Here is a 93,322-nt window from a genome sequence, read left to right as displayed (position 1 = left end):
CCTTTCTATCGGGGCGGTCAGCGCGCCAGGTCTGTTGTGACTGCCTCAGTCGCCGTGTCGGCCACCGCTGCGGTGACACCCATCTAGGTGGACCGCTAAACCCCGTCAACACCAAAATTACAGTTTTTGGGCAATGCGGTTGAAATGCGCCTCAACGGGCCCCCTGCCCCATCCTGCCCGCATTTCCTTTACCGACCTGATCCTGGCCAGGGTTGTCGCGCAGAACGCGGCAGCGGCGACGGGTGTCCCCGTCGCCGCATGCGCGTCAGAACTTCGCTTCGACGCTCATCGTGAACGAGCGCCCCCGAGGATCCGCGATGCGAGGCTCCCACGATCCGCCCGCGCCCGTGTTGCCGTCATAGGTAACGGCGAATGGCGGATCGGTGTCGAACAGGTTGCGCACACCCGCAGTGATCTTGAACCCCGGCAGCGCAATATAGCTGACCGAGGCGTTGTAGATGATGTAATCCTTCACGAACGCATTGTATTCGGGTCGCGTGACCGTGCCCGCTGCGATCCCCGGCAGTGCGAAGTTTTTGTAACCCTTGCGGAATATCTGCGTGAGCGACAGCACAACCTTGTCGTTGGCATAGTTGATGAACGCATTGTGCTTCCAGCGCACGCCGAGATCGCCGGCAAAGGTGAACACGCCGATCAGGCTACCGCTATAGGGCGATGTCGGGGTCAGCTTCTCGCGTTTCTTGAGCAGCAACGTGCCGTCGATCCCGGTCGACAGCACGCCACCCAGCGCCTCGACCCCGCCGCGAGCCGCGACTTCGAGGCCTTGCGTGCGGCGCGAGCCGGCGTTGATGACACGATCGTCGATACCGATGATCGTGTTGCTGCCATCCCGGATAAAGCGATCCTCGAACAGCGCAGCGCTATCAATCAGTTGTCGCAGCGAGAGCGTCTGGATCGTGTCGTCGACATCGATCTTCCACCAGTCCACCGACGCGCTGAACCGCGGCCCCGGCTGGATCACCACGCCGGCACTGAACTGCTTCGCCGTCTCCGGTCCGAGCTGCAGATTGCCACCCGTGGCGATCTCCGGACGGATCAGCGCACAGGCTGGATTGTTGCTGTTGGGCACGCCGCCCGGACAGGCGACGGGGTCGGCGAGATCGCTGCCCGAATAGGGAGAGAGCGTCACGCCGTTGAAGATCTGGTTGAACGCGGGAACCCGGAATCCGGTGTTGTAGGATCCGCGGAACATCAGCGGTTCCCACGGACGGAACTTGATCGATACCTTGGGATTGGTCGTCGTGCCGAAGCCGGTATAATCGTCGACGCGCACCGCACCGGTCACCTCGAGCCCCGGCAGGATCGGTACCAGCATCTCGGCATAAGCCGCCTTCACCGTGCGCTCTTTCTGGCGCAACGCGTTGACGTTGTCGAATGCCGCCAGGAAGATTACCGGAGCGGTTGCCGCTGCCGCATCGGAGCCGTTGAAACTATAGGTCTCGCGCCGGTAATCGACGCCCGCGGCAAGCTGCACGGAGCGGTCGCCCCAAAGGCGCACGAGTGGGCCGGCGATCGAATAATCGAACTGCTTCACCTCATATTGCCCGCCGTACAGCGTCTGGCCGAAGGCCGACACGGCCTGCAATCCGGCGATCGCCGCATCGCTTTGGGTCAGACTGAAAGGGTTGAGGATACCCGCGTTGATGAGGCCGGCGAGGCCCGGTCCCGCCGCGCCCGCCGCGGTCGGTGCCGCCGGATCGTAAGCGCCGCTGGCCAATGTCCCGCGATAGAAATAGCCGCTGCCGAGCACCGACGCCGCCTCGCTGCGGGCATAGGACGCCCCGGCGCGATAATCCCATGCCGTCCACAACGGCCCCTCCATCGCCGCGGCGACGCGCAGCGTCTTGGTCTCCGTCTTGTACTCGCGCGGACCACAGGCGACGCAACGCCAGCGGAAAGCGATCGGCTTGCCATAATTTCCGGCGACGCCCGGGAATTGCGCCGCGATCGCGTTGTAGACCGCATTGTACGACGACGCCGTCAACGCGTTCAGCGGATAGGCGACCTGGAAATTCGACGTATTGCTCGACACCTGCGCATTCGAAAAGCTCTTCGCGGACTTGGCGTCCGATCCCGTCACCTCGAGCGACAGTTCGTGCTCCTGCGCGATCCGCACCACGCCGCGGGCGTAGTAGGTCAGCGTCTGGATCGGTTGCTGGATCACCGCGGCCCGGCCCGTATCCCATGCACAGGCGTAGCGGGCGCTGGGCGCATTCCACAGCGCGGCGTCATAGGCCATGCCGCCGTCCATCGTCTCGCACCCTGCCCCACCCGGCAGGTTGAGAACGTTGATCCCACCCGCTCCATAAGTGGTGGTGGTGCCCGGCACCTGAAGCCCAGTCAGCGGCGCGACATTGGTGGCCCCGCCCGCACCCAGCGTGCCCGTCGTGCCGCCGAGCAGCGTACCGATCTGGCCTGCCGGCCCACGCGGCAGGAAAGTCCCATTGTTCAACGCGAATGCAGTGGCGATCGGGGTGCCGCGCGTATCGATCGACAGACCGCGATTGGGCTGGTTGCCGTTGACGAAGTCGCGATCCGCGCCGCGCAGGATCTCGTTCCAGCTATAGCTGACCGCCCCCATCACGTTGAAGCCCTGTTCGGCCAGATCGCCATAGCCGGCGACGCCGGACAGCCGATAGATATTGCCGCCGCCCGCTTCGGTGATGTCGTTGAAGGCCTGAAGCCCGAGGCCCTTGTAATCCTTGCGCGTGATGAAGTTGATGACGCCGCCGATCGCATCGGTGCCATAGATCGCCGATGCGCCATCCTTCAGCACCTCGACCCGCTCGATCGCGGCGAAGGGGATCTGGTTGACGTCGACTGCCGATCCGGACAGCCCGTGCGCCGCGACGCGGCGGCCGTTGAGCAGCACCAGTGTCGCCGCCGCGCCCTGCCCGCGCAGATTTGCCGCCGACAGGCCGTTGGTGCCGCGCTGCGCACCGCTGGTAACGTCGGCGTTCGACGCGAGATTGTCCGCGCCGCTGCCGTTGGTCGTCAGGAAGGCGATCAGCTGTTCGGGATTGCTGATGCCGTTGCGGGTCAATTCCTGATTGGTGATGATCTGCAACGGCAGCGCGCTGTTGTTCGGATCCTGCTTGATCCGCGATCCCGTGACCAGAATGTCGCCATCCGCGGCCTTGACGTTGGTCAGGCCCGCGCCCGTATCCGGCGTAGCGGCGCCGGTCGGTGTCGCGGCATCGGGGGTCGTCGTCTGCGGATCGACGACCTGTGCGCTTGCATACCCCACGCTGGCGCACGCCATTGCCAGCACGCTGCCGCTCACCAGAATCCGACGCAAACCACTGCTCGCCATGTATTTTTGCCCCCTGCAACCGTCCCCCGACGGCGTTGCCACGAATTAGCAACGAAAATGTCATGAAACGCCAGCGAGAATCGCGGCGGCGCACCAATTTATGCCCAGCGTGGCCACGGAGCGACAGATCGTCTCGCCATGGACCACGGAGGGACCTCGGTTGCCGGCCACCGGAGTCGAATGGCCGGGACGGATTTCGGGGAAGGAATGTCGCAACCGATGTCTTCAGGCACGGGCCTCAATCGGCAGGACAGCCGCGCGCCGGACGATGCGCCAGCGCCCGGCCCGCCGCCGCGCCGGTCGGACGGCCGGCGTCGACGGCGATCCTGCCGTTGACGACCACCGTCCGCACGCCCACCGCGAATTGCTCCGGCCGCTCGTAGGTGGCGCGGGCCGCGAACCGGCGCGGATCGAACACCACGACATCGGCGAACGCGCCCGTGCGCAACCGGCCGCGATCGACCAGCCCGAAGGTTTGCGCGGTCGACCTGCCGCTGCGTTCGATGAACGACCGCAGCGACACCACGCGATCCTGCACCACGTATTTCGCATATTTGCGTGCGAAGGTGCCGTACACGCGCGGATGCCCGGTCGAGGCGTCCGATCCGGTCATCACCCATGGCTGGCTCATGAAGGTCGCGATGTCCCCCTCGCTCTGGTTGAACGACGCGACGGCAGGATCGGCGATCCGGATCGTCGCGATCGCCGCCGCCGCCGCATCCAGCCCCCGCGCCTCCGCCACCGTCGCCAGCGTTCGTCCCTTTTCCGCGCCCTCGGTGATCAGCAGCGCCGCCGGACCGCCGCGCTTGCGCAGGTTCTCGGATATGTCCGCGCGCAGCCGCGCCGCCACGCCCGCATCGTCGAAGCGCGCCAGCAGCGCCGTCCGGCCGCCATCCTGCGCCCACAGCGGCACCAGCGCGGCGACCAGACTGGTGCCCGATGCGCTCCACGGATATTGGTCGGCGGTCACCTCCTGTCCGCGCGCGCGCGCCGCCGCCACCTGGGCGACGATCGCCGGCGCGCGGCCCTGAACGTCGACCCCGAGTGCCTTGATATGGCTGATATGCACCGGCAGGCCGGCATCGCGGCCGATCCGGATCGCCTCGTCGATCGCGGCGGCGAGGCCGATCGTATAGCTCGATTCGTCGCGGATATGGCTGTCGTACACGCCGCCGCGCGTCGCCGCCTCACGCGCCAGCGCCACGACTTCGTCGGTGGTGGCGAAGCTTTGCGGGGCGTAGAACAGCCCGGTCGACAGCCCCAATGCGCCGCCGCACATGCCGCGCGCGACCAGCGATCGCATCCGTCCGAGTTCCCCCGCGGTCGGCGGGCGCCGCGCAGCACCGACGACAGCGCTGCGTACGGCACCGAAACCGACATAGGCAGCATAGTTGATCCCGACCGGCGCCGTCTTTGCACGGGCCAGCACCGCCGCCACGTCCGGGTCGCCGCCGCCGTCGTTGCCGACGAACGCGGTCGTCACGCCCTGCATCAGGAACGGCAGCACCAGCCGCGTGCGCGCATCGGCGCTCGCAAGCATTCCCTCGGCATGCGTGTGCGGATCGATGAAACCGGGTGCGACGATCATGCCCCGCGCCACGATCGTCCGGTTCGCCGCCATCGACCGGCCCCGACCGACGTAGACGATGCGGTCGCCGCGGATGCCGACGTCGCCGACGAACGGCGCGTCCGATCCGGTGAAGACGGTGCCGCCGCGGATCAGCAGGTCGACCCGCTCCGGCGCGGCACCCGGCATGGTCAGCGCGATCAGTGCGGCAACGCGCCTCATCGTCCCGCCGCCAGTCGTTCCTCGGTCGCGCTATAGGCGGATCGCACGCCAGGCGCTGCCGGCACGTCGGTCGCGATATAGGCGACGCCGGTGCCGGATCCCGGATCGATCCACAGCCCGGACCGCAAGCCATAAGCCTCGCCGGCATGCCCCAGCCGCTGTCCGCCATCACCGAACGGATCGTCGCGACAGCCCGGCTCCGGCGTTGCCAGAAACGCCACCGCCAGCCCGTAGCGACAGGTGAAGCCATCCTCGCCGCCACCGTTGCGTCCATCCGACCGCCATAGGGGCTTTTGCAGCAGCGCCACCGATCGCGGCGTCAGCAGCCGGACGCCATCGACCCGTCCCTGCCCCAGCAGCAGGCGTCCGATCGTCGCCAGACCCTGCGCCGAGATCCGCAATCCTCCCTGCGGCGAGAATGTCGCTCCGTTGCGCCCCGCTCGCCAGCTGGCGAGATCGCACGACCCGTCGCGCGCGGGCGTCACCGGACAGGCGGTGGCCGCATCCATGTCCTTCACCGGCACCCCGTCGCGGTACAGCACGGCCGCACGCGCCCGCGTCCCCGGAGCGCATGCTGCCCAGTTGAAACAGGCATCCAGCTTCAGCGGCGCCAGCACCAGCCGATCCATCAAACGGTCGAACCGCTCCCCCGTCGCGCGTTCCATGACGGCCGCGATCACGGGAAAGTTGAAGTTGGTGTAGCGGAACCACGTTCCCGGCGCATGGTCGACACCCCACGCCGCCGGATCGGCGAGCACCGCTCGCATGTCGGCATCCAGCGGCAGGACATAATCGATCCGGTCGGTCAGGCTGGACCGGTGCGACAGCAGCAGCCGCAGCGTGATCGGCACGTCCGGAAAGGCCGGGTTGCGCAACCGCCAGCCAAGCAGGCCGGATACGTCGGCATCGAGGTTCAGCCGCTTCGCCTCGACCAGCCGCAGCACGCCGATCGCGGTCACCAGCTTCGAAATCGACGCGACCCGCACCGGATCGTCCGCCCGCATCCGCCGCCCGGCGGCGATGTCCGCCATACCGGACGCCGTGGTCGAGACGATACCGGCACGGTCGAACGTCACGCGCGCGGTGGCGACCGGCTGAACGGCGGCGGCGGCGGCTAGGAGCGTCAGCATGGCAGTTCCCGTCGTTTCGTCACAAGGAACCACGGATGCGGCGCGGATCAAAGCGGCAAAGCACCATGCAAGACAAACGACGGCCGACCCGCTAACGCCCGCGATATGCCCGCCAAGCCCTATGATGCGATCATCCTCGGTGCCGGTGCCGCCGGCTTGATGTGCGCTGCCGTCGCCGGTCAGCGCGGTCGGCGTGTGCTGTTGGTCGACCACGCCGACGAAGCGGGCAAGAAGATCGTCATTTCCGGCGGCGGTCGATGCAACTTCACCAACATCCACACTGCGCCGGACCGTTATCTGTCCGCCAACCCGCATTTCGCGAAATCCGCCCTCGGCCGCTACACCGCCGCAGATTTTGTCGCTCTGGTCGAGCGCCACGGCATTCGCTGGCACGAAAAGACGCTGGGCCAGTTGTTCTGCGACGGCTCGGCGCGACAGATCGTCGCGATGCTGCTCGGCGAATGCGAGATGGGCCGCGTCGAGCTCGCGCTGTCGTCGCCGATCGGCGATGTCGGCCACGACGGTAATGCCTACACCGTCGCCCTCCCCGGCCGGACCGTGATCGCGCCGCGGCTGGTGATCGCCACTGGCGGCCCTTCGATCCCCAGGATGGGCGCCACCGGCTTCGCCTACGACCTCGCGCGCCGGTTCGGGCTGAAGGTGGTCGAGCCGCGCCCCGCGCTGGTGCCGCTGACGCTGGGCGGCGATGAAACGCTGTTCCGCACCTTGTCTGGAGTCGCGGCCGAGGTGGTGGCGAAGGCGGGCAAGGCCAGCTTCCGCGAAGCCGCGCTGTTCACCCATCGCGGCCTGTCCGGCCCGGCGATCCTGCAGGTCTCCAGCTATTGGCGCGCGCGCGAACCGATCGCTATCGACTTCGTGCCCGACGCCGCCGCCGACTGGCTGCTCCGGTCCAAGCGCGCCAACCCCCGCACCACCTTGCGCCGCGCGCTGGCCGCGACGCTGCCCGATCGCCTCGCCGAGGCGCTGGCCGAACGACTGGAGATGAACACCGAACTCGCCAACACGCCCGACCGCCGGCTCGATGACGCCGCCCGCCGGTTGTCGGCCTGGCGCTTCACCCCCAACGGCAGCGAAGGCTATGCCAAGGCGGAGGTCACTGCGGGCGGCATCAGCACCGCCGACCTGTCATCGCAGACGCTGGAGGCGCGCAAGCTTCCGGGACTGCACGCGATCGGTGAAGCGGTCGACGTCACCGGCTGGCTCGGTGGCTACAATTTCCAATGGGCGTGGGCGAGCGGCTGGGCCGCCGCTCAGGCGTTATGAATCGCCGGTCATCGCCCGCAACTGCACGGCGTAACCGGCCGCGAGTTGCGCAAACGCGCGTTTCAGCGTATAAGCCTTCGCGCGGCCTCGCTCGGCCTCGGCTTCGCGGATTAGGCGACGCAGGGTCTCTGGGGTCACGGTCACGGCCATGATGCGCGGGTACAAGCGCCACATTGCGCCCGTATTGCCGCCCGCACCTGGCCCGCGACTGACACTCGCGACATCGTTGTCCCTGCCGCGTTCCCGCCTTGGCGTTTAGCCTTGGCTTCGGGGGCGCCGCTCCCATTTAGGTTCACTATGCCCTTCTCCTCCCTGCCTCCCGTCCTCGCCGAGGCGCTCGTCGCCCGCGGCTATGAAGCCCCCACCGCCGTCCAGGCATCCGTGATCGAACCCGAAGCCGTGGGCCGCGACCTCGTCGTCTCGGCGCAGACCGGCTCGGGCAAGACCGTCGCCTTCGGCCTCGCCATGGCGGGCGAACTCATGGCGGACGGCACCCTGCCCCCGCCCGGCCTGCCGCTCGCGCTCATTATCGCCCCGACCCGCGAACTCGCGTTGCAGGTCAGCCGCGAACTGATGTGGCTCTACAAGGGCGCACACGCCCGCATCGCCACCTGCGTCGGCGGCATGGACGCCAGTAAGGAGCGCCGCTCGCTCAGCCACGGCGCGCATATCGTCGTCGGCACTCCGGGCCGCCTGCGCGACCATCTGGAGCGCGGCGCGCTCGACCTGACCGCGTTGCGCGTCGCTGTCCTCGACGAAGCGGACGAAATGCTCGACATGGGCTTCCGCGAAGACCTGGAGGGCATCCTCGACGCATCGCCGGCCGAACGCCGTACCCTGATGTTCTCGGCAACGATGCCGCGGCCGATCGTCGCGCTCGCCAAGCGCTACCAGCGCGATGCGTTGCGTATCTCGACCGTCGGTGAAGACCGCGGCCACGGCGACATCGCCTATCAGGCGGTCACCGTTGCCCCTGCCGACATCGAACATGCCGTCATCAACCTGCTTCGCTTCCACGAAGCGGAAACGGCGATGCTGTTCTGCGCCACCCGCGACAACGTCCGCCACCTGCACGCCAGTCTCGTCGAGCGTGGTTTCGCTGCCGTCGCGCTGTCCGGCGAGCATAGCCAGAACGAGCGCAACGCGGCGCTTCAGGCCCTTCGCGACCGCCGCGCCCGCGTCTGCGTCGCCACCGACGTTGCGGCCCGTGGCATCGATCTGCCGTCGCTCAGCCTCGTCGTCCATGTCGAGATGCCGCGCGATGCCGAGACGTTGCAGCATCGCTCGGGCCGTACCGGTCGCGCCGGCAAGAAGGGCACGGCGGTGCTCATCGTGCCGTATCCGCGCCGCCGCCGCGTCGACATGATGCTGAAGCAGGCGAAGATCGCCTGCGACTGGATCCCCGCCCCCTCGGCTGACGATATCCGCAAGCAGGATCGCGAGCGCCTCATCACCACGCTGCTCGCGCCGATCGAGTTCGACGACGAGGATCGCGAGCTCGCCACCCGCCTGATGGCGGAAAAGTCGGCGGAGGATATCGCCGCCGCGCTCGTCCACGCCCACCGCGCGCTGATGCCGCAGGCGGAAGACCTGCTCGACTCGGCTGCACCGCAGCAGACGGACCGGACGCAGGGGCACCGCCCCGGCTTCGAGGACACCGTCTGGTTCCAGATGGACATCGGCCGTCGCCAGAACGCCGATCCGCGCTGGCTGCTGCCGCTGATCTGCCGCCGCGGCCACATCACCAAGGCGGAGATCGGCGCGATCCGCATCAACCCGAACGACACGATCTTCGAAGTGCCCCGCACCGTCGCCGATCGCGTCCTCGCCAGCGTCCAGCGCACCGCGAACCCGGAAAATGACGAGGGCAGCCTCCAGATCATTCCGTTCACCGGTAACCCGCGCGAGGCCGGCGGCAGCGGCGGCGCCCCCCGCGGCCCGCGCGCTCCGCGCGACAACGCTGCACGCCCGCCCCGCACCGGCGGCGCACCGGTCCGGCATCAGGCGAAGCCCTACCGCAAGGGTCCGCGCGGCTGATGCCGATGGGCGTCCGTATCCTCGTCGATGCGGACGCCTGTCCGGTGAAGGACGAAATCTACAAGGTCGCCTGGCGCCGAGAGGTGCCGGTGACCATCGTCAGCAACAGCCACTTCCGCGTACCGGTCCACCCGCTGGTGACGCGCGTGGTGGTGAGCGACAGCTTCGACGCCGCCGACGACTGGATCGCTGAACAGGCCGACCCGCAGGCGGTGGTGATCACCGCCGACATCCTGCTCGCCGACCGTGCCCTGAAAGCCGGCGCGACAGTGCTGAGCCCGACGGGCAGACCCTTCACGACGGCGTCAATCGGCGGGGCAATCGCGACGCGGGCGATCATGGCAGATTTGCGGGCGGGCGGGGATCAGCTTGGCGGGCCGAAGCCGTTCGCTGAGGCGGACCGGAGCCGTTTCCTGCAGGCGCTGGATACGGCACTGGCGAAGTTGACGCGCGCTTAAACCTGAGCGAACTTGCAAGGTCAGCCGCACGAAGGATCGATTAGGCAGCGTTCGACATCGTTGCGCTATCGCGATGGTCCCTCTCGCTGCAACAGGCTGTCTCGATACGTCATGCGACTGCCGATCGACGCACAGATGCATATGATGAAATCGACGAGCCAGATTTGCCAGGGCTCGCCGATGGAAAAGGCCACCGCCAGACAGATGGCTGACCCCAGCGGTGCCAGGCTCGTAACCCACGGCATGATCTGAACCGCCAGCGGTTCGAACCCCATCAGTTCGGATGCCCACCAGACCAAGGGTAGCATCAACAGCCAGTATAACGGATTGGCTCTCGACTCGAAGTGATTGCCGGGAACGAGCAAACCGATCACGGCCAACGTCACTGCGAGCCCCGCGATGACAGCCAGCCCGGCAGCCCATTGTGATCGTGGCTCCACACGCAATCGTGCCCAATATTCCCGATCGTTTCTCGCCATGGCGTTAATCTTCTTCGTTCGACACGCCGATCACCCAGACGACCATGTCCTTGATGATGCCGTCCGAAGCACTGGCGGTCAGCCCGACCACACCGCCAACACCGTCGAGAAGACGTTGGCGAACGTAGCGGTTGATGACCGGGCCAGGGAATCGCTTGGCTGTCTGGACGCCCAGCGCGGTTGTGAGTTGTCGCCGGGCGGGCCGTGCCAAGCTGGAACTGGCCGCTCGCGACCACGTAAAACCTTGTGAGCTCAACGCGGTATGGGCCACCTTCAGCTCCTTCAAAGCGCCTGCTGCTCCCAGCAGGCCGATGCCGTCCGCTGCTCGCATGGTCCAGACGTACACCTTATCGTCGTCCAGCTTCTTGTTGATCGCCCCGCGACCCGTGTAAACATTGGCGGTGCGAAAGGTAGATACCGCGCATTGTCCGGTCGACGCCAGTGCGCCGGCGTAAAGGAACGCCGCTGCAAAGCCAGAAGCACCTCCCGTGACCGGAGCAAGCGCGCCCATGCCGACGACACCGATCCAAGCCAGCGCCGCGCCGCCACAGTTCAGGCCGAGGCTCATCCACTCCTTGCCCGGCGATGTACCAACCGTACGCTTCTCACGTGCTGCGGAAGCCTGCGACCGCAGCAACGGCCCACCCACCGGTCCGGCCCGGCTCCAAGCTGCCGAAGCGATCGGCCGGCTTCGAAGCTCGAATACGACGCTGATGCCATTCGGCCCCGGTGCCCGCAGCCGCTGCATGCGCCCGCCGGCGATGAACACGACGCCAGCGCGACGGGTCTGGGGGACGGAATCCGTCACCTTGAGCAGCCGGCCACGAAGATTCGAGCTCGTCGATCGAAGTGGAGGGACACTTGCCATAAACCATCTCCACAGGTCAGCCGAATGTCACACGATCAGGTGATGCTTCGTCGACATCTGGTCCAGTAATGACCGATCGTCAATCATACGGGCAGAATAGCTGGTCGACAGCGACTACGCTTGCACCGATGCCCTTTCAGCGTGAATCGTTGCACTGACCTGCCGTGCCTGTCAGCGCTACGCATCATCCCCCATCCTGAGCGCGGCAATAAACGCCTCCTGCGGGATGCTGACACTGCCGTATTCGCGCATCTTCGCCTTGCCCTTCTTCTGCTTTTCCAGCAGCTTCTTCTTGCGGGTCGCGTCGCCGCCGTAGCATTTTGCGGTCACGTCCTTGCGCATCGCGCTTATCGTTTCGCGCGCGATCACCTTGCCGCCGATCGCCGCCTGGATCGGGATCTTGAACAGGTGGCGCGGGATCAGTTCCTTCAGCCGCTCGACCATGCCGCGGCCGCGGACTTCGGCGGTGCCGCGGTGGACGATCATGCTCAGCGCATCGACCGGCTCTTCGTTGACCAGAATGCTCATCTTGACGAGGTCGCCCTCGCGATAGCCGATCTGGGTATAGTCGAAGCTCGCATAACCCTTCGACAGTGACTTCAGCCGGTCGTAGAAGTCGAACACCACCTCGTTGAGCGGCAGTTCGTACGTCGCCTGCGCCCGCCCGCCGACGTAGGTCAGATTCTGCTGGATGCCGCGCCGGTCCTGGCACAGCTTCAGGATCGACCCGAGATATTCGTCGGGGACGTAGATCGTCGCGTTGATCCACGGTTCGCTGATCGTCTTGATCTTGTTGACGTCGGGCATGTCGGCGGGATTGTGCAGGTCGATCTGCGTGATCCCCGCCGGATCGGGATGCGTCAGCTCGATCTGGTACACCACCGACGGCGCGGTCGTGATGAGGTCGAGGTCGTATTCGCGGGTCAGCCGCTCCTGGATGATTTCCAGATGCAGCAGCCCCAGGAATCCGCAGCGGAAGCCGAAGCCCAGCGCCGCCGACGTCTCCATCTCGAACGAGAAGCTGGCATCGTTCAGCCGCAGCTTCGAAATGCTCTCACGAAGCTTCTCGAAGTCGTTGGCATCGACCGGAAACAGCCCGCAGAACACTACCGGCTGGACTTCCTTGAAGCCCGCCAGCGCTTCCTTGGCGGGCCGCTTGGTGTCGGTCAGCGTATCGCCGACCCGCGCCTGCGCGACGTCCTTGATCTGCGCGGTGATGAAGCCGATCTCGCCCGGTCCAAGGTCGGTGAGTTGCTCGATCTTCGGCCGAAAACAGCCGACGCGGTCGACCAGATGCGTCGTGCCCGCCTGCATGAAGCTGACCTGCTGGCCCTTCTTCAGCACGCCCTCCATCACCCGGACGAGAATGACGACGCCCAGATACGGGTCGTACCAGCTATCGACCAGCATCGCCTTCAGCGGCGCAGCGGCATCGCCCTTGGGCGGCGGGATGCGCGTGACGATCGCCTCCAGGATTTCGTCGATGCCGATCCCCGACTTCGCGCTGGCGAGCACCGCCTGCGACGCGTCGATGCCGATGACGTCCTCGATTTCCTTGCGCACCATCTCGGGCTCGGCGGCGGGCAGGTCGATCTTGTTGATCACCGGCACGATCTCATGGTCGTGCTCGATCGACTGATAGACGTTCGCCAACGTCTGCGCCTCGACCCCCTGCGCCGCGTCGACCACCAGCAGCGCACCCTCGCACGCCGCCAGCGACCGCGACACTTCATAGGCGAAGTCGACGTGGCCAGGGGTGTCCATCAGGTTCAGCGTATAGGTGACGCCGTCCTTCGCCGGATAGGACAGGCGCACCGTCTGCGCCTTGATCGTGATCCCGCGCTCCTTCTCGATATCCATGTTGTCGAGCACCTGGCTCGACATCTCACGGTCGGTCAGGCCACCCGTCCGTTGGATCAGGCGATCGGCGAGCGTCGACTTGCCATGGTCGATATGCGCGATGATGGAAAAGTTACGGATGGTCGAAAGCGGGGTCGTCATCCGCCGCCCCTAGCAGGGTGTCGGCGGCTTGCCAAAGGGGCATGGCACAGCTGGAAAGAAGCTCCGAACCGGATTTAGTCCGTTTCGAACAGAATTAGCGGGTCCTTTACCAAAGTGCGGCAATGTCCCCCTTGGACGCTCTCCCTTGAGGGCCGGGAGGAACAATGAAGAACCTATCGTTACTCAGCAAGCTGCTGCTCGCCTTCGGATGTTGCATGGCCATCATGCTCGGTCTCAGTGGCATCGCCGTGAACAAGTTGTCCGTGATGAACGACAGCATTGCCGCGTTCGCCGACAACCGACTGCCCAAGGCGAAGGCGCTGGGTCAGTTGGAAGCGAGCTTCAACAGCTATCGCACCGCAATGTATCGCCATATCGCGTCGGCTACACCGGCAGCAATTTCAGAAGCCGACCGCAAGGTGATCGATACGCGTGGCGCGGTTACAAAGGCTGCGACGGACCTGCAGGGGCTGGTAAGCGCGCCGGATGCCAGGCAAGCGACGGCGAGGATCCAGCGCATCCTGCCGGAGATCTTCCGCCGCGACGAAGCGGTCCTTACACTGTCGCGCAGCAACCAGAACGAGGCGGCCACCGCGGCGCTGCTGGCCATCCGTGGTCAGAGCGAACGGCTGATGCGCGAGGTCGGCGATCTGAACACGCTGTTCGTCGAGCAGGAAAAGACGGCGCGTGCCGAAGCGGACAGCAGCTATGCCGCGGCCAAGATCATGATCGGTATCGCCGTGCTGCTGGCCATCGCGATCATCGTGGCGGCCAACATGATGATGGTTCGGCTGGTCTCGCGTCCGCTGAACCGCATGACCGGGATCATCGGTGAGCTCGCCGCCGGCAAGCTCGACACCGAGATTCCACAGGAGGATCGGAGCGACGAAATCGGCAAGCTCGCCGGATCGATCACTGTCCTGCGCGGCGAACTGAGGCTTGCGGATCAGGCCAAGCACGAACAGACCGACGCGGTGCAGAACGTGGCCGCCGGCCTGTCGGCTTTGGCGAAGGGCGATCTGACAGCGCGGATCGAGGCCGACCTGCCGGGATCGTTCGCAAAGCTGAAGAGCGATTTCAACCACGCGATGTCGGCGGTCCAGACCGCGCTGGAGGCGGTCACTGCGAGCGCCAACGGCATTACCGGTGGCGCCAGCGACATTCGCCAGGCGTCCGACGACCTGTCGCGCCGGACCGAGCAACAGGCCGCGAGCCTGGAGGAAACCGCCGCTGCGATGGACGAGATCACCTCGACGGTCCGTACCACCGCTGCAGGGGCGCTGACCGTCAACACGGCGGTCAAGGATGCGCGCGTCGCCGCCGAGGCATCGGGCGATATCGTCAAGCGTGCGGTGGAGGCAATGCGGGGCATCGAGCATGCTTCCGCAGAGATCGGCGAGATCATCTCGGTGATCGACGGGATCGCGTTCCAGACCAACCTGCTCGCACTCAATGCCGGCGTCGAGGCCGCGCGCGCTGGCGATGCAGGACGAGGATTCGCAGTCGTCGCGTCCGAAGTGCGAGCGCTCGCCCAACGATCGGCGGAGGCGGCAAAGGACGTCAAGACGCGTATCACCGCCTCGTCGCAGCAGGTCGATGCCGGCGTCGACCTCGTCACGGAAACCGGTCAGGCGTTGTCACGGATCATCGGTCGCATCGGCGAGATTAGCACGCTGGTCGAGGAGATCGCACTCTCCGCCGAACGCCAGGCGACAGGTCTGCATCAGGTCAACACCGCAGTGGCTGAGATGGACAGCGTCACGCAGCAGAACGCCGCGATGGTCGAGGAGGCGACAGCCGCCGCCCGCAGCCTGTCCAACGAAGCCGATGCGATGGCGCGGGAAGTACGACGCTTCAAACTGAAGAACGACGATACCGTATCGCCACAGGCCACCCGCCCCGCTCCTGTTCGCACGCCTCCGCCGCGCGGTGGGACGTCCCGCCCTCGCCTCGTCAGCGGCAATGCGGCGCTGGCCGTCGACGACTGGTCCGAGTTCTGAATTATACGCCGGACGGTCCTTCCCCGTCCGGCGTACACATCCGTGCGGTTTTCAGTCGCGGGTCAGCGTCTCGATGGCCTTCAACACATTGAAATAGCGGCTGGCGCCCTCGCCGCCGATCAGCGCCCATCGCACGCCGCGCTCCTCCAGGATTGTCTGGCTCAGGGCGAAGAACCGCCGCCGCTCCGCTTCGGACCCGAACATGCGCGTGCCGTCCTCCACCCACGGCAGATCGATGTCGAACAGCAGGTATAGATCGGCAGTGTTGGTCCAGGTCGAAAACCACACGTCGCGATGACCGAACATCATGTCCGCCCATACGGCAGTCATCAGAGGATCGGTATCGAGGATGACCGGGTAATGCCGCTCATCGAGCGCAGCGCGGACCCTGGCATCATGCCCTTTACCGATCTCGACGAGGTCGGCCATCGTCAGGTCGGTGCCGAACGCCTCGCAATAGGTACGACCGAATTCGGCAACGCACGGCACGCCGCCGAAATGCTGCGCCAGCCGCGGCGCGATCACCGACTTGCCGGTACTTTCCGGCCCATGCAGACAAATCGAGCGCGGCCTCATGCCGTCGTCATCCGCCGTGATGCGCGCCGCCAGCCGACCAATCCCTGTACCGATAACGCAAGCAGCACGACGTAGAGCGCGCAGGTAAACCACAATCCCTTGGCCGCGTAGAGCGGGATGCTCGCGACATCGACGGCGATCCACACCCACCAGCTTTCGATTGCACGCCGCGCCTGCATCAGCTGCGCAGCGACCGATGCGATCGCAATCCCGGCATCCCACCACGGATAGGAGGCGTCGGTATAGCGGTGCATCAGCGCGCCCCACGCAAGACAGGCTGCCATCCCGCCGACCAGCCACATCGCCCGCGTTCCTGCGTCCAGCTGCTCGACCACCACCTCGCCCGCCTCTGCCCGGCTGCGCGCCCAATTGGCCCAGCCATACAGGTTGGCGGCGAAGAAGAACCCCTGCAGCAGGGCGTCGCTATATAGCCGAGCGCCTGCGAACATCCAGCCGTAGATCGCCACCGCCACCAGAGCGACGGGAAAGTTCCACACGTTACGCTGCGTGACGAGCGCGACGTTCACCACGACCAGCGCGGCGGCAAGGGCTTCGACGAAATTCATCGGGCGGGTGCCTATGATGCTGCAGGCGGCTGCCGCAAGCCCGATGTTGCCGGACATCGCTGCCCGATCGGAAAACCGACATGGCCGCCAGCCGTTTCGTGCATTTTAGGCTTGATAGGTCGGCATCACGCGTCTAGGCGCTCCCACCTGCAATGTGTCGGGGCGTGGCGCAGTCTGGTAGCGCACTGGTCTCGGGGTCCAGGGGTCGTAGGTTCGAATCCTATCGCCCCGACCATTGCAGCGGTTCTGGCACGGGTGCCGAACCTTCCCCGATCTCGATAATCCACGATCGGTCCTGTTATCGCTACACACGACAAGGGGGCCGAACGTCAGGCGTCCGGCCCCCTTGTGGCGTCGATCAATCGAGAGGTCGTCAGGCGGCGCGGGCGACCTGCGTGATCGAAGCGTCGTTAGCCACGCGGCGCGCGCGCTTGGCGAGCATCGGCGCGGCGACGCGCTGCCCGGCTTCGAACTGGCGGCGATAGGACATGAATGCGGCGATCAGGCTGAACATCGAATAACTCCTGGGGAAGAATGTGCTGCAATGCAGCATTGCGTTGCCATATGTTGCCGGACCGTAAGTGCGGCAATTGCAATGATCCCAACCAAGAATGCAGAATCTGCAATCGCATGCTACTCTCGTCATCGAGAACGCATTTTTTTCAATTCCGCTGAACACGGCTCTTCTGCCCTTCCCCGGCCGGGGCGGGCCCCAGTGGCGTTGACGCGCCTGATCGCGGGTATCGCTCCGCCAAAGATATGGGCGACCGAGCCCCGATCTGAGATCCGCGAATGTTCAGAGTGGCGCAAGACGACAGAACCCCCGCCCTACCGACGAATATCGATACACGCAGATCTCGTATCCGGCGCATTCGTGTTCCGGCTGCGCCCGGACACAGCGCACGTTCGGTCCAATCCCCTAATCGGCGGCCGCGACCCAGTCCGCGAGCGTCATCTCACCCGTCCCCCGCGTTTCAGCCTTCATGCTGTTGCGCATGATCTCGATCGCCCAGCGCGTGCGCTCACCGTGATTGCCCGCGACTGCATCGCACGGCACCCACAGACCATATTGCCGCATATGCGCATCGGCGGCGGTGAACAGCACGCAGATATCCGCCGCCACCCCTGCGAGCACCAGCCTGCTGACGCCCAGTTGCGGTAGAAGCACCGGAAGGTTCGTCGCGTAAAAGCCGGAAAACTGCGGCTTGATGATGAAATAGTCGCTCTCGCGCGGACGCAACGCCTCGGTCAGCGCGCGGCCGGGGCCATCCTTCGCCAGTGTCTCCTCGATCAGGCGGTTGCGCTCGGAATGCCATTGTCCGTCGTTGTCGTTGACGTAGATCACCGGCACGCCGGTCGCGTCCGCCGCATCGCGCAGTGTCAGGATCGGCGCGATCGTTGCCTCTGCCGGTTCACGCATCGTCTCCCCGCCCTCGAACGCGAGTGCGTTGACCATGTCGATGATGACGAGGGCAGTCTTGCCCGGCGCGGCGTCGGATTGCTGATCGGCCATGCTTGCGACGTAACAGATTGCGAACGTTGACGCCTTGATCTGGGATGCGATTGGAACGAAACGGGGACATGGCCGACGGCGACCCACCCCAGCGCAAGATCATCCATATCGACATGGACGCTTTCTACGCATCGGTAGAACAGCGCGACGATCCCGCCCTCCGCGGCAAGCCTGTCGCGGTAGGCGGCTCGCGAGCCCGTGGCGTCGTCGCGGCGGCGAGTTACGAGGCACGGTCGCACGGCGTCCGCTCGGCGATGCCCTCGGTCACTGCGATCCGCCGCTGCCCCGCACTCGTCTTCGTGCCGCCACGCTTCGATGTTTACCGCGCCGTTTCGCAACAGATTCGTGCCGTCTTCGCCGATTATACCGACGCGATCGAGCCATTATCGCTCGATGAAGCCTATCTGGATGTTACCGAAGATCGTCATGCGCTCGGATCGGCCAAGGCGATCGCCGAACAGATCCGTGCTCGCATCCGCACGGATACCGGCCTAACCGCGTCAGCCGGGGTCAGCTACAACAAGTTCATCGCCAAACTCGCCTCCGACCAGAACAAGCCCGATGGCATCTGCGTCATTCCCCCGCACAAGGGCGCTGCCTTCGTAGCCTCGCTGCCGGTGAAGCGATTCCACGGCGTCGGACCGGTGACCGCCAGAAAGATGGAATCGCTCGGCATCCTGTCGGGTGCGGATCTGCGCGACCGCCCCTTCGCGTTCCTGCAGGCACATTTCGGCTCCTATGCCGGTTATCTCTACGGCGCCGCGCGTGGGATCGATCATCGCCCGGTCCGCGCTGATCGGCCGTCAAAATCGGTCGGTGCCGAACGGACGTTCGAGACCAACCTGTCCGATCCCGCGGACCTGCAGGTCGCGCTCGCACGCGTCGCCGATGCCGCCTGGGTCCGCATCGACCGTTCCAATGCGCGCGGCAGGACGATCACATTGAAGCTACGCCACGCCGACTTCCGGACCATCACCCGGGCGCGGTCGCTGGCAGCGCCGGTAACGGATCGAGCTGCGTTCCTCGACATCGGCCTGGACCTGCTCGCGGCGCAACTGCCGATCCCCGACGGTGTCCGTCTGCTCGGGCTGACGCTGTCGGGCATATCAGGCGACCCGCCGGAAGAAGAGGCGCAACCCAGCCTGCCGCTATGAGCGTCCGGTTCCCCGACGATGGCCAGAGTCCGGCCCAGAAGACAGACGTGGTGAGGGTTAACGCGTCGCCACTCGACGCGTTAACGATCATCGTTTACGCTTCCTTCACCAATTCGGATGGGGGAATGACGGTCGAGCCCTGGTTCATCGTGGCGATGGCGCTTAGCCTAGCAGGGTACGGCATCTATCTCGCCGGCCTGAGGCGCCATCTGCTCGAGCCGAGCCGCGCGTCCTGGCTTATCTGGGCCGTCGCGACCGGGGTGGAGGCGGCGACGTATCTCGCCGTCAACCCTGGCGAGCCCCAGGGGCTCGTATTTGCCGCTTCCGCCGTCGCCTGCATCATCGTGACGCTGGCGATGTGGCGCCGGTCGCGCTGGACCAGCCCGTCGCCGACCGAGACGATCTGCATGGCGGCGAGCTTCGCCGCAATCGTCCTGTGGCTGCTGCTGAAAGAGACGTTCTGGGCGCATATGCTCGTGGTCGCTGCGGTACCGCTGGGGTTCTGGCCGACCTGGGCCAGCGTATGGGAAGATCGCGCCCGCGAACGCTCGCCCGCATGGGGCCTGTGGACGCTGGGCGATCTCGCGACGCTGATAGTCGCCACACGCAGCAGCGGATCGGGGATCGGCGAATATGCCTATGTCATGGTCGAACTGCTCTGCCACGCCAGCGTCTGGTTGATGGTCGGTCTTGCGACGCTCAACCCGCTGCGTTCGTTCGGGCGGCGCGAGGGAGGCCTGCGGGTCCTCGACGCCTATTTGCCCGCCAACCCGTTCGCTGTCGGCGAAACGCATCTCGGCAAGGCGGTGTTCGCGGCCCAGGATTTTGCCGAAGGGCAGACGATCGTGCGCTTCTCGGGCCGGACCGTACCGGCATCGCGCCTGCCGACCGGGCTCAGCGGGGCTGCGGATCGCTTCCTCCAGATCGCGCGCGACCGCTATATGGGACCGTCAGGTCGGATCGACGATCTGATCAACCATAGCTGCTCGCCCAACGCCGGGCTGCGCTTTACCGATACCGGGGTCTTCCTCACCGCGCTGCGTGCGATCGTGCCCGGCGAGGAAATCGCCTGGGATTATTCCACCACGCTCGCCGATCCCGACTGGTCGATGATCTGCGCCTGCGACAGCCCGCAATGCCGCGGCGTCATCCGTGCCTTCGCCGCGCTGCCGCCCGAGATCCAGGACCGCTACCGCGCCAGCGATCTGGTAGCGCCCTATCTCCGCGAACCCGCGAAGAACCAGGCCGCCTGATCCAGCTATTTCCTCCCCCCCCCCCGGAGGGGGAGGGGTGAACGTCATCGCCCGCCAGCAGGCAGGTTCGTCTCCAAATACCGTGTCATCAGTGAAAACAGGTGCAGGCTGGTCCCCGGCTTTTCGTAGATGCCATGCGTGCGGTCCGGATAGGCCATCATCGTGAACGGCTTGTTCGCCGCGATTAGTCGATCTTCCAGAACCTCCATATTCTGGTAGTGAACGTTGTCGTCGCCGGTACCGTGGATCACCAGCAGGTTGCCCTTCAGCCCATCGGCATAGGTGATCGGGGAGCCGGCCTTGAACCCGGCAGCATTGTCCGACGGCAGACCCATATACCGTTCCTGATAGACGGTGTCGTACAGCGACTGATCCGCCACCGCCGCCACTGCAATCCCCGTCCTGAACAGGTCCGGGAAGCGGAACATCGCGTGCAGCGTACTGGAACCACCGCCGCTCCAGCCCCAGATGCCGATCCGTTCGGGATCCATATAGGACCGCTGGTTCAGCAGCTTGCGCACGCCAGCGGCATAATCTTCCGGTCCGATCACGCCCAGCTGGCGATAGATGCTCTTGCGCCAGTCGCGTCCCCGCGGGGTCGCCGTGCCACGCGGATCGATGCTCGCCACGATATAGCCGCGCTCCGCCAGCATCCGGTGCCACAGCGCAGTATTGCCTCCCCAAGCATCCGCCACCGTCTGCCCCCACGGCTCGCCATAGACGTGGAACAGCACCGGATACCGTTTCGCCGGATCGAAACCCGCCGGCTTGATGATCGACGCGTCCACCGACACGCCCTTGCCGAGATCGATCCGCGTGAACTCGGTAGCGGCCAGCGGCTCTTTGGCGATCACGTCCTGTAACGCCGCATTGCGGGCGAGCACCCTCACCGGGTTTTGCGTCGTAAGGTCGATCATGTCCGTCACCGGCGCGCGATCCGCAGCCGATACGGTATGTCGCGCCCAATGCGCACCCGGCGCAATATCATAGCCGTGCGTCCCCGCCTGCCCCGCCGGCGTCACCCGCTCGACCCGCGGCTTGCCGGTCAGCGATGCGCGATAGAGATAGCGCTGCGTCGGATTGTCGGGTGACGCGATGAACCAGGCCCAGCCGCCCGCCTCATCCACCTGCAACAGGTCGACGACGTCGAACTTGCCCGGCGTGCGCAGGTCCACGCGCTTGCCGTCGGCAGAAACGAGATAGAGGTGCCGCCAGCCGTCCCGCTCGCTCAGCCATGTGAACCGTCGCCCGCGATCCAGCCACGTCGGGTCGACGTTCGCCTCGACCCACGCCGCGTCGCGCTCGACGAACAGCTTGGTCGTCGCGCCCGTCACCGGATCGGCCCGCAGCACCTGATAAGTGTTCTGCAAGCGGTTGGCATATTGCAGGAACAATTGTCCGCTGTCCGGCGCCCAACTCATCTGCGGCACGTAGTTCTGGCGTGGGTCGCCAGCCAGCTTTACCCATTGTGTCGCGCCGCTTGCCACATCGACGCTGCCGACGCGCACCGCCGAATTGGTCGTGCCCACCTTGGGATATTGCAGCGGGATCGGCTTCGAATATTGGCCGACGGTGTTGGTGATCATGTAGAAGGTGCCGATGCCCGACGTATCGAACCGCCAGAAGGCGATCCGCTTCGAATCCGGGCTCCATTTCCACGCCTTGCGCAGGTAGAATTCCTCTTCGTACACCCAGTCGCCGAGGCCGTTGACGATTAGCTCGCTGCCATCGCTGGTCAGCCGCCGCGCGGTACCGCCTGCGACCGGCTCGACATAAAGGTCGTTACTCCTCACATACGCGATCCGACTGCCGTCAGGCGAGAACTCGGCATACATCAGGCTCGATGCGGGCGCGTCGCCGCCGATCCGGCGCAGCGTCTTGCTCGCCAAGTCGAACAGCCAGTAATCGCCCAGTGCCCTCGTCCGCCGGAACCGTACACCGTTGTTGAAGATCAACAGCTTGCCGCCATCCGCCGACCATGCGTAGCTCTGGATGGCGATCGGCTTCCCGGTTTCCTTCACGATCAGATCGCGAGCCGATACGAGCACCGCCCGCGTGTTGCCTGCCACGTCGTAACGGACGAGGTCGCTGCCGCCTGCGACATCCTTCGATCCCTCGATCGCGGTATACCCCCTGCCGTCGCGCGTCCATTCACCGCCCTCGACCCCTTCGCCCCGAATCGCACTCTTGCCGAAGATACGATCGAGCGTCAGCGGCATGAATTGCGCGGCGAGCGGCGCCGGAGTGAGCATGGTGGCGAGGCAGGCGAAAATCAGGGCGTTGCGCATCGTCTTGAAGGTCCCGAACTGTTCAGGCAAAGGTGTAACGCGGCGTTTCGGCATCGTATACGCCCGAGGCACCGTCCGATCCCCTTGCCCTTGCATCGCTTTGCCGGTAGGGGCGCGCACTTCCACGCTTATGGCTGGATGCTTGCGGGAGGGTGCCCTGCGCCCGTCTGGACCGCTAAACTTGAAACGAGAGTGACATGGCAAAAAAGATCACAGGTTACATCAACCTGCAGGTTCCTGCAGGCGACGCGAAGCCCGCCCCGCCGATCGGCCCGGCGCTGGGTCAGCGCGGCGTGAACATCATGGAATTCTGCAAGGCGTTCAACGCGCAGACGACCGACATGGACAAGGGGACGCCGCTCCCCACCAAGATCACCGTCTATGCCGACCGTTCGTTCTCGTTCGAGATCAAGACGCCGCCGGCATCGTTCCTCATCAAGAAGGCCGCCGGCCTGAAGTCGGGCTCGAAGGAGCCGGGCAAGGTCGTCGCAGGCAAGATCGCGCGCAGCAAGCTGACCGAGATCGCCCAGACCAAGATGAAGGATTTGAACGCCAACGACATCGAGGCTGCGACCAAGATCATCGAAGGCTCCGCCCGCGCGATGGGCCTCGAAGTGACGGAGGGCTGATAAGATGGCCAAGCAGACCAAGAAGCGTAAGTCGAACGCGATCAACCCCGAAACGCTGCACGGCGTCGATCAGGCGATCAGCCTCGCCAAGCAGAACGCCACCGCCAAGTTCGACGAGACCATCGAGGTCGCGCTGAACCTGGGCGTCGATCCGCGCCACGCCGACCAGATGGTCCGCGGCGTCGTGACGCTGCCCGCCGGCACCGGCAAGACCGTTCGCGTCGGCGTGTTCGCACGCGGTGCGAAGGCCGAGGAAGCCCTTGCAGCGGGTGCGGACGTCGTCGGCGCCGAAGACCTGATGGAAACCATCCAGGGCGGCACCATCGATTTCGATCGCTGCATCGCGACCCCTGACATGATGGGCGTCGTCGGTCGCCTCGGCAAGGTGCTGGGTCCCAAGGGCCTGATGCCGAACCCGAAGCTCGGCACCGTCACCATGAACGTCGCCGAAGCCGTCAAAGCAGCCAAGGGCGGCCAGGTCGAATATCGCGTCGAGAAGGCCGGCATCATCCATTCCGGCATCGGCAAGGCATCGTTCACGCAGGAAGACCTGCGTCGTAACTTCGACGCGCTGGTCGACGCCGTGGTGCGTGCCAAGCCGTCGGGCGCCAAGGGCAAGTATGTCCGCAAGGTCGCCGTCAGCTCGACGATGGGTCCTGGCATCCGCGTCGACACTGCCGAGGTCGCCGGCGCGTAAGCGTTTCGATTTAAAGGTAAAGACGAAAAGGGCCGGGAGCGATCCCGGCCCTTTTTGCGTAGGCGTAGCGGATGACCCGGACCGGCGCCGGTCAGTCGCCTTTTGCGACGCTCGCGCTGCCGTCGAGATGTGCGCCGATCGCGGCAAAGGGTCGCGACAGGATATTGCCGACCTGATGCGCGACGAACAGCGCAGCGCTGCCGATCGCGATGGTTAAGACGGCGAACTGGAATGCGGCGGAAAAACGCCGGCTCCGCGCTTCTCGCTCACCAATCGAGGGCCGTCTTCGCCCGGCGACGCGGCGATCCGCGCCCATCTCGCCCGCCGTCGCATCCGGCTTGAGAGCCGGCGGCCTCGCCGAGACCACGCCATCCACATCGATCGGGTCTTGGGTACGCACCCCAAAATACGATCCACTCTGCCACACGACGCGCCCAACGATAATATGGTGGACGCGACGGATCTCGATCACCGTTCCCGGCCGACACACCGTTTCCGACGTTGCCAACAACCCGCGGGACGACATGTTGTGGATCAGGACATCGCCCCAATCTGCGCCACACCGCATACGGGCGCGCACCAGCACCTTGCGACGTGCCTCGCGCGTTTTCACCGCCCTGCTATCCGGCCGGGTGGCATCCTCGATCCCCTGCTGATCTCCCGATTCGTCATCACGATCGTCGATAACAGATAAACGTTAATGGTCGACATCCGACGCAAACAAGATCGTCAGGCTATTCGAGACACTTGCAGTTCACGAGTTCCGGTTGCGAGCGGCAGCGGAAAGCATGTTTCCGCTGCCGCTCACCTCTTCACAATCCGACGATGCCGCCATCGGTTTTGGTGATGACGATCGTCGCAGAGCGCGGGCGACCGGTGCCCGTCCCCGTCGCCTGGCTTTGTGGCCAGTTGCTGGTGATGTTGGTCGGGCCACCGCCCTCGCCGGGATGCTGGATGTTGACGAACAGCGTGCGACCATCCGGCGTCGAGTCGATGCCGGTGATCTCACAGAACTTCGGCCCGACGAGGAACCGCTTCAGCGCGGCACCGGGCGCCTTGCCGATGCGCGTCGTCTGCGACCCCGCCGCGCCGTTCAGGCTGTTGGTGATGGTCCGCGTACCGCCATCGCCGACGGTGCCGGGGATCGCCGCCAGCATCATGCAGTTGGTGACGTCGGTAAAGGCGCCATCATCGGTCTGGATCCACAACAGCGGCGTGCCCTGCCCCGCGACGTTGCTGGGCCGGGCGAACCACAGACCGTCCGGCGACGAAAAATCGTTGGTGGCGTCCAGGTTGGACAGGTTGATGTTCGCAGGGTTGAGATCGCTACCCGCACCGAAGGCGTAGATGTCCCATGTGAAGGTCAACGATTCACTGCTGTCGCCGGTTTCACGCAGGCGAAAGACGTGACCGTTGGGATTGCCGTTCGATGCGCCCCCGTTGGTCTTGGGATCGCTGTACGCGCGCGGGTTGGCCGCATCGGTGGTGGCGACGGTCCGCGACGAATTATTGGTCAGCGTCAGGTACATCTCGCCGCTGACCGGATTGACCGCGGTCCATTCCGGGCGGTCCATGCGGGTCGCGCCGAGCACATCGCCGGCAAGACGGGCATGGGTGAGCACGTCGGCCTGATCGGCAAAGGCGTAGGTCGCATTACCGGCCGTGAGCGGCGCGGTACCGAAGGTCAGCGGCATCCATTGGCCGCTGCCATCGGCGTTCATCTTCGCTACGTAAAGCGTACCGCTATCGAGATATTTGTCGCCGATCGCGAGGCGGTTGGCCGCCGTCGAATCCGCAGCCGCCCATGGCGTGGCGGACACGAACTTGTAGACATATTCGTTCTGTGCGTCGTCGCCCATGTAGAAGGCGGGGCGGACGCCGGCGATCATCCGGCCGGGGACGACACCTTCGTGGTTCATACGGCCGAGCGCGGTGCGCTTCCGCGGGGTCGAGGCGGCGTCGAACGGGTCGATCTCGACGATCCAGCCATATTGATTGGGCTCGTTGCGGAAATCGGCGGTGCCGCTTGCCGGCTGCGTCGGGTCGACCGTCGCATTGAACTTGGCGATGCGGGTGTCGCCCGCTGCCGGGGCCGCTGCCGTCGCCCAATCGTAATTGCCCCGACGGATCGTATCGCCGCTGCCCATACCGAGGCCATAGCGGTTGAAGGCGACCACCGACCGGGCGCCCAGCGCCGTCGTCCGCCGTGCATTGTCGCCGGCCTCACGCCGGTAGTACCCCGCCCAGTTTTCCTCGGCAGTGCAATAGGTCATCCACGGCATGGTGCCGTTAGCGCAATTGTTGATCGTGCCGCGGCCTGCGCGGCCGGTCGGCGAGAAGGCGGTGAACAGCAGGGTATTGCCGGCGACCGGACCGGAGAAGCTCATCTGCGTGAACGGTGTAATGCGGCGGTTGAGACTGCCGGTCGGGATATAGCTCCAGCCGCTGGTCCCGCGCGTAATCTCGATCACACTGACGCCGTGCGCCTCGATCTCCTTCAGCACCTCGGCGGTCGGACGGACACCGGCGACGGTCGTGGGACCGTTTGGATGCAGATAGCTTTCGGTGATATTTTCGTGGTTCATTACCAGCAGGCCGCGACTGCTATTATTGGCGTCCGGCGCGGTGCCGGTGGCGGCAAGGCCGAAAAAGCTCATCCCGTCATGGTGATCGCCGGCGCGCGCCGAGAAGGTCGTGTCCGTCCCGTCGTTGGCATAAGCGCCGACGGTGCCGTTGATAGGATCGCCCAGGCGATACAGCACGGTGACCTGATAGCCCGATGGAACCGCGACTACGTCGGCGAGGCTCTTCGGCACCGCTGTGAAGTCGAGCGTCGCAGGCGTCACGGTGACGCTGGTGTCCGCGACCGAGGTGATGCCATCCGACGACGTGCTGCTGAAGCGGAAGCCGAGCATCGTCGATGCGGTGACCGCGGGTGCGGTGAAGCTGGCCGTCGGGCTCGCGCCATTGGCGAGCGTGACGATCGGACCGCTCGTCTGCGTCCAGCCGGCCGACGCCGAATTGCCACTGGTGACGGTGCCGCTCAACGTCACCGTCTTGCCCGTCGATGTGGTGATCGACGATCCGGCGGTGACGGTGGTCGCGCGTCGCTCGTCATCCTTGTCGCAGGCGGCCAGCATCGTGCTGCCGAACACTGCCGCGGTCATCGCAGACAGGCCGCCGCGCATCGTCTGGCGCCGCGAATAGCGCGATGCGATCAGATCGCCGATGTGCGGATTGGCCGTGGTGTTGGTGTCGACGTCACCATCGTCATAGCCGATCGTCGGCTGGTTCAGCATCGTCATGAGATATCCCCCGGATTTCGCGGCAGCGTGCCGCCGATTCCGGTGCTTTGCCGGGGAAAAGCGGCAAACCGATTGCGTGGGGATGACGGCGACGTGAAAGCAGAATGACGGAATGAAGACGGTCCGCGCATGGAACCACAAACAATCGTTCTACCTTCCCCGAAAGACCAACAGGTGCCGGGAATTGACTTACTCCCGCTTCCCGCTATGAGCGCGCTCTTGCCGGTGGGTTCGCCCGTCGTGCATCCGTCCGAGACAGCAGGTGCCGCGGAATATGCCGCAGCTTAATGTCCTGCCGAGACGGGGACAGGAATTTACGAACGGAACGCGCCTTCGCGTCCCGGTCTGCCGCCCTTCACGGGTGCCTTCCCCATCGATGGACAACCCCGGCGGGGTTTTCCCCACCGGTTTGTAACCGGGCACGGCGTTCGCGCTGTGTTCAAAACGTGGAGAATGGCATGGATCGTGCTCAAAAGGCCGCGGCCGTTGCCGAGTTGAATCGCACCTTTTCCGAAGTCGGCGTGGTAGTCGTTACCCGCAACAACGGAATGACGGTTGCCCAGTCCACCCGACTGCGCAACGCGATGCGTGATGCCGGCGCGACCTACAAGGTCTCGAAGAACAAGCTTGCCAAGATCGCACTGGATGGCACCGATTACGGTTCGGTGGGCGACATGCTCACGGGTCCCGTCGGCCTCGCCACCTCGATCGATCCGGTCGCCGCAGCCAAGGTTGCGGTCGAATTCGCGAAGACGAACGACAAGTTCGAAATCGTGGGTGGATCGATGGGTGCGACCCCTCTCGACCTCGCTGGCGTGCAAGCGCTCGCTACCCTGCCCTCGCTGGATGAACTCCGGGCGAAGATCGTCGGCCTCATCGTTGCTCCGGCAACGAAGCTCGCGACCATCACCCAGGCTCCTGCGGCGCAGATCGCGCGCGTGCTGTCGGCTTACGCCGAGAAGGAAGCCGCCTGAATTTCAGGCGTGCTTGGTTAAGCGAATTTTCAACTGACACTTTGGGGCGTTCGCCCCGACATATGAAGGAAGTATCATGGCAGACCTGAACGCGCTCGTTGAGAGCCTGAGCGAACTGACCGTCCTCGAAGCAGCCGAGCTGTCGAAGCTGCTCGAAGAGAAGTGGGGCGTTTCGGCCGCAGCAGCGGTTGCAGCACCGGCAGCTGGCGGCGGCGCAGCCGCTCCGGCAGCTGAAGAGCAGACCGAATTCGACGTCATCCTCACCGGCGACGGTGGCAAGAAGATCAACGTCATCAAGGAAGTCCGCGCGATCACCGGCCTGGGCCTGACCGAAGCGAAGGCTCTCGTCGAGGGCGCGCCGAAGGCCGTCAAGGAAGGCGTGAACAAGGACGAGGCCACGAAGGTCAAGGCGCAGCTGGAAGCAGCCGGCGCGACCGTCGAGCTGAAGTAAGCCGCAGTAGCGGGACTCGCTTGCGCAAGCCCCGCTACAAGGCCGGCCGTCGCAGCCAAAAGCCGCGTCCGACGTCATGGGCTTCACCCATGACCGCCAGGCCAGCCGACGCGACAAGGAAAAGGGCGGCTCCCGCTAGGGAAGCCGCCCTTTTTCGTACGATCCGCTTTGGTGGATAACGAACGGGCCGGATCAGGAAGCCGATGCGCCTCGACGATCCGGCGCCTGCATCACCTTATCGCACCACCCCGGCAGCATAGGCCCGCACACCGATCGCATCGAACATCCGCGCCGGCTGGTCCAGCCAGAGTGGTGCCAGCTTGGCGCTGTCGACCCGCTCGACCCCGACGGCGAACGCCTGTGCAGTCTGCCCCTGCACCTCTCCCGCTTCATACAGCACGTTGACCGCGACGACCGGCACGAACATCGCCCGACCGCCCGCCTCCAACGGCAGGATGTCCGCCCGCGGCAACGCGACGACCAGCCGCACCCGGCGCTCCTCGCCCGGCGCGAGCCCGAACGGCGGCGTGACCGGCCGACCGACCGGCTGGGCGAATAGCGGACCGACATCACCGGGAGGACCGGCGGCAGCGCCCATCAGCAGTGCGCCCACGCGGATCGCGGCGGCGGGCACGCTACCTTCGTTGCGGAGCAGCAGTTCCGCTTCGACGGTCGCGCTCAGCAGGTTCAGGCCGGCGCGACGCGGATGCAGCGCCATCGCGATCCGCGCGCGATCGGTTTGCACAGGTGTAGGGTCAAGCACGACGGGCTGGGCAGCCGGCGACGGCGGCTGTGCTGCACGAGCAGGCTGCGGTGTCTCGCCTGGTTCCGACGCCACCAGCCTGTACTCCGTGACGCTCTCGCCGACCTCACGTCGGCGACGCCACCAGACGATGCCTGCCATGAGCGCAGCCAGACCCGCGCCCGCAACGATCCACCCGACCCAGCTGCTGGATGATGACGGGGCCGCGAGCTCTGGCGCTACGGCGCTCGGCGCAGCGTCGGGCCGGGCTTCGATCGTTGCCGGCGAAGGACTCGTCGGGGTCGGGGTCGCGATCGGCTCCGGCGCTATGCCCGGGTCCATCGTTGCAGTCGGCCGTGGCGTCGGCGCGTCCGTCGGACTCGGACGCGGGGTCGCGCGGGGCGTCGGCGTCGCCCGTGCAGTCGGCGCAGCGGCGGGCGTGGGGGTCGCTTGCGGCGTGGGGGTTGGCGTCGGAGTGGGCGTGGGCGTGGGCGTGGGCGTCGGCGTCGGCTGCGCGGTCGGTCGCGACGACGGCAGGCTGAAATCGTCCAATCCGGGAATGGTCTGCGGGGCCGGCGCCGTCTGCGCAAGCGCAGGCGCTACCGCTGCGCCTGCCAGCAGGAGAGCGATCGCGCTGGAGCGCGCGCGCCGCGAAATGGTCATGTACCCTGTTCTCACCCGAAACCGTTTGCCCGCTCCTTAGTGAACCCCGCACGACCGCCACCTGCGCTGCGACGAAACGCCCCGCCTTGTCGGCAGGGCGATCGGATCCATTGGACCGGCGTTGGCTCCTCCCCCTTTGACAGCGTCCAACACCGCGCCTATATCCGCGTCTCGCCACCGCTTTCGGGACATGATGCGCCGTCGCGCAGTGCATCGTACGAATAGGAAGCTGCGGTTCATAGACGCCAAGGGCCGACGCAGTGTCATGCGATCGGCCTTTTTGCGTCGCTGCTCGCGTCCCGCTCCGGAGGTTTCCGGGCACGATATTCCGGCCGAACCCAGGCAACTGGCAGGCCACGACTGAGGGCATAACGATCATGGCCACCAAGGCGATCCAGGGCAGCACCGCCAAGCGGCGCATCCGCAAGATCTTCGGGGACATCCACGAAGTCATCCAGATGCCAAACCTGATCGAGGTTCAGCGCGAAAGCTACGAACAGTTCCTGCGCTCGGACAAGAGCACCGGCCACGTTTCGGGCCTCGAAAAGACGCTGCGCAGCGTCTTCCCGATCCAGGATTTCGCCGGCACCGCGTATCTCGACTTCGACGATTACGTCCTCGAACCGCCGAAGTTCGACGTCGAGGAATGCCGCCAGCGGGGCATCACCTATGCCGCGCCGATGCGCGTCACGCTGCGCCTGACTGCGTTCGAGGTCGATCCGGATACTGAGGCCAAGTCGGTCATCGATATCAAGGAGCAGGACGTCTACATGGGCGACATGCCCCTGATGACGGGCAACGGCACCTTCTTCATTAACGGCACCGAGCGCGTGATCGTGTCGCAGATGCACCGTTCGCCGGGCGTGCTGTTCGACCATGACCGTGGCAAGACCCACGCGTCGGGCAAATACCTCTTCGCCGCGCGCGTCATTCCGTATCGCGGCTCGTGGCTCGATTTTGAGTTCGACGCCAAGGACATCGTCAACGTCCGTATCGATCGCAAGCGCAAGCTGCCGGTGACGGCACTGCTCTATGCGCTGGGCATGACCAGCGAGGATATCCTGAACTATTTTTACAACCGCGTGACGTATGTGCGTGGTCAGGGTGGCTGGATCATCCCGTTTGCCGCGGAAAACTGGCGCGGTGTGAAGCCGTTGTTCGACATCGTCGACGCATCGTCGGGCGAGGTCGTGTTCGCGGCGCAACAAAAGATCAGCCCGCGCGCCGCCAACAAGGCGGCCAAGGACGGCCTGACGCAGCTGTTGATCCCGACCGAGGAAATCTTTGGTCGCTATTCGGCCTACGACCTCATCAACGAGACGACGGGCGAGATCTACGTCGAGGCCGGTGACGAAATCGGTCCCGACAATCTCGAGGCGCTCGACAAGGCGGGCATCGACACGATCGAGCTGCTCGACATCGATCATGTCTCGACCGGCGCATGGATTCGCAACACGCTGAAGGCCGACAAGGCCGAAGAGCGTGAACAGGCGCTGTCCGATATCTATCGCGTGATGCGCCCCGGCGAGCCGCCGACGCTGGAAACCGCGGAAGCGCTGTTCTCGGGCCTGTTCTTCGATCCGGATCGCTACGACCTGTCGGCGGTGGGCCGCGTCAAGCTGAACATGCGCCTCGACCTCGATGCCGAGGATACCGTCACTACGCTGCGCAGCGAGGACATCCTTGCCGTCATCAAGACGCTCGTCGGCCTGAAGGACGGCAAGGGCGAGATCGACGACATCGACAACCTCGGCAACCGTCGCGTGCGTTCGGTGGGCGAGCTGCTCGAGAACCAGTATCGCGTCGGCCTGCTCCGCATGGAGCGCGCCGTGAAGGAGCGCATGTCGTCGGTCGACGTGTCCACCGTGATGCCGAACGACCTGATCAACGCCAAGCCGGCGGTCGCCGCGGTGCGTGAATTCTTCGGTTCGTCGCAGCTGTCGCAGTTCATGGATCAGACCAACCCGTTGTCCGAAGTGACGCACAAGCGTCGCGTTTCGGCGCTCGGGCCGGGCGGTTTGACGCGTGAGCGCGCAGGCTTCGAAGTCCGCGACGTTCACCCGACGCACTACGGCCGCATCTGCCCGATCGAAACGCCGGAAGGCCCGAACATCGGTCTGATCAACTCGCTGGCGAGCTTCAGCCGCGTCAACAAGTATGGCTTCATCGAGACGCCGTACCGCAAGGTCGTCGATCACAAGGTCACCGACGACGTCGTCTATCTGTCGGCGATGGAAGAGGCCAAGCACACGATCGCGCAGGCCTCCGCAGAGCTGAACGGCGACGGCGGCTTTGCCGAGGAACTGGTCTCGTCGCGTCAGGCGGGCGAATTCCTGATGGCGCTGCCCGATAACGTCACGCTGATGGACGTCAGCCCCAAGCAGCTCGTCTCGGTCGCCGCATCGCTCATTCCGTTCCTTGAAAACGATGACGCCAACCGCGCGCTGATGGGTTCGAACATGCAGCGTCAGGCCGTGCCGCTGGTGAAGGCGGAAGCGCCCTTCGTCGGCACCGGCATGGAAGAGACCGTGGCGCGCGATTCGGGCGCCGCGATCGGGGCGAAGCGCGCCGGCATCGTCGATCAGGTCGATGCCAGCCGCATCGTCATCCGTGCGACGGGCGAGGTCGATTCGACCAAGTCGGGCGTTGACATCTACACGCTGATGAAGTTCCAGCGTTCGAACCAGTCGACCTGCATCAACCAGCGTCCGCTGGTGAAGGTGGGCGACGTGGTCAACGCCGGCGACGTCATCGCCGACGGTCCCTCGACCGAGTTCGGCGAGCTGGCGCTGGGCCGCAACGCGCTCGTCGCGTTCATGCCCTGGAACGGCTACAATTATGAGGATTCGATCCTCATCAGCGAGCGGATCGTGAAGGACGACGTGTTCACGTCGATCCACATCGACGAGTTCGAGGTGATGGCCCGCGATACGAAGCTCGGGCCGGAAGACATCACGCGCGACATCCCCAACGTCGGTGAGGAAGCGCTGCGCAACCTCGACGAGGCGGGCATCGTCTACGTCGGTGCCGAGGTCGAGCCGGGCGATATCCTCGTCGGCAAGATCACGCCGAAGGGCGAAAGCCCGATGACGCCGGAGGAAAAGCTGCTCCGCGCCATCTTCGGTGAAAAGGCGTCGGACGTGCGCGACACCTCGCTGCGCCTGCCCCCGGGCGTTGCCGGTACGATCGTCGACGTGCGCGTCTTTAATCGCCACGGCATCGACAAGGACGAGCGCGCGATGGCGATCGAGCGTGAGGAGATCGAGCGCCTGAAGAAGGATTCGGACGACGAGCGCACCATCCTGAACCGGGCCACATGGTCGCGCCTGCGCGAGATGCTGCTCGACCAGGTCGCGACTGCCGTTCCGAAGGGCCTGAAGAAGGGCTCGACGATCGACATGGACCTGCTCGACAGCGTCGACCGCCACGAATGGTGGAAGTTCGCGGTCGCCGACGACAAGGTCCAGGGCGATCTGGAAGCCGTCAAGCAGCAGTATGACGAAGCCGCCAAGCGGATCACGGACAAGTTCCACGATCGCCGCGAGAAGCTGGAGCGCGGCGACGAGCTGCCGCCGGGCGTGCTCAAGATGGTCAAGGTGTTCGTCGCGGTGAAGCGCAAGCTGCAGCCCGGCGACAAGATGGCCGGCCGTCACGGCAACAAGGGCGTCATCAGCCGCATCCTGCCGGCGGAGGACATGCCGTTCCTCGCCGACGGGACGCCGGTCGATCTGGTGCTCAATCCGCTCGGCGTGCCGTCGCGCATGAACGTCGGGCAGATCTTCGAAACCCATCTCGGCTGGGCGGCCCGCAATCTGGGCATGCAGGTCGCGGCGGCGCTGGACGATTGGCGCGATGCCAACCCGGATGCCAAGGCGGGCGAGATGCCCGACGCGGTCAAGGAGCGGCTGGTCGAGGTCTATGGCGATCACTATGCCGAGGACATCCAGAGCCGCGATCCGGACGAGATCGTCGAGCTGGTGCACAACATCCGCACCGGCATCCCGATGGGCACCCCGGTATTCGACGGCGCACGCGAGAGCGACGTGTCGGCGATGCTGGAGCTGGCGGGCCTCGACACGTCGGGCCAGTCGGAGCTGTTCGACGGACGCACGGGCGACAAGTTCGACCGCAAGGTGACGGTGGGCATCATCTACATGCTCAAGCTGCACCACCTCGTGGACGACAAGATCCACGCGCGTTCGATCGGGCCGTACTCGCTGGTCACCCAGCAGCCGCTGGGTGGTAAGGCACAGTTCGGCGGCCAGCGCTTCGGCGAGATGGAGGTCTGGGCGCTCCAGGCCTATGGCGCGGCGTATACCTTGCAGGAAATGCTGACGGTGAAGTCGGACGACGTCGTCGGCCGCACCAAGGTCTACGAGGCGATCGTCAAGGGCGACGACACGTTCGAGGCCGGCATCCCGGAGAGCTTCAACGTGCTCGTCAAGGAAATGCGCAGCCTGGGTCTCAACGTCGATCTCAAGACCATGCAGGACGTGGACGACGAGGGCGGCATCGCGATCGCGGCGGAGTAAGCCACCACTCTCCCTCTCCCCTCGGGAGAGGGAGGGAGCGGCCGCAGGCCGCGGAAGGGTGAGGACAGTTCACTGCCCTGCCCTCACCTTCCCACCAGCTTCGCTGGCGGGCCCCTTCCTCTCCCACCGGGAGAGGAGAAAAGAATTCTGAGAGGTTCATACCCATGAACGAACTGACCAATTTCGCCAATCCGATCGCGAAGCCGGAAACCTTCGACCAGATCCAGATCGGCATCGCATCGCCCGACAAGATCCGCTCGTGGTCGTTCGGCGAGATCAAGAAGCCCGAGACCATCAACTATCGCACGTTCAAGCCCGAGCGTGACGGCCTGTTCTGCGCGCGCATCTTCGGTCCGATCAAGGATTACGAGTGCCTGTGCGGCAAGTACAAGCGCATGAAGTACAAGGGCATCGTCTGCGAGAAGTGCGGTGTCGAGGTCACGGTGTCGAAGGTCCGCCGCGAGCGAATGGGCCATATCGAACTTGCTGCGCCGGTCGCGCACATCTGGTTCCTGAAGTCGCTGCCGTCGCGCATCGGCCTGCTGCTCGACATGCAGTTGAAGCAGCTCGAGCGCGTGCTGTACTTCGAGGCGTATATCGTCATCGAGCCGGGCCTGACCCCGCTCGAGAAGTTCCAGCTGATGACCGAGGACGAACTCCTCGAGGCGCAGGACCAGTACGGTGAGGACGCGTTCTCGGCCGGTATCGGTGCCGAGGCCGTGCGCATCATGCTCGAAAGCCTCGACCTCGAAGGCGAGAAGGTTGCGCTGCTCGAAGAGCTGGCGACGACCAAGTCGGAGCTGAAGCCCAAGAAGATCATCAAGCGGCTGAAGGTCGTCGAGAGCTTCCTGGAATCGGGCAACCGTCCCGAGTGGATGATCCTCGAAGTCGTGCCGGTCATCCCGCCCGAGCTGCGCCCGCTGGTGCCGCTGGACGGCGGCCGTTTCGCGACGTCGGATCTGAACGACTTGTACCGCCGCGTCATCAACCGCAACAACCGCCTGAAGCGGTTGATGGAGCTGCGTGCGCCGGACATCATTGTTCGCAACGAAAAGCGCATGTTGCAGGAGGCGGTCGACGCCCTCTTCGACAACGGCCGTCGCGGTCGCACGATCACCGGCGCCAACAAGCGTCCGCTGAAGTCGCTGTCCGACATGCTGAAGGGCAAGCAGGGCCGCTTCCGCCAGAACCTTCTGGGCAAGCGCGTCGACTATTCGGGTCGTTCGGTCATCGTGACCGGGCCCGAGCTGAAGTTGCACCAGTGCGGCCTGCCGAAGAAGATGGCGCTCGAACTGTTCAAGCCGTTCATCTACGCACGCCTCGATGCCAAGGGTCTGTCGATGACCCTGAAGCAGGCGAAGAAGTGGGTCGAGAAGGAGCGCAAGGAAGTCTGGGACATCCTGGACGAGGTGATCCGCGAGCATCCCGTGATGCTGAATCGCGCACCGACGCTCCACCGTCTCGGCATCCAGGCGTTCGAGCCGGTGCTGATCGAGGGCAAGGCGATCCAGCTCCACCCGCTGGTCTGCTCCGCGTTCAACGCCGACTTCGACGGCGACCAGATGGCCGTGCACGTCCCCCTGAGCCTCGAGGCCCAGCTGGAAGCGCGCGTCCTGATGATGTCGACGAACAACATCCTGTCGCCGGCAAACGGCAAGCCGATCATCGTGCCGTCGCAGGACATGGTGCTGGGCCTGTATTATCTGTCGATGATGAAGGAAGGCGAGCCGGGCGAAGGCATGCTCCTGGGCGACATGGCCGAGGTGCATCAGGCGCTCAATGCGCAGGCGGTGACGCTACATACCAAGATCATCAGCCGCGTTCCGCAGACGGATGAGCAGGGCAAGCAGTATCTCAAGCGTTACGAGACGACGCCGGGCCGCATGCTCCTTGGTGAGACGCTCCCGCACAGCCACAAGGTGCCGTTCGAGACCGTCAACCGGCTCCTCACCAAGAAGGACGTGGGCGACGTGATCGACGAGGTCTATCGTCACACCGGTCAGAAGGAGACTGTACTGTTCGCTGACGCGATCATGGCATTGGGCTTTCGTCACGCGTTCCGCGCCGGCATCTCGTTCGGCAAGGACGACATGATCATCGCGCCGGACAAGGACAAGCTGGTCGACGAGACGCGCGATCAGGTGAAGGACTTCGAGCAGCAGTATCAGGACGGCCTGATCACGCAGCAGGAGAAGTACAACAAGGTGATCGACGCCTGGTCCCGTTGCGGTGACCAGGTCGCGAACTCGATGATGAACGAGATCAAGGCTGTCCGTCACTACGAAGACGGTCCGATGAAGGGCCGCGAGAAGGACATCAACTCGATCTACATGATGGCGCACTCCGGTGCCCGTGGTTCGCAGGCGCAGATCAAGCAGCTCGCCGGTATGCGAGGGCTGATGGCCAAGCCGTCGGGCGAGATCATCGAGACGCCGATCATCTCGAACTTCAAGGAAGGCCTGACCGTCCTCGAATATTTCAACTCCACTCACGGCGCGCGCAAGGGCCTCGCGGATACGGCGTTGAAGACGGCGAACTCGGGCTACCTTACCCGCCGCCTCGTCGACGTGTCGCAGGATTGCGTCATCGTCGAGGAGGATTGCGGCACCGAGCGCGCGCTGGAGATGAAGGCGATCGTGCAGGGCGGTTCGACGATCGCCTCGCTCGGCGAGCGCATCCTCGGCCGTACGACGGCGGAGGACGTGGTCGACGCCAAGACCGGCGAGGTCATCATCCCGACCGGCACGCTGCTGGACGAGGCGATGATCGTGCAGATCGAGAAGACCGGCATCCAGGGGATGAAGATCCGCTCGCCGCTGGTCTGCGAGAGCAAGATCGGCGTCTGCGGCAAGTGCTACGGGCGCGATCTGGCCCGCGGTACGCCGGTCAACATCGGTGAAGCGGTCGGCGTCATCGCCGCCCAGTCGATTGGTGAGCCGGGCACGCAGCTGACGATGCGGACGTTCCACATCGGTGGCGCGGCGCAGCTCAACGAGCAGTCGAACCTGGAAGCGCCGGTCGACGGCACCGCGGTGTTCAAGGACCTGCGCCTGATCGTCGACCAGCGTGGCCGCCGCGTGACGCTGTCGCGTTCGGGTGAAATCGTGATCGTCGACATGGACGGCCGCGAACTCTCGACGCACCGCATCCCGTACGGCGCGTACGTGCTGTTCGACGACGGTCACGTCCTGACCAAGGGCGATCGCATGGCCGAATGGGACCCGTTCACCATGCCGGTGATCACGGAGAACTCGGGTATCGTTAAGTACGTCGATCTGACCGAGGGCAAGACGCTCACCGAGCAGACCGACGAAGCGACCGGTATCGCCCAGCGCGTCGTCATCGAATACCGCACCTCGACCAAGTCGAAGGAGGATCTTCGTCCGCGCCTGACCCTCACCACGACCGAGGACGGCGAGGCGGCACGCTACATGCTGACGACCGGCGCGGTGCTGTCGGTCGACGACAATGCGCAGGTGCAGGCGGGCGACGTTCTCGCCCGTGTCAGCCGCGAGTCCGCGAAGACCCGCGACATCACCGGCGGTCTGCCGCGGGTCGCCGAATTGTTCGAAGCGCGCATCCCCAAGGAAGCAGCGATCATCGCCAAGGTTTCCGGCCGGGTCGTGTTCGGCAAGGACTATAAGGCGAAGCGCAAGATCGGCATCCAGCCCGAGGACGGCGGCGACGTCGTCGAGTATCTGGTGCCGAAGTCGAAGGTGATCGACGTTCAGGAAGGCGACTACGTCAAGCGTGGCGACAACCTGATCGGCGGTTCGCCGAACCCGCACGACATCCTGGAAACGATGGGGATCGAGCCGCTGGCCGAATATCTCGTCAGCGAAATCCAGGAAGTCTATCGACTGCAGGGCGTGAAGATCAACGACAAGCACATCGAGACGATCGTTCGTCAGATGCTGCAAAAGGTCGAGATCACCGACGGCGGCGACACCACGCTGCTGAAGGGCGAACAGGTCGATCGCGAGGAAATGGACGCGACCAACGAGAAGCTGGGTGCGAACGAAGCCCCGGCGCACGGCAAGCCCGTCCTGCTCGGCATCACCAAGGCGTCGCTGCAAACCCGCAGCTTCATCTCGGCGGCGTCGTTCCAGGAGACCACCCGCGTTCTCACCGAGGCGGCGGTCCAGGGCAAGCAGGACACGCTGATGGGTCTGAAGGAGAACGTGATCGTCGGTCGCCTGATCCCGGCAGGCACCGGTGCGGGCATGAACCGCCTGCGCGTCGCAGCCTCGTCGCGTGACGCGGCGCTCCGTGCGCAGCAGCGTTCGCTGGCCGCGGCGATCGTCGCGCCGGCCTCGGCCGCCGAACTCCGCGCCGCCGAGGCGCTGCGTTCGAAGCGCGAAGACACCGGCACGGGTCCCGACCCGCTCGCCGAGGTCACGCCCTCGGGCGATGGCAGCGACGAGGCTGCCGGCGAGTATCTCAACCAGGAGTGATCCTCCGGGTTCGGGTTACGACCTGACCGAATGAAGGAGCCGCCGTCCGGGCAACCGGGCGGCGGTTTTTTTATGGCCAACCCGTTGCAACTACGCACTTTAACGTATGTTAGAATATTAACTCGTGTGGCAATGACCGTGCATCGCGCTAGCCACAGGATGAAGACCGCCATGTTTCCCGTTTCACAGGTCGTTGATGACGATGCGACAAGCTTGCGCCGGATCCATACCCTGCTGACGGAAGCCTGCGCCATCGCCGACCGGCTGGGTCTCGATCTGGCGGCGATCCGGATCGACGAAGCACGCACGATCGCAAGCGATCGTTTGATTACGTTGCGCGCGTAGCCAGACGGCGCTTCGCTTTGGTGTTCCGGCCCGCCCTCCGTCTCTACATTTCGATCGCCGCGACCGGCGATCGTACGATCAGTCGACGTGCAGCGCCGGATTCACCATGCTGCAGACCTGAGCAATGAATGCGATGCGAAGCGCCTGGGACAATGAGTTGGCGTCGAGTTTGTCCATTAGGTTGGCGCGGTGTATTTCTACGGTGCGGGCGGAAATCGAGAGACGGCGCGCGATTTCCTTGTTCGACCAGCCGCGCGTCAGCCCTTCCAGCACCTCGCGCTCACGCGTGCTGAGCATGTTGAGCGCAGCATTGACGCGGCGCATCGTCGCCGCGCGGCGCTGCGCCTGCTTCAGCCGGTGGCGGGCGGTCGCGAGGGCGGCGAACAGGCGATCCTCGTCGACCGGCTTGGCGATGTAATCGATCGCCCCGCGACGCATGGCCGCGACGGCCGATTGGATATCAGCGTGCCCCGTCACGATCACGCAGGGCATGCCGATGTCGGGCGCCGCCAGCCGTTCCTGCAACGCGGCGACATCGACGCCGCCGACGAACGGGTCCATCACGACACATCCCGGCACGGCCGTACCGCAATCGCGCGCGAAGTCGTCGATGGTCGTCCAGCCCTGTATCGCGATCGATCGGTCGGTGAGCGCATCGGCGATCTGCCGCGACGCCGCGGCATCCTGATCGACGATATGAACCAGCAAGGCCTCGTCCGCAGCGACAGCCAGTCGCCCCGCCATGTTCATCGCCGTGCATCCCCTTTTTATCGCCGCCATCATAACGCGCTCTCAACCTTCGGAAAAGAACGGACTATTGACGCACCCGTCCGGCTTTGAGACGCCGGGAGTCCGGACGGCTGCAGATCAGACGCTGGCAGATCAGACGCTGGCAGATCAGACGCGGGGATGCTCGGGATCTTCGCTGATCGCCCGTTGCGGTTCGCGGCCCATCGTGCGTGCGATCGTTTCGAACTTGCCATCGGCGAGACGGATCTCGTTGAAGGCAGGGCGTGAATTGCGCACGCGCTTCGACAAGGTCCCCGCCCCGATCATGCGTATCGTCCGGCCGCTGCGCTCAACCGGTACGTCGAACGGATCGTGGACGTGGCCGGACAGCACGGCATGCGCCCCCGCCTCCGCCAGCGCCGTCATCGCGCTGTCGCCATGGCGGGTCTTCGCCGTCCCCTTGGTGCCGCCCTCGACCAACGGATGGTGAGCGGCGACGAAGATCAGATTGCCGCGGGGCGCCTGCGCGATCATCGCAAGGGCCCGCCGCAGCGAACCGGGGCTGACCCTGCCCTTCGACCAGTTCCAGCGCCACTGCGCCCGCGCCGTCGTCTTCAACGGCACGATGGTGACGCCGGGCAGGTCCAGTTCCGCCTCGATCATCTTCTCGATCGCGACGTAGCGCTGGTAGGGCGCGAACAACCGGCGGAACGGGTCCCAGTAATACGGGATGTCGTGATTGCCGACCTCCAGCGTCACCGGCACGCCGAGGCTGCGCAGCCAGTCGCCGCCGCGTTCGAATTCGCGGCGGGTGGCGCGCATCGTCAGGTCGCCGGTCATGATGACCGCATCCGGTTTTTCCTCCGCCACCCGTTCGCCGAACCAGGCGATCGCCTCAGGATCTTCCGCACCAAAATGAACGTCGCTGACGTGAAACAATGTGATCATGGGTGCCCGAACGCTGGGGATGACGGAAAGCTGCTAGGCGGTGTCAGACGAGTTCGGCAAGGCTACCCGGTTCGTGCATCGGGCAACCATTGAACGACCGGCGGAAATCGGCGGAAAAGCGATAGGTGTCGCGGCGGGCGCGATTGACGTTGCCGAGTGGCCGATGCGCCTCGATCCCGTGCCAGATGCTGTAGGACAGGGCATCGTCGGTACGCGCCGTCGTTTCGTCGTCCCAGCCGATCTGCGGCGGCACTTCGAGCGTCGCGACCGTCACGAACGGGCTGGCCGCGCGATCCCATTCCACCCGCGGATCCTCGATCGGCATCGCGTCCAGATCGGTGTTGAGCTGCACGCGCACGTCCCACGATCCGCCATGCGCGATCAACGCCTTTCGCACCGCCGCGCGGATCGCATCGGGATCGTCGCCGGTGTCGATCGTCGCTCCGGCAAGCCGGGTGAGTGCCGGCGCGACCGGGAATACGGCGACCTTCGCCATATAGTCGCCGTACCGGTACGGCGTCTGGGTGAAATAGGTCTCGCCGAGCGGATGGACGTGCGGTGCGCCGCCGAGCTGCTGGAGCGTCGCCGAGGGCTGGCCGATCGCCTCCAGCCCGGCCTCCACCGTGCGCAGGACCTTCGACAACACGACCTTGCCCGTTTCGGCGCGGTCGGTGGTCTTCGCCAGCAGCTTGAGGTTCTTGAGGAACGATGCCGCATCGGGCGCAGTGAATACCGGCCCATTCACCATGATGAAGTCCTGGGTCGTATCGGCTTCCGACCCGGGAAGCCGCTCGCCCTCGACACCGAGGATCTTCAACGCCAATCCGCGTGGCAGACCGATGCTGTCGGGCAGGATATCGCCGGCGTTGGTCGACAGCCGCAGCACCGCTTCGTAGGAGCCGCCTCGCGCAAAGATGCCCTGCGCCAGCTCCGGCGGCAGATCGTCCGCCACGGTCAGCGTTCCGCGCGCGATGCCATGCGCCTTGGCATGGACGGATCGCACGGCGTGGCCGTAATCCGTGGACGTGGTTTCCAGGATTTCGCGAAACGCCGCGTTGAGGGCATCGATCGTGCCGGCCTCGTCGTCGGCGAGGCGTTCGACGGCGGGGGTGTAGCGGACGGGTGTTCTGGCGAGCATCACGAATATGTCCCGGTTGTTTCCGCGCCAACCCCCGGATCCACGCCTACGTTCCATTGCCCTTGACGTGCTGATCCATGTCAATCACCCTCGCATTGTATTGGGGGACAGGCAGGCCCATGCTCCCCGGACCAGTATCAAGAGTGACGATGGCGATCCCGAGTACGACAGACACCAACGCGCCCGGGCTCGACCTGACCGCGTGCGATCGAGAGCCGATCCATATCCCCGGCGCCATCCAGCCCCACGGGCTGCTGCTCGTCGCCGAGGCGGAGGGTGCGCATCGGGTGGTGGCCGGTGCGGGCGACATCGAGGGCAAGCTGGCCGCCGAGTGGCTCGGGCGCCCGCTGGGCGAGCTGTTGCAGCAGGATATCGCGCGGTTGCTCAACACGCTGCCGGGCGGGCCGAACGCCAGCGTCCCCTTGCCGGTGACCGGGATCGACGACCGCTTCACCGCGACGATGCACCGTGCCGGGCGGCACCTGATGGTCGAGCTGGAGCCGTTGCCGTCCGATCCGATGACCGCCGCGACGATGCTGGCATGGCTGGACGCGGTCGCCACCAGCTTCGAGCGCGCTACCGACCGGCAGACGCTGTACGATCGTGCCGCGACGGCATTTCGCACGCTCACCGGGTTCGACCGGGTAATGGTCTATCGCTTCCTGGACGACGATGCCGGCCGCGTGGTGGCCGAGGATCGCGACCCGACGCTCGACACGTTCCTGAACCATCATTTCCCCGCGTCCGACATCCCGAAGCAGGCGCGCGCGCTGTATATCCGTAACCGGACCCGGTCGATCCCGACCGTGGATTATGACCCCGCCCCGCTGCGGCCCGCCGGTTTTGCCGGCTGCGACCTCAGCGACGTGGCGTTGCGCCACGTCTCGCCGATCCATCTGCAATATCTTCGCAACATGGGTGTCGAGGCGTCCGCATCGATCTCGATCGTCAAGGACGGGTTGCTGTGGGGGCTGATCGCCTGCCACCACAACACGCCGCGCGCCCTGGCGCCGGAGGTGCGCGGTGCCGCCGCGACGCTGGCGAGTGGCCTTGCCCGGCAGATCCGCGCCAAGGAGGAAGCGGCGGCCTATCGCGAGCGGCTCGCCCTGCGTGCCGCCGAGGATAGCGTCGTTCCCCGTCTGAACAGCGAAGAACCGCTACGCGACGCGATCATCGCCGTGAAGACCGAATTGCGCGAGATGCTGCACGCCGATGGCTTCGCGATGGTGGCGGGCGATCAGGTCGAGGCGACCGGCCGGTGTCCGGCCGATGGCGTCCTGATCGCGATCGCGCGACAGGTTCGTGAACGCGGCAACGAACCGCTCGCCACCCACGAACTGGCGAAGCTGTTCCCCGCCGCCGCCGAACACCACAGGCTGGCAAGCGGACTGCTCGCTCTGCCGCTGCACGACGAGGACGCGACGTTGCTGTGGCTGCGCGCCGAGACGGTCGAAACGATCGAATGGGCGGGCAACCCGCACAAGGCGGTGCAGATCGCCCCCAACGAGACGCTGACCCCGCGAGCATCGTTCGCAAGCTTTACGGAAACCGTGCGCGGCCGGTCGCATCCATGGACTCTGGAAGAGGTGGAGGCGGCGCACCGGCTGCGTCGTCGCTTCCACGAAGCGCGCCAGCATCTTCAGGTTCGCATCCTCAATCGCGAATTGAGCCGGACGCTGGTCGAAAAGGATGCGCTGCTCGTCCAGAAGGACGTGCTGATGAAGGAAGTGAACCATCGCGTGCAGAACAGCCTGCAGCTGGTCGCCTCGTTCCTGCGGTTGCAGGCGAAGACTGCCGGCGCCGGTATCGTCGCGGATCAGCTGGCGGAGGCGCAGGCCCGCCTCGCCGCGGTCGCGCTCGTCCATCGCCGGCTGTATCGCGACGATCAGGTCGAGAGCATCGATCTGTCGCGCTACGTCGACGAGTTGATCGCCGACATGCGCACGTCGCTCGGCACCGACTGGGGTCGTCACATCCGGCTCGACCTGGCGCCCGTTCTGGTGCCGACCGACCGTGCGGTGAACATCGGCCTGATCCTGACCGAACTGGTCATCAACGCCACCAAATATGCCTATGACGGCGCACCCGGGCCGGTCGCCATTGCACTGGAACAGCATGGCGGCAAGCTGCGGCTGATCGTCGCGGACGACGGGCGCGGCAAGAACGGCGACATGGCGGGCAGCGGCGGCTTCGGCAGTCGCATGATGGACGCGATGGTCCAGCGCCTGTCCGGCACGATCGAATATAGCGAAAACCATCCCGGTCTGCGCGCGATCGTGACGGCACCGATCGCCGAGACGTGATCGGCGTGACGTGATCGGCGTGACGCGGCATGATGTCGTTACGCTGCCGGTTCGTCGCTCATAAAGACTTCATCGTCCTTTGATACACACGGTCCGGACGCAAGGTGTTCAGGACGAGCGACGATGATCTTCCCCAATATTGCCAAGGCCATCGCGCCCGAACGATGCGATTCGACACTGGCCGGACCGCAGGTCGCATGAACGCGCTCGCTGCACCTGCGCATTCGCGCCTTGCCCGATTGTCGTCCTGGCTGGGCGGTCATCAGAATGGACCCCCGGTCCATGCCGACGCGCATGACGACACGCGCGATCGCAATCGTCAGCTGTTCTGCCGGATCGGTACGTTCCTGGAGACGCACGATCTGGCGCCGACCACGGAGCATTACGATCTGGCCCGCCGCTACGTGTCGGGTGACGATATTGCGCTGCGGCTGGAGGTGGACCGGCACCTGACGTCGCAGCCGCGGATCGATGCCCGCTTCGTGCGCAGCCTGACCAGCGCGCGACCCGACGCCGCGCTGCATCCCGAGGGGATCGCCGCGATGGCCGACGCGCTGGCCGTCATGCTGGCGGACAGCGAGACCACCGTTCATCAGAGCCATGCCTCGGCCCGCGACTATCACAGCGCGCTCAGTGCCGAAGCCGATGCCGCGCACGGCGAGACGGGCGCCACCATGGTTCGCCTGCTGGGCATCACCACCGAAGCGATCGCGCGGACCCGCGATCTCGCCACACGGCTGGAGGCGACGCATCGCGAGACCCGCGCGCTGCGCGTCAATCTGGAACAGGCGCGGCAGGCGGCGGACGAGGATCACCTCACCGGCCTTGCCAACCGCCGCTGTTTCGATGGCAGGCTGCACGCCGCAAACGCATGCGAGGACGATAGCGGCAGCCATTGCGTCGCGCTTTGCGACATCGACGATTTCAAGGCGATCAACGACCGCCACGGCCATGATACGGGCGATCGGGTGCTGAAACTCGTCGCGCGCCAACTGACGACGGATCTGGGCAAGACGGTGCTGGTCGCGCGGCATGGCGGCGAGGAGTTCGCCTGCCTGTTCGAACGCTGTTCCCCCGCGACGGCGCACGAGAAGCTCGACGATGTCCGCGAGCGGCTCGGCGCGCGCACGCTCGTCGATCAATCGACCGGGCGTGGCATCGGCAACCTCAGCTTTTCCGCCGGAATCGCGGTGCTCGGCGACGATCCCAGTGCGGCGATGCGGGCGGCCGACGCCGCGCTCTACGCCGCCAAGCGCGCCGGCAAGAATCGCGTGGTGCTGGCGCCGGCCTGATCGGTCGACGCGGGCGTCGGCGGAAGCGGGGCGAGGATGCGTCGACCTAGGCGATCGCCGCGGCGCGGGCGTACAGGGCGAAGCATGCGCGGGCGCCGGCCAGCGCGGCATCCTGCCATGCCTGCCCCTGCCCAGCCGCGTGCGTATCGAGCGTCGTCAACAGCCTGCGCCATTCACCCGGCAGGTGATGCGCCGCGAGGTAGGCGGACGGCAGGCCGGCCGGTACGCTGCGCGCCAGCAACTGCCCGCCGAGCCGCGATCCCTCGATCACGTACAGGGCACCCCAGCGCTCTGCGGCTGCGCCCGGCTGGAAGGGGAGCGGCGCCGGTATCGGCGCATCCAGCGCGTGCAGGTCCGCCGCCAGCAACGCCGTCCGTGATCGCCATGGCGGCAGGTCCGACGCTTCGGCAAGTGCCCGCTCCACCGCCGGCAGTGCCCGTGCGTGCGCGGTCAGGAACGACCGGTAATCCGCCTGGCGATCGAGCGCGAAACCACCGTAATGCGCGTCGACCATCTCGTGATCCGCGGCGGTCGCCTGACGAAGTGTACGGACGAAAGACATGCCCCGTCCCCTGCCCTGCGCGCGCCGGGCTGTCGAGGCCGGGACCGGATCGCCGGTGCGCAAACGCGGGTCAGGCGGCGTCGCGCGACCCTGCCGGCATCAAGTGCCTTGCCGCGATGGCCGTGAGTCATGCTATCGTCATGCAAGCTTGCCATGGGCAGTCTCCGTTCCGCCGGATCCACGTCGTGATCCGTCCCGGTACGGTGGATCGTCCAGATTCGGCTTGCGTGCCGTCGCGGCCGGCCCCATGCGCGCCGCGCCATTATTGAAAGGTCCCTTATGGTTGCCTGGTTCCAGGCGCTGATGCCGAAGCAAGGTCGTTTCTTCGAACAGTTCGAGGCGCATGCCGCCACGCTGGTCGCGGGCGCCGACGCCTTGCAGAAGCTGTTCAGCGGCGACGGCGCGATCGCGCAGCACATCGCCGAGATCGTGGATCGCGAGCACGAGGCCGACGATATCACCCGCGACGTCCTGCAGGACGTGCGCCGCGTGTTCGTGACCCCGTTCGACCGGTCGGCGATCACCGACCTGATCGGGGTCATGGACGATTCGATCGACCAGATGAACCAGACCGCGAACACCATCGCCCTGTACGAGGTGACCGAGTTCGCACCCGACATGCGCGAGATGGTCGGTCTGGTCGTCGAGGCGGCGCGCGTTACCGCGGAAGCGATCCCCCTCCTCCGCAAGCTCGACCAGAATGCCGCGCGCCTGCACGACCTCACCGAACGGCTGGTCAAGCTGGAGGGGCGTGCGGACGAGCATCACGCCCGCGGCTTGAAGGCGCTGTTCAAGGCGTGCGGCACCGACAATCCGATGCGCTTCATCGTCGAGCGCGAAATCTACAGCCATCTGGAGCGGACGGCCGACCGGTTCGAGGACATCGCCAACGAGATCCAGGGTCTCGTGATCGATCACGCCTAGGCCATGACCATCTCCTTCACGCTGCTGGTCGCGCTGATCGGCGTGGCGCTGCTGTTCGATTTTCTGAACGGCCTGCACGACGCCGCCAATTCGATCGCGACGGTGGTGTCCACCCGCGTCCTGAAGCCGCACCACGCAGTGCTCTGGGCCGCCTTCTTCAACTTCATAGCGTTTGCGGTGTTCGGCCTGCATGTCGCCAACACCGTTGGCAAGGGCATCGTCGATGCGCAGGTGATCGATCCTCAGGTCATCTTCGGCGCCTTGATGGGTGCAATCGCCTGGAACGTCATCACTTGGCGCTACGGCATCCCGTCAAGTTCGAGCCATGCGCTGATCGGGGGCCTCCTCGGTGCCGGCATCTCCAAGGTCGGCTTTTCCGCAGTCGTCTGGACTGGCGTCCGCAACACCGTGGCCGGCATCTTTGTGTCGCCGACCGTCGGCCTGATCCTCGCTTTGGTGCTTGTTCTCGTCGTCGCGTGGAGTTCGCTGAAGCTGACGCCAATGGGCGTCGACAAGCGCTTCCGCAAGCTCCAGCTCGTCTCCGCCGCGCTCTACAGCCTGGGCCACGGCGGCAACGACGCGCAGAAGACGATGGGGATCATCACCGTCCTGCTCTATTCGCAGGGCATGCTCGGCGGCGAATTCCACGTACCCTTCTGGGTCGTGCTCTCCTGCCAGGCGGCGATGGCGCTCGGCACGATGTCGGGCGGATGGAAGATCGTCCACACCATGGGGTCGAAGATCACCCGCCTCACCCCGGCGCAGGGCTTCTGCGCCGAGACGGGCGGCGCGATCACGCTGTTCATGGCGACGATGGGCGGCATTCCCGTGTCCTCGACGCACACCATCACCGGCGCGATCGTCGGCGTCGGCTCCGCCCGCCGGCTCAGCGCCGTCCGCTGGAACATCGCCAGCCGGATCGTCGTCGCCTGGGTGGTCACGCTCCCCGCCGCCGGACTGATCGGTGCGGCGTTCTACGAACTGGCGGCGCTGCTGTCCGCCTGACGATCGGGACGAGGGAGCCTGTGCGCGGCTTCCTCGTTCGGTCCGTTACGACAGGAAAGCCGCCATCATGCCTATCGAACTGACCCTGCTCGGCGCATCGACCGTCCTGCTGTTCGCGCATGTCATGATCCAGGGGCAGACCGCCACCCGCGATCGCGGCCTCGACTGGAACGCCGGTCCGCGCGACGGCGCCGCACAACCGCTCGGCACGCTCGCCGGCCGGGCCGCCCGCGCGCTGGCGAACTTTCAGGAAACCTATCCGGCGTTCATCGCGCTGACGCTCGCGCTCGCCATGACCGGGCAGACCGGCGGCAGCGGCGCGGCCGGCGCGATCCTCTGGTTCGCCGCCCGCCTCGCCTACATCCCGCTCTACCTGTTCGGCGTGCGCTATCTCCGCAGCCTTGCCTGGCTCGCGTCGATCCTGGGAATGTTGTTGATGCTGGTCCGTTTCTTCTGAGCAGATCGTGGCGCGGGTACAGACGTACGCTCCTGAGACCGGACATGGCGCCCCCTGCTCTACCCCATGCGTCTGCCATGGAGCCGGGCCGTCATGTGCTTTCGGTGTCCGTTGCACTCAGGCCGGTGGATCGGGTCGTTGTAAATCAATGACTTACAGGAGCCGGTAAGTGCTTGCTGCCGCCGGACCCGTTCACGTCGATACTCCACCAACCGCATAGGCATTGAATTCGTGCTGGTGTCGTGTATCGCCACAACACCATAACAAGGGTTGTTCCAAGATGAAGAAGATCGTTCTGTTCGCGGCCGCCACGGGCCTGCTCTCGCTCGCCGCCTGCAACACCAGCCCGCGCGAGCAGGCTGCCGACAACGTGGAAGCGAACTCCGAGGCCGTTGCCGACAACCTCGAAGACGCTGCGGACAACACCAGCAACGCAGCTGCCGAAGCCGCTCTCGAGAACACCGCCGACGCCGTTCGCGCGACCGGCCAGAACCAGGCGGACGATCTGCGCACGAACGACGCCGACACCAATCTTAAGAATGGTATCTGATTCCGGCAGCGTCTAGGGACCGTCCCAGGCGCTCCCAAGCACCTAGATTGAAGGGCATCCGGGGCGACCTGGGTGCCCTTTTTCGCGTGCGAAACGCCAGAGGAAATACGCGTCCGGCCTATATCCCTGAAGGCGCGGGCGTGAAGGCGGCGTGTCGGGCCACGCCCAATTCTTGCCATTCCCAGCCGACATCACGCTTCCTGTTTGCAGACATCCGTTAATCCGGTAAGTTGGTCGCGGTCTTGACGCTGTCGGAGCGGGCGCAGCGAGCGATCGTAGCGTTTGGCGGGTTCGAGTCCCGCTCATGGGTCCGGTGTCGTCCATTTGCGGAGGCCTGATGAAGCGTGCATGACCGCCGTATGATGTGGAAACGCATTTCTCTTGCTGCTCTGCTTGCAGCCGTTACGGTTCCCGCCGCCTTCTTTGTCTCCAAGGCGCTCCTGACGCGCTGGTACTTGTTCACCGAGACTTCCGGTGACGGGCAGGTGGGCTTGTCGATAGTCGGAGGCAGCGCAATTGCCTCGCTACTCTGTGGCCTTGTGACGCTCGGAGCCGCCTTACCCGTAGGCCGTCGATTGAAATAGCGACCAGTCCGCTTTCCACCAAATATCGCCGTTCAGGCGAGCCATAGCGGCAGCCCGCATCGCAACAGGTTCGATATTGCTACACATTCCTGCACAGAATGCTGTGGACAACAGCGTACTGGGCTTAGTGAGGCGCTCAATCGTAACTACACGAACCCCGCGTACCGGTTGAAAGAATACGTTCACGTCCCCTGCTACATCAGATCGGGTAGCGAGCCGTCAGGTGTGCCGAATGACTTGCAATGACATCGAACCGATAGCCGCAAGATCGCCATTCAGTTTCTCGTAATCTGCCGAACCTGATATTCAGGACAAGGAGACGGATCATGCGATGGACAATCGTTCTGGCCGGAAGCGCTCTGTTGACGGGCTGCGGTAGCGCCTCTTCGGACGGCAATTCGGCGACGACCGCGGCGGATGAGCAAGCGAACCGGGCCGTTATCGCGCAGCGTGCCGAAAATCCCGATTTCAGGGCAGTAGATGCTCTGGCGAACTGGACCGGCGAAGCTACGCCCGGACAGGAGCCGGCTAACTCGGCGATCCCGACTACCGCCGCATCCACCCTGCCCGTGGTTACCGATCCGCGCGCTGCGATGAAGGCGGCGATCCAAGTGTCCGCGAGCGGGAACGACGGGATCAAAACGTTGCCGCTGTCGCCGGACCTGCTCGTGGCACTTCGGCGGGTCGAGGCCCGAGGCGAGGTGGGAAACTACGATCATGATTTCCTGACCGGCGGACAGGAGCCTCTCCCCGTACGAATACTGGGCAGCACATCCCGCCGCACGGCCAGCGGGATCGAGGTGACACATCGTATTGAGAATGCCGCCGGACCACGCAGGCTGACATCGGCCTGGTCGCCGCGCGGTGACGGCAGCTGGCAACTGGATGATATCCGCGCCGAGGGAACGACGCTGCTGACGCTGCTGGACAGCGACGGGGCATAGGCGAACCGCAAGGAGAGAGACGATGAAGATGCTCATCCTGACTGCCGCGTTGGCTACGCTGACTGTGCCAGCGATGCTGAGCGCGCAGGGATGGACCCCCGCCCAGGAACGCCGCTTGAGCGCTGCCTATGATGCCTGCGTGAAAGCCGCCGACGGCGTGATGCCGGACCTGATTCAGTGCACGCAGGAAGAGCATGCGCAACAGGATGCGCGGCTCAACCAAGCATACCGGATGGTCATGCCGCACCTGTCCGCGTCTCGACGCACCACGCTGCGTACCGGCCAACGTGCATGGATCCGCGAGCGGGACCGGACATGCCAGCGCGCGTGGAGCGACGCGGGGGGCGGCCAGGCGTCGGATCTCGAACAATCCTCCTGCCTCCTGCGGCAGACCGTTGCGCGGACGATGTGGCTGGAACGCTATCGATGACCCGATCGTAGCGCCGACACGCTCCCGCTAGAATGCGGGATGCGCCTCGAAGGTGGCGATCAGGTGATCGGTCGCGGCGCGCACGGCGGGGGCACGCCGCACGTCTGCGTGGATGACGAGCCAGATGATGCGCGACGGGATCGGGTCGCAGGCGATCTCGACCAGAGCAGGTGCGATATGGCTACACTAACCGGCCGGAACGGCATTAAGCGCCCAATTGCGGACGTTTAATTCCATGCTAGGTTCGTCGAATGAAGTGTCAAAAGACATTGACGTTGTGTGCTGCGGTAGCGGCTCTCGGGTTTGCACTGCCGGCACAGGCCTGCCGAGTATTCAGATCACCAGAGCAGCGAATTAAAGACGTTTATGCAGCGCGGGCCGACCTTCGGATAGCGTTGATGACAGTAATCGATGCTCGCCACCTCTCCAATCCGGTTATTCAGAAGCTACAGCGGCTTAACGCCAATTATCAGAAACCTTGGCGGGTCATGGCGAAGGTGGAAAGAATGATCGTCAGTGACGGGTCGCCAGAATTGGTCGTTTTCGATCGTGGCTGGGGAAGCGCGGCTTGCGACGATGGAACCGCCATGCCTCAACGGGGTGATCGTTGGGTTGTTTACTACACCTCGGCTACTCCGATCGGATCGGCGCAGGTTCTAGAAAGCTACCCGCTACCGATCGCTTCGCGCGTCGATCCAAGGTTGCACGGGAGAGGCAGCTAACCACCCAACTCGAACATAGCCCCCTCCCCTACGAAGGTCCGAGCCGCTCCGCAGGAGGAACCGTGGAGCGGGTGAAGGGAACACGCCATAAGCGTACATTCCTGAAGGCTCGCGTCTAAGAGCGGAGCGTCCGCTTACGCCCAAAATCGGCCATTCAGCCACAGGGGCCAAGCCCATCGTTCGATGTCAATCGGCTTTGACTGGCGGTTGGCGCTCTGTAGGGAGCCTGATGCCAAGCGATGCGGCGCACCATCGGATCGCTCGCCAGTGGGCTTCGGACAAACCTCCTCGTTGCCTACGGATTTTGCACACCGACCGCTTGTCTGGCGCAAAATATACCACAACTTCTCGACCGTCCGCGGCATGTCGCGCTCGCCATTCCAAACGACCACCGGGGTCCGAGCTTGTTGGGTCCTGAGAACTCCATGAGGTTAGCCTCTCCGCTTCTACCAGGGCGTTGGCAAACGCATTCGCTTCGATCGTTGCTGGGCGCACAATCTGCTCAGCTATTATACCTTCACGAGCCGCGGCGGGATCATCGAACCTTGCGATTACTTTCGCGTCTATCGCTGTGACAGAAAGAATGATAAGGCTAGCAATCATTTTACAATCTCCGTGCAGAAAATCGAAGGCCCCGAGCGGAGCGCCTATTCTCTGCCCAACTGATGTAGACCGCACATGTCCAGATAACATGCAGGAATGATCTGCTACACGTCCTTTTGTTCAGAAGCGGCCTGTCCGCTATCCACCAACTTCGGACATAGCCCCCTCCCCTACGAAGGTTCGAGCCGCTCCGTAGGAGGAAGCGGGGAGCGAGTGAAGGAAACACGTCGAAAACGTACATTCCTGAAGGCGCGCGTCTGATTGCCAAATCGCCCCCCTCGGTCACGAGCCGCCATACTTCTCTGCCCTCCTAAGCGAGGTTTTTTTGCCCAGCTAGCGCAGGCTTGCCCCTCGACACAATAAGACATTGGTCCGAGTATGCGCCAGGTCCGCCGTCCGCGACGGTGGTAGATTATGGACAGGAGGATGAATGCGGCGCGAAGTATTGATCAGAGCGATTGATCGAGTTTTAGCCGATCTCCGAGAGACTGAAATCGCGGACTTGGTCCGCGGCGCCGTCCAGTCACGAGGAAACGAAAAAGGCTTCCAAATACCACTGGGAATTGTATTGGATTACATCCAACGGACGACAGCATATTCTTCGGCAGAGGATGAGGTTGTTGAAATATTAGGACTAGATAGCGCGAGGAGCATCGATTTCTGGCAAGCAGCGATTACTTCGTTCGAAGCCTCTTCATTCTACGATCTATTCTCTTCGATTAATAACGCGACAGCATTTCTTCCGCGAGTGGCGAAACTCCTGAAGCGGGAGTTTGACGATGTCGCCCCGACGGGGTCAGCGGTATCAGCAAAGTTGACCGGCCTCGAAAAACAAACTGTAATCTTGACAGATGAGGATGGTGACCTTCAGTCATCACCAGATCGTCTAGTGCAAGTGCTTCAATCAATTTCAATACTTTATTCGTCTATAGCAGATGTTCTGAATATAAAAACCGGATCTATTGCTGTCGTGAGCATGGATTCCGGAAGTGAGAAGGCCTTCGAGTTCCTGGGCGTGGATGCGATCATCAAAGAGGTCCGCGAAACACTACTCGTTATTTACAACACAATAACATTTCATCAGCAAAATAAAGCTGCTCGCAACTTAGCATTGGTTGCCGAGGCCCTACCTATCCTCGAAAGACTCCGCTCAATGGAAGCGGATGCGCCTCAGGACGCGGAACGGCTAGGCAGGCTACGGCACAACATTCTCGGATCTGTAGAGAAGTTTGTAGACAGTGGTGCATACATTCCAGAGATGAACCAATCGGAATCTCTTGCTCCGCAGCTTCTCATGAAGCCGGAGCAAAAATTGCTTACGGGACCCTCAGATACAAGGTCAAATCCCAGCGCCACGATAAGACAAGACACGCAGGGGCACGAAAGCACTCAGAACCGTGTTGACCACACTGACTTTACCCCCGAAGAGCTTCGCCGCGCAGCAGAGCTACTAAGAATGAGCAAGCCTTCAGAGACTGAAACCGAACGGGACGTACCACCCAAGTCACGACGACCGCGGAACCCGAAAGCCTCTTGATCATGGCGTGGGGTGCCCTTCCTCATCCCACGCTACTTGCGAAGCGCAATAATCGTCCATCAGCGGACATACCCCCCCCCTTTGCGACGGTTCGAGCCGCTCCGTGCGACGGCGGGGGGAGCGAGTGAAGGGAACGCGCCACAAGCGTACGTTTCTTAGGGCACGAGTCTAAGCCGAAGCGTTTGCCGCCGCCGACAGTGATGCGGCACAGGACGCTACCTAGCCGCACTAGCTCATCTGCTGTCACCTCAGCCGTGGGTTTGCCGACGGTATTTCCAGCGGCAGTGGGGCCATCACTGGTTGCGGATCGGTGGTGATACGATCCACCATGTATCCGATCGCCGCGCGCACCGCAGCATAGAGACTTAGCGCCTCGTCTATAGTATCGATGCTGTCGTCAGGATGCATCAAGGGGTTTCGATGCAGATCCTTCAGCCCCTTCAACACTTCAAGAATGCGCTGATCGCCCACTCCCTTGGTTTTCATGATATTGATGTAGTCGCCCATGTTTCTGGAAGCAGGGCGACTATCGGCCCCGGCAACTTGGTCGAAATAACGACGCAGGACTGATTCATTAGCTCTATGAAAATGGAACGCTGCCGCCGTGGGAAGTTCGAACGCAAGGCATCTCGCTGCTGACCGGATATCGGGGACAGCCTCGGGCACCTTCTCCTTCAACGCTGATGGAAAGAGGGTTTCGCCACTCTCCGTTAGTATTGCCGTATCAAAGCCACCCTTCTGCGACACGTAGTATAAGTCTGCGGTTTGCAGAATGGCCTTTAGGATCGCTTCAAATTGGGAAAACTCGGTCTTTAGACCGGATATTTGCCAAGATGGTATAACCTCGTTGTAGTCGACATGCTCGCCAAAATCAGGTGCGATCCGCAATAAAGTTGCGATCATATTCGTTGCCGGCTGAATAAGCGATCTAAGAGCCGAACTAAAGATGCTTCGGTACACGAAGTCGCTTAAGGTCCCTCGGGCCGTAACGAGATCGAACATCAACTGAATGCGAGGGGTATCCGCGGCGGCCAGCGAACTGATGGCGTTTAGCTGGCCGCCCAGCTTATACAGATAAGTGCCATCAACCTTCAGCATGTCGGCCCTCCATTTCTACCGACCGATAAAGGCTGTTTGTCGAAGGTGCAATGCGAGCACCGGTTGCCGTCGGCGAAAGCCATGTGATGTCAACACACGGCCTATCTATGAATGACGCGGAAAGCCGTCACTTTCTCCATCTGCGAACCCCCGAAATACCGTGAACAAACGGGGAAACGCAGCGATTTTCACCGGAGCAACACCGGAGCCGTTAGATGAGCCGATAGGGCCGTGGCACATAGTCGCGGATGATCAACTCGCCCGCCAACTGCGCCGCACCGGACGCGATCGTGTAGGTCACGTCGACGTGCTCAATCTCGAACGCGGCGAACGTGTCACGCGCTCCTGGCGTGTCGTTGATCGACAGGATGAAGTGACCCTCGATCGCCGCCAGCTGCTGCGCGAGGCGCTCGAAGTCAGATCTCGCGAAAACGCCCGGACCGTAATCGCCTTCGCAGTCCCAGTAGGGCGGATCGAGGTAGAACAGCGTGTCGGGGCCATCATAGCGCGTGATGACATCGGCGTATGACAGGCGCTCGATCACCACTCCCGCGAGGCGTTCGTGAACGTCCTCCAACATAGGCGCCAGCTTCATTACGTCGAAACGTGCCGGCGCATCCCGACTTACCCCAAAACTCCGGCCGTGAACCTTGCCTCCGAATGCGAGACGCTGAAGGTACAAGAATCTGGCCGCCCGCTCCAAGTCGGTCAAGGTCGTCGGCTCTACCTTGATCAGGCGCTCGAACTCGGCGCGGCTCGTTATTTGCCACTTCAGCACGTCCATGAACGCCTGATAATGACGCTGGAGGATGCGGTAGAGACAGGCAACGTCCCCCGAGATATCGTTCATAACCTCTACGGCAGGTCGTCGCGGACGGCGCAAGAAAACTCCCCCCATACCCACGAACGGCTCAACATAGGTGCGGTGCGGTGTCTCGCTGATTAGATCGCAGAGCCGGGCTGACAGATTGCGCTTGCCACCGATGTACGGCGCGACCGGACTTACCGGCCGCACATAGCTTAGATTCGACTCCATTGATGTTTGCTCGCAAAGGAGCCCCGCCTGTTGCGCAGGTGCGGGGCGTAAGCGGCTAGGCCAGCCGCGCGTGACGGATCTCCAGTCCGTCGGTTGCCGTGTTACAGCACGGCACCCCCGCTCGGCCATCAGCCGGCGGACGTGTTCGAATGGAATGTTGCAGGCAGGCTGAAACCACCTGCCCTAAGAGTTGGCGTCTACTGACTGTTTGCGAAGGGGTCTTTTTCGATATCTTCGTATCGCTTTCGCTCTCGTTCCTCTCCGCGTCTCAAGCCATCAACGTGGGCTAGACAGCGCTGGACTGCGGACACCGCCGCCGCGCTACCTTCGAGTGTTAACCGATCGATTAGCTTTTCGCCTTTGTAGACGTGCAGGTAAGTCGATCTGACAAAGTGCGGCAGAAAGTCCTCATTCATCGGCTGAATGAATCCGCGCTTCCCTGCGTTAGCAGTTCCTTTTGCTAATCCACCATCGTAGCTAACGCCATCGAGCCTAAACGATAAATCCTTGTATTCTTTTCCTTCAACAGCAGACCAGCCGTCGTTCAAAACCATGAGCATCACGCCTTTATCCCTGCGCAATGCTAGACTTAGTACGCTTTCTCCCGGTCCTTGGTACTCTGACCAAAGATAACAAAACTCGTCACCTTCATGTATCTCAAAGCCACCTGCGTCGGGCCAATCCCTAGCGGCAGCCGGAGCGGCCAACATGAGCAACGCACTGATCAAACGCTTCATAACACCCCCTGCATGCGAATCACTGACAGGACAGCCTAGCGACCGCCTGACTTCAATCATCATTCGCTGAGCGTGAGGCGGACAATCAATTGCATCGGGAAATTCGGTTATCCGCTCCGGCGACGCGACATCGGCGCCGGCAAGCGGACACGCTTCTCCGTTGAGAACATACGCGGAACATCTATATAACCGGAGCACCTCGATTCTCCGGAGACACCCGCATGAACATGCCTGATCGCTATGCCGATGAACCGACCCCGTTCGGGAAGTGGCTTATCCAACAGACCGGGCGCGGCGGGTTCGTCGGCGATCTCGCCACCAGTGCGTCTCGTGACCGCAGCTTCCCACGCGCAGGAACCGTTGAGGACGCCCGCAAATGGCTTCAGGGCAGCCGCGCCAGCGGCGACGACTGGGAGGCGCTGGAAGACGCGGAGAGCGCATGGCTGGCGTCGTGCTGAGGGGCACTGCCAAGCCACGGCTGGGGAACCCCGATCCACGCGAGGCGCTGGCTACGGTGATCGACGCGAGCAGGGACAGCTACGCCGCGCTATCCCGGATGCTAGATCGACCACCCAGCTATCTCCGTCGGTTCGTCACCCATGGTGTACCTGTGGCACTGCGGCCGGACGAACACCGGCGCCTTGCCGACTACTTTGGACTGACCGAACGGCAACTTGGTATCCGCGACCTCTGGGCGCACCAGTCGTGAGACGCGTCACGCGCGAGCAGCTTCGAACCAACATCTGGGTCGCTCTGTCGGTGCTGAAGCCATACGAGAAACGCGCCCTAAGTCTGAACGTCGAGAGCGTCCGCAACAGCGTCACCGACGAACTGGTCCGTCGTATCATGGGGGCGCCGGAGAGCGAGACGGTCATGCTGCAGCCCGACATGGTCGGTCCTGTCCATGGTCCGACGCACGGCAAGTGGGACATTGATGAGCCTCATCCTCATCCCGAACTGGTTAGACGCAGCAAAGCCTAGCCGCCGGTACAGCCCAGCGGGACGGCACCGGTAGCCAGTACGACCGCCACACAACGGCGCTCCTGCTTCACACCTCCAGCCCGAACGTTGCCACGCTCCACCGCCCCGATCGCCTCCACCAGACGATCGAGCACCTCGGCCAGCCAGCCGCGGTCGACCGCCACCAACTCGCCCGACAGCTTGCCGGTGATCGGCTTCAGTCGTTCAACCCGCGTCAGATCAGGGGAGAGCGTCGGCAGCATCGGCCGCTCGATTCGCGCGAGCGATGTCGGCGTTGAGCGTGTCGCGCATGCGCTCGACAGGAGCGGCAGGCAGAGGATCACCGGCAGCAGCAGGCGGAACAGTGTCGATCGCATCGCGCAAATCCTTGATGGTCGCGGCAACGGCCGCGGTGGAGAGAGCATCGGCACGGCTGACGCGCCGGCTGATGGATTCGGAGACGACGGCCGCCTGCCGCTCATCGGATCGGGCTTCGACGATCCGCTCACCTCGATCGTGCTCGGCAGCGGCGGTCACATCGGCGCGGCCGGCGCGGCGGCCGGCGCGTCTGGTAGCATAGAACGCCGCGACGATCGCCAGCACGATCAGCAATCCGGTGATGATCCGTGCGCGGGTCATGCGGCAAGCGCCCGCACGCAGATCGCCCGCTCACGCGCGCGGCGGTTGACCAGACCCTGCACAACGCGGCCGCCGGCCTTGTTGAAGAGCGGGAAGCGGTCGCAGCCTGCCCGCCACTGCCTTGCGTTCCACAGCCGGGCGATGCTCGACTTGCACACGCCGGCAGCGCCGATGTTGTAGGACAGCGAAACCGCCGCGATCAGCTGGTCGGGGCGGCCGTGGATTGTCGGAATGCAGCGGATGATCGGCTCGGCATGCGCGATCAGTTCCTCTTCCAGCATGGCGTTGCACTGGGTCGGGGTAAACCGCATCCCCATTCTCACGCCTCTGGTGATGCCGTCGCAGGCGGTCGGCACCTTCACGATGTCGAGATAGGCATCGAGGTACTGCTTGCCGGCGACATGCTGGATTGCGATCGACTGATCCGCCTGCACCGTGGCCTGCACCGTGCGCCCGCTTTCCTCTTTCGGCACGAGCACGAACAGCGCGGCCGCCGCGACGACCGAGCCGATCACGCCGGCCAGCGTCTTCTTCGCCGGCTTCTTACTGGGCGTTGCCATCGAACGCCTCCTGCACCTTCGCAGCCACCTTCGGCTGAGGGATAAGCCGCGCGACCAGCGCTGCGAGGAACAGCAGGAAGGGGATCGACTTGCCGACCTGTTCGGGCACGAGTGCCTGCACATCGTCCGGCAACGCATTCCACGCCTGCAACAAGGCATCAGGAGTGAGCGCAGCCCACCCCATCAGCACGGCCCCGATCGCGGACAAGCGAACGGACCAGAGGCGCCATGACTGGCGCCAACCGTCGATCAGTTTCATGATGTCTCCTGTTATGGCGGCTACCGGCCGCCCGCGGTCAGTGGCCCCGGCGGGCCCAGAAGAATTGCCGCGCCTGCTGCCGGCGCAGCTTGGCGCTCTCCACGGACGATTCCGCGCTGATCACCAATCGCTCCAGATCCTGTTTCGGTGGAGGCGGCGGAAAGGCGCGGCGCAGAGCCGGTTCGATAAATTCCGTCCGAACCCATCGACGGTTGGCGAGCAGCCGCTCGGCCGGGGCGATCGCCAGCACCAGCGCGCCGATCAGCATGACGATCATCCCACCGTCGATCATGGCGCCTTGCCCTTCGGCTCTGCCATCATCTCCAGCTTCACCTCGATACGGGCGAGGCGTAGATCAAGCTGCTGAAGCATTTCGGTGCGGGTTTTCGCATCGGTGCGTGCGTCCGCCTCCAGCTGATCGATGCGCTTGGTGTGATCCTTCAGTGTGGCGAGATAGCCCCCGCTCATCTGCACGACGCCTGCAATGACGATGATGAGCGAGATTACCGGCACGAACGGCGCCCACCAAGGCGGGGGATTGACCGGCGCGGTCACGCGTGACCACACCCCGCGGCCGAGCCGGCCGCGCAGATGTTCTTACCCATGGTCCTGATCCTCAGCCGTGCTGCACGTCAACCCACGGCCGACCCTCGCGGATCGCCCACACCTTGCCGAGGCGGCGTCGGTACTGGTCGAAGGTGATGTCCGCCTCCGCTATCGCCCACATGGTTATGCCGCCGTCAGCGGTGTTCGTGGCGATCAGGTAGTCGCCTACCGCAAAGTCACCGGCGATGTTGACTGGCACCTGCCCGGCGAAGGCGATGCGGTCGACGCACTGACGGGCCTTTTCCAGATCGGCTTCCCATGCCGGCAGGTCGACCTCGTATGCCGCCTTCGCCGCCTCCCATCCCGCGTGTGCTTCCCCGTGCGCGGCGAGGAGGCCGGGGAATGCCGCCACGGCATCGTTATAGGCGGCGTGCTCGCTCATCAGTGCGTCCTGCGCGGCGCTGGCAGCGAAGAACACGGCGGCCCGCGCCGTGAAGCTTTCGTCGTCCTCGCCGTCCTCACGCGGAGTAAGGACCGGCTCGGGAGGCAGGGAAGCGGGCGCGATCGGCGCGACTGGTGCGACCGGTGCTGCGCCGGGTGCTTCGGGCTTCGGTGGCAGATGATCCGCCCAGCTGTCACCGCCGACGTATGCGGGATCGGTCGACTTCACGACGAAACTCTTTGCCGCCGCCCAACTTTTCGTCAGCCTGCCATCGGCATCAACGCCGCAAACATCGCCCTTGGCGATATGGCCGCAGCCGTTCGACTTGAGCATGTACTCGGCATAGTCGGCGCCGCTGGCATTTATGGTCCCGCCCGCGTTGATCGATCGGCCGGTGACAGCACTGGACGCTACCTTTGCTGCGCAAGCAGCGGCCGAACCTTGCTGTCCTCCGCCACTATAGAAAAACGCGCTGCCAGCGGTCAGACCCGACACATTGAGGACGGGGACGCCATCACCCTGACCACGAGCGATCGTGTGGCATGGGGCGTTACTCACCCCCACGATCATGCTACCCGTCGTGTCCAGCTTTAGCATCGGACCGGTGCCATCCTTGAAGATGCCAAACGCGTCCTCATCAACGCCGAGGATGTCGACACCAACGCGCCATCCGATGCCCGTCCGCCCGGAGAAATAGACCTGAGTGTTCCGGTCCGTCGTTGCCGTGTTCTGGATCGTCAGCACGTTCGCGCTGGGACGAGAGATGTGAAAACTGGTCGCGGGAGTCGCGGTGCCGACGCCGATGAACCCTTGGCTTCCATCGACCCGGAACATTTCAGTCGTACCGTCAGGCTTCGTGACGCGGAACGTGCCAGCCGTAGCCAATCGCGGTCCGAATTGACCGTCCCACATCGTGAGGACTTCATTAGGGCTGCCTAATACAGAAATGCCTTTAGTGTTCTGGAACGTGGCATTTCCCGAGCCGTCGAATATGGCGCGTTCAACGCCACCGGTGACCACTGCAAGCGTATTGCTTCCCGTCTTTGCGAACCCCGTATCCTGGTCACTGGCGAAGCGCATGCCCGGTGTGGCTGACGTTCCATCGGAGAACATACCTTGCCCGATCGTATCGAGGATGCCGCCAAAGGTGTTCTTGAAGCCCGAGAACGCCAGCGCGAGATCGCGCGCGAAGCTCGCCGTCGGCGCAATCTTGTAGCCTTGCCCGCCACCGCCCGGCCCCTGATACGGCTCGGCAAGCGTCAGCTGGGTGGCCGATACGATCGCCGCGACCTCGTACGACCCACGATCCGGTCCGACGAAGATCTCGCCGATCTTCACGTTCGAGACAAAGTCGGTGCCGGCGCCGGTGACGGTGGCAGAGCCATTCGTCACCGCAACCGTGCCGTTGCGATACCATGCCATATTCTTGCTCCAGTAGAAGACGCATGCGCGTCAGGCGGTCAGGCGGTCAGGCGTTGACCCATTCGAAGATTGCCGAGCCGGTCCAGTCGGACGAAATGCCGCTGCTCGGCGGCCCGGTGCGGGTGCTGGTGACGATGATGTTGCCGAGGCCCGTGCCCGGGTTGGGGAACAGCTGACCGGACAAGGCGAGCACGCCATCCTCGATCGCGCCGGTGGCCGGGTCGACCGAGCACGGAGCTTCCGCGATCAGCTGCGGGCCTGAGCCGTAGTTGACGAAGAACGCGAGCCGCCACGTGCCGGCGACGCCACCGCCACCGTTGGTTGCGGCCGCGCTGGTGATCCGACCCGTGATCCGGAACCTGCCGTTCGGTGGGAAACCGGCGGACACGGTCGTAATCGTCGTGGTCGCGTTGCCGCTGCTCGACGTCGAGCCGTTCAGCACCACCTGCTTGATCCGGTTGGGGCCGCTCACCGACGCCTCGATATTGGCACCGCCGATGTATGACTGACCATCGGCCGCCTGCGCCCAGCGGCTGTTGGCGATCGTCTCCTGCCCCAGCGGTATCGTGGCAAGACCGAACCACTCGGCAAGGTCGTTGTTCGCGCCGAAGATAGCACCGCCCCGCTTCTCGTAGGCGCCGGCACGGAAGATGATGCGGCCGGTCCCCATCTTGAGGTCGGTGTTGATGAGGTTGAGGCTACCCGGCCCTTCTTCCGATCCGATCAGCTTGTAACCGGACAGGTTGCCGTTGATGTCGATCGCCATCGTACGGGTGCCGGTGATCTTGCCGGTTGCCTCGACGATCGCCTCGATCTTCTCCTCGATCGTCACCCCGTTGCCGTTGAGGCGTGCGGCCACCTGCCGGATTGCCTCCGCCCGTGCTTCGTTGTCGTTCGCCTGCACCCGGACAAGGTCGGTGACGCGCGCGTCGACATCGAAGATGCGCTGGTTGTTGGCGCTGTCGCCGGCCTCCCGCGCGGCGTTCGCATCAGCGATGCCCTGCGCATTGAGGCTGTCGCCGGCGACGATCGCCCGACCGTTACTGTCGAGGCCCGCCTGAAGGCGCTCCTCGCCAGCTGCCCGGCTTTGCTCGGCCGCGGTCGCAACCTCGACGGCCTTGGTCGTTATGGTAGCCCGCACCTCCGTCAGGGATTGCGCGCTGGCTTCCCGGTCGCTCGCCACCGCTTCACCCAGCGAGGTCAGTTCGGCACGGGTTTTGGCCAGGCCGGTGGCGGGATCGTTCACCTTCGCTGTCAGCTGCCCGAGGTCGCGCGCCGTGGCGCCGTTCGCGTCGGCCGCGGCCTTCCGGTCGGCCGCGATGCTGGCACCGGTCACCGGCGCGCCCGTGGTCGGATCGAGCAGCCGCGCATCCATCACGTCGAGGCGCTGGACGACTACGCGGTTCTGCTCGGCCGTCAGTTCCGCTAGCGCCACGATCCGGGCGCTGGTGGCGCGCAAGCCCGTCGCCGCATCGTTGAAGGCCGCTTCCAGCGCATCTTGCCGGCTGGTGAAAGCTCGCTGCGCATCAGCAACCACCTTCGACGTGGTGACGATCGCCGCCTCGGCCGAGCCGATGCGAGCGAGCAGCGCCTGCCGCGCGATGGCCTCGGACAGCTGCCCGGCGACGAGGGTGGTCGAGAACTCGGTCTGTATCTGCACCAGCTGCGCCGCGCGCGTCTGGTTCGACACTTCTCCGGCTGCGAGCGTGCGCAGCAGCGCCTCGGCATCGTCCTCGTCGGCGCTGACCACCTGCCGGATCGTCATCTGCGTGGCTGCGATCCCCCGGCCTGCGGCGATCGACGCGATGTCTAGCCGGCCGATCGACGCGGCCTGATCGTCCAGCGCCACGCCCTGCGCATCGACACGCTCGGTCAGGGCTTCGTCGGCGGCAACCGACGCCCGGCGATTGCTGACGACGGTCGCCAGCGTTGCGGCAAGGCCGGTGTTCGGGTCGCTCAGCTCGGCAGTGATCTGTTCAAACTGGTCGACGAACGCGGCGTCCCGATCGGCCGCAGCCTTCAGCCCCGCCACCAGTGCGGCCCGCGTCGCCGGCAGCCCGGTCACCGCATCGTTGACCACCGCCGCAACGGTGTCGATCCGTTCGCCAATCGCCTCGTCCGCCTCGGCGCTGGTACGCTCGACGGCGTTGATCCGGACGCGGGTCGCCGCCAAGCCGGTGATCGGGTTGGCAAAGCCGACCTCCAGCGCGTTCAGCCGATCGCCGTAGGCGCCCGTCGTATCCGCCAGTACCTTGGACGTGGTGACGATCGCCGCCTCGGCTGCGCCCATGCGGGCAAGGATCGCCTGACTGGCAGCGGCCGATGCCGCCCGATCCGCGACCAGCGTGGTCGTGAAGTCGGTCTGGATCTGCACCAGCTGCATCGCGCGCGTCTGCGCTGCCTGCTCGCCGTTCGCCAGCGCGCGCAACATGGCCTCGTCACTATCGTCCGCCGCGCCGATGACCTGCCGGATCGTCATCTGTGTCGACGCGATCCCACCGGCCGCGCCAATCGATGCGATCTCGAGGCGGCCTATCGCGGCGGACTGGTCGCCCAGCGTCACACCCTGCGCATCGATGCGCCGCGTCATGGCATTGTCGCGGGTGATGCTGGCCTGCGATTCGGCGAGCACCGTCGCCGTGGTCTGGTCGATCCGCACCGACAGCGCGGTGCGCGCCAAGGCCTCGGCCGAGAAGCCGTCGACCATCCGCGTTGACAGTTCCTGCCGTGCTTGGGCGATCTGCGTCACCTGATAACGGGCGGCGTCTTCGCCGGCCGCCAAGGTCCGCAGCAGCGCGTCTGCCGTGTCCTCAGCAACGGCGCGTGCCTGCTGGACGGATACGACGAAGCCGGCGGTGTCCGGCAGCGACGTCAACGTCTGCTCGATCTGGCTGGTGCGCAGGCCGATCTGGTCGACGATGTCGGCATTCGCCTTCAGCGCGATCTGCCCCTTCATCGCGTTTACGTCGATCTCGGTAGCGCGGGTGCGCGTCGTCAGGGCGGTAAGTTCGGCAACCGAGGCCTTCAGCGCTACCGCAGCGTTGAAGCCGTCAATCTCGCTTTCGGCCTGCGTGAGGCGCACCAGAATGGGTTCGAGCTGCGCGACCTGCTCCGGGTTGAGCACCGCCAGGGCGAGCTGCTCGTTGACGTAGTTGACGCTGGCCTTCGTCGACACGACGCCCTTCACGGCGTCGAGCGTCTGCTCGACAGTGGAGGTGCGATCCTTCACCTGGTCGATGGCTGTGATGCTAACCCGACCTGATGCCGAATCGACGACGATGCCGGCATCGCGCAGCACGTCGCGGATGCGGGCGCTCTCCAGCAAGGTGCGCAGCAGTGCCTCTTCGATCCGTCCGACCGCCTCATCGGCTCCGCGCTGGGCGGCGGCCTGATCGGCGACGACACCGTCGAGCGCTTCCAGCGCTGGCGTCAGCCGCTGCTCGGCCAGCTTCAGAGCCGAGATCTCCGCTTCGGCCGGCGCCACCCGATCGACCAGCGCGTCGATCGCCGCATCAGCGTCGACGCGGGCATCCTTCAGAGCGGATATGTCGGTGGTGATCGGGTCGAACCGCGCCTCGATCGACACGATCTTGTCAGTGGCCGCGACGATCTGTTGCGCCGGCCGACCACCAACAGCGTTCGTGTCCTTGGCGATATTATCACCCGTCACGTCCGCATTGTTCGCCGGCTTGGTGCCGTCGGGATCAGCGATATCACCCCAATTCACCCCGGCGCCGAGCGGCGCGACCTTTGCTGCGACGCTGAGCCCTTCGATCGAGAGAGCCAGCTTGCTGACCGTCTCGCCCACCTCGATCGAGAAATCTTTGAAAAAGCCGTAGATGGTCAGGCAATCCAGACCTGTCTGCCCGATCCAGAGCGACGGCCGCGCTCGCACTGCCGCAATCCGGTTCGCAACGACATCGAGCGAGGACGTGGCGATCAGCGCCTTGGCTGACATGCGCTTGGCGAACGCCCGCTGGACGATCGTCACCTCGCCGAAGTCATCAACCTCCTTACGGCTGTAGTCGGTGATCCCGGCCGTGGGCGAGGCCTCTGTGATGCCGAGCGATACAAGGCGGCCGGCCAGCAGCGTACCCACAGATACACCGCCTGCGCCGGTGATCGTTACCCGGATCGCGGCGCCGCTACCGGGCAAGTCGAGGAACGTCAGCGCGCCACCGGCAACAGCCATCGTCCGATCGTAGCTGCCGCAGCGAACTCGCACGGCCGCGCCGACGACATCGAGCAGCGCCAAGCCCGTGCTGGCACCTGCGTTGAGTGTCACGTCGATCGAGCCGGCCGATCGGGTCACCGACCCGAGGGCCTGATCAAACATCGCCCAACGATTGGTAGGCGCCACGTCCAGCCACTTACCCGACGCCGCGGCCGGATCGTTGCCGAGATTACCGGCAATCATGCTCTCGTAGACACGGTGCGTGGTTGCGAGGATGACTCGCGCGCCGGCAGCATAGCTGATGCCGCTCACCCAGGCGGGATGATCGGCTTCGTCAACGTTGCTGGCGGCCAGCACCGCGTCCGATACGTCGATCGGCTGCAACAGCTGGAGCGTAGACGGCAGGCCTTCCGGCGCGGGATCAAGGCCCGGATCAACGAAGGCCTCGCCATCCGCCAGCCCCTCGACCGTCAGCGTGCAATAGGCGAGCGGCGGCACCGCCAGATCAACCGCGAAATCCTTGTAGAACCCGCGGAACGACAGGCTCGCGAACCGGTCGTCGGCGACCCACATCGCAGGGGTGGCGCGCAGATCGGCGAGTCCGGCCTGAAGCACATCGACGCGGTCGAACGGAACGCCTAGCCGCACCGACATGCGCCGGGCAAAGCCGCGCTCGACCACCGTGGTCACCCCGAAGTCGTCGGTGACCCGCCGGCTATAGTCGACGATCCCGACCGTCGGCGACGTTTCGGTGATGCCGAGGTCGACGGCCGAACCGTCGTCGAGAACAACCCTCATGCGGCACTCGCTACGGCAATGGCCTCGCCACCGCTCGCTGCGGTGACATCCTCAAGCCGCCGTGCAGTTCGGCCGGTGTTCCCGGCCGTAGCGGCATGGCCGGCATTGTTGTCGAGACGCAGTTGTTCGATCTTGTCCGTCAACTCGCGAATGCGGTCCACCGTGTCAGCCGCGGCGGTGGGAGCCGGAACGACGGCTTTAGTGCTGGCCGTATCGAGGACCATGGCCGTCGTAGATACCGGTGCCGTCTTGGTGACGGCCCCGACGACGCCATAGGTTGCTTCTAGCGCCGCGGCCGTCTGCGCCTGCACGCGGGCCAGTTCCTGCCGGCTGGTCGCCACGTCGGCCGCGGCCTTGAGCAACGCTTGACTGAGTGCTGGCAGGCTCTTGGCCGCGTCCAGATCACCACCACGCGCGGCCGCATTGGCAGCGTTGAACTGACCCATCAGCGAGGCGAGACTGTTCCCCCCGCCCGCGTCGGTCAGCCCACGAATACGCTTCACCTCGTCAAGGATGCTGTCGCCAGCACTAGACCAAGCGTCGGCCAGTTCCTTCGCGGCCGCAGCGGCCGCCTGCGCGTCCTGCACCGCATAGATTTGCTCCTGAAGGCCACGGTTGCCGGCGTCGAGCTTGGCGAGTTCCAGCGCGCGGAGGGCAGCGGTATCGCCGCGCAATTCGAGCAGCTGCCTCTCCAAATCCTGCCGCTCGGCTGCGACATCGGCTGCGCTCTTGGCACCGGACAGGGCGGATTGCAGGCTGGCGAATGCAGGCGCCAGCTGGAGTAACGTCGCGTAAGTGGCCTGCCCGGAGGTCGTGGTGAGGTCCTGCGCCTCGACCAGCTGCCGGAAGCTCGCCAATGTGCCGGGCATGACCAAACCCACGCTCGCGAACACACGCTGCATCTGGGCAGCCTGCGCGGCCGACTGCTCGGCCTTGGTGTAGTAGCTGGTGAAATAGGCATCGACGGCGCTGGTCAGATCGCCGACGCTGTCGAACTGGTCGGCCAGCCCAAGCTTAGCGTCGATCGACATCGCCTGCGCGCTGTCGCCGAGCAGATCGAGCGACGTCGACACTGCCTCCAGCGTGGAGGCCACACGCACCAGCGTCTCGAACGCACCCTCGCCCGCCTTTTGAAACCGCGAGATGCCGGGAAACGCCGCCTCGGCCATACCATCGGCCGCCGCTCCGAACACCGCCTCCAGCTTCTCCTGAATCTGCGTTCCCGTGAGGCCTTGGAGGTCGATCTTGCCGATGTTGACGACGAAGCCGTTCAGCCGCGCTTGAACTGCGGCGGTCGCCTCGCCCAATGGATCGGCCGCCTGAGCGATCGATGTTGCAAAGCTGCGCAGGATGAGGGCAAATTGGTTTTCGAGACCGACATCCGCATTGGCGTATTGCGTGGAATATTTGGTGCTGGTCGTAATGCCGAACAGCTTCTTCTTCTTCTGGACGTCAGAATAGGTCGACGCGTCGAAGCCGCCGGACATGATATCGCCAACCGACTGAGCGCCGGCATACAGACCACTGCCAACGACAGTGGTCTTGGTGCCGAACAGCGAGGCGAGCGCCCCACCGAACACCGGCACGATCGCCTTCAACACCGACCCGACAGCGTTCGTCTTGAAGCCTTCGGTGACCCCGGCCGAGGCGTCGATATTGCCCGATCGCACCAACACCGATGCCAATCCCCCGATCTGGTTATCGATCGATCGCAGCGAGCCGGCCATTTCACGGGCAAACACGCTGGTCACGGTGTCGACGTCGCGCAGCTGGTCGATCGACCGCTTGAGGCTTTCGCTCTTTGCGTCGGCGTCGCCCAAGACGGTGCCGGTCCCTGTGTTCGACGTGGGCAGCGTGTTCTTGCTAGATCCAAATCCGCCCGCGATGCTGACGCCGATCGAAGCCAGCGCGGCCACGGTGGCAGCACCTGCCGCGAGGTTGAGCGGGAACGGCAGGCTCTTGATCGCATTGACAACCGCTTCGGTCGCGCCGGCCGCGGTGCGCGCGACGCTGTTGGCGATTTTGCTGCCAGTCTCGATCGCGTCGGTAGCAATGGCGCGGGCGGAAAGCGCGAATTGCACCAGCCGGAACGCCTTTTCGGCACCAGCCAGCATCTGGTAGCCCGACGATCCTTCCTTGAAGAACCCCTTGGCCGCTGATGCCATGTCACCGAACGCTGCAACCTGCGCACCCGACGATACGAGTGCAAACCGGGCATTCTCTCGGTCCCGGCCCGCCTGTGACGTAGCCGCCTTCATCGCCGCCTCATGGGTCACGCGAGCGCGCTCCTGCTGCGCGCGATAGTCGGCGAAGATCGACGTCATATCGCCAAGAGCCCGGCCGGCGTCGCCGAAGGCGTCGGCCATGCCGCTGGCGGCCGACGAAACGTTCTGCGCGATCAGGTCCCAGCGATCGGCGTTGAAGGTCAGCGCATCGTTAAGGTCGCGGGTGGCCGCAGCGGTCCGCTCGGTTTCGTCGGCGATCTGCACCTGCTGCTCGATGTAACGCTGCCGCAAGGCCGGATCGCGGAACTTGGCCTCGGCATCCTGCGTCGCCCGGATGGTGGCGAGGGCATGCACCCGCTCGGCATCAGTGGCGCCGATCAGGCGCAGTTCCTCGCGGAGTTCGGCCAGGCGGTTGGAGCCGCTGGTCATGTCCGTGTCGAACTGGCGGCGTTCTTCGGCAACGGCGAGCCGCTCGCGCTCGGCACGCTGGTCAGCCAGCGCCTTGGTGGCGCGCGTCGCCCCGTCAACCAGCCCACGCTGCTGCGCCGCCTCAATCGCGGCGAGCAGCGGGAGATCGGCGATCTGATCCTGCACGATCTGCGATGCCCGCTCGGCAGGCACCAACCCGGCAGCGACCATCGCGTTGACCCGCTCCTGAGCAGCCGCCTGATCCCGCACGCTGGCGGTCGCCTTGGCAGCGTCAGATACCCGCTCGGCGATAGCCAGCTGCACCTCGCGAGACACGGCCGCCTCGACGTCGCCACGTTGCTTGATGGCCCGGCTCTCGGCCTTGACCCGCGCTTCCGCGACGAGCGCCGCGGCGCCCGACACGCCATAGGCGTCTGCGAGGGCGTAGAGGTTGCGGATTTGCGCCTCGATCGCCTGCGCATCGCGCGCGAGCGCCTCGGCGTGCCGATCAGGCTTGTCTTTCTTGTCGGTCCGTTCCTCGACGATCTTGTCGCGCTGCTTCTTCAACCGCTTTTCAGCACTGCCGATGATGTTCTTCTCGATGTCATCACCGATGCCCTTCATCCACGCCCGTGCGGCCTTGGTCTCGGCAGCGACATTCTTCCCGAAGGCCGCGCCAGCTTTCTGGCCCGCGCCGGCATAGGCGGCGACCGCAGCGTCGATGCCCGGCGTATCGATCTTGACCCGGTCGATCTGGCCGAACAGATCGGTGCCGATCAGCGCGTTGGCGCCCTTCGCCAGTGCATTGACGCGGTCGATCGCGCCATTGATCATCGCCTCGATCGCCACGACGGTGGACTTGGCCGACCGGCTGACGACGTCGCCGATCGCCGCAGGCAGCAGACCCCATACCTCTACGATGCCCTTGTAGCCCCCGACGAAGTACCCGTAGATCTCAGCAACGAACCCGGCGACCTGCTGAGCATCGTTCGGACCGAACAAGTAATCGACCAGCTTCTTGCCCTTGCCCTTGGTTTCGAGCCGGTCGTTGAGCGTCTTCCAGATGCCGCCCATGACGTCACCCGCAGTGATGCTGACGTCCTTTAGCTCCTTCATTTCTTTTTTGGTCAGGCCGAGACCCTCCGCGTACTTCTTCATGTTCGCGGTCTTTTCGAGTTCCTTGTTCCAGCGGTAGAAGGCAACGCCGGCAACGGACGCCATGGCGATCAACGGCAAGCCAGCCACGACGAGGCCGCCGATCTGACGCGCGAAGCCTTTCATGCCGCCCTCTGCGCCCTGCGCGACCTGAACAATCTGGCCGATCTGGGTGCCGAAAATCTGCATCGGCGATGCGCCCGACATGGCCATGGTGGCGACGTCGTTCACCTGAAACGATAGCTGCTGCATGGTGTGACCAGCACGCTTGCTTGACCGTTCGGCCTCGTCATGCGCCGAGGCGGTCTGTCGCATTCGCTGGGCGAGCACGTCCTGCTGCCTGATATACTCGGCCTGCGGCGTGACACCGGCATTGTAGAGGCGCGTCGACTCCGCGATCTCGGCATTCAACCGACTGGTCGCGGCATACAGCGGATCGGTCGATGCGCGCAGCCGCTCCAGCGACGCGACATCTGCCACCTGCGCGGCGTGGGACGCCTGCACCATGGCCGCGAGCCGGGCATGTTCGTCGGCATGCTGGCGCGCGGCAGCCGCGGCGAGGCTGGTCGCGCGGGCCTCATCCTCGGCAGCCTTTGCGGCAAGGGCGCTAAACGACGCACCTGCATCCGTCGCACGGGGCCGATCCTGCCCGTTGGTGCGATCGAGCGCCGCCTGCAAGCGAGCGCGCTCCATCAGCTGGGCGTTGACCAAGTCGAGCGCGCTCGCCTGTTCGCGGGCCGCCGTGGCAGCGGCCGCCATATCGGCAGCCATCCTGTCTTCTGCTAGGCTCGACTTCGCCGCAGAAAGGGTCCGTGCGGCTGAAAGCAAATCGTCGGCAAGGCCGCCCACGCCCAGTTCGGTCGCTTTCAGGGCAAGCGCCTCGACCTTCATGTCGCGCAACTCTTCGCGGGTTTTCCCTGCTGCGGCGGCCTCGCGGATCATCGCCGCAACCAGCTTGTCGACCTCTTTCTCCGTCCGGTTGATCTCGCGGGTCGTGGCGGCCGCCTCACGCGATGCGGAGGGGCCGAGGATAGACATGCCGGCGGTGCGGCCGACCTTTTGTGCGAGCGCGTCGGCCGCAACGCCCGCGCCTGCCATAGCCGAGCCGACGGCCGTCAGGTCACGCGCGGCTGCATCGGCGAAAGCCGATACGCTCTTGCTGGCACCGGCCAGCTTGACCATGCCCGACGTGCCGCCTTCGATCCGATTGGCGTTGGCGAGGATTTTACCCTCTGCCGAGTCCATCACAGCCAGCAACTGCGCCACCTGACTAAAGGAATCGGTCGGATCGATGGTGAAATCGACACCTAGGCCAGCACCGTCGTCATCGTCGAACATGGCGGCACCCCCTCGATTGACGGCCGTCGGGCCGGTTGATGGTCAACCGAGCAGCTTCATCAGCTCGGCTTCTTCGTCTTCGCGCTCGCGTGCAGTTGGGGCCGCGTGCCAAGGCGGCGGGCAGGTCTCATCCTCCGCACGGCGCCCTTCGGCGACGTAGGCGGCGGACAGGCGGCGCAGCAGCCGCGCCTCCCACGGTTGGAGCGGCAGCCCGCACCGCGATGCCCAGGCATCGATTTGGAGCCAACTGATCGGGCCGACGCCCATTCCCATCGCCTCCGTCAGGCCGATCTCGATCAACCAGTCGGTGAGATGCGGCGCCGGGTTCGGCGGCATTCGTGGATTGATCTTGCGCCGCTTGAGGTCGTCGATGCGGCTGAGACGGGGTACGTCCGTCTCGGCCTTGGCGCGCTTGCTGCCGGGTGGCGGCTTCGGCGTGGCATGAAGCCACGCCAGCTGCCGCACCCAGAGCGTCAGGCGGCCGTCGACGCGGCGCTGAAGTTTCCCCAGTCGCCGACGAACTTCGACACCTGTTTCGCGATGAAACCGAGCCGCTGGTCGGAATAGACGGCGCGGAACAGGTCTTCGCCGGTCAACGACGGGCTGTCCTTGGCAGCACCTTCGGGCCGATACTCGAAATTCTCGAAGCTGACGGTGATCGCCGCGAGGTCTTCGGCGACTGCCTTGGCGCGTTCTTCCGGGGCCGCGGCAACGACCTTGCCGTCGTTGTCGTCCATGCGCTTGAGCGCGCGGGTCGACTGGCGCGATTCGACAACGCCATAGGCGGCCGAGCCGGGGCCGTGGACGTGAATGCGGATCGGCAGCTTGCGCGCGGTGTCGGCGAACAGCAGTTCACCGGTTGCGCTCTTGAGGTGCAGGGCAGCGGTCGTGGCGACCGCCAGCGTGGCGATGTTGAACATGATTTGATCCTCGCGGGGGATGGCGCACCGACCCGCCCCGCTAACCCGCGACGAGCGGGGCGAGCCGATGCAAATGGAAACCGGCGTCGCGGGCGCCGGGAGGGGGTTGATCAGGAGGCGGGGTCGCGGACGACCTTGGTGCAGATCTCGACGGTCGGGGTCGCCATCATCACCGGGTCTGCACCCTCGACGGTTTCCGGCCAGCCGAAAACGCGGCCCTGAAAGTAACGCTTGGCACCGCTCTGGTAGGTCACGCGGACCGAGTAGAGCGCGTTCGTCTCATCATCGGCCGCGGTGCGGAACAGCATCTGCCCGACGTCGGCTTCATCAAGCGCGAACTTCGGCTGGAGCGAGCCATAGTCGGCACTGCCCTTCAGCTTCTGTTTCGGCCCTTTCAGCGGCTGGAACTCGGTTTTAACGAAGGTCGCACCGATCGTGCCGATGCCCTCGCAATTGCCAGCCTCGGTATAGGTGAGCGCGGCGAAACCGGCTTTGTCCTGAGTGGCGGGGGCGGCAACCGAAATCGCGATTGCCGAACCCGCTCCGGTCTGAAGACCCATGTGCATGCTCCTGTTCTATGAGCCGGTGATGACCGGCGGGTCAGTCCTGTCGCGGGCAGGAAAGAGAGTTAGGCGGCGGTGGTGTCGGCCTTGGCCGTCCGCGGCTTCTTGTCGGACGCGGCACCGGCGGCCACGTAGTTGGCGACACCGGGTTCGCCCGTCACATCGTCGCCGAACTTGAATGACTTTTCGGACCCGGCGTCGTTGAAATCGCGGGTCGCGTAGAACTTCTTGGCAGTCGACATCGTGGCACTCCTCACGCTGGCGCGTCGAAACTGACGCGGAAATCTTGTGTCTGTTCGAAGCTGTTGCCCGGCCCCAGGACGCTGGGGCCGAGGCCGGCCGTGCGGACCGACACGCGGAAACACTCGGCCAGATCGCCCGTCTTGCCGTGGCAGGCGGCCCTGATCGTCCTGATCGCAGCCTTGCGGTCGCGGACGCTCGCGGCGCGGACGGTGACGGCTATGCGCTCGCTGCTGCGGATCAGCGCGCCCACCTTCAGGGGCTGTCGATCCGTGCTGCTGACCGTCCGCAGCAGCACCGCCGTCAGCGTGACGCCGTCCGGCAGGCGATCCTCTTTCAGGCCGCCGCGCGCCGCGATGGCGGCCATCGTCGGATCGGCCAGCAGCAGTTCGGTGACGATCCCCGTGCCGCTCACGTATCGTCCCCTTCGTCATTGCCGATGATGCCTGCGCGGCTCACCCGCGAGTTGATGTACGATTGCGCTGCTGCCAGCGCCTCTGCTCGCGTCGTGTCGAGCGCCGGCCGCAGGAACGGATGCGCCGTAGCGCCCGGATGGTAGACCGAGGCGCCGACCGGCTTGCCGTTGATGACCAGCGTCGCATGAAGCGCAGCGTCGCCATCCTTGATCCTGCGGTTCACCCGGCGGGTCGTCAGGCCCTGCCGCTGGCCATCGTCAACGGTGATGAAATGCGGGTCGGTCCCGTATTCCAGCCAGCGACCCACATAGGCGCCGGGGCCGTCCAGCAGCACGCGCGCGACGATCAGGCCCTCGCGCTTCTTCGACCGGACCTTGATCGCATCGGCGATCAGTACCTTGGCGCCCCCGCCGGCCTCCGCAACACGGCCACCAAGCCGCACCTTTGCCTCCCCGGCGATGACCTTGGCGCCGCTGCGCGCCGCGCCGGGCAACACGCGCCTGATCAGCTGCTGCGGAAGCTGTTCCATGCGGCCGCGCCAGCCGGCGCCGCCCCGCCGCTTGGCCATCAGGCCGAATTGCCCGCGGTCGAATAGTCCTCGACCATGAACTCGATGCCGACCTTGGCTCCCAGTTCAGCGGGGCCGGCGACGATCTGCATGACACGGTCGCGGTAGACGAAGCGCATGTCGGGCGTGATATTGGTCCGATGGCGCATCCTGACGCGTGCCGGCCGTGTCGAGAGGTTGATCCCCTCGGCCAGCTTTTCGCTGCGGCTGGGCAGGACGTCCTGAATGTTCGCCCATACCTTCGCGACAAGCCGCCAATCGCGCGACCCGGCCGAGTCCGGCGCATTGTCGATCAGCGGCGCTTCGATCCGGATGCGCTTGTTCAACGATCCCGCCGGCAGGACAGCCATCACGCATACAGCCGGTAGGGCGTCACCAGATTGGTGACGGCCGTGGTGATGGCGACCGGCGCGTCGACGTCCCGGTTTCGGTAGGCGTTGCCGACCATCAGCAGGATTACATCGCGGATCGGTGCCGGAACCTCTGAATAGCCGGCGCGATATCGCACCGTCAGGGCGTCATCACGAACAAGCACGCCTGACCAGACCGGCGATCCTGCCGAATACAGGACGTTGTCGACCAGATCGTAATCCGCCGCCTCGGCCTGCCGACGAACGCGATCCCGACCAAGCCACGACACTGCATCAACGCCGATCACCGGGCCGCACGGCAGGGTGAGCCGGTAAAGATCGTCGAACCCCGAGAAATGGGCGTCCAGCACCTGTTCGCCCAGGCAGCGGCCAAGCCACCCATCGGGACCGTCGAGTTGTGCTGTTGCCGAGGCGATCATCGCCTCGACGTCGTCGCGTTCGTCGTCGTCGCTATCCAGCTTCAGCCGCGCGACCGCGTCTTCAAACGATACGACCGGCTGAGGCGGGGTAACGACGACGACACGCATCGTGTCAGCCCTCGCCGCGAAGAGCGTCTGCGCGGGTCACGCGGGCGGCGCGGATCGCGGGAATGATGTCGGCCTTCTGGGTCTTGCCCGTCAGGTCGATATTCTCTTCCTCAGCAACCTTCTTCAGCTGCGGGATGGACTTGCCATCGAGACCATCGGCGCGGTCGTCATCGCCGGCCCCGCTACCGGTGCCGCTCGATTCCTCGCCGCCCGTGCCCCCCGCGCCGCCTTCGCTCTGCTCGAATGCCTCGGCGTTCGCCAGCGCATTCCGGCGCTCGCGGTGACTTGCGATGCCATCGCGCAGATCGTCATCGGACGCGTCCGCAATCTGCTGGCGGGCAATGGCGAAGGCGATGTTTTCGAGGTGTTCGCGCGTCAGGACGCCGAGCGGCAGATCGTCCAGACCATCCAGCGGATCGACCTCTTCATCACCCAGACAGCCAGCGTCCGTCAGGCGCTTCCGCTGCTTTTCGCTGGCGGGCATGAAGGTATCGCCCGGCATGAACCGCTTGCCGCTGGTCTCGTCGACCAGTTCAGCCGTGACCATGTAATGCTTCATGACGCTCTCCTGATATGATCGGCGGGGGCGTCAGACCCCGCCGGCATGGTGTCCGGGTTCGTTGGTGGGCGTGGATCAGCCGGGCGGATTTGGGGTCGGGATGAAGCGACCGTCGCCAAGCAGGGCGAGGGCGGAGATCGGCGCGGCCGCGTTGTTGCCGGCAGGCGTGATCTTGAGGCGGACGTAACGCTTGGCGCCCGTGTAGCCGATCTTGCGCGACTTGTTGTCGGCCGCCTGGTCGAAACTGGCCTGCGCCAGCGTGCCGGTCAGGTTGGCCGCCGGGACCGCCGCGGCGTCCGACAGGTCGGCCGCATCGCCATGCTCGACGGTGACGGCGAAGGTCGCCGCCGCGGCTGCGAGGGTGCCGAGCAGGATCAGGAACACAAGGCTCTCGTAACCCGCCTTGTCGATGATGTTGGAGGTCAGCACGGTGTTGTCCGTGATGGGCGCGGCCGGCGCGATGGCGACGACCGGATGTACGATGTTCGAAAGATCACGCATCGGTGATGGTCCTCATGGTGTGAGGCTGGGGGGATGCGGGCGACGATCCGCCGCCCGCGGCAGGCCGGTCAGATCAGGCCGGGACGTCGAGGCCGACGAAGGGCGAGACTTCGTAGCCGTTCGCTTCCGAAATCGGCTTGGTGAGCCAGGGCGTCCCGTCGACGTTCCAGAAGATCTTGATGACCGTCTTGTTGCTGGTGAACAGGACGTGTTCGGACGCGGCGACAAACGGACCGGCGCCATCCTTGACGAGGTAGTAGGACCAATCGGCGAGCAGGATGTCGCCCTTGCCGCCCAGCTGGGGGGCGCGGTTGTTCCACCGCACCGGGTAGCCGAGCAACGTACCGGCGTAGCCCGTCTTGGCCGCACCCTCGGCCGTGCTGGCGACCCAGATGTAGTGACCCGCGGGGTCGGTCATCGTGCGCAGCTGCGGCAACACCGACTGCGGGATCGACCACACGGGCGAGGTGTCGCCGCGCATCAGGCAGACCGCCTCCATGGCGACCAAATCCTCATAGGTGACGCGGTTGGCCAGCTTGCGATTGACGAACTTGGTCGCGCCGGCATTCAGCGCGCCGAGCGGCTTGCTGATCCCGTCGCCCCGCAAGAACGCCCAATCCTCGGCCGCCGCGACACCGGCACGCATCTGGGTCTCGAGGAAGGTGGTCGCCCCGGTCCAGTTGCGCAGCAGCTTGTCGGTGACGGTGATGAAACCGGCGATCTCGTGCGGCGTCAGCGTCACCTCGCGCAGCTTCATGTCGGTTTCCGGCTTCTGGTCGCCTTCGCCGATCCACTTGAAGGTCATACCGCCGAACTGGCTGCCGGGGCCGGTGCCGGACTGATCGAGAGCACCCATGGTCAGAGACGCGTCGGGCTGGTCGCCGGCTGCGATGATGGTGGCGCGCGGGCGAACAAGCGCCGACTGGGGCGGCACGCTCATGATCGTGTCGCGGAACTCGGTCGGGATCATGAAGCCGCCGGACGGGCCGTTGTCCATCCGCATCTCGGCGCTCATCTCGCCGGTGTCGTCGGAGGCGGTTCCGATCCCTTCGATGAAGCTGAGGCGCTGATCGTTGGGGCGGAACCGGACGGCCGACATGAACTCGCCGAGGCTGTCGAAGCTGGTACGCGCTTCCGGGCCGCGCTGGGGGCGCTGACCGCGCCCGATCGAACCCGTGCTGGCGTCGAGCGAGGCATTCGCCGCGGCGACGTCGGCGACGCGATCGATGCGGGTCTTCAGGCCCGTCGCCTCGGCGGCCAGCGTGTCATACTGCGCCGTCTCTTCGGCAGTCAGTTCGCGATCATCAGCCTCGGCCGCGTCGATCAGCGCCTGCATGGATGCGACGGCCGTCGATCGGCGGGTGCGCAGCGCTTGCAGCGAGGCCTGCGGGTCCGGGCGATTGCCGTGGCCTTCCGGGTTGCGCATGTAGCGGCCGCGCTGCCGCTCGATCGCGGACATGGGGCCGATCAGGACCGCGGCGGACGCTGCGGCCAGAAGCATGGTCTTGGACATGAATGTTCTGCCTTTGGTTTTGCAGGGTGCCGGACACGTTCGACCGCCGCCTACGCCGGCGCGCAGACGGGGCTATTTCCACCGCCGAGGCGAGCAGATCAGATCAGGGCAAGCGCCTGTGCGCGGCGGTTACGCTCTGGCGCACCGCCCCGCGGCGCGTCGGGGCCGGCGCCGAAGCGTGCCAGCGTCTCGCGCATGGTGGCGATCCGGTCGGCCATGCCTTCGCGCACGGCTGCTGCCGCGCCGAGCATCCTGCCTTGGCCGAAGCCGTCGCGAACCTTCGAGGCGGCGACGCCGCGGCCGGCCGCAACGCGATCGACAAACATGCCGTAATAGTCATCGATGCGGCTCTGCATGTAGGCGCGGGTGTCGTCGCTGAGCGGGCCGAGCAGCCCCTCCCCCTTGAACTTGCCGGCCGCGATGATCTCGCGCGCGATGCCCTCTTTCGCCATCGCGGCGGTCAGATCGTCATAGGCGGTGCGAACGCCGATCGCGCCGGCCTGCGACGACGGGGTCATCACGATCTCGTCGGCCGAGCAGCCCACCCAGTAACCGGCGCTGGCAAGGTTGCCGTTCACCTGCACGATGATCGGCTTTTTGCCCTTCACAGCAGCGATGGCTGCGGACGCCTCGTCGACGCCCAGCACGTTGCCGCCGGGCGTGTCAGCATCGACAATGATCGCTTTCACGCTGGCGTCATCGGCCATCTGGTCGATCTGCGCCGCGAACGTCTCGGCCGTGGTGCCGCCGCTGGTCGAACTGTTCGGCACGATGCTCGCGCGCGGCGAGATCACGCCGCGCAGTGGCACGATCGCGACGGCACCTTCGCGGCGGGCAACCGCCGCGGCGGTCTGCGGTGAGATACGTGCCTCGATTTCCTCGGCCGTGAACTTGACCCCTTCCGCCTGCATGGTGAGCAGGCCGACGATCGCCAGCAGCTTGGATTCCTCCATCGCCCAGTATTCCGAAGCGAAGGCGGCGAGGATGTACGGATACTTCATTGCGCAGGCTCCGGCGGTCGCACGATGGGGTTCGGCTCGGGCGGATTGATCGCGCGGCCGATCGGCTGGACGTTGTTGGACACGAAGCTGACGTCGCCATCGGCGCCGATGCCATCCATGTCTTCGAGGCCGAGGACTTGGTTCACCGTCATGCCGAGTTCGAACATGCCTTTGTAGAAGGCGGCGCGGGCGGCCATGTCGCCGCGCAGCAGCGCCTTTATGTTGAAGTGAACGTAGAGGCCCTGTTCCCGCTCGGCCGCGGTGAAGAGCTTCCAGTTCATTTCTTGCTCCCAGGCATCGACCCATGGGCCGATCGTCTGCTGCACGAAGCCGATCATCAGCTGCTCGACGCCGGTCCCCCAGCTGGTCGATTTCTCGTGGCTCTGGAGCAACACCAGCGGAACGTCGTAGATGCGCGCGATCTCGGCGATCTGAAACTCGCGGCTGCCGAGGAACTGGGCATCTTCCGGCGGAATCATCGTCTGGACGAACTTCATGCCCTCTTCGAGGACCTTCACGCGATGAGCGTTGTCGAGGCCGCCTTGATCTTGCAGGCGTGCGCCGGGATTGTCCGCCGCCACCTTCTCGCCGGGCTTGCCGCCCCTGCTCAGATTGCCCTGCGCATTTGCGCTCAACCGGCCGGGGTGCATCAGGAACCCGCCCGATTTCGCGTCGTTGCCGAAGAACTTCGCGCCGAATTTCTCCATGGCGAGGCCCATGCCGATCGCCTGTCGGAACAACGCGACTTGGCTCAGACCGACATAGCCGTCGCGGCTGAGGTCCATCACATGCAGGACGTCGGCCTGATCCAGCTTGAACTGCCGGCCGTCGATCGTCGTCCGGTACTTCAGCGCATCACCATCCCGCACCGGTGCGGTTGCATTCGGCAGCAGCGGCCACAGCCCGATCGCCTCGCCGCGGCCGTTGCGCTCGATCTCCTGATAGGCGTTGCCCCACATGAGGGCATGCGCCTGACTGGTCTTGCGCAGGGTCCGCGAGGACATGAAGTCGTTCGGCCGGAGGCCGATCCGCTGCGCCATGGGATGCTCGGTCACCGGCGAACTGCCGCTGCCGCTGGGGTTCTTCTGTCGGATCGATAGCGGGAAGTAGGCGAACGGGTTCGAAATTCGGTTGATGCAGGCGTAGACCGCCGGCAGCGTCACCGCCGAATAGTGATTTACATCAACACCGGCGTCGGACTTGCCACCGCCGATCCAGCGCATCCAGCCGCCTTCACGCTGCGCACCGTGCGCGCCCACGTCGCCAACGGATCGAGGCGGCCCGAAAAGGGCGGCGCCAATGTCATGCCACCGCCCCATTCTCAGACCTCTTGCAAATCGATTTCGAGTAATCCCCGGTCTTCGTAGACCGAGCCGGGGTCCTCATCAGCCGCCGTGGCGACCGCGAGGCACATGACGGCAGCAACGATGCCGTCGATCTTTTCCGCCGACCGCTTTTTGGCCGGCGAATAGTTCAGGTTTTCATCGAACCGCACGACGGCGTTCTTAGCCATCCAGCGCAACACCGGCTGGCCGCCGTGATCCAGCTGGCCAGCGTAGACCATCCGTTCGAAAGTCTTGGTCGGCTCGCCCAGCGACTGGATGCCCTGCCGGATCGATATCATCATGTCCGGCTCGATGCCGTCCGCCTGAAGGTCGGCGACCAGCTTCATCGCGTTCCAAGGATCGTAGCCGAAACCGAGGACCTCGAATTGTTCGAAGGCGTCGAGCAGCCGGCGCCGGACATAGTTCTGGTCGACGAAATTGCCGGGCGTTGTCTCGATCGCGCCGGCAGCAAGCCATTTGTCGTAGGGCACGCGATCGGCGCGGACGCGCTCGGCCAGCGTATCTTCCGGCACCCAAAAGGCCGGGATGATCGTCCAGGCCGTTTCGTCGCCCTCCGGCGGGAACATCAGCAGCAAGGCGGTGACGTCGACCGTGGATGAGACGTCGGCCGCCGCATAACAGCGGCGCCCCTTCATCCGGTTCCAAGCAGTGCGCCAAGCCTCCTTGCCGCTCTTGCAGGCGTCGTAGGCCTTCATGTTCAGCCAGCGAACGACGACGTCCACCCACTGGTTGAGGTGATAGCACTTGAAGTGCGCCTGCGCCCGCGGGTTGTCCTTCGCGATGGCCGCCTCGCGCCGCAGGAACTGCAACGTCGGTGACAGGCCGAGCGACGGGTTCGCCACCGCCCAGATCGCCTCGTCATCCCACGCTGCATCCTCAGGCGCAGCAAACACGACGACCAGCGTCGTCGGGTCCGACACCCTGCCCTCTACGATGGCAAGGCTTTCGTCCCAGAGTTCGACGCCAGTAGCGTTCGTCTTCAGGCCGGCGGTCGACGCATACAGTTCGATCGGCTGGAGGCGGGCACCGGTGCCCTGCCGCAACGTGTTTTCCACAGTGCGGCTGCGCCACTCGTGCATCTCGTCGCCCGCGATCACGGTCGGCGATTTGCCGTGCTTCCCCTCTTCCGACCCGGTGATGACCTCGAACAGCGAAGCCGACGGCTTGAGGTAGATTGATTTCTTGTGCGCTTGGCACTCCCGCGCAAGCTCGGGAGCCTGCGCGATCATCGACTTCATCTTGTTGAAGATCGTGAACGCCTGCTTTTCATCGCGGGCGAACACGTAACCTTGACCGCCGACCACCGAATCGAGCGCCCAAAACAGGAGCGACAGGGCCGAGAGGAACTCGGACTTGCCGTTCTTGCGCGGCACCCACAGCAGCAGCCGCCGGAATATGCGGACATGCTCCTCGATCGGCAGGCCCGTGTCGGGGTCTAGAACCTCGATCGGTGCCTTCCAGCCGACGAGCAGGCGGACGATGATCTCCTGCCATGGCACGAGCCGGAACGGCTTGCCCGCGAACCGATCCTCGGTCAGCCGGAACACCTGCGGCCAGAGGTCGACCACTGCATCTGCCTTGGCGTGGTCGAACCACGCGCCCGGCACCGCGGCCGCCCGATCCCAAGCGAGCCGCGCCCACTCGTAGATCGGCTCGTCCGCGTGGCGGATCAGCCACTGCGGCAGGTCCGCATCCCAGCCGCCTGTCTTGTCCGCCACCTCAGTTTAGACGAGGCGGCGGCCGCGAATCCATGCGGCCGAGGGAACCGATCAACGAACTGGGCGCCTCCGGCTCCGCCGCCTGCGGCTGTTCCGCCCGCGGCGTAGCGTGATCGAACAGGCCGGGGTTTTGCGCGGCGGCCACCGCTTGGTCACGGAACAGCGAATATTCGTCGGACGGCGTCAGGCCAAACCGCTCCGACAGCTTCATCACCATGTCGAAGGCGCGGTCGCGGATTGAAACGATCGGGCGCGTGCGCTCCATCATTCCACCGGCCACCGTCTTCACCTTCTGGGTGTGACCATTCCGGGTCACGTCCTCATTCGCGACGACCCATTCGGCGAAGTAGACGCAGAACAGCGCGAACATCGGCCGGTGATGCGGCTGAAGCCGATGCGTTGACCGGAGCCGGGGCGCCAGATCACGCCACACGGCGACGGCCGCGGCCGAGCCATGCTCGATGATCGCGGGTGCCGCCAGCGGGTCACCGCCAACCGGCGGCTGCGCGAGCAGATCGGCGACGCGGTTGGCTTCGTCGATCCGCTTTTGCACCGCCGACTTGCGCCGGCCGGGGTTTCCCATGCTCGCTTGAAGGCCCGGAGCGTCGGGCTTGCGTCCGCGCATCGCGCACCTCCCTTAAAAAAACTTTCCCGCCAATTCCGCGCCGAAATTCATGCCGTTACGGAGCGGTCCAGAGGGCGATCCCCCCGAACTTTCGACCACCCCCCCCATCAGGTCAGGTCCGGACCGGCAGGCCGAGGCGGCGCGCCAGCGCGGCCATGTCGCCGCGCCCGCTGCGCTCCAGCCGTTGCTTTGGTCCGTCGTGACAGGCCTTGCAGCTGCTGACCCACCATTCGGCAGCCCAGAACACCGCTCGATCCCCGCGATGGGGATGATAGTGGTCGACCAGCGTCGCGGCCGTCACCATCGGGCGACCGTCCCACGCACCGACCTCGCAATACCGACAGAGCGGATGCGCGATCAGATGCGCCTTGGCAGCGCGCTGCCAGTCCGCGTCGTAACCGCGCGCCGATGCCGATCCTCGCTGCCGGTCGACCTCGCGCCGGGCGTCGGCACCATGGGTGCGACCGCGAGGACGAAACGTCGGCGGCCGGACCGGCATAGGCAGCGATCCAAAGCACGACGGGCGGCAGGACCGAAGTCATGCCGCCCGTCGGGAGGTTCAGGGAGGAAGTTCAGCGACCCGTCGGGGGATGCACGTTTCGCCGAACGTATCGGTAATTAGGGCCACAGACCCCTAGAGACCGAATTGTTTATTTGACCCCTAGAGCATTCGAGGGGTTGACCGCCTCTAGGCGCGTAAATCCGCCATTTTCCTGCCGATCAAGGCGTTGCGCGATCCGGGTGACCGAACGGCTCCACCGCTTGGCGAGGGTATCGGGATGGCCCGCCCACCCGATCTTGCGCGCGATGCGACCCCACGGCAGCTGCGCCTCCTCATTGCGATACAGGGTTTGAAGCACGACGCCGACCAGCCGGCGATGCGCCGGGTCGACCCATTCCACCCAACCGAGGGCCTCATTCATGCGGTCGACCTCGGCAGTCCGGAGACCCGGCAGCTTCGGCATGGCGTCCCGGTCGTAGTCGTCGCTGTCGATCTGGTAGAGTGCCCACCGGTCCTGCCGGCTGATCTGCCCCTGCTCATAGATCGCGCTGGCCTGCACGTCCCGCAGCCAACCCGCCTCGCGATCGGGCATCCGCCAGAGGAACCCCCAGGCCTCCACCAATCGCTCCACCACCCGATCAAAGGTCCAATCTGAAGTATTATCCATTTCTTCTCTCTTACGGATAGTCTGACAGTATAGGCATTATCGCGCATGCACATGCACATATATGGAAAGGTCTTTACGCAGCTATCCGTACTATCCGTACTATCCGTAACTCACGGTTTTCCGGGGGTTACAGATACGGACAGTCTACGGACAGCCGGACAGTTGCTATCCGCTCATCGTTTGATATTTCATCTTGACCTTCCCTCCTGTTTGCGCATTGCGATCCGCCGCGCCTTCTAATTACGGATAGTCTAGCCCAACTGTCCGTAGACTATCCGTTCCGTCGCCTGATCCGACGTGGCCGGTGGTGCCTCACGGAATATCCTCGAATGGGTCATAGCCGCCGTCGTCGGCCGTGAGGGGCGCGCTGGCGCCGGCATCGCCGGCAGGGGTCAACGGGGCGTCGGTTGCCCGCAGTCGCGCGCCACGGCGCCGTTTCAGGCCCTTCCCGTCCTTCGGCCCCAGCAGGATTTGCCGGTCGCCGAGCGCGCGGCCGAACGCCGTGCTGTTCATCATGTCCCGATCGCCGACGCCCTCGGCCTCGCACCATGCCTTGTAGTCATTGTAGAGGGAGCTTGAGAGCGTCAGGACGTTCGGGTCCGAAATGTCGACGCGGCCAGCCATCCATTCGCCAAAAGGGTTTGCCGAACGGCGATACTCCTCCACGGCCTCAGCCACCGATTGCGGCTGCACGAGGCGGCCGACCTCCAGCCACTGGCGCAGGCCTTCCAGCATCCAGTTGAGGATGCCCGGACCTTCCGCGAGCAGACGCTGCTCTACGCCTTTGTCGATCGCCGTACCTTTAAACTGATGCGGGAACAGGATGATGACGATACGCCGCCAGATGCCGTCGTCGTCGCCAGAGATGCGCGGCCGGCTGTTGCACTCCATGAACAGCTTGCCGCGCGCCTTGAATTCGAAAGCGTCGCCATAATTGGCGCGAGCCTGTATCGGTGAGCCGCCGGTGAATTGCTTGATGCGCTGCTCGTCTATCGCCGACCCGCGCTTCGGCTCCTGCGTACAGACGAGCCGTGTATCGCCGGCCAGCCGGACAAGATCGGGCGTCGCGTCTGCGCCGGACCGCTGCCCGGCCGCCATAAACGTCTGCACGTCGGCCGCGACGCCATAGCCGCCCATCAACTCGCGCAGGATGTTCATCGTGGTCGACTTGCCGTCGCCACCTTTGCCCTGAAGCATGAACATGCACTGCTCGACCGTCAGGCCGGAAAGCGCATAGCCAATCACCTGCTGGAAATAGGCCCGCACGTCGGGATCGGGCAGAACGGTGGCCAAATGCGCGAGCCAACCCGGCGCCTCGGCCTTCGGGTCGTAGTCGCACGTCATCGCGCGCGTCAGGTGGTCGGCCGGGTCATGCGGCGCTTCGACGATGCGCCACCGCTCGCCCTGCGGTGCATCCTTGTTCCGGCGGAACCGTAGGGTCCGGTTGGCGGTGTTGACGACCAGCAGGTCGCTATCGAAGTCGTCCATTCTCCGGTTGAGTTCGTCGAGCGTCTGCGCCTGAGCGAGCATGGCCGTGGCCTTGCTGGCATTGCCGGTTTGCACCGCATGCTTGTGCAGGTTGATGACCCTGTCCTGCCGGCGCTCGGTCGTGCACCACTCGCCGAAGCGGGTTTTTAGTTCTTCGTCAGGCACCTCGGCCAGCGCGCCGATCTCGTCGCGAATGCCGCGCGCGACCTCGTGCGTCTTGAGCATCGCCAGCCGCTGCCCGTCCTCGGCGGACCAGCGGTGGCCGTTGTAGGCGACCCAGCCCCATTCGCGGACGTGCACCAACTTGCCCCCGGCGTGCGCCACTAGGCGCTCCGCGTTGCCGAGGTCCGACAATTCGCGCCAGCATAGCGCCAGCGGATCGACCGTCACCATCAGGACGGCCCGCTTCACGACTTCCCCCACTGCCATGTTCCCTTACTGGATCGACATCGCGCGACTGGCGGCGACCGATGCGAGTGTTTCCTGATATGCCTTCTCTTTCGCCGTCAGCTTCCGCCCCTTGGGAGGCGGCAGCGCGACGGGCGCGGGCAGTTCGATTGCAAAATCCGGGTCTTCGATGCTCAGCGCATGGCGGTAGACCGTCCGCGTGGCCTCACGTTCAAACCGCTTGTCGCGGTCAGCCGCCCGGTCGGCGATGCACCCCCGGATTTCAGAGGGCATTAAGCCGATATCCTTGGCGAATTTCATGACGTCGCGGACGGTCTGATTGATATCGTCCCGATCCGCGAAAAGGCTCTCCAGCCGTTCCACGATTTGCTCGAGGTGGGAGGCTTTGCCATCGGCCGACCGCGTCGGCTTGATCACACCCTGCGCCTCGGCCGCGGCCCGGACCGTCCGCCGCGCGCCATCCAGTCCCAGCGCGGCGACCAGCTGCGCGGCCAGTGCCGCCTGTTCCGGTTCGATCGTCGGGGGCGGCACTGTCACTGTCTCGCGCGGAGCATCGCTGGGCAGGCTTGCCACGGTGGGCGCGTCATCGGCGGAGGGCACCGCGCTACTCGGCCGGTCATACTTGCCGGCGTTTCGCTCCCAAGCCGGCACGTCGGGAGCGAGGACGACGCTTGACCCCGGCATGGTCGCCGAGGGCGGGCGCAACACCTCACGCCGGCCGACATGGTCGGGACGGCTGACATAGCCCTCCCCTTCCATACGCTCGATCATGCGAGCCGCAGAATTGTAGCCAATACGTAGCTGCCGCTGGAGCCAGCTCGTCGAGGCTTTCTGATGCTCCAGCACCAATGCGGCCGCGCGCTGATACAACGCTTCGTCGTCGGTCACGCGGCCCTCCCCAGATCGTTGAAGTCCATGCCGGCGGGCGCGCGATAGGTACGCACCGGTGCCGCCCCGACCCGCCGCCACGCCTGCGCAGCTAGGGTCGCGCAAATTTCCGCGCGCTTGAGGCCGTCGATCCGAACTTTGTCGCGGAGACCCCGCCGCGCCAGCTGACACCGCATCGTCACCGGGCGCATGTCCGCATCGATCAGCAGATGGACCTCACCGGCATTGGCAATGGTGAAGGGCGGCGATTCCGGATCGCTACGCAGGTTCCACAGCGGCACCACACCTTCGTCATCGCGCACCGCCCGCCCTTGAAGGTTGTCCAGGCTGAGCAGCGCCAGCGGCCGCGCGGGCAACGGGAGGTCGGCCGCGTAAGACAGCACCGTCTCCACGCCTTCGCCTGCAACCGTGACCGGAGGGCCGACGCGATCGGTTTCGCCGAGGAAGCACGCAGCGCGCCGCGCCTGCCCCCACATCTTGCGCGACGGCCGCGGCTTCCCGTCCGGCAGCGTGCCAAAGGCAGCTTTCCGTCGACCATCACGCGACAGGTAGGTCGCGTGGATGCCAACGATCGGGCCGTCGACAGACGTTCGCAGAGGCGCGATCATCGCGGGCGCATGGATCACTGCAAGCGGGCCGCGGTCGATCCGCCATGAGGCGGCCGGACAACGCGGCATGAAGAACAGACGCTCGACCGCGCATGTAACGCGCGCGACCTCGATCCCGCGGGCGGCCAGCCATGCTTCGACGATCGTGCCGGGCGCCGGCACCATGTTGTCGACGATGTATGCAGCGACGATCCCGCTCTCGACAACCTCCGATGGCTGCTCGACCCGCTGCCGTCGCGGCCGCTCCTGCACCACGCGATCAGCGTCACCGGCCAGCACGCGAGCGGCAGCGACACGATCAGGGTGGCCGCCGAGTTCCATTTCAAGGGCAACGGCGTCGCCGGTCTCCCCGCAGGAAAAGCAATGCCAGATCGGCCCCTGCTCATCGGCGAGGAAGGCATCGCCGCTCTGGCAGATCGGGCAGGTGCCGCGCGACCGCTTCGTGCCAGACTTGCGCAGCTTGGCACCATGGCCACGCGCGACATCGGCCGGCGAGACCTTTCGAGCGCGCTCAAACAGGCTTTCGGGATTTGGGTTCATGGCAGCCTAGGCCGCCTTCCAGTCGAGCCAACCTAGCGCGGGGCCGCCGGTGTGGCCGTGTTCCCAAACGAACCAAGCGAAGGCGATCACCCCGCCGCGCGCTTCTTCCCTGCTGTCCATGTCGGCTAGTCGCCCGCGCTGCATCGGCACCCGCCGTGACATGACCCAGACCCGCGCGAGCGGGGTGCCAGCAAACCAGCGCTGCCGCTCTAGCCCTTCAAGAAATGCGAGGCGCAGGAACAGCGCCACCTTACCGCCGGGCTGGCGCGTCAGCAGCAGCGCGCGATCGGCGAATTCCATCGCCCAGCGAAACGGCGGGTTCGTAACGATGTGTTCCGATCGCGGCGCCCACTCCATCAGGAAGTCGCGCCCGCCCTCGCCGTAACCGCGGTCTATCAGATCCGTGCTGACGATCGGCTGCCCCGTCGTTTCGAGGACGCGAGACATCGCGCCGTCCCCACAGGCAGGCTCCCAAATCGATCCGTCGAACCGTTCGACGGTCAGCAGTGCTTTGGTGGCACCCGGATGCGTTGGATAGAAGTCGTGCGTCTCGCGGTTGATCGGGTCGTCGGTCTGAGCGCGCGAGAAAGCGCTCCCCGCGGAGACCGACAGGGGTTTGAGGTTCGACATGCAGCCCGTCAGAGCCGGCCGGCCGGCGTCGATCGCCCGCTGATCGTACAGATGCGACGCTCGCCCGGCCCGCGTTCCTCCATTGAAATCAGCCGGGCTGCCCGCAGCAGGCGGATGCGATAAGCAACCTGCGCGGCGGTCATTTCGACCTGCCGACCGATTTCCGCGTTCGTCCCGCACGGTAGGCCGAGCCGGACGTGCCGGCGGAGGATGCGCAGCACCGCCGCCTCTTCTGTTTCAGCCACCGGATCGGCGATGACCGGTGCGGCATCCCCACCGACCATCATCGCGCGCTTCACCATGTACCATTCGCGGTCGTTGGTCGGCCGACGACGATCGTGCAGCCGCACCTCGCCTTCTTCGAACAGTTCGCGGGCGCGAACCCACGCAGCGCGGTCCCGCGGGGGTGACAGCCCCCAGGCATAGACGAGTTCCGCCCCGACCTCGGCCGACGCGACCCAGTGTTCGACGTCGTCAACGTCGATCGCATGCGCGACTGGTCGGAGTGCGGAAGATCCCGCCAACTTAGCCATGAATATTCCCCCGGTGCCGGCTTACGCGGCGTGCTGGATGTTGACGGCGTCGAGCCACCCGCCGAGCGGGTCCTGACGCCAGTGGTGACGCTGAATGGTGCCCTGCGTCGCGCGGGAAACGTCGGCGACGAGTTCCTCTCCCGGCACGATTTCGCCGTTGACCAGCCGCTGGAGCGTAGTGACCGGGACCTGCATGCTGCGGCACGCGAGCGGCAGGTTGCCGCGATAAGCGGCGGTGATACGACGGGCGAGCAGGCGTGCGCCTTCGTTCGGCACGACGGCCGGCAGATGAATCTTCATCATTTCGGGTTCCCTTCGGTGTGACGGGCAAGCGCCCGCATTTGAACGGCGACGCGGATTACGTCGTCCAACTGGCTGACGCACGCAGCCGCATCGCCCTCGCACCAGTGGCGATCGGCAAGGCCGGTACATACGGTGGCGGTGACCTCTGCGAACTCGCCATGAAGCCGTGACATCGCAGCGAGCAGGCTTTCATCGGTTGCTGGTGCATCAGGTTCGGCGACGAACGTTCCGCCCATCATCTGGCAGAGCAGCTGCGTCACAGGGTGTGATCCGGCAACTCGCTCAAGATCGGCGACGACGTCGATCGGCGCGAAGAAATCGGCGTCCGCCGGTGACAATGACCGGTAGCGGGCGATCGTCGGGCGGCTTACGCGCGATATGTTCGCAGCATCGGCATCGTCGCCGACCAGCCGCACCAATTCGCCAAAAGCGATCTTGAGACGCCGCCCCCGCGCCATGTCGGCCGGTGAGTTAAGCATCGGCCACGATTGCGCTCGAAGACTGAGAAGCGGCATCCGAACTTCTCGGTGACGCAGCTGCAGAATCGCCAATAGGTGGAAGCTCAACACCGTGCGCTGCGGCAATCGCTGCGACATCCACCGAGGGACATTCGTCTTGCACGATGCGACGCAGATGGTTCAGGCGAGAGGGCGGCAGACCTATGCGCCTCCAAGCATGCACCGTGGATGGCGAGGCCTGCGACAGGCGAGAAACAGCGTAGGTTCCCCCTATGCCGTCGATCAAAGCGTTAGCGAAAGCGTCCATAGGCCGATCAGTGCGATATTCGCACATCCGGATCAAGCTTTTTTGTGCGATAAACGAATTTGCGTTTATCGCACCGGCGCGGTCCAAGGCGGAATGGATATCGTGCCTATGGAAATCGAGGAAATCCGCGCGCGAATGGATGAACGCGGCATGCGCGTGAGCCACCTTGCGAACGCAATCGGAATAGAGCCGAACAAGGTATCTAAGGCGCTATCCGGTACGAGGCAGTTCAAGGCGGCGGAGATGATGCGCATCGTTCAGGTGCTGCGCGGTCCGGTCATCACGACGCCAGCGCGGCCGGTGCGCATGATACCTATCATTGGCGAGGTTGCCGCCAGCACGTGGCGAGAGGCCGTTCGTCGACCAATAGACGAGATGCCTGCCTTCGATTCTAATATCTCTGCCAACGCCTTCGGGTTAGAAATCGTTGGCGATTCGATGAACTTGCTCGCGCCGGAGGGTGGCGTGGCAGTCGTCGATCCTGACGACAAGGCGCTTTATCCCGGAAGACGGTACGTAGTTGCTAACGCTGAGGGCGAAACGACGTTTAAGGAATTCGTGAACGATCCAGCACGACTGGTACCTCTATCGAGCAACCCGGATCACCGTGAAATCCTCCTTGGGGGCGAGGACGTGTTCACAATGGTCGGCCGGGTCAGCTGGGTTGCCCGCCGCGCTTGAACGGCCGGCAGAGGTTCCTCGAATGGCACCCAAGCGCTGCGGCGCTGCATGCCACCGGGGACCGTTACAAAGAAGCAGCCATATTCATCGTAGGAGCCTAGGTGCCGCTGGATTAGGTCACGGCGCACCTCCCTGAGGGAGTCTCGCCAAGGGGCAACTGGCTCGTTGAACGATGTCGCTCGGTACCAGTGGATGACCCTGTGGCTCAACGACTCACTCCCACGCCTCACGCCGCTTTGTAGGAACAGACAAAGAACATCCGCAAGTCGCTAACGCCTATGTGCGATAGTCGCACCGATTTTAATTGACGAAAGTAGTGCGAGTATCGCACATAAGCCTCATCAGGGCATCCCGCCCGGATGGGAGCACACCGTGCCGCTTTCACATCTCCCCAGCCGCGATCAGGCTGACGCGTCGCTCGCGCGCTTCTACGAGCAGCTCGGCCATCGTCCGCCTGCATCGCGCTTCGATGCGACGCCGCGCCTGTCGGGACAGCCGACCCACGCACAACTAAGCAAGACGGTCCGCCGCTTGCGGAGGGCCAATCCGCTGCCGATCCGCCTTCGCATCGCACGGCGCCGGGTGCTCAGTGGCGCTGACAGGCTGTTCAACGCCACCTGCACGGTCACTGTCTTCGGTATCGTCGGTTACGTCATCCTGCCGGCGGCCGTCACGGCCGCGACGAGGTGGCAGTGGTGATCGGCGATACCGACCCCCGCACGATCGCTTCGCGTTTGTCTGTCGGACAGCGACGCACGATCAAAGCGCTGGACCGCGACTTTTGCATCCTTGGCTGCGCCGAGGCCGCCGCCAAGCGGCTGGAGCGCAACGTCCCGGCTCGGCCCGCGCTGGTCATCAGTCGCCCGGGCATCGCCAGCCGCGAGTTCGCTCTCAACGCGCTCGGCGCTGCCGTGCAGGCGGTGCTGCCATGACCGCCCCGAAACGGTACGAGGCGCTGATTGATCGCCACGCCCCGCGCCGCAAGGAGATCGCCCGCCTCGACGCGATCAGCCGCGAACGCGCACTGACCGATGACGAGAGCAGGCGGTTGGAGCAGCTGCTGTACCGCGAACGGTACGTCGAGTTTCGCCAAGAGCGGAGGGCCGCCTGATGAGCGCATCTTGCACGCCCTTGGAACTCGCCACTCCGCTGCCGCCCTTCGTTCTGCCGACTCAAGCAGAGTATCGGGCGGCCGCGCGGATCGTGGACAGTCAGCCTGTGCTCGCCGCCTTTGCGTCGTGTGAATGGGATTGCCTACATGACGACGGCCAAATTTGGATCGCCGCCATCGTGCGCGAGGCGTTCGCTGAAGGCGCCCGGCATCCAAGGCCGATCCCCGGTGACATGATCGCCGATGTCTTTGGCTTCGTCGTCGACATGGCGAAGCGCTTCCGTCGGCGGACCAGTCGCCGATTCCTCGGCATCCGCATCAACACCATGACGCGGACCGAGGCGATGGCCCATGCACTCGCGACCTACGATGCCACGCTCGACATGATCGGCGTGCCGTTCGGCCATCCGGATCACCAGTGGGATCGCGAGACCGCCCACGAGTTCGTCGACGTCGAACTTCAGCATTGGGAGGCCTGACGTGAACATACCCGAAAGCACGAACTCGCCCGCCACGGTCCTGCAACCGTGGGTGTCAAGCCTCACGATGATGCAGCAGACTGTGCTGCTCACCGCCATCCGCGGCCCTGACGGCGTGCCGAAGTATGGCCCGACGAAGATGCTCCTGCGCTGGTATCGCCGTTGCGTTCTGCTGTCGGCAATGGACCGCGCTGTTCTGTCGACCCCATACGATGCGGGCGGCGGGTCTTTTACTGGACCGAGCTTTTTCGCTTTGTTCAGCAGTGACTGGCGGCTGTCGATGGACGAGATTGTCGCGGCGTACCTGCGTGAATTGGACGCCATCCCGCACCACTTCCAGCTGCACTTGCTGCACGCGGTCGAGATCGTTGGATACAAGCATCCCGACCGGGCGATCAGCAGCTGGTGGCGACAAGTCTACGAGCGCCTCGTGCACGACATGCACCTCTGGCCGGAAACCGAAGAGCAGATGGACCGCCGTCTCGGTGATAGCCGCGACCAGTGGCTGGAGCGCAACGACGTTGCGACGGTCGACTGATGCGCGCGATCTCACTCTGGCAGCCATGGGCGTCCGCTGTGGCGCTTGGCCTGAAGCGTATCGAAACCCGGCACTGGCCGGCGCGGTTCACCGGGCCGCTGGCCATCCATGCGGCAAAACGCTGGACGGGTGCCGAGCGGGACGATGCCGCCAGCTTCGCCCGCGCCTACGATCCACGCCTTGCCGAGCCACCCCTCGGCGCGATCGTCGCCACCTGTCGTCTCGTGCGGTGCGATCGTAGCGAGGACATCCTGCGCCGCGGCATA

General features: G+C 64.9%; 86 protein-coding genes, 1 tRNA gene and 2 pseudogenes (1 of these 89 only partly in view). 33 read left to right on the top strand and 56 right to left on the bottom strand.

Annotated elements, in window-relative coordinates:
• Window positions 1-265 precede the first annotated feature (265 nt).
• The 3 genes from LRA87_RS16215 to LRA87_RS16205 form a co-directional block, all read right to left on the bottom strand.
• On the bottom strand, window positions 266-3,334 hold the full coding sequence (locus LRA87_RS16215) for a TonB-dependent receptor domain-containing protein (protein WP_230781620.1): 3,069 nt from the start codon (window positions 3,332-3,334) through the stop codon (window positions 266-268).
• Window positions 3,335-3,572: 238 nt separating this feature from the next.
• Window positions 3,573-5,123: an N-acyl-D-amino-acid deacylase family protein gene (locus tag LRA87_RS16210; protein WP_230781619.1), complete on the bottom strand. Its 1,551-nt coding sequence runs from the start codon at window positions 5,121-5,123 to the stop codon at window positions 3,573-3,575.
• Complete coding sequence (locus LRA87_RS16205) at window positions 5,120-6,253, bottom strand: serine hydrolase domain-containing protein (protein WP_230781618.1); 1,134 nt, start codon at window positions 6,251-6,253, stop codon at window positions 5,120-5,122. Before LRA87_RS16205 ends, LRA87_RS16210 begins: the two co-directional genes overlap by 4 nt.
• Window positions 6,254-6,358: 105 nt before the next feature.
• Here LRA87_RS16205 and LRA87_RS16200 point away from each other — a divergent pair, with 105 nt between their 5' ends.
• On the top strand, window positions 6,359-7,537 hold the full coding sequence (locus LRA87_RS16200) for an NAD(P)/FAD-dependent oxidoreductase (RefSeq protein ID WP_230781617.1): 1,179 nt from the start codon (window positions 6,359-6,361) through the stop codon (window positions 7,535-7,537).
• On the opposite strand, the gene LRA87_RS16195 is transcribed toward LRA87_RS16200, so the two are convergent.
• On the bottom strand, window positions 7,532-7,687 hold the full coding sequence (locus LRA87_RS16195) for a hypothetical protein (protein WP_230781616.1): 156 nt from the start codon (window positions 7,685-7,687) through the stop codon (window positions 7,532-7,534). The two genes, LRA87_RS16200 and LRA87_RS16195, sit on opposite strands and share 6 nt — an antisense overlap.
• 147 nt (window positions 7,688-7,834) lie before the next feature.
• Here LRA87_RS16195 and LRA87_RS16190 point away from each other — a divergent pair, with 147 nt between their 5' ends.
• Together LRA87_RS16190 and LRA87_RS16185 are read left to right on the top strand one after the other, a co-directional pair.
• A complete protein-coding gene (locus tag LRA87_RS16190; RefSeq protein WP_230781615.1) occupies window positions 7,835-9,574 on the top strand; it encodes a DEAD/DEAH box helicase in 1,740 nt (579 codons plus the stop codon).
• A 5-nt stretch (window positions 9,575-9,579) separates the two neighbouring features.
• Window positions 9,580-10,032, top strand: a complete 453-nt coding sequence (locus LRA87_RS16185) for a YaiI/YqxD family protein (RefSeq protein WP_230781649.1) — start codon at window positions 9,580-9,582, stop codon at window positions 10,030-10,032.
• A gap of 65 nt (window positions 10,033-10,097) precedes the next feature.
• Here LRA87_RS16185 and LRA87_RS16180 read toward each other — a convergent pair whose 3' ends face one another.
• The 3 genes from LRA87_RS16180 to lepA form a co-directional block, all read right to left on the bottom strand.
• Window positions 10,098-10,511 carry a hypothetical protein gene (locus LRA87_RS16180; RefSeq protein WP_230781614.1) on the bottom strand — a complete coding sequence of 138 codons (414 nt, stop codon included), beginning with the start codon at window positions 10,509-10,511 and terminating at the stop codon, window positions 10,098-10,100.
• A gap of 4 nt (window positions 10,512-10,515) precedes the next feature.
• On the bottom strand, window positions 10,516-11,079 hold the full coding sequence (locus tag LRA87_RS16175) for a hypothetical protein (RefSeq protein ID WP_230781613.1): 564 nt from the start codon (window positions 11,077-11,079) through the stop codon (window positions 10,516-10,518).
• A 477-nt stretch (window positions 11,080-11,556) separates the two neighbouring features.
• Window positions 11,557-13,380: a translation elongation factor 4 gene (gene lepA / locus LRA87_RS16170; protein WP_230781612.1), complete on the bottom strand. Its 1,824-nt coding sequence runs from the start codon at window positions 13,378-13,380 to the stop codon at window positions 11,557-11,559.
• A 164-nt stretch (window positions 13,381-13,544) separates the two neighbouring features.
• Between lepA and LRA87_RS16165 the strand changes: the two genes are divergently transcribed.
• On the top strand, window positions 13,545-15,380 hold the full coding sequence (locus LRA87_RS16165; protein ID WP_268934875.1) for a methyl-accepting chemotaxis protein: 1,836 nt from the start codon (window positions 13,545-13,547) through the stop codon (window positions 15,378-15,380).
• Between the two features lie 51 nt (window positions 15,381-15,431).
• Here LRA87_RS16165 and LRA87_RS16160 read toward each other — a convergent pair whose 3' ends face one another.
• Window positions 15,432-15,956, bottom strand: a complete 525-nt coding sequence (locus LRA87_RS16160; RefSeq protein ID WP_230781611.1) for an AAA family ATPase — start codon at window positions 15,954-15,956, stop codon at window positions 15,432-15,434.
• Window positions 15,953-16,579 (bottom strand): nicotinamide riboside transporter PnuC, encoded by a 627-nt coding sequence (gene pnuC / locus LRA87_RS16155; protein ID WP_329958603.1) that lies wholly within the window; start codon window positions 16,577-16,579, stop codon window positions 15,953-15,955. Before pnuC ends, LRA87_RS16160 begins: the two co-directional genes overlap by 4 nt.
• Window positions 16,580-16,680: 101 nt before the next feature.
• Between pnuC and LRA87_RS16150 the strand changes: the two genes are divergently transcribed.
• Window positions 16,681-16,757, top strand: a tRNA-Pro gene (locus LRA87_RS16150).
• Window positions 16,758-16,895: 138 nt separating this feature from the next.
• Here LRA87_RS16150 and LRA87_RS16145 read toward each other — a convergent pair.
• Window positions 16,896-17,036, bottom strand: a complete 141-nt coding sequence (locus LRA87_RS16145; RefSeq protein ID WP_230781610.1) for a hypothetical protein — start codon at window positions 17,034-17,036, stop codon at window positions 16,896-16,898.
• 405 nt (window positions 17,037-17,441) lie between these two features.
• Complete coding sequence (locus LRA87_RS16140) at window positions 17,442-18,035, bottom strand: cysteine hydrolase family protein (RefSeq protein WP_230781609.1); 594 nt, start codon at window positions 18,033-18,035, stop codon at window positions 17,442-17,444.
• A 68-nt stretch (window positions 18,036-18,103) separates the two neighbouring features.
• Here LRA87_RS16140 and dinB point away from each other — a divergent pair, with 68 nt between their 5' ends.
• Together dinB and LRA87_RS16130 are read left to right on the top strand one after the other, a co-directional pair.
• Window positions 18,104-19,189 (top strand): DNA polymerase IV, encoded by a 1,086-nt coding sequence (gene dinB / locus LRA87_RS16135; RefSeq protein WP_230781608.1) that lies wholly within the window; start codon window positions 18,104-18,106, stop codon window positions 19,187-19,189.
• Window positions 19,190-19,314: 125 nt separating this feature from the next.
• Window positions 19,315-20,442 (top strand): SET domain-containing protein, encoded by a 1,128-nt coding sequence (locus tag LRA87_RS16130; RefSeq protein WP_230781607.1) that lies wholly within the window; start codon window positions 19,315-19,317, stop codon window positions 20,440-20,442.
• A 44-nt stretch (window positions 20,443-20,486) separates the two neighbouring features.
• Here LRA87_RS16130 and LRA87_RS16125 read toward each other — a convergent pair whose 3' ends face one another.
• Window positions 20,487-22,730 carry a S9 family peptidase gene (locus LRA87_RS16125; protein ID WP_230781606.1) on the bottom strand — a complete coding sequence of 748 codons (2,244 nt, stop codon included), beginning with the start codon at window positions 22,728-22,730 and terminating at the stop codon, window positions 20,487-20,489.
• Between the two features lie 197 nt (window positions 22,731-22,927).
• Here LRA87_RS16125 and rplK point away from each other — a divergent pair, with 197 nt between their 5' ends.
• Entirely contained in the window at window positions 22,928-23,359 is a 432-nt protein-coding gene (gene rplK, locus LRA87_RS16120; RefSeq protein ID WP_037530328.1) for a 50S ribosomal protein L11, read from the top strand.
• 4 nt (window positions 23,360-23,363) lie between these two features.
• Complete coding sequence (gene rplA, locus LRA87_RS16115) at window positions 23,364-24,056, top strand: 50S ribosomal protein L1 (protein ID WP_230781605.1); 693 nt, start codon at window positions 23,364-23,366, stop codon at window positions 24,054-24,056.
• A gap of 91 nt (window positions 24,057-24,147) precedes the next feature.
• On the opposite strand, the gene LRA87_RS16110 is transcribed toward rplA, so the two are convergent.
• Window positions 24,148-24,669 (bottom strand): hypothetical protein, encoded by a 522-nt coding sequence (locus LRA87_RS16110; protein ID WP_230781604.1) that lies wholly within the window; start codon window positions 24,667-24,669, stop codon window positions 24,148-24,150.
• 199 nt (window positions 24,670-24,868) lie between these two features.
• On the bottom strand, window positions 24,869-27,361 hold the full coding sequence (locus LRA87_RS16105) for an alkaline phosphatase PhoX (RefSeq protein ID WP_443024898.1): 2,493 nt from the start codon (window positions 27,359-27,361) through the stop codon (window positions 24,869-24,871).
• 458 nt (window positions 27,362-27,819) lie between these two features.
• Here LRA87_RS16105 and rplJ point away from each other — a divergent pair, with 458 nt between their 5' ends.
• Together rplJ and rplL are read left to right on the top strand one after the other, a co-directional pair.
• Window positions 27,820-28,335, top strand: coding sequence for a 50S ribosomal protein L10 (gene rplJ / locus LRA87_RS16100; RefSeq protein WP_230781603.1), 516 nt, complete (start codon window positions 27,820-27,822; stop codon window positions 28,333-28,335).
• A 76-nt stretch (window positions 28,336-28,411) separates the two neighbouring features.
• Window positions 28,412-28,786, top strand: coding sequence for a 50S ribosomal protein L7/L12 (gene rplL / locus LRA87_RS16095; protein WP_230781602.1), 375 nt, complete (start codon window positions 28,412-28,414; stop codon window positions 28,784-28,786).
• 235 nt (window positions 28,787-29,021) lie between these two features.
• Here rplL and LRA87_RS16090 read toward each other — a convergent pair whose 3' ends face one another.
• Window positions 29,022-29,531, bottom strand: a complete 510-nt coding sequence (locus LRA87_RS16090; protein ID WP_230781601.1) for a hypothetical protein — start codon at window positions 29,529-29,531, stop codon at window positions 29,022-29,024.
• A gap of 1,037 nt (window positions 29,532-30,568) precedes the next feature.
• Between LRA87_RS16090 and rpoB the strand changes: the two genes are divergently transcribed.
• The 3 genes from rpoB (at window position 30,569) to LRA87_RS16075 (ending at window position 39,522) form a co-directional block, all read left to right on the top strand.
• A complete protein-coding gene (gene rpoB / locus LRA87_RS16085) occupies window positions 30,569-34,723 on the top strand; it encodes a DNA-directed RNA polymerase subunit beta (RefSeq protein WP_230781600.1) in 4,155 nt (1,384 codons plus the stop codon).
• A gap of 164 nt (window positions 34,724-34,887) precedes the next feature.
• On the top strand, window positions 34,888-39,177 hold the full coding sequence (rpoC, locus tag LRA87_RS16080) for a DNA-directed RNA polymerase subunit beta' (protein ID WP_230781599.1): 4,290 nt from the start codon (window positions 34,888-34,890) through the stop codon (window positions 39,175-39,177).
• Window positions 39,178-39,336: 159 nt separating this feature from the next.
• The gene (locus LRA87_RS16075) at window positions 39,337-39,522 is read left to right on the top strand and encodes a hypothetical protein (RefSeq protein ID WP_230781598.1); all 186 of its coding nucleotides are present in this window, start codon (window positions 39,337-39,339) and stop codon (window positions 39,520-39,522) included.
• Window positions 39,523-39,600: 78 nt separating this feature from the next.
• Here the strand turns inward: LRA87_RS16075 and LRA87_RS16070 are convergent, their stop codons facing one another.
• From LRA87_RS16070 to LRA87_RS16060, 3 genes are all read right to left on the bottom strand, one after another.
• Entirely contained in the window at window positions 39,601-40,272 is a 672-nt protein-coding gene (locus LRA87_RS16070) for a response regulator transcription factor (RefSeq protein ID WP_230781597.1), read from the bottom strand.
• A gap of 147 nt (window positions 40,273-40,419) precedes the next feature.
• Window positions 40,420-41,199: a metallophosphoesterase family protein gene (locus LRA87_RS16065; protein ID WP_230781596.1), complete on the bottom strand. Its 780-nt coding sequence runs from the start codon at window positions 41,197-41,199 to the stop codon at window positions 40,420-40,422.
• A gap of 43 nt (window positions 41,200-41,242) precedes the next feature.
• Window positions 41,243-42,337, bottom strand: coding sequence for a catalase family protein (locus LRA87_RS16060; RefSeq protein ID WP_230781645.1), 1,095 nt, complete (start codon window positions 42,335-42,337; stop codon window positions 41,243-41,245).
• A 149-nt stretch (window positions 42,338-42,486) separates the two neighbouring features.
• Here LRA87_RS16060 and LRA87_RS16055 point away from each other — a divergent pair, with 149 nt between their 5' ends.
• Window positions 42,487-44,640, top strand: a complete 2,154-nt coding sequence (locus tag LRA87_RS16055) for a histidine kinase dimerization/phosphoacceptor domain -containing protein (RefSeq protein WP_230781595.1) — start codon at window positions 42,487-42,489, stop codon at window positions 44,638-44,640.
• 164 nt (window positions 44,641-44,804) lie between these two features.
• Window positions 44,805-45,932: a GGDEF domain-containing protein gene (locus LRA87_RS16050; protein WP_230781594.1), complete on the top strand. Its 1,128-nt coding sequence runs from the start codon at window positions 44,805-44,807 to the stop codon at window positions 45,930-45,932.
• Between the two features lie 46 nt (window positions 45,933-45,978).
• Here the strand turns inward: LRA87_RS16050 and LRA87_RS16045 are convergent, their stop codons facing one another.
• On the bottom strand, window positions 45,979-46,494 hold the full coding sequence (locus LRA87_RS16045) for a biliverdin-producing heme oxygenase (RefSeq protein ID WP_230781593.1): 516 nt from the start codon (window positions 46,492-46,494) through the stop codon (window positions 45,979-45,981).
• 267 nt (window positions 46,495-46,761) lie between these two features.
• On the opposite strand from LRA87_RS16045, the pseudogene LRA87_RS16040 reads away from it, so the two are divergent.
• The 7 genes and pseudogenes from LRA87_RS16040 to LRA87_RS16010 form a co-directional block, all read left to right on the top strand.
• Window positions 46,762-47,418, top strand: a pseudogene (locus LRA87_RS16040) (DUF47 domain-containing protein); the annotation flags it as partial.
• Window positions 47,419-47,421: 3 nt separating this feature from the next.
• Window positions 47,422-48,423, top strand: coding sequence for an inorganic phosphate transporter (locus LRA87_RS16035; protein ID WP_230781591.1), 1,002 nt, complete (start codon window positions 47,422-47,424; stop codon window positions 48,421-48,423).
• Window positions 48,424-48,490: 67 nt separating this feature from the next.
• Complete coding sequence (locus tag LRA87_RS16030; RefSeq protein ID WP_230781590.1) at window positions 48,491-48,880, top strand: MAPEG family protein; 390 nt, start codon at window positions 48,491-48,493, stop codon at window positions 48,878-48,880.
• Between the two features lie 280 nt (window positions 48,881-49,160).
• Window positions 49,161-49,430 (top strand): hypothetical protein, encoded by a 270-nt coding sequence (locus LRA87_RS16025; RefSeq protein ID WP_230781589.1) that lies wholly within the window; start codon window positions 49,161-49,163, stop codon window positions 49,428-49,430.
• 910 nt (window positions 49,431-50,340) lie between these two features.
• Complete coding sequence (locus tag LRA87_RS16020) at window positions 50,341-50,958, top strand: hypothetical protein (protein ID WP_230781588.1); 618 nt, start codon at window positions 50,341-50,343, stop codon at window positions 50,956-50,958.
• 22 nt (window positions 50,959-50,980) lie between these two features.
• A complete protein-coding gene (locus LRA87_RS16015; RefSeq protein WP_230781587.1) occupies window positions 50,981-51,388 on the top strand; it encodes a lysozyme inhibitor LprI family protein in 408 nt (135 codons plus the stop codon).
• A 1,755-nt stretch (window positions 51,389-53,143) separates the two neighbouring features.
• Window positions 53,144-54,250 (top strand): hypothetical protein, encoded by a 1,107-nt coding sequence (locus tag LRA87_RS16010; protein WP_230781586.1) that lies wholly within the window; start codon window positions 53,144-53,146, stop codon window positions 54,248-54,250.
• A 243-nt stretch (window positions 54,251-54,493) separates the two neighbouring features.
• On the opposite strand, the gene LRA87_RS16005 is transcribed toward LRA87_RS16010, so the two are convergent.
• The 3 genes from LRA87_RS16005 to LRA87_RS15995 all read right to left on the bottom strand — a co-directional run bounded on the left by LRA87_RS16005 (window position 54,494) and on the right by LRA87_RS15995 (window position 57,121).
• The gene (locus LRA87_RS16005) at window positions 54,494-55,348 is read right to left on the bottom strand and encodes a hypothetical protein (protein WP_230781585.1); all 855 of its coding nucleotides are present in this window, start codon (window positions 55,346-55,348) and stop codon (window positions 54,494-54,496) included.
• Between the two features lie 211 nt (window positions 55,349-55,559).
• Window positions 55,560-56,384 carry a DNA adenine methylase gene (locus LRA87_RS16000; RefSeq protein WP_230781584.1) on the bottom strand — a complete coding sequence of 275 codons (825 nt, stop codon included), beginning with the start codon at window positions 56,382-56,384 and terminating at the stop codon, window positions 55,560-55,562.
• 197 nt (window positions 56,385-56,581) lie between these two features.
• A complete protein-coding gene (locus LRA87_RS15995; protein ID WP_230781583.1) occupies window positions 56,582-57,121 on the bottom strand; it encodes a hypothetical protein in 540 nt (179 codons plus the stop codon).
• 221 nt (window positions 57,122-57,342) lie between these two features.
• On the opposite strand from LRA87_RS15995, the gene LRA87_RS15990 reads away from it, so the two are divergent.
• The 3 genes from LRA87_RS15990 to LRA87_RS15980 are packed head-to-tail and all read left to right on the top strand — an operon-like array spanning window position 57,343 to window position 58,102.
• A complete protein-coding gene (locus LRA87_RS15990) occupies window positions 57,343-57,579 on the top strand; it encodes a hypothetical protein (protein ID WP_230781582.1) in 237 nt (78 codons plus the stop codon).
• Complete coding sequence (locus tag LRA87_RS15985; RefSeq protein ID WP_230781581.1) at window positions 57,573-57,830, top strand: hypothetical protein; 258 nt, start codon at window positions 57,573-57,575, stop codon at window positions 57,828-57,830. The genes LRA87_RS15990 and LRA87_RS15985 overlap by 7 nt, the downstream gene beginning before the upstream one ends.
• Entirely contained in the window at window positions 57,827-58,102 is a 276-nt protein-coding gene (locus tag LRA87_RS15980) for a hypothetical protein (protein WP_230781580.1), read from the top strand. The genes LRA87_RS15985 and LRA87_RS15980 overlap by 4 nt, the downstream gene beginning before the upstream one ends.
• Here the strand turns inward: LRA87_RS15980 and LRA87_RS15975 are convergent.
• The 34 genes and pseudogenes from LRA87_RS15975 to LRA87_RS15810 all read right to left on the bottom strand — a co-directional run bounded on the left by LRA87_RS15975 (window position 58,099) and on the right by LRA87_RS15810 (window position 90,066).
• Window positions 58,099-58,344, bottom strand: coding sequence for a hypothetical protein (locus tag LRA87_RS15975; protein WP_230781579.1), 246 nt, complete (start codon window positions 58,342-58,344; stop codon window positions 58,099-58,101). The two genes, LRA87_RS15980 and LRA87_RS15975, sit on opposite strands and share 4 nt — an antisense overlap.
• Window positions 58,322-58,720, bottom strand: coding sequence for a hypothetical protein (locus tag LRA87_RS15970; protein WP_230781578.1), 399 nt, complete (start codon window positions 58,718-58,720; stop codon window positions 58,322-58,324). Before LRA87_RS15970 ends, LRA87_RS15975 begins: the two co-directional genes overlap by 23 nt.
• Window positions 58,717-59,280: a lysozyme gene (locus tag LRA87_RS15965; RefSeq protein WP_230781577.1), complete on the bottom strand. Its 564-nt coding sequence runs from the start codon at window positions 59,278-59,280 to the stop codon at window positions 58,717-58,719. Before LRA87_RS15965 ends, LRA87_RS15970 begins: the two co-directional genes overlap by 4 nt.
• Window positions 59,264-59,539: a DUF7940 domain-containing protein gene (locus tag LRA87_RS15960; RefSeq protein WP_230781576.1), complete on the bottom strand. Its 276-nt coding sequence runs from the start codon at window positions 59,537-59,539 to the stop codon at window positions 59,264-59,266. Before LRA87_RS15960 ends, LRA87_RS15965 begins: the two co-directional genes overlap by 17 nt.
• Before the next feature lie 37 nt (window positions 59,540-59,576).
• Window positions 59,577-59,831: a hypothetical protein gene (locus LRA87_RS15955; protein WP_230781575.1), complete on the bottom strand. Its 255-nt coding sequence runs from the start codon at window positions 59,829-59,831 to the stop codon at window positions 59,577-59,579.
• On the bottom strand, window positions 59,828-60,094 hold the full coding sequence (locus tag LRA87_RS15950) for a hypothetical protein (protein ID WP_230781574.1): 267 nt from the start codon (window positions 60,092-60,094) through the stop codon (window positions 59,828-59,830). The genes LRA87_RS15955 and LRA87_RS15950 overlap by 4 nt, the downstream gene beginning before the upstream one ends.
• Before the next feature lie 61 nt (window positions 60,095-60,155).
• Entirely contained in the window at window positions 60,156-61,949 is a 1,794-nt protein-coding gene (locus LRA87_RS15945; RefSeq protein WP_230781573.1) for a hypothetical protein, read from the bottom strand.
• A gap of 46 nt (window positions 61,950-61,995) precedes the next feature.
• On the bottom strand, window positions 61,996-66,921 hold the full coding sequence (locus LRA87_RS15940; protein ID WP_230781572.1) for a hypothetical protein: 4,926 nt from the start codon (window positions 66,919-66,921) through the stop codon (window positions 61,996-61,998).
• Window positions 66,918-72,047 (bottom strand): phage tail length tape measure family protein, encoded by a 5,130-nt coding sequence (locus LRA87_RS15935; RefSeq protein ID WP_230781571.1) that lies wholly within the window; start codon window positions 72,045-72,047, stop codon window positions 66,918-66,920. Before LRA87_RS15935 ends, LRA87_RS15940 begins: the two co-directional genes overlap by 4 nt.
• 42 nt (window positions 72,048-72,089) lie before the next feature.
• Window positions 72,090-72,512 (bottom strand): phage tail assembly chaperone, encoded by a 423-nt coding sequence (locus LRA87_RS15930; protein ID WP_230781570.1) that lies wholly within the window; start codon window positions 72,510-72,512, stop codon window positions 72,090-72,092.
• A gap of 8 nt (window positions 72,513-72,520) precedes the next feature.
• Complete coding sequence (locus LRA87_RS15925; RefSeq protein WP_230781569.1) at window positions 72,521-72,967, bottom strand: hypothetical protein; 447 nt, start codon at window positions 72,965-72,967, stop codon at window positions 72,521-72,523.
• Between the two features lie 110 nt (window positions 72,968-73,077).
• On the bottom strand, window positions 73,078-73,527 hold the full coding sequence (locus LRA87_RS15920; protein ID WP_230781568.1) for a hypothetical protein: 450 nt from the start codon (window positions 73,525-73,527) through the stop codon (window positions 73,078-73,080).
• 68 nt (window positions 73,528-73,595) lie between these two features.
• Window positions 73,596-73,772 (bottom strand): hypothetical protein, encoded by a 177-nt coding sequence (locus LRA87_RS15915; RefSeq protein ID WP_230781567.1) that lies wholly within the window; start codon window positions 73,770-73,772, stop codon window positions 73,596-73,598.
• Window positions 73,773-73,783: 11 nt separating this feature from the next.
• The gene (gene gp17, locus LRA87_RS15910; protein WP_230781566.1) at window positions 73,784-74,185 is read right to left on the bottom strand and encodes a tail completion protein gp17; all 402 of its coding nucleotides are present in this window, start codon (window positions 74,183-74,185) and stop codon (window positions 73,784-73,786) included.
• Window positions 74,182-74,754, bottom strand: coding sequence for an HK97 gp10 family phage protein (locus LRA87_RS15905; RefSeq protein ID WP_230781565.1), 573 nt, complete (start codon window positions 74,752-74,754; stop codon window positions 74,182-74,184). Before LRA87_RS15905 ends, gp17 begins: the two co-directional genes overlap by 4 nt.
• The gene (locus LRA87_RS15900; protein ID WP_230781644.1) at window positions 74,754-75,104 is read right to left on the bottom strand and encodes a head-tail adaptor protein; all 351 of its coding nucleotides are present in this window, start codon (window positions 75,102-75,104) and stop codon (window positions 74,754-74,756) included. Before LRA87_RS15900 ends, LRA87_RS15905 begins: the two co-directional genes overlap by 1 nt.
• Window positions 75,104-75,652 (bottom strand): head-tail connector protein, encoded by a 549-nt coding sequence (locus LRA87_RS15895; RefSeq protein ID WP_230781564.1) that lies wholly within the window; start codon window positions 75,650-75,652, stop codon window positions 75,104-75,106. The genes LRA87_RS15900 and LRA87_RS15895 overlap by 1 nt, the downstream gene beginning before the upstream one ends.
• Before the next feature lie 4 nt (window positions 75,653-75,656).
• Window positions 75,657-76,211: a hypothetical protein gene (locus LRA87_RS15890; RefSeq protein ID WP_230781563.1), complete on the bottom strand. Its 555-nt coding sequence runs from the start codon at window positions 76,209-76,211 to the stop codon at window positions 75,657-75,659.
• 75 nt (window positions 76,212-76,286) lie between these two features.
• Window positions 76,287-76,712, bottom strand: a complete 426-nt coding sequence (locus LRA87_RS15885) for a hypothetical protein (protein ID WP_230781562.1) — start codon at window positions 76,710-76,712, stop codon at window positions 76,287-76,289.
• Between the two features lie 73 nt (window positions 76,713-76,785).
• On the bottom strand, window positions 76,786-78,225 hold the full coding sequence (locus LRA87_RS15880) for a phage major capsid protein (protein ID WP_230781561.1): 1,440 nt from the start codon (window positions 78,223-78,225) through the stop codon (window positions 76,786-76,788).
• A gap of 98 nt (window positions 78,226-78,323) precedes the next feature.
• Window positions 78,324-79,226 carry a S49 family peptidase gene (locus tag LRA87_RS15875; protein ID WP_230781560.1) on the bottom strand — a complete coding sequence of 301 codons (903 nt, stop codon included), beginning with the start codon at window positions 79,224-79,226 and terminating at the stop codon, window positions 78,324-78,326.
• A complete protein-coding gene (locus LRA87_RS15870) occupies window positions 79,223-80,485 on the bottom strand; it encodes a phage portal protein (protein ID WP_230781559.1) in 1,263 nt (420 codons plus the stop codon). Before LRA87_RS15870 ends, LRA87_RS15875 begins: the two co-directional genes overlap by 4 nt.
• Before the next feature lie 62 nt (window positions 80,486-80,547).
• A complete protein-coding gene (locus LRA87_RS15865) occupies window positions 80,548-82,290 on the bottom strand; it encodes a terminase large subunit (protein WP_230781558.1) in 1,743 nt (580 codons plus the stop codon).
• Window position 82,291: 1 nt separating this feature from the next.
• Window positions 82,292-82,915, bottom strand: a complete 624-nt coding sequence (locus LRA87_RS15860; RefSeq protein WP_230781557.1) for a P27 family phage terminase small subunit — start codon at window positions 82,913-82,915, stop codon at window positions 82,292-82,294.
• A 112-nt stretch (window positions 82,916-83,027) separates the two neighbouring features.
• Window positions 83,028-83,414 carry a hypothetical protein gene (locus LRA87_RS15855; RefSeq protein WP_230781556.1) on the bottom strand — a complete coding sequence of 129 codons (387 nt, stop codon included), beginning with the start codon at window positions 83,412-83,414 and terminating at the stop codon, window positions 83,028-83,030.
• A gap of 151 nt (window positions 83,415-83,565) precedes the next feature.
• Complete coding sequence (locus tag LRA87_RS15850; RefSeq protein WP_230781555.1) at window positions 83,566-84,048, bottom strand: DUF6362 family protein; 483 nt, start codon at window positions 84,046-84,048, stop codon at window positions 83,566-83,568.
• A 348-nt stretch (window positions 84,049-84,396) separates the two neighbouring features.
• Window positions 84,397-85,983 carry a DNA primase family protein gene (locus tag LRA87_RS15845; RefSeq protein WP_230781554.1) on the bottom strand — a complete coding sequence of 529 codons (1,587 nt, stop codon included), beginning with the start codon at window positions 85,981-85,983 and terminating at the stop codon, window positions 84,397-84,399.
• A 24-nt stretch (window positions 85,984-86,007) separates the two neighbouring features.
• Complete coding sequence (locus LRA87_RS15840; protein ID WP_230781643.1) at window positions 86,008-86,664, bottom strand: GapR family DNA-binding domain-containing protein; 657 nt, start codon at window positions 86,662-86,664, stop codon at window positions 86,008-86,010.
• Between the two features lie 15 nt (window positions 86,665-86,679).
• Window positions 86,680-86,850 (bottom strand): annotated as a pseudogene (locus LRA87_RS15835) (DNA translocase FtsK); the annotation flags it as partial.
• A 14-nt stretch (window positions 86,851-86,864) separates the two neighbouring features.
• Window positions 86,865-88,016, bottom strand: a complete 1,152-nt coding sequence (locus LRA87_RS15830; RefSeq protein ID WP_230781553.1) for a DUF7146 domain-containing protein — start codon at window positions 88,014-88,016, stop codon at window positions 86,865-86,867.
• A gap of 6 nt (window positions 88,017-88,022) precedes the next feature.
• A complete protein-coding gene (locus tag LRA87_RS15825; protein ID WP_230781552.1) occupies window positions 88,023-88,646 on the bottom strand; it encodes a hypothetical protein in 624 nt (207 codons plus the stop codon).
• An 8-nt stretch (window positions 88,647-88,654) separates the two neighbouring features.
• Window positions 88,655-89,179: a hypothetical protein gene (locus LRA87_RS15820; RefSeq protein ID WP_230781551.1), complete on the bottom strand. Its 525-nt coding sequence runs from the start codon at window positions 89,177-89,179 to the stop codon at window positions 88,655-88,657.
• 21 nt (window positions 89,180-89,200) lie between these two features.
• Entirely contained in the window at window positions 89,201-89,482 is a 282-nt protein-coding gene (locus tag LRA87_RS15815) for a hypothetical protein (protein ID WP_230781550.1), read from the bottom strand.
• Entirely contained in the window at window positions 89,479-90,066 is a 588-nt protein-coding gene (locus tag LRA87_RS15810; protein ID WP_230781549.1) for a hypothetical protein, read from the bottom strand. Before LRA87_RS15810 ends, LRA87_RS15815 begins: the two co-directional genes overlap by 4 nt.
• A gap of 274 nt (window positions 90,067-90,340) precedes the next feature.
• Here LRA87_RS15810 and LRA87_RS15805 point away from each other — a divergent pair, with 274 nt between their 5' ends.
• The 7 genes from LRA87_RS15805 to LRA87_RS15775 all read left to right on the top strand — a co-directional run.
• Window positions 90,341-90,928 carry a LexA family protein gene (locus LRA87_RS15805; RefSeq protein WP_230781548.1) on the top strand — a complete coding sequence of 196 codons (588 nt, stop codon included), beginning with the start codon at window positions 90,341-90,343 and terminating at the stop codon, window positions 90,926-90,928.
• Window positions 90,929-91,300: 372 nt separating this feature from the next.
• On the top strand, window positions 91,301-91,627 hold the full coding sequence (locus LRA87_RS15800; RefSeq protein ID WP_230781547.1) for a hypothetical protein: 327 nt from the start codon (window positions 91,301-91,303) through the stop codon (window positions 91,625-91,627).
• A complete protein-coding gene (locus LRA87_RS15795) occupies window positions 91,624-91,860 on the top strand; it encodes a hypothetical protein (RefSeq protein WP_230781546.1) in 237 nt (78 codons plus the stop codon). Before LRA87_RS15800 ends, LRA87_RS15795 begins: the two co-directional genes overlap by 4 nt.
• The gene (locus LRA87_RS15790) at window positions 91,857-92,039 is read left to right on the top strand and encodes a hypothetical protein (protein ID WP_230781545.1); all 183 of its coding nucleotides are present in this window, start codon (window positions 91,857-91,859) and stop codon (window positions 92,037-92,039) included. Before LRA87_RS15795 ends, LRA87_RS15790 begins: the two co-directional genes overlap by 4 nt.
• A gap of 20 nt (window positions 92,040-92,059) precedes the next feature.
• Window positions 92,060-92,518: a hypothetical protein gene (locus tag LRA87_RS15785; protein ID WP_230781544.1), complete on the top strand. Its 459-nt coding sequence runs from the start codon at window positions 92,060-92,062 to the stop codon at window positions 92,516-92,518.
• Window position 92,519: 1 nt separating this feature from the next.
• Complete coding sequence (locus tag LRA87_RS15780) at window positions 92,520-93,056, top strand: hypothetical protein (RefSeq protein ID WP_230781543.1); 537 nt, start codon at window positions 92,520-92,522, stop codon at window positions 93,054-93,056.
• Window positions 93,056-93,322, top strand: the 5' portion of a protein-coding gene (locus tag LRA87_RS15775) for an ASCH domain-containing protein (RefSeq protein WP_230781542.1). The gene runs 177 nt beyond the window's last position; 267 of the gene's 444 nt are visible here — the first part of the coding sequence; it begins with the start codon at window positions 93,056-93,058; its stop codon lies off the right edge, out of view. The genes LRA87_RS15780 and LRA87_RS15775 overlap by 1 nt, the downstream gene beginning before the upstream one ends.

Origin of the sequence: Sphingomonas sp. Leaf37 (assembly GCF_920939475.1) — a bacterium.
Classification (GTDB): Bacteria; Pseudomonadota; Alphaproteobacteria; order Sphingomonadales; family Sphingomonadaceae; genus Sphingomonas.
This window is presented reverse-complemented; position numbering and strand designations above follow the sequence as displayed.

Bases quoted from the DNA above. Each gene is read 5' to 3' on its own strand.
- LRA87_RS15820 (WP_230781551.1), bottom strand. From the start codon at position 89,179: ATGGCTAAGTTGGCGGGATCTTCCGCACTCCGACCAGTCGCGCATGCG.
- LRA87_RS15995 (WP_230781583.1), bottom strand. From the start codon at position 57,121: ATGAAGCGTTTGATCAGTGCGTTGCTCATGTTGGCCGCTCCGGCTGCC.
- LRA87_RS16185 (WP_230781649.1), top strand. From the start codon at position 9,580: ATGGGCGTCCGTATCCTCGTCGATGCGGACGCCTGTCCGGTGAAGGAC.
- rplK (WP_037530328.1), top strand. From the start codon at position 22,928: ATGGCAAAAAAGATCACAGGTTACATCAACCTGCAGGTTCCTGCAGGC.
- LRA87_RS16035 (WP_230781591.1), top strand. From the start codon at position 47,422: ATGACCATCTCCTTCACGCTGCTGGTCGCGCTGATCGGCGTGGCGCTG.
- LRA87_RS15960 (WP_230781576.1), bottom strand. From the start codon at position 59,539: ATGAAACTGATCGACGGTTGGCGCCAGTCATGGCGCCTCTGGTCCGTT.
- LRA87_RS15855 (WP_230781556.1), bottom strand. From the start codon at position 83,414: ATGCCGGTCCGGCCGCCGACGTTTCGTCCTCGCGGTCGCACCCATGGT.
- pnuC (WP_329958603.1), bottom strand. From the start codon at position 16,579: ATGTCCGGCAACATCGGGCTTGCGGCAGCCGCCTGCAGCATCATAGGC.
- LRA87_RS15935 (WP_230781571.1), bottom strand. From the start codon at position 72,047: ATGTTCGACGATGACGACGGTGCTGGCCTAGGTGTCGATTTCACCATC.
- LRA87_RS15895 (WP_230781564.1), bottom strand. From the start codon at position 75,652: ATGCGTGTCGTCGTCGTTACCCCGCCTCAGCCGGTCGTATCGTTTGAA.
- LRA87_RS15875 (WP_230781560.1), bottom strand. From the start codon at position 79,226: ATGAAGTATCCGTACATCCTCGCCGCCTTCGCTTCGGAATACTGGGCG.
- LRA87_RS16060 (WP_230781645.1), bottom strand. From the start codon at position 42,337: ATGCTCGCCAGAACACCCGTCCGCTACACCCCCGCCGTCGAACGCCTC.
- LRA87_RS15925 (WP_230781569.1), bottom strand. From the start codon at position 72,967: ATGTTCAACATCGCCACGCTGGCGGTCGCCACGACCGCTGCCCTGCAC.
- LRA87_RS16200 (WP_230781617.1), top strand. From the start codon at position 6,359: ATGCCCGCCAAGCCCTATGATGCGATCATCCTCGGTGCCGGTGCCGCC.
- LRA87_RS16020 (WP_230781588.1), top strand. From the start codon at position 50,341: ATGCGATGGACAATCGTTCTGGCCGGAAGCGCTCTGTTGACGGGCTGC.
- LRA87_RS16025 (WP_230781589.1), top strand. From the start codon at position 49,161: ATGAAGAAGATCGTTCTGTTCGCGGCCGCCACGGGCCTGCTCTCGCTC.
- LRA87_RS15975 (WP_230781579.1), bottom strand. From the start codon at position 58,344: ATGCTGCCGACGCTCTCCCCTGATCTGACGCGGGTTGAACGACTGAAG.
- LRA87_RS15815 (WP_230781550.1), bottom strand. From the start codon at position 89,482: ATGATGAAGATTCATCTGCCGGCCGTCGTGCCGAACGAAGGCGCACGC.
- LRA87_RS16030 (WP_230781590.1), top strand. From the start codon at position 48,491: ATGCCTATCGAACTGACCCTGCTCGGCGCATCGACCGTCCTGCTGTTC.
- LRA87_RS15805 (WP_230781548.1), top strand. From the start codon at position 90,341: ATGGATATCGTGCCTATGGAAATCGAGGAAATCCGCGCGCGAATGGAT.
- LRA87_RS15885 (WP_230781562.1), bottom strand. From the start codon at position 76,712: ATGCGTGATCTTTCGAACATCGTACATCCGGTCGTCGCCATCGCGCCG.
- LRA87_RS16160 (WP_230781611.1), bottom strand. From the start codon at position 15,956: ATGAGGCCGCGCTCGATTTGTCTGCATGGGCCGGAAAGTACCGGCAAG.
- LRA87_RS15860 (WP_230781557.1), bottom strand. From the start codon at position 82,915: ATGCGCGGACGCAAGCCCGACGCTCCGGGCCTTCAAGCGAGCATGGGA.
- lepA (WP_230781612.1), bottom strand. From the start codon at position 13,380: ATGACGACCCCGCTTTCGACCATCCGTAACTTTTCCATCATCGCGCAT.
- LRA87_RS16070 (WP_230781597.1), bottom strand. From the start codon at position 40,272: ATGAACATGGCGGGGCGACTGGCTGTCGCTGCGGACGAGGCCTTGCTG.
- LRA87_RS16105 (WP_443024898.1), bottom strand. From the start codon at position 27,361: ATGACGATGCTGAACCAGCCGACGATCGGCTATGACGATGGTGACGTC.
- dinB (WP_230781608.1), top strand. From the start codon at position 18,104: ATGGCCGACGGCGACCCACCCCAGCGCAAGATCATCCATATCGACATG.
- LRA87_RS16195 (WP_230781616.1), bottom strand. From the start codon at position 7,687: ATGGCCGTGACCGTGACCCCAGAGACCCTGCGTCGCCTAATCCGCGAA.
- LRA87_RS16130 (WP_230781607.1), top strand. From the start codon at position 19,315: ATGACGGTCGAGCCCTGGTTCATCGTGGCGATGGCGCTTAGCCTAGCA.
- rpoC (WP_230781599.1), top strand. From the start codon at position 34,888: ATGAACGAACTGACCAATTTCGCCAATCCGATCGCGAAGCCGGAAACC.
- LRA87_RS15830 (WP_230781553.1), bottom strand. From the start codon at position 88,016: ATGAACCCAAATCCCGAAAGCCTGTTTGAGCGCGCTCGAAAGGTCTCG.
- LRA87_RS15940 (WP_230781572.1), bottom strand. From the start codon at position 66,921: ATGAGGGTTGTTCTCGACGACGGTTCGGCCGTCGACCTCGGCATCACC.
- LRA87_RS16215 (WP_230781620.1), bottom strand. From the start codon at position 3,334: ATGGCGAGCAGTGGTTTGCGTCGGATTCTGGTGAGCGGCAGCGTGCTG.
- rplA (WP_230781605.1), top strand. From the start codon at position 23,364: ATGGCCAAGCAGACCAAGAAGCGTAAGTCGAACGCGATCAACCCCGAA.
- LRA87_RS15825 (WP_230781552.1), bottom strand. From the start codon at position 88,646: ATGTCGAACCTCAAACCCCTGTCGGTCTCCGCGGGGAGCGCTTTCTCG.
- LRA87_RS16005 (WP_230781585.1), bottom strand. From the start codon at position 55,348: ATGCTGAAGGTTGATGGCACTTATCTGTATAAGCTGGGCGGCCAGCTA.
- LRA87_RS16045 (WP_230781593.1), bottom strand. From the start codon at position 46,494: ATGTCTTTCGTCCGTACACTTCGTCAGGCGACCGCCGCGGATCACGAG.
- LRA87_RS16175 (WP_230781613.1), bottom strand. From the start codon at position 11,079: ATGAGCCTCGGCCTGAACTGTGGCGGCGCGGCGCTGGCTTGGATCGGT.
- LRA87_RS15915 (WP_230781567.1), bottom strand. From the start codon at position 73,772: ATGTCGACTGCCAAGAAGTTCTACGCGACCCGCGATTTCAACGACGCC.
- rplL (WP_230781602.1), top strand. From the start codon at position 28,412: ATGGCAGACCTGAACGCGCTCGTTGAGAGCCTGAGCGAACTGACCGTC.
- LRA87_RS16075 (WP_230781598.1), top strand. From the start codon at position 39,337: ATGAAGACCGCCATGTTTCCCGTTTCACAGGTCGTTGATGACGATGCG.
- LRA87_RS15990 (WP_230781582.1), top strand. From the start codon at position 57,343: ATGAACATGCCTGATCGCTATGCCGATGAACCGACCCCGTTCGGGAAG.
- LRA87_RS16210 (WP_230781619.1), bottom strand. From the start codon at position 5,123: ATGAGGCGCGTTGCCGCACTGATCGCGCTGACCATGCCGGGTGCCGCG.
- LRA87_RS16125 (WP_230781606.1), bottom strand. From the start codon at position 22,730: ATGCGCAACGCCCTGATTTTCGCCTGCCTCGCCACCATGCTCACTCCG.
- LRA87_RS16145 (WP_230781610.1), bottom strand. From the start codon at position 17,036: ATGTTCAGCCTGATCGCCGCATTCATGTCCTATCGCCGCCAGTTCGAA.
- rplJ (WP_230781603.1), top strand. From the start codon at position 27,820: ATGGATCGTGCTCAAAAGGCCGCGGCCGTTGCCGAGTTGAATCGCACC.
- LRA87_RS15890 (WP_230781563.1), bottom strand. From the start codon at position 76,211: ATGAAGCATTACATGGTCACGGCTGAACTGGTCGACGAGACCAGCGGC.
- LRA87_RS16140 (WP_230781609.1), bottom strand. From the start codon at position 18,035: ATGGCCGATCAGCAATCCGACGCCGCGCCGGGCAAGACTGCCCTCGTC.
- LRA87_RS16000 (WP_230781584.1), bottom strand. From the start codon at position 56,384: ATGGAGTCGAATCTAAGCTATGTGCGGCCGGTAAGTCCGGTCGCGCCG.
- LRA87_RS15955 (WP_230781575.1), bottom strand. From the start codon at position 59,831: ATGATCGACGGTGGGATGATCGTCATGCTGATCGGCGCGCTGGTGCTG.
- rpoB (WP_230781600.1), top strand. From the start codon at position 30,569: ATGGCCACCAAGGCGATCCAGGGCAGCACCGCCAAGCGGCGCATCCGC.
- LRA87_RS15840 (WP_230781643.1), bottom strand. From the start codon at position 86,664: ATGCCGGGGTCAAGCGTCGTCCTCGCTCCCGACGTGCCGGCTTGGGAG.
- LRA87_RS15790 (WP_230781545.1), top strand. From the start codon at position 91,857: ATGACCGCCCCGAAACGGTACGAGGCGCTGATTGATCGCCACGCCCCG.
- LRA87_RS16190 (WP_230781615.1), top strand. From the start codon at position 7,835: ATGCCCTTCTCCTCCCTGCCTCCCGTCCTCGCCGAGGCGCTCGTCGCC.
- LRA87_RS15965 (WP_230781577.1), bottom strand. From the start codon at position 59,280: ATGGCAACGCCCAGTAAGAAGCCGGCGAAGAAGACGCTGGCCGGCGTG.
- LRA87_RS16165 (WP_268934875.1), top strand. From the start codon at position 13,545: ATGAAGAACCTATCGTTACTCAGCAAGCTGCTGCTCGCCTTCGGATGT.
- LRA87_RS15970 (WP_230781578.1), bottom strand. From the start codon at position 58,720: ATGACCCGCGCACGGATCATCACCGGATTGCTGATCGTGCTGGCGATC.
- LRA87_RS16010 (WP_230781586.1), top strand. From the start codon at position 53,144: ATGCGGCGCGAAGTATTGATCAGAGCGATTGATCGAGTTTTAGCCGAT.
- LRA87_RS15945 (WP_230781573.1), bottom strand. From the start codon at position 61,949: ATGGCATGGTATCGCAACGGCACGGTTGCGGTGACGAATGGCTCTGCC.
- LRA87_RS16180 (WP_230781614.1), bottom strand. From the start codon at position 10,511: ATGGCGAGAAACGATCGGGAATATTGGGCACGATTGCGTGTGGAGCCA.
- LRA87_RS15900 (WP_230781644.1), bottom strand. From the start codon at position 75,104: ATGGCTGTCCTGCCGGCGGGATCGTTGAACAAGCGCATCCGGATCGAA.
- LRA87_RS15905 (WP_230781565.1), bottom strand. From the start codon at position 74,754: ATGGCCAAGCGGCGGGGCGGCGCCGGCTGGCGCGGCCGCATGGAACAG.
- LRA87_RS16050 (WP_230781594.1), top strand. From the start codon at position 44,805: ATGCGATTCGACACTGGCCGGACCGCAGGTCGCATGAACGCGCTCGCT.
- LRA87_RS15880 (WP_230781561.1), bottom strand. From the start codon at position 78,225: ATGTCCAAGACCATGCTTCTGGCCGCAGCGTCCGCCGCGGTCCTGATC.
- LRA87_RS16205 (WP_230781618.1), bottom strand. From the start codon at position 6,253: ATGCTGACGCTCCTAGCCGCCGCCGCCGCCGTTCAGCCGGTCGCCACC.
- LRA87_RS15920 (WP_230781568.1), bottom strand. From the start codon at position 73,527: ATGGGTCTTCAGACCGGAGCGGGTTCGGCAATCGCGATTTCGGTTGCC.
- LRA87_RS16015 (WP_230781587.1), top strand. From the start codon at position 50,981: ATGAAGATGCTCATCCTGACTGCCGCGTTGGCTACGCTGACTGTGCCA.
- LRA87_RS16065 (WP_230781596.1), bottom strand. From the start codon at position 41,199: ATGATCACATTGTTTCACGTCAGCGACGTTCATTTTGGTGCGGAAGAT.
- LRA87_RS16055 (WP_230781595.1), top strand. From the start codon at position 42,487: ATGGCGATCCCGAGTACGACAGACACCAACGCGCCCGGGCTCGACCTG.